Here is a 113237-nt window from a genome sequence, read left to right as displayed (position 1 = left end):
GTTCCCCGGGTTGCACGTGCCGCCGCTCCTGCTGCTGTCCATCGCGGCCGCCGGGGTGCTCGCCGGACTCGTCTCGGCGCTCGTCGCCGCACGGTCGGCGACCCGGATCAACGTGCTCGCGGCGCTGCGGGGCTCGCTCCGTCCGGTGCCCGTCAGCCGTCCGGCCCGCCGTCGTCGGCGCATCTGGGGCCCACTGCTCATGGTCCTCGGAGCCGTGATGACGATGGCGTGCGGCGTCGGCGTCCTCATGCTCAACGACCGCCCGGTGCAGCACGACCGGTGGGCCTACGTCGTCGGTGCCGGCGTCGCGATCGGGCCGTGCCTGATGCAGCTCGGCATCGCCATCTGCTCACCGTGGCTGCTCGCCCTGATCACCCGGCTCACCTCGCGGGCCGGTCTGTCCGCCCGGCTCGCCGCCCGCGACGCCCGCCGCAACCCGGTCCGCACGGTGCCGGTGCTGGCGAGCGTCATGAGCGTCGTCTTCGTGGCCTCCGTCGTGATCACGTGGAGCGCGTCGAGCCACGCCCAGTACGTCCGTGGATACGAGTACTCCACGGCGGTCGGGGTGGCGACGGCCGAGGTGCAGACCGAGACGAAGGACGGCGGCAGTACCGGTCGCCACGACGCAGAACTGACGGCCCACGCCGCGAAGGTGGTGTCCGGGGTCTTCGACCAGGACCGCATCCGGGTGCTCGGTGTCGCGCAGGAGCAGCCGGGCGACACCCCCTCGACCGTCACGATCCCGCACCGCTGGAGCGCGTACGACTGCCCCGCGAACGACACGACGAGCTGCTCGTACTACCTGGACACGGCGAGCGTGTCGAGCCCGCACATCTGGACCGGGACCGTGGACGACTACGCCGTGCTCACCGGGCACCGGCCGTCCGCCGCCGTGCGGGACGCGCTCGAGGGCGGCGAGGCCGTGTCGCTCTGGCCCGAGTACGCCCACGACGGTGCGGTCCGCGTCGACACCTTCCACGACCGGACGTGGGAGAGCGACCCCATCACCGAGCGCAGCCGACCGGCGGCCAGCGTCTCGATCCCCGCGGTACTCGACGTGCAGACCCCGCGGATCCAGGTCGGCGTCTTCATGACGAAGGCGACCGCCGAGCAGTACGGCGTGCCCGTGGTCGACGGCATGCTCGTCACGACGCTGCCCCACGACCTCGACCCGGCCCAGGCGGACGAGCTGAGCTCGGCGTGGCAGAGCTTCGGCGGCGACGACCGTGCACGGTGGAGCGGCCCGTCGTTCATGTACGAAGCCGGCCCCACCGACAACGAGGCGATCATCCGGGCGATCGTGCTCGCACTGGCCGCGGCCGTCACCATCGGTGCGACGGCGGTGGCGATCGGACTCGCACGGTCCGACGGCCGGCGGGACGACGAAGTGCTCGACGCCATCGGTGCCGCACCGCGCCTGCGCCGCGGGGTGTCGACCTGGCAGGCGGCGATCCTGGCCACGGTCGGCTCGGTGATCGGGACACTCCTCGGACTCCTGCCGATCCGCGCCCTCACCCTGCGGTTCACCGAGAGTCCGGTCGGGGTGAACCACATGCCGTTCGTGCCGGACTGGCCGGTGCTGGCGCTGCTCGCGATCGGCCTGCCCCTCGTGGTGACGGCCGGGGCCTGGCTGACCTCGCGGGGTCGGCGGCGGGTGGCGGTGCGACGGGCGCACTGACGCGCGCGCTGCCTGAGCCGCGCGCTGCGTGAGGCTTCGTTTGGTGAGCAGAAGATGTCGAGTCGGCTGCTCGGACTCGACGTCTTCTGCTCACGAAGTGACCGGCAGACCGCTCCCGGCGAACAGCGGGCCGCCGGCGAGCGTCCCCACGAGCCAGGCGACCACGATCGCGTCGACAGGCCACACGGGCCCGAGGGAGCGGTCGGCTCCCGGCGCCGCGAGGATCCGGCGGCGGTACAGGACCACCGCCACCGCCAGGCAGACCCATCCCGCCACCACGATCGGCAGTTCGATCAGGAGTGGCACGATCCCGAGACCGATGCCCCACCACATCGCTGGCAGTGCGGACGCCACCGCCATCACCAGGTAGGACAGGACAACCAGGCGGTTCTCACGTCGGTCGAGCTGGTCGTCGGGCAGCCGAGGACGACGCAGCATCCACACCGTCGCCGCGACGGCGTTGATGCCGATGCCGATCCTCCCGAGGCCGAGTCCGACGAACTGCCCGAAGTCCCACCAGTTCGATCCGGATCCGGTGTCCGGTGCTTCGTACCGGGTGTGCCCGGCGACGTGCAGGAACGCGAGTCCGCCTGCGACGCCGAGCAGGTACAGCAGCCACGTCCAGCGGGGGAGCCGGAGTCGACGGAGCGCCGCTGCGACGAACAGCACCGATGTCGGCATGAGCAGCATCAGGGCTGCCCAGGCTGCACCGTCGAAAGCTCGTGGTTCCACGCCGCGACGCTAGCGGCACCGTCGCGCAGCGCGGCGCTCTGGTGTCCCGCCTACGACTCGGGACCCATCGGGCGCACTGACGGACTGGAGGCCCGTGGCGGCGTCGCCACGGGCCTCCAGTCCGTCACATGGTGAGCAGGAATGGTCGGGTCGCTGTGCCGGACCCGACCATTCCTGCTCACGAAGCGGCGAGCGCCGCGATCACGGGAGCTCGGGCAGCGCCTCCGCGTAGGTGCGGAAGTCGCCGCGCTCCGTGTGGATCGCCCACAGACGGTCGGCGATGGACTCCCCGGAGTGCTCGGGCTGCCCGTCGTCGATGCCGAACGGGATGATGAGCTGGCCGACGTGGACGTCCTCGTCGCGGACGGCGTCGTGCAGCAGCTGCGCGTAGGCGCTCTCGGCCGCGAAGGCGACGGACGTGCCGGTGACGCGGGCGCCCGGACGGACCGCGCTGCCGCCGTTGACGAACAGGATCGTGCCGTGGCCGATCGCGCGCATGCCGGGCAGCACCTGGCGGACGGCGTTGACCGAGCCGTAGACCGAGAACTCGATCGGGCCGACCAGGTCGTCCGCCGTGGTCTCGAGCACGGGGCGCATGTACTCCTTGGCGGGGAGCGGGCTGTACTGCAGCACCTCGACGGGGCCGAGCTGCTCGGTGGCGCGCTCGAGTGCGGTGCGCAGGGAGTCCCCGTCACGGACGTTCGCGGCGAACCCGGCGGCGGTGTGACCGCGCTCGCGCAGTTCCGCGGCGAGGCCGTCCAGGCGGTCCTGGTTGCGGGAGATCAGGGCGACGGCGAAGCCCTCACGGGCGAAGCGCTCGGCGACGGCGAGGCCGAGGCCCTTGCCGGCCCCGACGATGGCGATGGTGGTCATGCGGTGTACTCCTCGTCGCTCACGTGCTCGAGCCAGGTGGTGGTCGTCGCCGGGTCGGCGGCGGCCTCGAGCATCGCGAGGTGTTCCATGTAGTCGGTGGGGGTCGCGCCGTGCCAGTGTTCCTCGCCGGCCGGCGTGTAGACGGTCTGTCCAGCCTGCACCTCGATGACGCGGCCGTCCCGGGTGCCCATCCGCGCGACACCCTCGGTGACGTGCAGGGTCTGGCCCTTGGCGTGCGAGTGCCAGGCGGTGCGGGCGCCGGGCAGGAACCGGACCTTGGCGACGGTCATCGTCTGACCGGGCTCCTTCGGCGAGGCGATGGCGTCGAGGTACACGTCGCCGGTGAACTGCTCGGGCGGGTTCTTGACGGTCGGCTGCTTCGGTTCGATCTGCATGCCGACGACGGTAGGCCGCCGTGCGCACCGTCGGGAGGTGCCGACAGACCCCCTCAGGGGTTTCCCGAACGCAGCGTGTGTGATCGACCCACGACCCCGGGAGGATCATCGTGGACACACCCGCCGGAACGCCCCGCAGCCGCCGCCGCTGGTCGGTGGCCGGCCTCGCCGCCGTCGCCGCACTGGCCCTCACCGCCTGCACGAGCGGCGACGGAGCAGAGCGGGACGGATCCGACCGGGGCGGTTCGCCGTCGGCGCGCGCGACCGCGCCCGCCGACCTGTCGGCCGGTCAGGTGGCGCTCGACGGTGACACCACCGACGTGGTCACCGGCCTGGAGGCTCCCTGGTCGGTGGTCCTGACGGGTGACGACGGCGACGCACTGGTCAGCGAGCGTGACTCGGCCCGGGTGCTCGAGCTGCGGTCCGACGGCACCACCCGCCAGGTCGGCACGGTCGACGGTGTCAGCCACGGCGGCGAGGGCGGACTGCTCGGGCTCGCGCTGCACGACGACGACCTGTTCGTGTACTCCACGGCCGACGACGGCAACCGGATCCAGCGGTACGAGTTGATGGGGAGCACCGGGTCGTGGGGGCTCGGCGAGGCGACGACGATCATCGACGGGCTGCCGAAGAACACGTTCCACGACGGCGGGCGGATCGCGTTCGGGCCCGACGACATGCTCTACGCGAGCGTCGGGGACGCCGGCGCGAGCACGGACGCGCAGGACGAGGAGTCGCTCGCGGGCAAGATCGTGCGGCTCACCCCGGACGGCGACGTCCCCGCCGACAACCCGATCGACGGGTCGCCGGTGTGGAGCCTCGGGCACCGCAACGTGCAGGGCATGGGGTGGTCGTCGGACGGCACGATGTTCGCGTCGGAGTTCGGCGAGAACACGAACGACGAGCTCAACGTGATCGAGCCCGGGTCGAACTACGGCTGGCCCGAGGTCGAGGGCACCGGCGGCGAGGACCAGGGCTTCGTCGACCCCGTGCAGCAGTGGTCCACCGACGAGGCGTCCCCGAGCGGCCTCGCCGTCGTCGACGACACGGTGTTCGTCGCGAACCTGCGGGGCGAGGTGCTCCGGGCGGTCCCCGCCGACGACCCCGGCACGGCGACCGAGTACTTCGCGGGCGACTTCGGCCGCATCCGGACGGTGCTCGAGGGCCCGTCGGACACGCTCTGGTTCGTCACGAACAACACCGACGGCCGCGGGACACCGTCGAGCGGGGACGACCGGATCGTCTCCGTCCCGTTCACGCGCACGTGAAAGGGGTTCCCGCAGCCCCTCGCTCGCGCCGGACGGGGCGAAGTACCGTGACGGCATGAACCACCGCGACGAAGCGCGCGACTTCCTCTCCAGCCGTCGCGCCCGCATCACCCCCGAGCAGGCCGGCGTCGAGACCTTCGGCACACGGCGCCGCGTCACCGGGCTGCGTCGAGAAGAGGTCGCACGCCTGGCCGGCGTCAGCATCGACTACTACACGCGACTCGAGCGCGGGAACCTGCAGGGGGTCTCGGACAGCGTGCTCGACGCCATCGGCCGGGCCCTGCAGCTCGACCCCGCCGAGCAGGAGCACCTGCGCGACCTGTCGCAGCACCAGAACGAGACCCCGCGTCGCGCCGGTCGTGTCGTGCCCGTCGCTGCCGTCCGGCCCGAGCTGCAGTACCTGCTCGACGTCGTCACGGACGCCCCGGCGATGATCATCAACAACCGGCAGGACATCGTCGCCGCGAACGCGCTCGGCTTCGCGATGCACTCGGACCTGGTCGCGGCACCGGCGCGGCCGATGAACTTCTCGCGCTTCATCTTCCTCGACCCACAGGCGCGGAACTTCTACCAGGACTGGCAGCGGGCCGCGCACACGAACGTCGCGATCCTGCGCCGCGAAGCGGGCCGGACGCCGAACGACAAGGACCTCGCCGCGCTGATCGGCGAGCTGTCGATGCGGAGCGACGACTTCCGCGAGCTCTGGGCAGCGCACGACGTCCGACGCCACTACGCCGGCGTGAAGTCGTTCCGGCACAGCGTCGTGGGGCCGCTCGAACTGCACTTCCAGACGCTCGAACTCGCCGAGGACCCGGGGCTCGCGCTCACCATCTACCCGGCGACCCCGGGCAGCCCCACGGCCGACGCCCTGCGGGTGCTTGCCTCGTGGGCGGCGACCGAGGGCATCGCGGAGCGGGCGCGCCAGCTCGCCTGACGCGGTGGTGCGACCACCGCATGGTCGGGCGCGGCCCGCTCAGCGGTGACGCGCCAGCGTCACGCGGGCCGCGCCGACCGAGCCTGCGAGGGAGGACGGGGCGGGCCCGCACCGCGCCTCCCGGCCGCTCGTGGTCGCGTCAGACCTCCGGGATCACCCGGTCGAACCGGCTCGTGTCCGTCCCGTCCGGGTCCGGGCCGTTGCGACGGCCGGTGTCCAGGGCGTCGAGCCGCGCGAGCTCGTCGTCCGTCAGCGCGAAGTCGAAGACGTCGAAGTTCTCGGCGATGCGACCGGGGTTCGTCGACTTGGGGATCGCGTTCCGTCCCTGCTGCACGTGCCAGCGGAGCATCACCTGCGCCGGCGTCCTGCCGTGCGCCTCGGCGATCGACCGGATCGTCGGGTCGTCCATCACGCTGACCCGCTCGTCGCCCCAGCCGGGGTAGAACGTGATGCCACCGATGGGGGACCACGCCTGGTCGAGGATGCCGTGCTCGGCGTCGGCGCGCTGGACGTCCGGCTGGGTGAAGTACGGGTGCAGTTCGACCTGGTTGAGCGCCGGGATGACGTCGGACTGCTCGAGCAAGGAGCGCAGGTGGTGGGGCATGAAGTTGCTCACACCGATCGCGCGGACCCGGCCGTCGGCGTACAGGCGCTCGAGGGCCCGGTACGCCTGCACGGTCTGCTCGAAGCGGTCGGGAGCGGGCTGGTGCAGGATCAGCACGTCGATCGTGTCGAAGGCTAGCTTGCCGGTGGCCTTGTCGAAGGCGTGCAGGGTCTCGTCGAAGCCGTAGTCCGAGACCCAGATCTTGGTCTCGACCACGATGTCGTCGCGGTCGACGCCCGAGGCGCGGATGCCCTCGCCGACCTCGCGCTCGTTGCCGTACGCGGCGGCGGTGTCGATGTGGCGGTACCCGGTCTCCAGCGCCGTGCGGACGGCGTCCACGGTCTCCTCCGGGGCGCTCTGGAACACGCCGAAACCGATGGCGGGGATCTCGAGTCCGTTGTTCAGGGTGACTGTCTCCATGCCGACGACGCTACGCCGCCGACCCCCTGCTGACGGGTACCAGCAACCCCTGCTTCCGGCACCCGGCCGGCCGTACCGTGGACGCATGGACACCAGAAGCGAAGTGCGCGACTTCCTCCGCACACGCCGCGAGCGCGTCACGCCGCAGCAGGTCGGTCTGCCCGACTTCGGTGGGGTCCGCCGCGTCAAGGGACTGCGGCGCGAAGAGCTCGCACTCGTCGCGGGGATGAGCGTCGACTACTACGTCCGCCTCGAGCGCGGAAACCTGACCGGGGTCTCCGAGAGCGTCCTCGAGTCGTTGTCCCGCGCGCTCCTTCTCGACGATGCCGAGCACGCGCACCTGTTCGACCTGGCCCGTCTGCAGAACGCTTCGGGTGCCTCACGCCGGACGATCCCGACGTCGAAGGTCCGGCCGAACGTGCAGCGGGTGCTGGACTCGATCAGCGCCCCGGCCTGGGTCCGCAACGGCCGGTTCGACTTCCTCGCCGGCAACGCGCTCGCCCGAGCGGTGTACTCGCCGCTGTTCCTGTCGCGCTCCGGCACCCCGAACACCGCGCGTTTCGCGTTCCTCGACCCGCGCGGTCAGCAGTTCTGGCGAGACTGGGACTCGGTCGCCGGCGACGTGGTCGCCGCCCTGCGCGCCGAGGCGGCCCGCTCGCCGTTCGACAAGGGACTGACCGACCTGATCGGGGAGCTCTCCACCCGCAGTGACGAGTTCCGGCGGCGCTGGGCCGCACACGACGTGATGCGGCACCGGAGCGGTGTGAAGCGCGTGCACCACCCTGACGTGGGCGACATCGACATGAGCTACGAGACGATGGAGCTCGTCACAGACTCGGGGCTGACCATGGTCGTGTACGGCACCGAGCCCGGCTCGGCGTCCGAGGAACGGCTGCAGCTGCTGGCGAACCTCGCGGCGACGAGCGCGACCGGTGCGACGAGTGCGGCGGCTGCGTCGACCGCTTCCGTCGCCGGTGCTGCTTCCGTCGCTGGTGCTGCTGCCGCTGCTGCCGGGGAGGACGCGTGAACGAGACCGAGTCCGTCGAGACCGTCGTCCCGGCTCCGCCGACCGGGTTCCTCGGCCGACTGCGGTTCCGGTGGCGTGCCGAGCAGGAGATCCACGAGCTCACCCGCGACCGTGAACTCGAGGAGCGGGTCCGAGCCGAGGCAGCGGTGCGGCTCGCGCCCGGGCCGTGGCACCTGGGGGAGCTGTTCCGGCGACGGTGACGGCTGAGGGGGGAGGACAGCACCTGTCACGGCCCTGCGGTCGGCCCTAGCGTCGAGGACATGACCTTCGCCGACACCGACCCCGACCCCGAGTTCGCCCGGTACCACGCCGACTTCGTGGACGAGACCCTGCGGAACGCATCACTCAGCGAGCACGACCGCGTGGTCGTCCAGGTCGGTGCGACGATCGCGGCCGGGGCGCCGACGGCGTTCCGCGATCGGCTGGACGAGGCCCTCGACGGTCCGCTCTCGCCCACCGAGGCGAAGGAGATCGTCTACCAGGCCGTGGCCTACGTCGGTTCCGCACGCGTCGGCAACTTCCTGACGATCACCAACGCCGTACTGGTCGCCCGTGGGGTCACCCTGCCGTTGGCCGGACAGTCGACGACGACCCCGGCGGACCGACTCGAGCGCGGCCGAGCGGTGCAGGGCGCCGTCGTCGGTGCGGACCGCGTCGACGCGATGTACGAGAACGCCCCCGCGGACGCCGTGCACTTCCAGCGGTTCCTGTCCGGCAACTGCTTCGGGGACACCGTCGGCCGGGACGGGCTGTCGCTGCCCACCCGTGAACTCCTGACCTTCGCGCTGCTCGCGGCGCTCGGCGGGGCCGACGCCCAGGTGCAGGGGCACGTGGCCGGCAACCTGAACGTCGGGAACACCCGCCAGCAGATGCTGGACGTCCTGACCGTGCTCGTCCCGCTCATCGGCTACCCGCGCACGTTGAACGCCCTGGCCGCCGTGAACGAGGGAGCACCCGCAGCATGACCACCGACCACTCGATGTCGACCGGCCGGACCCTGCTGTTCGCCGTCGCCGGGGGAGCAGCGGTCGGCAACCTGTACTGGTCGCAGCCACTGCTCGACGACATCGCATCGTCGCTCGGCACCTCGGCGTCGCTCGCCGGGCTGCTCGTCACGCTGACCCAGGTCGGCTACGCCCTCGGCATCCTGCTCGTCGTGCCGCTCGGGGACGTCCTCGACCGCCGGCGCCTGATCCCCTGGGTGCTCGTCGCCTCCGCCGTCGCGCTGCTGCTCGCCGCGATCGCTCCGACCTTCGCGACGCTCCTGGTCGCCCTGGCACTGGTCGGGCTGACCACGGTCGCCGGGCAGCTCCTCATCCCGCTTGCCGGGGACCTCGCCGACCCCGCGCAGCGCGGACGCGTCGTGGGCACGATCGCGTCCGGGGTGCTCACCGGCATCCTCGTGTCGCGGACGATCAGCGGCCTGGTCGCGGACGCGTTCGGGTGGCGCGCGATCTACGTGCTCGCCGCCGTCGTCGCGATCGTCCTCGCCGTGCTGCTGCGGCGCGCCATCCCGGAGCTCGAGGCCCGCGGCGGGGTGCCGTACCCGCAGCTCATCCTGTCGGTGTTCCGTGCCGTCCGGACCCACCGGACCGTCCAGGTCACGCTGGTGATCAGCTCGTCGGTGTTCGCCGTGTTCACGATGTTCTGGACCGCCCTGACGTTCCTGCTGAGCAGCGACCCCTACGACTTCTCCACCAGCAGCATCGGGCTGGTCGGCCTGGTGGGGCTCGCGGGTGCCGTTGCGGCGCAGCGGGTCGGGCGGCTGCACGACCGGGGACTGTCGGTACCCGTCACCGGGGGAGCGATCGTGCTCCTGCTCGTCTCCCTGGTCGTCGCCGGGATCGGTGCGCACTCGATCGTCGTGGTGCTGCTCGCCGTGCTGCTGCTCGACGTCGCCGTGCAGGCCGCGAACGTGCTCAACCAGACCCGGCTCTTCTCGGTGGACCCGGCCGCGCGGAGCCGGCTCAACACGGCCTTCGTCACCTCGAACTTCATCGGCGGAGCGATCGGCTCCGCGCTGGCGTCGGTGCTGTGGAACGCCGGGGGCTGGACGGCGGTCACGATCGGCGCCGCGGTGCTTACCGGGTTCGCCGCGACGGTCTGGGTCGTGCACCGGAACCGTGGGCTCGTGGTCGAGCCGGAGCGGGCCTGATCACGGGGCTCAGCGGACCAGGGGGTTCGCGACCTCGAGCTCACGGTGGTCGACGAGCCAGCGCACGGCGTCCAGCACGGTCTCCTCGGCGGTGAACGCCGGCGCGTAGCCGAGCAGACGACGCGCCTTCTCGGTGCTGAAGACCTGGCTGCGGGACAGGTGTTCCCAGCTGGCGTCAGCGTGCTCTGGAGCCGTGGTCTCGCGGAACCGGTCCCACGTGACGGGGTCGAGCCGGGCCTCCTGGCCGAACCACGACGCTGCCAGGTGGGCGTACCCGCGCGCGGTGAGCGCCGTCGGAGCCGTGACGAAGAAGTCCTCGCCAGCCGCCGCATCGCGGTGCTCGACCGCGAGCTGGAACGCCTGCGCGACGTCGTCGGCGTGCACGTGGGCCATCGTCTCGGCGCCGAGACCGGGGACCTCGAGCGGTTCGCCGGCGGACAGCTTCGTCAGCACCGACGTGTCGAGGTTGCCGAGTGGACCGATCGGCATCCAGCCCGGACCGCTGATGTGACCGGGGTGCAGCGACGTCGTGACCAAACCGCCTGATGCGGTTTCTTCCATGAGCATCCGGGCGATTGCATCCTTCTGGACGCCGTAGTCACCGAACGGCGGGGTCGCGCTCTGCTCAGTGATCGGCAGCACGTGCGACGCCCCCGCACGCCAGATCGAGCCGCAGTGCACCAGGTGCGTACCGGTACCGCGGAGCGCGTCGACCAGCGCTGCGGCGGAGGACTCGGTGAAGCAGACGAGGTCGACGACGGCGTCGGCACCGAGTGCGGCGATGCGGCTGCCGAAGGTGCCGTCGCGGTCCTCCTGCTCGCGGTCGGCGGTGATCCGCTCGACCTGCTGCCACTCCGGGGCGTCGGCGTACGGGGTGCTCGTGCCGCGGGTGACGGCGACGACCCGGTGACCCGAGCGGACGAGACGGGGGACGAGGAACGAGCCGATGTGGCCGGTGGCTCCGATGACGACGATGTGCATGGGGCCACCGTAGGCCGAGGCGTGCGCATCGTGAGCAGGAATGGTCGGGTGCGGCGGTGCGCCCCGACCGTTCCTGCTCACGAAACGCGCCCGCGGCGAGCGCGGCGCCCACGAGCGAGGCGCCCACGAGCGCCGCGCACGAGCGGCGCGCTCAGTCGGCGGTGATGACCTTCACGGAACCGGCGATGGTCGCGGCGTCCTCGGCGAGCGCGACGACGGGGTCGGGCAGGCCCGCACCCCCGAGGGCCTTGCGCGCACCCCAGCCGACGAAGCTGCCGACGAGGGCACCGACGCCACCGAGGATCGCGCCCTCGATGCGCAGGTCACGCTTGCCCGTGGTGCCGAGGGCGGCACCGGCGAGGGCACCGGACGCGACACGTCCGAGCAGCGCCGAGGGGGCGATGCGGTTCGGGGTCTTCGGCAGCTTGTCGCCGATGAGCTCACCGATGGCGGAGGCCACGAGCAGCCCGCGGCCGACCGGGGTGCTGAAGACCTTCCACTGCTGCCACGAACCCTTCAGCGAGGACCGGTCGTGGTTCAGTGCGAGGACGGCGAGCGGGGTGGCGCTCCGGCCGCCGCTCATGATGCCGAGGACCAGGGTGCGGACCAGGGTGTGCTGCTCGTGCTGCTTGCTCATCGTGACTCCTGTCGTGTTGCCCCCGACGGTACGCACGGTGACCTCGGGTGTTCCGAGCATCGCGGGCGACGGGCGGACGTCGGGCGTTCCCCGGGCGCTCCCCGGGCACGGAGCCGCCCCGAGTAGCGTCCGGCCCATGAGCAACGTCATCGTCCTCGGCGGCCACGGCAAGGTCGCACTCCTCGCCACCCGCATCCTGTCCGAGCGCGGACACACGGTCACCTCCGTCATCCGGAACGCCGACCAGTCCGATGAGATCCGAGCCCACGGCGGCGAACCGCTCGTCGCGGACATCCAGCAGCAGTCCCTGAACGACTTCGCCGAACTCGTCCGCGGGCACGACGCCGTGGTGTGGTCGGCCGGTGCCGGTGGCGGGTCCGTCGACCGGACCTGGGCGATCGACCGCGACGCTGCGGTGCTGTCGATCCAGGGGGCGAAGCAGGCCGGCGTCGACCGCTACGTCATGGTGTCGTTCTCGGGCTCGCAGCTCGACCACGGCGTCCCGCAGGACCAGGACTTCTTCGCGTACGCGCAGTCGAAGATGATCGCCGACGCCGTGCTCCGCGACTCGGGGCTGCAGTGGACGATCGTCGCCCCGAGCACCCTGACCGACGACGAGCCGACCGGCTCCGTCGACTGGGACGGCTCGTCGACCCAGGTGCCGCGCGGTGACGTGGCGCACGTGGTCGCCGACGTGGTCGAGAACCCGGGCACGGCCGGCAACACCTTCCGGTTCAACACGGGGTCCACCCCGGTGGCGGAGTTCCTGCGCGCCGACGCGGTCTGACCAAGACCGACCGCGCCGACGCGGCCTGACCGAGACCCACAGACAGACCAACGGGGTCGCGGCGGTTCTCCGCCACGACCCCGTCCGTGTCCCTGCAGAGCGTCGAGCTCAGTAGAGCGTCGAGATGCCCGTCATGTCGCCACGGCCGAGCGTGCGGCCGTCGAGCTCGCAGTAGCCGCCGGACGGCTCCATGACCTGGCCGGTGCCGGTCTTCACGTGGTCGAGGCCGTACAGGTGACCCCACTCGTGGGTCGCGACGACCTGGGTGTCGAAGCGCGCGCCCGAGCAGGTGGCCGTCGAGCTCCACTTGAAGCCGGTGGCGTAGCGCTGGTCGGCCTCGCGGGCGTTGCCGTTGCCGTCGAACCAGACGCACGTCACGCCGAGGGTTCCGGTCGGGAGCTTGCCCCAGCCCATCACGTTGTAGCCGTTGTTCCGCGAGCAGCCGCCCTGGTCGGTGAGGTTGGGCTTCTGGGTCGCGAGACGCAGGTAGTCGTTCTTCGCCGTCGACGTGACGGTGCGGTCACACGCCGAGATCGTGCCGTTCCAGGCGTTCGCCCCCTTGCGCAGGGCGTCCTTGGCGTACGTCGACTTCTGCCCGGTCTGGTTGTAGTACCACTTGACCGTGCTCGGCCAGGTGTAGCCGGACGCCTTGTACGCCGTGCTCGTGCACTTCGTGGTCGCAGCGGTCGTCGCGGCGGGGGCGGCCTGCGCCGTCGCGGCCTGGCTCTGCGCACGCTCCTGCTGGACGGCGGGGGCCGAACCGGTCCAGGCCTCGTCGACGCGGACGGCGACACCGGCGGAGCCGTTGTTCGCGATGAGGACGTCGGCGAGCTCGGGCGCCCCGGGGGCGGCCGAGCTGCTCGCCATGACGCTCTCACCCGGCGCGGGGAGCGCGAAGGTGCGTCCGTCCGGCGTCACGACCGTGCCGGACGTCGCCGTGCAGCCGCTCTCGAGCGTCTGCACCGACAGGGTCCCGGGGGCGCAGCTCGCGCCGGCCCCCGGGGTCGCCGCCTGGGCGGGTGCTGCGGTGATGGTGAGGCCGGCGAGGATCGCGACGATCGCCCCGGTGCTCAGCGCGTTCCTGACAGGACGCATGGTTCCCTTCCAGCGGCAGGCGACGTGCCCCCCGCTCCTGATCGGGGTCCATGCTCGCCGATGACCACGCAGCGGGTCCAGGACTGCGCTGCGGGGACACGCCCCCAGTCAGGGGCGGCGGCTCAGGCCATCTGCGCGTAGAAGGGCTCCGGTGCATCGGCGAGCGACGCCTTCACCATCCGGCTCCAGTCGTCGACGAGCACCTCCGCCGCGCCACGCTCCACACCGTCGAGTGCCGCTCGGGCCACGTCCGTCGGGTCCGTCTTCGGGCCGTCGTAGTCGCCCATCATGTCGGTGTCGGCCGCACCGAGGTGGAGTCCCTGCACGCTGATGCCCCGGTCGGCGAGCTCCAGGCGGACGGCGTTCGTCATGTTCCACTCGGCCGCCTTCGCCGCGGCGTAGCCACCCGCGCCGGGCGCCGCGAACCACGACAGGGCCGACAGCACGTTGACGACCGCGCCGCCGCCGTTCCGCTCGATCACCGGTGCGAAGGCGCGGATCATCGACAGGCTGCCCCAGAAGTGCGTGTCCATGGCCTTCCGGACGATGGTGAGGTCGTCGGTCACCAGGGATCCCTGCGTCGAGATGCCGGCGTTGTTCACGAGCAGCGTCACGTCGCCCGCGGCGGCGGCCACCGCGTCGACCGAGGCCTGGTCGGTGATGTCGAGGGGCAGCGCGACGACGCCCTCGACGTCGACGAGTTCGGGGCGGCGTGCGGTCGCGTAGACCTTCGACGCACCGCGCTCCAGCAGCTCCAGGGCGAAGCGGCGTCCGATGCCGCGGTTCGAGCCGGTGACGAGTGCGACCGATCCAGCGATGTCCATGGTGTCTCCTCCTGCCGCGCGGGTGTCTCCCGCAGCGGCTCGGCTACGCTAAGACCTCACATCCATGTCAGGGGCAAGCCCGGATCGGAGCACACATGCGCATCGGCGACCTCGCGGCCGAGACCGGCGTCAGCGTCCGCTCGCTGCGGTACTACGAGGAGCAGGGACTGCTCACCGCGTCGCGCACCGCGAGCGGGCAGCGGATCTACACGGACGCAGCCGTCGAGCGGGTCCAGCTCGTGCAGCAGCTGTTCGCCGCCGGGCTCGCGAGCCGCACGATCGTGCAGCTGCTGCCCTGCGTCGACCGTGGGGAGTCGACGCCGGAGTCGTTCGCGCTGCTCATCGCGGAGCGGGACCGGATCACCGCGCAGCTGGCCGAGCTCGAGGCGGTCCGGGGGCGGCTCGACCAGGTCATCGCGATCACCGAGCACCCCACCGCCGAGCACTGCCCGGCGCTGCGTGACCGGCCTGCGGAGCCGGTCGCGGCCTGAGACGCGGCACCTGACGGTCTGGAGGCCCGTGGCGGTTCCGCCACGGGCCTCCCGTCCGTCACGGGGTCGCCGACAGGGCCGATGCAACGGCCCGTTCCTGTCGCGTGTGCGCAGCGAACGCGTCGGCGACCGGGTTGCGGCGACGGTCGAGGCCGCCCGCGCCGTCCTCGACGAGGTCGAAGAGGCCCATCGTGAGCAGGTGCTCCTGGCGTGGGGCGTCCGTGTGCCGCCAGGTCCACTCGTACATGTCGAACAGCGGCCACCAGGTGTAGCCGACGACCGGCACGCCCTCGTCGCGGAGCTCCCGCACGGCCGTGACCGACGCGTCCAGCCAGCCGATGCGCTCCTCGACCGAACCGGTGACGCACGTCTCCGTGAGCATGACCGGGGCGCCGTAGCGCTCGGCGTAGGTGGTGAGCACGTCGCGGAGCCCCTCGACGCCGGTGTCCTCGTAGGGCCGCGGGTCGGCGAACCCGCCGCCGTGGTGCACCCCCGTCTCGAAGACCTCGGTGGAGTGCAGCGGGTAGTAGTTGACGCCCATCACGTCGGGCCGGACCGCGTGCTGCCGGAACCAGTCGAGGTCGGCGTCGGTGACACCCCCGGACCGCAGCCGACCGACCAGGGGGTGCGCGTCGTCGACGCCACCGGTGACCAGGTCCTCGACCAGGAACGTCTGGGCGCGCAGGCGGGCGACGGTGTCGCGGTGTTCCGGGGCGTCGACGTCGCCCACGTACCGGATGCCGGCGTCCACGTGCACGAAGGTGGCGGCGTCTCCGAGTTCGCGGGTGATCGCGTGCTGCGTCGAGACGAACCCCTTGGCCAGAGCGGACGCGATCCGGGCCGACCCCTCGGCGCCGGTCAGGTACGGGGGCCAGTACCCGTACTCACCCGAGAACAGGGCGTGGATGACGGGCTCGTTGACGGGCGTGTAGTCGGTGGCGACGTCGCCGTACCGCGCCGCGAACCGGGCGGCGTACTCGGTGACGTGTGCCGGGTAGTCGGGGTGGGCGAACTGCCCGTCGAGCCAGAGCGGTGTGCCGTAGTGCAGCAGGTCGACGACGGGGCGCAGGCCGGTCTCGCGGAACCGCGCCATGACGCCGTCCACCCACGACCAGTCCCAGACGCCCGGCTCGGGGGCGACCCGGTACCAGGGGACGCCCCAGCGCAGGAGCTCGGCGCCGACGTCGACCGCCAGCCCGAGGTCGGCGGCGTACTGCCGGTAGTGGTCGGTGAGCTCGTACTCGTCGATGGGCCGTTCACCCGGTCGGGCCTGCGGGACGAAGGTGTCCTCGATGCCCAGGGCGAAGTGCAGCCTGCCGTCGTCGGACCAGTGCATGGTGTCTCGTTTCGTGGTGGGCACGGCCGCTCCGGGCTCGTGCGGTGTCGTCGTCACTTGAGCCCGGTGCTGGCGACGCTCTCGATGAAGCGGCGTTGCACGAGCAGGAACATGACGGCGAGGGGCAGCACGGCGATCAGGGCGCCGGCCATCATCACGCCCTGCGGGATGATCCCGCCGGGTCCGGTCAGCAGGGTGAGGCCGGACGTGATGGTCCCCATGTCCTGGTCGGTGGTGAACACCAGCGGCCAGAGCAGGTCGTTCCAGTTGTTGACGAAGGTGAAGATGCCGAGGGTGAGCAGGGCGGGGACGGCGTTCGGCAGGACGACGCTCTGGAAGATCCGCCACTCCGAGGCCCCGTCGATCCGCGCCGCGTTGTCCAGGTCGCGGGGGAGCGACACGAAGAACTGCCGCAGGAAGAAGATCCCGAAGGCGTCGGCCGCCCGCGGCGCGATGAGCCCCGCGAACGTGTTCACCCACCCGAGGTCGGACACCAGTTGGTAGATCGGGATGAGCGTCGCCTGGAACGGGATCATCAGGCTGGCGACGATCACGATGAGCAGCACCTTGCTGCCCCGGAAGTCGAGCCGTGCCAGGGCGTAGGCGGCGAGCGCGTCGAACGCCAGCGCGAACACCGTGACACCGCCGGCGAAGGCGAAGCTGTTCAGGATGAGCCGCCCGAACGGCAGCTGCGTGAAGATCGCCCGGAAGTTGTCGAGCGTCCAGGTGTGCGGGAACAGCGTCGGCGGGTAGGCGTTGACCTCGCTCGCCGGTTTGAACGCCGTGAACACGATCACGAGCACGGGGAGCAGCACCGCCAGGGTCACGACGGCCACGGCTGCGAAGCCGAGCCACCGCATCGACGGCTGTCGACGGGCCACGGTGCTGCGTCGGACGACGGTCGCGGGACGGGGGAGCGCGGTCATGATGCGGTGTCCTCTCCGCGCTTCCCGAAGAACAGGAACTGCACGAGGCTGAGCAGCAGGGTCGCGATGAGGAGCACGTACGCCAGGGCGCTCGCGAACCCGAGGTCGAGGTCCTTGAAGCCGGACTGGTAGATCTGCATGACGATCGTCTCGGTCGACCGGTACGGACCACCGCCGGTCAGGACGTAGATCTGATCGAACGCCTGCAGTGCAGCGATGAGGGCGACGATGACGACGAACGCCATCGTGTTGCTCAGCATCGGGAAGGTGACGTTCGCGAACCGCTGGCGGCCGTTCGCCCCGTCGAGCTGCGCTGCCTCGTACAGGCTCGTGGGGATCTCCTGCAGCCCGGCCAGGAAGATCACCATGTAGAAGCCGAAGTTCTTCCACACGGCCACGAGCACCACGGTGGGCATCGCGAGCGTCGGGTCCTGCAGCACGTTGCCGAGCCGGATGCCGACGAGCTGCAGCCAGTGGTTCAGCAGGCCGATCTGCGGGTCGAGCAGGTACGACCACGCGAACGCGGCGACGGCCAGGGACACGATGAACGGCAGGAACAGCGCCGACCGGAAGAACCCGCGGAACGGCAGGGCCGGGTGGTTCAGCACGAGGGCGAGCACCAGGGCGACGACGATCGCGACGGGGGTGAAGAGCACCGAGTAGAGCGCGGTGTTGCCGATGGACCGCAGGACGTCGGGGTCGGTGAAGACCCGGACGTAGTTCGCGAACCCGATGAACGACGGGTCGCCGAACCCGCTGGCGTCGGTGAACGACAGCTGGAGCGCCGAGAGCATCGGCCAGAGCACGAACGCCCCGAGGATGACGATCGCGGGTGCGAGGAACCCGACGATGGTGGCGCGGCGGCGGAACGTGCCGTTCAGGGGCGATCGTCCGCCGAGCTGGCCCGGTGGTCGGTACCGACGGCGTCGGCCGAGTTGCTGCGTGGTCACGAGGGTCCTCCGAGGGCCGCTGCTGCTACTTCAGGGCCGACTGCACGTCGGCGTCGGCGGTGGCGAGGAGCGATTCGGGGTCCCCGCCCGCCATCGCCTTCTGGGTCGCGGTGTCCACGGCGGTGAGCACGTCGGCGCTGTCGACCACGCCGGGCAGGAGCGGGATCGTGGTGCCCGGCAGCCCGGTGAGCGTCGCGACGGTCGGGTTCTCGTCGACGTCGGCGGCGGTGACGTCGGTGCGGAGCGGCGGCCAGCCGGACCCGAGGGCCCACTTCGTCGCGACGGACTGCTCGTTGAAGTAGCGCAGGAACCGCTCGGCCGCGGCCTGCTTCGCGTCGTCGGTCTGGGCCGTCACCCCGAGCGAGACGCCGATGGCCGAGGCCACCTGTGCTTCGGGCCCCGCAGGGATCGCCGCGATGCCGTAGTCGATGTCCGACGCCTCGGCGACACCGGCCATCCAGGGGCCGCCGATCTCCATGGCGGTCTTGCCGGCCGTGAAGAGCTTGTCCGCGGCGATGCCGTCGACACCGGTCGGCGAGATCTTGTCGTCGCGCACCGCCTTCGCCCAGTACTCGAGCGTCTCGGCGTTCGCGGCGGAGTCGATGGTGGACTTCGTGCCCGCCTCGTTCGTGATCGATCCGCCGTTGCCGGCGAACAGGCTCGGCCAGATGCCGTTGCCGACGGTCTGGTGGTCCGGCAGCACGAGCCCGTACTGCTCGGGGGTGCCGTCGCCGTTCTCGTCCTTCGTGAGCTTCTTCGCGTCGGCGACCCACTCGTCCCAGGTGGTCGGGAAGGAGTCGATGCCGGCAGCTGCGAACAGCTTCTTGTTGTAGATCACGGAGAGCGGGACGAACCCGCTCGGCACCCCGTACTCCTTGCCGTCGACCCGTTCCATCGCGACGGCCTGTTCCTTCAGGTCCCCGGTGTTGTTGGCGTCGTCGGCGTAGAAGTCGCTGAGGTCGACCAGCGCCTTCTTCTGCGCGTAGACCGGCAGCCGGTCGGAGGTCATCGCGACGAGGTCCGGGCCCTTCTTCGCGGACAGGGCGGGGAGCATCGTGTCGTCGATCACGGCCCAGGTCTTCGTCTGGGTCGTGATGGTGACCTTGTCCTGCGAGGCGTTGAAGTCCTTGACGATGCCGTCCAGGACCTTGCCGTCGGCCTCGGTGTAGCCGTGCCAGAACGTCAGGTCGACGTGGCCGCCGTCACCCGACGATCCGGGGGAGCCGGCGCACCCGGCGAGGGAGAGCGACGCCGCTGCTGCGAGCGCGACGACCGCGATGTGCTTCTTCATCGAAAACCTGCCATCCGTCCGGCACGTCGGTGTGCGGACCTCGTCCATGCCGGATTTACACCGGTGTAAATGTGGACAGTAGCCGGTGCTCGACCGCCCGGTCAAGGGGTCGGGGAGCACCCGTGGTCAACGGGTCAGGCAGCAACCGGACGCAACGGTCCGGACGACGCCCGGACGACGAGTGCGTGCGGGGAGCGCAGCACCCCCGGTGTCGCCGGGGCGCCCTCCTCGAGCTGGGCGACGAGCACCCCGACCGCCGTCGCCGCGACCCGGTCCAGGTCGGCCGACACCGTGGTCAGCGCCGGGGTCGAGTACGCCGACTCCTCGATGTCGTCGAACCCGACGACCGCGACGTCGTCCGGCACGGTCCGGCCCGCGAGCTGCAGGGCACTCATCGCCCCGAGCGCGAGCGCGTCGTTGCAGCAGACGATCCCGTCGACCGGCACGCCGGCGTCGAGGAGCTGCCGCGCAGCCGCCGCCCCCTCGGCCCGGTGCCACAGCGCGGTCGGCACCACCCGCTCGGGCGTGAACGGCACGCCGGCGTCGAGGAGTGCCTCGCGGTAGCCCCGCAGTCGCTCCTGCGCCGTGCGCACGGGTCCCGACGGGTCGGAGCCGATGAACGCGATCGACCGACGACCGGCGTCGAGCAGATGCGCGGTCGCGTCCCGCAGCGCGTCCGCGTTCGACATGGAGATGAACGGCACGGGGGCGTCCGGGATCGGCTCACCGAGCACGACCAGGGGGAACTTCACCTCGAGCGCGGCGGCATCGCTCGGCCGGACGGTCAGCGGGCTGTAGATGATGCCGTCGATGGAGTGCTCGCGCATCCGGGTGATCGCGTCCGCCTCGCGCACGCCGCTCGCGGTCTGCTCGATGAGCACCGTGTAGCCCACGGCTCCGGCAGCGCGGATGACGGCGTCGGCGAGTTCGGCGAAGTACGCCTGCCGCAGTTCCGGCACCGCGAGCCCGAGCACCTTGGAGCGTCCGGCGCGGAAGTTCCGGGCCGAGACGTTGAGCTCGTAGCCGAGCTCGTCGACGGCGGCCATCACGCGGTCACGGGTGCGGACGGAGACGTGTTCGTAGCCGGACAGCACGTTCGAGACGGTCTTCTTCGAGACACCCGCCACGGCGGCGACGTCGCTCATCGTGGGCGGAGAGCGGTGCCCCTGCGCCATCGGGCGCCCCCTCTCACGTGCGGACTGCGTTCGGCAGGAACCTACCGCACCAGCGTGGTGCGGACCGGACGGGAGGCCCGTGGCGGGTCCGCCACGGGCCTCCCGTCCGGTCTCGGCCGCGCTCAGGCGCCGGTCTGCTCCGTCGGCGCGGCCACCGGCTTCGACTGGCTCGACCCTCGTTGCCGCAGGGACACGGTGGCGATCACCATCACCGAGATGACCAGGAACTCCGACTGCCAGTTCTGCATCGACTCGAACCAGAACTGGCTCGTGCCGAGGTAGCCCCACGCCGAGACCACGCTGTCGCCGTGCTCGAGCTGCTCCTCGTTGTAGGCCGCAGCGCCACCGATCACGTGCCCCACGACACTGCCGAGGAACAGCACCGCGAACAGGATCAGCAGCGAGTTCTCGTACAGCACGAGCACGATCCCGCCCCGGCGCACCGGCCACGGGGCCTTCGGGTCGTCGGCGTGCTCCCGGGGGTCCTCGTCCTGCGGGCTCTGTTCGTCCAGGGGCTCGGACTCGCTCGACCCCTTCTGGAACAGGAACACCGTGAACACGATGTACGCGCCCATCTGCAGGAACTCGCTCTCCCAGTTCTCGAAGGTGGCCTCGGCGAAGTCGCCGCTCGTCAGGAAGCCCCAGAGCGACACGGCCGCCTCGCCGTGCTGGAGGGCGTCCGCCGCGGACACCCGCCACCCGGCGAACACCATGCCGACGAAGCACACGACGAAGACGGCGACGTTCGCGAGGAGCAGGCCGTGCCGTCGCACGCGCTGCCACCCACTCGATCCGTTGTGCAGGCCGAGGGTCACCGGGTCCTCCGTTCGTCGTGTCGACGCCATCCTCGTCCGGGCGCGACGAACGCCTTCGCAGGAGCACCCGACCGGTCCTGCCGGTCCGTCAGCGACTCAGAGCGTGATGCCGGTGGCCTCGGCGAGCGCGTCGAGCAGTTCGGTGCGGAACCGCTGGTCGGCGACCGCCTGGTGCGGTTCCTGCCGCTCCCCGTGGAACCAGTAACCGCCTGTCACGGTTTGTTCTGAGTCGGTTGCGAGCGTCTCCTGCGTGCGGTGTCCCAGCTCGAAGTCGTCGGGAGCGCCGGCCCCGCCCATCTTGGTCGCCACCCAGCCCGGGTCGACGGCGTTGCTCAGCACGCCCGGGCGTCGGAGCGGCACCTCGGCGGCGAGCGCCGTCACGAACAGCTTCGTGTCGGAGTACGAGTTCGTCTCCGAAACGCCGGTCCAGTCGACCGTGTCCAGGCGCGGGCGGCCGCCCCGGTGCATCCCGCTGCTCAGGTACACGTGCCGCCCCGGCGAGCGCAGCAACGCGGTGAACAGGTAGGGCGCCACGACGTTCACGGGCACCAGGGAACGGCCCGAGATCACGCCGGCGTTGTGCACGACGGCGTCGAGCGGGGTGCCGGCGTCGAGTTCCCGGGCGGTGGCGATCACGGCGTCGCGGTCCGCCAGGTCGGCGACGACGAGTTCGGCGCCGCGCTCCACCAGGTCGGCGACCGCCTCGGCGCGGGCCCGGTTGCGCGCGTGGACGACGACGTCGTGCCCGCTGCGGAGTAGCGAGTCGGCGGTTCCCCGCCCGAGGCCGTCGGTGGATCCGGTGACGAGGATGCGTGCCATCCGCCCATCATGCGCCCGACCGCTGCGGCGGGTCCGGCAGGTGGACCGGGAACGGGCGGACGGGAGGCGCGGTGCGGGCCCGCCACGGGCCTCCCGGCTGTTCACGGGCCGGCCACAGGGCCGCGGTACGGTCGCTGCATGAGCAGCTTCCTCGAGCCCGTCGACGCCGTCGGCGTCGGTGACGCGACGATCGTGCCGGACGCCACACGACCGGTCGCGGCGGTCGTCACGGGCGACGACGTGCGGTGGGTGACGTGGCCGGACGCCCCGTTGCCGGACGGTGCGGTCGACGAGGTCGGGGTCCTCGGGACCGCGACAGGTGCCTGGGTGGTCTACGTGTCGCGCGAGGACGCTGAAGGCGACCTCGACACAGAGTCGCGGACGGCCGTGCACGTCACGCCGGCCGGGGTGACGTGTGCCGTCGATCTCGGGGATCGACGCGTGCTCGGGGCGGACGCCGAGGGGCTGTGGATCGGCGACCCACGTGACGCGTCGATGTGGATGGGCGAGGACGAGGACTCCGAGGACGAGAGGCTCGAGGATCCGGAGGACGACGACGGGGACTCGGACGACCCGCTCGACGGCGTCGACCCGGAGACCCTGCCGTGGGCGCCGTCCGAGCCGTTCTGGCCGTCGCCAGAGGAGTGGGCGGCGACGCTGGCGGCCGGCGAGGAGCCGGAGGACGACGACCCCGAGCTGCTGGACGACGACGATCACGACGTCCGCCCCCGCTACTTCTGGAGTGCCGGACCCGACGCCGACGACGAGGACGACTTCCCTCGCCGGTCGGGACCACCGGCCGATCCCGCGCCACCCCTGCTGACCCCGCCGACCGAGCTCGTGCTCGTCCGGACCGACGGCAGCCGGACGACGATCACCGTCGACCACCTGGCTGAGGACGTCCGCCGCACCGGCTCGGTCCTCACCCTCCGGTACGCACCGACCGGTCCGCGGCTGGAACCCGACGCGTCCGTGTTCCGGAACGTCGTCTACGTCTCCCGCGAGGTCGACCTCGACGTGACCGGCGGCCTGCCCGCCTCCGTGACCACGGAGGACCTGCCGTCCCGTGCCGCGAGCGACGAGGACGAGACGTCGTGGGAGGACGAACAGGAACGTCTGGAAGCAGCCCGCGCTCCGTGGACGGAGCAGTTCGACCTGACCGACGTCGAGGGCGCGCGCTGGCCGCTGCACGACCTGGACGCTGCCGCACGGGAGCGCGCGGTCGCGGACCTCGTGGACGTGTTCGAGGCGCTCGACCAGCCCGGCATCCTGTGGACCCGCGACCACCCCGAACCCCGGCGGTCGGCGAGCGACTACCGAGCCGTCGAGGTCACCGTCGAGGGCGAGTGGCCGGCGACCGAGGTCGTGGTGTCGTTCGAGCACCGCGCCGTGCCGTACCTGCGGCTCCGTCGGCGCTACCGGGTGTTCGACGACGCCGGGCACGTGGAGGACTGGACCTACGTCGGCGTGCACCTGGACGAGGACATCGACAGCGGGCACATCGCCGACCGAGCGGACGCGGTGGACGGGGTGCTCGACATCTGACGGGGTCGGTCCCGCCTGATCCCACCGCCCCGTCTGGCCCGCTGGTCCTGTACGTTTCCTGTGTAGACATCCCCCTGATCAGAGAGGACGCGGCGCCATGAGTGACGGCACGCCCCAGTACAACCAGCAGAACCCGAACCCCTACGCCGCCGGCGGGCAGCCCTACGGCGCTCCGATGCAGCCGTCATCGGACCGCTTCAACGTCATGGCGATCGTCGGGTTCGTCCTGGCCTTCGTGGTGAACATCGCCGGCCTCGTGGTGTCGATCATCGCGCTCTCGCAGATCAAGAAGACCGGGGAGCGCGGCCGCGGCCTGGCCCTCGCCGGCATCATCATCAGCGCCCTGTCGCTCGTCTTCGGCATCATCTGGGTCATCTTCGTGATCGCTGTCGTCGCGAACGCTCCGGCGGGCAGCATGGGCAGCTACTGACACCCACCAGCACCAGACCGGAGGCCCGTGGCAGCTCGCCACGGGCCTCCGGTCTGTCTGGGGCTGGTTCCGGACCGTGGCCTCAGCCGATGACGCCGGTGTGCTCCAGCACGATGTTCAGACCGATCAGGATCAGGACGACACCACCCGCGATCTCCGCCGGCTTGCCGAAGCGGGCACCGACGCGGCGACCGACCAGGACCCCGACGAACGAAAGCACCGCGGTGGTGATCCCGATGAGCAGCACCGCGCCGCCGATCGACACGGGCAGGAACGCCAGGGTGACGCCCACCGCCAGGGCATCGATGCTGGTCGCGACCGCCAGCACGAGGAGCTCGCGGACCGGCAGCCGATCGGTGTCCTGCTCCGTGTCCTCGTGCTCCGAGAACGCCTCCCACAGCATCTTCCCGCCGATCAGCGCCAGCAGCCCGAACGCAACCCAGTGGTCGAAGGCCGCGATGTACTGCGCGAACGCCGACCCGAGCAGCCAGCCGAGCAACGGCATCACCGCCTGGAACACCCCGAACGTCAGCGCGATCACGATCGCGTGCCGCACGTCGAAGCGCTTCATGTGCAGGCCCTTGCCGAGGGCGACGGCGAAGGCGTCCGCGGAGACGCCGAGCGCGATGAGGAAGAGGGCCCAGAAGGACATGGGGGTGGCGCCTTTCGAGACGGTCGGATGGAGACTCCGACGTCTCAGGACCTGACGATCCTGGCACGGTCCACGGCACGAAAAGGCCTGATCAGCGGGATTCGTCGCCCCGAATCCGCGGGTTGGTGGGCCCGGTCCGCCAACCCGGCCCACGTTCTCGACGTGACCAGGGGACGGACTGGAGGCTCGTGGCGGGCATGGCCACGAGCCTCCAGTCCGGCAGTCAGTGCGTCAGGAACCGGCGGCCGCGTGCGCGGCCACCTGGCTGGCCGTCAGTTCGGTGCCGTAGACGGCGGCGTACCGCATCGACCCGGTGAAGTACGGGTTGTTCGTGGCACCCGGCCACCCGCTGACGACGTCGTAGCCGACGCGGAAGTACCCGGTGAAGTTCTCGGGGCTCTTGAAGGCCGCGTTCGACGTGACGAGCGTGCCGTCGACGTACAGGCGCATCCCGTTGGTGGGCGACATCGTGGCGACGGTGTGGTGCCAGGCGCCGTCGGTGTAGGCCTTCGGCGAGGTGAGGACCTGCGTGGCGCCGTTGTACGTGCCGAACGCGAGCTGGCCGCTGGTGGTCAGGTAGAGCTTCCGGTCGTGCTGGCTCGACGCTCCGGTCTGGCTGCTGCCGAAGCCGATGAGCATGCCGCCGGCGACCGTGGTGCGGAACCAGACCTCCTCGCTGAAGGTCGTGGGGTTGGCGTACGAGCGCGGAGTGGAGACGTAGCTCGTCGAGCCGTTGAGCGCGTAGGCGCTGCCGCTGTCACGCGGGCAGGCGTTCGGGCTCGGCGTGGTCGCCGTCATGGTGCCCTGGTAGGTGCCGTTCGCGCCGCGACCCGACCAGTCGGTGGCCGTCTTCGATCCAGAGGCCTCGGTCAGGCGGTAGGCGAACAGGGCATTCGCGGTGTCGGCGCCGACGGCGCCCGTGCAGGTGAAGTACGGGGCGGTCGCGGCCGTGTTCGCACTGTTGGTCACGCGGGCGGTGTACGCCGAGCGGGTCGGGGCGAACTGGTTCAGCAGGACGACGACGGCCAGGGCGACCACGAGCAGGACAGCGACGACGCGACCGTCGCGCAGGCGACGGAGGATCACGAGGGACGCACCGCCTCGACGCGGCCGACCGCCAGGCACGCCACGAGCGGCACGAGGCACACGGCGAACAGGGCGACCCAACCCAGGGGGTCGAGGTCGATGTTCGACATGAGCTGGTAGTGCCCGTTCTTCGTCAGCTCGTGGATGACGACCTTGCCCATCTCGCCGTCGACCAGGTGGACGCTGTTGCCGCCGTGGGCGTCGACGCGGACCGGGAAGATCCCCGACGAGATCACGGTGGCCTCGACGCCGGTCGGGCTCGAGGTGTTCGTGATCGTCGTCACGTTGACGAACGGCTTGAACACGAACGCCGCGTACGCAACGGTGAGGGCGCTGCCCGCGATCCGCAGGCACGTGCGGGTCACCCGGTCGGTGAACGCACTGGTCAGGGTCAGGATGATCAGCGTGCCGATGAGCAGGATCGGGGCGGCACGGAGCAGCCAGCCGATGCGCGGGACCAGGAGCGCGGGGGTGCCGATCACGTCGGCCTGGGTGAGCGTCCACGGGTCGGTGGCGCCGTTGACGTCACCGCGGGTGTGGATCCCGCCGTCCGCGTCGATCGAGACGATGCGGTGGGTGTAGACGACGTCCGGGTTGGCGGAGGTCTCGAACGAGACGATGTCGCCGACGCTGAGCGTGGCGACGTCCACCGGCAGGTCGAGCACGAGGGTGCCGACCGGGGCGGCTTCGCCCATCGAGGGGGTCTCGACGACGAACCAGCGGCCGCCGGCGGAGAGGAACAGGACGGCGGCGGTGAGGAGCAGTGCGGCGATCGCGGCGACCGACCAGGCGAGGACCGTCTCGGAGCGGGTGACCTGACGGCCGCGGAGGACCGGGCGGTCGAGCATGCCGCTGAGCGGGATCGCTGCGGTCTGGCTCATGGGCTCTGCTCCGGGGATTCAGGGGAATGGCGACGCTCGACCGGAGGGGGGTCGGCCGAGCGTCGCCGGTCTGGGGGAAGGGTGATGGGGGTCGGATCAGGCCGTGAAGGTCCAGGTCATCGGGACCGAGGCGGCAAGGCCCTGGTAGGTGTTGCCCGCCGAGGAGTCCAGGGTCACCGCGAAGTTGAACGGGACGCTCGCGCCGGCGGCCGGGGCCTGCGGCATCGTGAAGGCCGACGCCGCCGCACCCTTGAAGCTGGCGAGGGTGCCGCTGAAGACGGTGGTCGAGCCGGAGGTGACGACGAGGTTCATCTTGGCGCAGAGGTCGGTCGCGGTGCCGTTGGCCGAGCCGTTCGCCGACTGGGTGCACGTGGCGCCCGGGTTCAGCGTGAAGGTGCTTGCGTTCGCGGTGCCGGTGTTCTTGATCGAGATCGCGGTGTTGACCGTGTTGCCCGGGGTCATCGTCGTGCTGCCGCCGAACTTGTTGATCGTCGAGCAGGTCGCCGAGTTCGTCGAGACCGAGCCGCCGTCGGTGCTGAGGCAGGTGACGGTCGCGCCGGCGTTCTGCTCCTGCATGATCAGCGTGCCGCTGCCGGCGGTGTTGCTGCTGTTGGTGATGCTCGCGGCGAACCCGGAGAGGGTGCCGGTGAGCGAGAGGGAGAGCAGGACGGCGGCGAAGATACCCGCGAGGAGCGCCACGGGGGCGAAGCGGATCCGCTTCAGTGCGGAGGTGCGGAGCTTGGTGGACACGGGGTACCTCTTCGTTCGGTGGTGGTTGCAGGAAGTTGGGGGAAGCAAGGCGTTCGGGCTGTTTTGCTTCAATGGTTAAGATAGTCACTGATTCACCAAGTTGACCACTCGTATACTTACCCCAGTGCGGGGGACGCTCCTTGTCCCCCGGTCCCCGACACGGAAGAAGGCCCTCGTGGCAGCAGCACCGAACGACGACGACGCGGCCGATCTCATGGCCGCGTTCACCGCCGTCGTACGTGCGAACGCGAGCCTGGTGAGTCAGCTGAGCGCTCGTGCGGGCGTGCACGAGAACGCCCTCCGCGCCCTGGTCCTCATCAGTGACACCGGGTACTCCACGCCGACCGAGGTCGCCGGGTACCTGGGGCTGACCTCGGGCGCGGTGACGAACATGATCGACCGGATGAGCACCGCCGGCCTGCTCGAGCGCGCACCGAACCCGGCCGATCGCCGGGGCTCACTGCTGCGGCTGCTGCCCCCGGGGCATGTCGTCGTGTCGGACTACCAGGAGCGGTACACAGCGATGCTCCGGGCCGTCGACGGGGCGCACAAGGGCGAACTGCACGAGGTGCTGAACGACCTGGCGACGAGTCTGTACGAACAGGCTGCCGCCGCGTCCTGATCTCGCTCGCGGGGACCGCGCGTCTACCTGGTGGGGATCGCCCGTTCCTCCGTCGAGGTGAGGCCGGCACGGCGTTCCCGAGCCGTCCCGCGGGCACGCTCGTCCTCGAGCACCCGCACCACGGTTTCCCGGAGGGGTCGTGTCACTCCGCCGGCGTCCGTGAACGCCACCGCGGAGCGCTGCGCGAACCCGCCCTCCGACACCGGGATCCACAGGGGGAGTGATCGCGGTCCGGCCCAGTAGGCCACGTCGTGTGCAAGCAGGACGTCGTCGTCGACCGTGACCAGCTCGTCGTCGAACCCGGTGACCTCGGCCACGCACCGGAAGAACTCCTGCATCGGCGTCGGAGCGCCCACGGCGTTGACCGTGCCGACGAACCCGTCGCTCCCGGCACGGACGAGCCAGGCGGCGAGGTCTGCGACGTCGATCACCTGGACGAACCGCTCCGCCGTCGTCGGCACCAGCACCGGCCCACCGCGGTCGAGGCGTGCCGGCCAGTACCCGAACCGGTCACTCGGGTCGCCGGGGCCGACGATCAGCCCCGGGCGTGCGATGAGCAGCCGTGACCCGAGCCGGAGCCGCGTCATGCGCTCGGCCAGGACCTTCGCGTCGGCGTACTCGGACGGGTCCTTCGGCTCCACCAGCCGGGCGGACTCGTCGGCGCCCGGTTCGTCGTTTTCCGCGTACACCGAGACCGTGGACACCAGGGTCCAGTGCGCGGCCCGGTCGGCGAGGGCGTCGAGCGCCGGGGCGACGAGTTCGGGGGCGCTGGCGAGCTCGATGACCTCGTCCCAGTTCCCGCTGGCCTGTTCGTACGCGCCGGCCAGGGCTCGATCCGACTGGACGAAGCGCGCTCCCTCCGGAACGTTGCCGGTCGTGCCCCGGGCGAGGCAGGTGACGTCGGCGCCCTCGGACAGCAGCTCGTCGACGATCGTTCGCCCGAGCCAACCGGTTCCGCCGAGTACCAGGACGCGTCGCACGCGCTGCGTCATCAGACGGGCTGGAGGGGTCGTCGTTCACCGTCGGGGAGCTCGACCCGGATGCGATCGCCCGGCCGGACCGTGCCACCGGTGAGCACGACGCTCATCACCCCGCCCTTGCGCTCGACCGTGCCGTCCTCGGCGCGCCCCAACACGGCACGGAGGAGTCCCGGCTCGAAGCCGTTGATCTGCTGGCACGGATTCCGCAGGCCCGTGACCTGCACGGAGGCGTCGTCGCCGAGGTGCAGCACTGCCCCCTCGGGCAGCCCGAGCAGGTCGATGCCACTGGTCGTGACGTTCTCGCCCATCTGTCCCGGTTCGACGCTGAACCCGGCTTCGGCGACCTCGTCGAACAGCTCGGCGTGCAGCAGGTGGACCTGGCGCAGGTTCGGCTGGGAGGGGTCACGGGCGACCCGAGAGCGGTGCTGCACGGTCGTGCCGGCGTGGGCATCACCCTCGATGCCCCACCCCGCCACGAGCGTCACCGCGTCGACCAACGGCTTGCTGAACCGGTGCTCGCCGTCCTTGCTCACCGCGACCACGCGCGGCTGGTCCATGTCGTCCCCGCTCATGGGGCCGATTCTGCCCCATGGTCGCGGCCGCGCGGGTGCAGCGTCGGTCAGCGGCGCTCGCGCAGGCCGGTTCAGCGGCGCTTGCGCAGCGCGTTCGTGGCCCACAGCGAGACGGCGATGAGCACGGGCTGGAACAGCAGGCGGACGAAGCGCTTGGTGTCGGTGTCCAGGCCGAACCCGTCGCGGTGGTGCATCCACTGCGCGATGTTGCCGGGGAAGACCGCGAGGAAGAACACCGCGACGACCCAACCGACCGTCACCTGACGCCGAGCCAGGAGCATCAGCGCAGCCCCGAGCGAGATCTCCACCACGCCGGAGGCGATCACCGTGACGTCGGTCGGCAGCGGCACGAACTTCGGCACCTGCGCCTGGAACTCCTCGCGGGCCACGGTCAGGTGGCTGATGCCGGCCCAGGTGAGCATCGCGCCGAACAGGATGCGGACGATGGTCCGGGGGCGGGTGGAGCGGACTGCGGGGGTGCGGGTTGCCATCGGGGTGGTGCCTTTCACGGTCGTGGTGGGGTTCGGTGGAGTGGGGAGCCGAGGTCAGCGGCTGCGACTGCGGAGGACTCGGCGTCGGCGTGCGGCCTCGAACGTGATCGCGGCAGCGGCGGCGCCGAGCGTGAGGATCCGGGCGACCGGACGGCCGCGGGTCGAGGTGACCAGCCGCAGCACGCCGGCGAGTGTGAGTGCGGCAGCACCGCCGGTCGTGCTCGTCACCGAGCCGTCTTCGCGGTCGATCACGAGCCGGGTCCCACCGAGGGCTGCCGCCGCGACGGCGGAGCCGGTGCCGACCAGGTCGGTCCCGGGTGCACGGCGGACCGCTGCGGTGGCGACTCCGAGCCCAGAGAGGACTTCCAGGCCAGGGATGCCGAGTGCGTGTGGGACGCCCGGCTCGAATCCACGTCGCTGCATCTGCTGGGCTCGAGCGCGCAGCGAGGTGCGGCGAACCGTGGCGATGCCGTGCCCGGCGAGCAGGCCGCCGGTGACGAGGTCGATCCAGCTGGTGAGTTTCACGTTGCGCTCCATTAGGTTGTGCACAACCTAACACGTGGAGGTATCCGCCGGTCAAGATCCCGGGGTCCTACCGGTGCCGCCGCCCGCGGAGGGCGATCACGACGAAGACCACGAGCACCGTGACGACCACGGCCGCTGCGATCACCACGGCAGGCAGCACGTCGACGGACGCGGCCATCGTGTCGTCGCAGTCCGGAGCGGACACTGCACAGGATGCTGACGCTGCTGCTTCGACGAGACCCATGAGCGCAGTGAACCCGAGAAGCCGGACGAGGACAAGCGATAACGGTCGAAGGGCCAGTAGGTTCGTCTGGTGCCATCACGAGTGTCCGGGTTCGCCGGCGACCTCCGCCTCCGCCTGACGATCGCTTCCCTCGTCCTGATCGCCGCGCTCTACCAGTGCTTCTGGAACCTGGCCGGCTCGAACATCACCGGCGACGAGAACATCTACCTGCAGAGCGGGTGGCAGTACGTCCACGGCGACTTCACCGCGAACCGCGAACACCCGCCGACGGCCAAGTACCTGTTCGGGCTCGTGCAGCTCCTCACCGGGCAGGGTCCGATCGGCCCGCGGGTCCTCGTCGGCGTGCTCACCTTCGCGGTCGGCGTGGTCCTGTACCTGTGGCTGCGTCGCGAGATCGGGTACTGGGGTGCCCTGCTGGCGGCGTCGCTGTGGTGGCTGACTCCACGTGGTGGTGCGGGCGCCCGCGTCGACCGGCTCGCCCTGCTCGACCCGGTGATGACGGCCTTCGCCGTGTTCGCGATCGTCGCCGCGTGGTGGTGGATCCGCAGTGAGCGGGCGTGGTGGCTCGCTCCCGTGTCCGGCGTGCTCATGGCTGCCTCGGTCACGTCCAAGTTGTCGACCATCGTGCTGCTCCCGGCGTTCCTGCTGCTCCCGGTCCTGTTCAAGGCCTGGCGGAAGGGCCTCGTCGGCGGCGTGCTGTGGGTCGCCGCCTTCACGGTCACGTTCGTCGCCCTGTACGTCCCGATGGGCATCCGTTCGGCGATCCAGTACATGGTCGCGTTCCAGGAGGGGCAGAACACCAACGGGCACCCGATCACGATCGACGGGCAGATCTACACGTTCGCACCGTGGTGGGCGAGCTTCCGGTTCTTGCTCGACGGCACCGGCAAGGGGATGCTCGTCGTCCTCGCGATCGGTGTGCTCGCTGCCCTGGTGGTACGGGCGGACCGCCTGGTCGCGTACGTCGGCGCATCCCTGGTGCTGCTCGTCGGGTTCTACGTCGTCGTGGCCAAGATCGCGCTGCCGACCTACTACACCGCGTGGATGCCGTTCCTGCTGGTCCTCGCCGCCATCGGCTTCGCGCGACTCGCCACCGTCCCCCCGAGGGCCCTGACCGTCCCGGTCGTGCTGGTCCTCGTCGCGACGCTCGTCGTCCCCTCGTTCCGGGTGAGCCAGGCCGTCGCGCGGGCGCACCCGACCGGGATCGCGCTGTTGCCCGGGTACCTCGAGGAGCACGATGTGCCCGACGGTCGGATCCTGTTCGTGTCGGCGACTCCCACGCTCTTCCAGCCGTACGTCGGCGACCACGGCACCAACCGACTCGACCGCGGCCCCTACGTCGCCATCGTCGTCGGACGCGACCAGCGGCTCCCCGCACCGGAGGCCGTGACCAACCTGCTGCACGACGACGCCTCGTCCTTCACCTCGGGCAGGCTCGACGGCCTGCGCGTGTGGGTCCCGAAGGACGGCCGCATCCGCGAGGACAACGGGGCCCTCACGATCGCCCGCTAGTCGATGCGACGTTGGCGAGGCGTCGCGCACCCATGCGCCTACTGCGGCATGTCGACGAACCGCGAGAACATCCCGTGGAACGCCACGGTGATGGTGTCCGTCGGTCCGTTACGGTGCTTCGCCACGATCAGGTCCGCCTCACCCTGACGCGGGTTGTCCTTCTCGTACGCCGACTCACGGTGCAGCAGGATGACCATGTCAGCGTCCTGCTCGATGGAGCCGGACTCACGGAGGTCGGAGATCGCCGGCTTCTTGTCGGCACGCTGCTCGGGACCACGGTTCAGCTGCGACAGGGCGATGACGGGCACCTGGAGCTCCTTGGCCATCAGCTTCAGGGCACGCGAGAACTCGGAGACCTCTTGCTGGCGGCTCTCGACCTTCTTGCCCGAGGTCATCAGCTGCAGGTAGTCGATGACCACGAGCTTCAGGTTGTGCTGCTGCTTGAGTCGACGGCACTTGGCACGGATCTCGACGAGCGTCATGTTGGGGGAGTCGTCGATGAAGAACGGGGCGTCGTTGATGCGACCGCGGGTCTGCGCGATGGTGGTCCAGTCGCGCGAGTCCACGGTGCCCTTGCGCATGTTCTGCAGCGGCACGCTGGTCTCGGCGGAGAGCAGACGCATCGCGATCTCGGCGCGACCCATCTCGAGCGAGAAGAACGCGGCGGTCTGGTCGTGCTTGATCGCGGCGGCGCGGCACAGGTCGAGCGCCAGCGTCGACTTACCGAGGGCGGGTCGGGCGGCGACGATGATGAGCTGTCCGGGGTGGAAGCCGTTCGTCAGGCCGTCGAGCTGCGCGAACCCGGTCGGCACCCCGGTCATCTGGCCGTCGCGGCCCTTGGCGGCCTCGATCTCGTCGAGCGCGGCCGAGATGGCGTCGGTCAGCGGGACGTAGTCCTCGGTCTGCACACCACCGGCGACGTTGTAGACCTCGGCCTGCGCGCTGTTGACGAGGTCGGTGACCTCACCCTCGGACGCGTAGCCCATCTGGACGATGCGGGTGCCGGCGTCCACCAGGCGGCGGAGCACCGCCTTCTCGGCGACGATGCCGGCGTAGTAGCCGGCGTTCGCGGCGGTCGGCACCATGCTCGTGACGCTGTGCAGGTACTCGGCTCCGCCGGCGCGGGACAGCAGCCCGGTCTTGGTCAGCTCGTCGGTGACGGCGATGACGTCGGTGGGTTCACCGTGCGAGTAGAGCGACAGGATGGCGTCGAAGATGACCTCGTGCTTGGGGACGTAGAAGTCCACGCCACGGGCGGTCTCGATGACGTCGGCGACGGCGTCCTTCGACAGGAGCATGCCACCGATGGTCGACTGCTCCGCGAGCATGTCGTGCGGCGGGGTGCGTTCCATACCGCGCTCCGCGTAGTCCTGCGGTGCGGGCTCAAGATGTGCGATCGACACACGCTCTCCTCTGTTGACGACACGGACCTGGACCGGCGGGACAGCACCCACCGGCCGGAACCCGCACCCCTGTTTCTACCCCCGGCAACCGACATCCCCGAGTCGCTGGGCCAACGTACGGCCGCGGAGTTATCCCCAACAAACGGCCCTGTGGATAACTCTGTGGAGAGCCTGCGGAACACGCCGGAGCGCTGTGTGGAGAACTGTGGACGGGCCTGTGGAAAAAGACCCGTACGAACACACTTTCGACCACTTGACCTGGGGTTTTCTGTTGCACACGGTGTGTGGAAAAGTGGGGTTCAAGTACCCCTTGAAGGTTCCGATTTGACACGTTTCCACTGTGTAAAACGACTTGACAAGGACCCCTCCTGTGGGAAGAGTTCTCGGCCTGTTCCCAGCCAGCGCGACCCCGTCTGAACCGTAACCAGCCAGCCCGAGTCGAGCCGCGCCTCCAGGCCCGTGACCACGTCGGCGACAGCCGTGGGACAAGCCGCGCGACCGCCCCCGGAACGCAACGACGGGCGGGCCTCCCGGAGGAGACCCGCCCGTCGTGGAGCGGAACGTCAGTGCTACTTGGCAGCGACGACCTTGAGCGAGATCACTGCAGTGATGTCCTCGCGCAGGCGCACGGTGGCCTCGTGGTCACCGACGGTCTTGATGGTCGCGGGGACCTCGACCTTGCGCTTGTCGAGCGAGCCGACGCCCTGCGCCTGGACGGCGTCAGCGACGTCGCCCGGACGGACGGAGCCGAACAGACGACCGTCCTTGCCGGCCTTGACCGACAGGGTGATGGTCGCGTTCTCGAGCTTCATCTTGAGGTCCTGTGCCTCTTCGATGGTGGCGAGCTCGCGCGCGGTACGCGCGGCACGGATCGACTCGACCTGCTTCTCGCCGCCCTTGGACCACGCGACAGCGAAGCCCTGGGGGATGAGGTAGTTGCGGGCGTAGCCGTTCTTGACGTCGACGACGTCACCAGCGGAACCGAGGCCGGAGACCTCGTGGGTGAGGATGAGCTTCGACATGTGTCGACCTCCGATCAGCGGCCGGAGCCGGCGTAGGGGAGGAGCGCCATCTCACGGGCGTTCTTCACGGCACGGGCGATGAGGCGCTGCTCCTGGACGGAGACGCCGGTGATGCGACGGGCGCGGATCTTTCCACGCTCCGAGATGAACTTGCGAAGGGTCGCAACGTCCTTGTAGTCGATGACGCCGACCTTGATCGACTTCGCGGGAGCAGCGTTCTTGCCGCCCTTGCCGCGAGGCTTCCGGCGGTCGCCGGTGCTCTTTCCAGCCATAGTGATTTGTCCTTAGAAGAAAAGTTGTGTGTCCGTCGGAACGCTGAGGATCAGAACGGGGTCTCGTCGTCGAAGTTGCCGCCGGGGGTGCTCCACACGTCGTTCGACTGTGCGTTGCCGCCACCCTGCTGGCCGCCCTGGGGAGACCAGGGCGCGTCCGACTGACCGCCACCGTTGTTGTTCCAGTTGCCGCCGCCGTTGCCCGCGGGGGCGCTGCCGCCACCGCCGACCTGGCCACGACCGCCGCCACTGCCACCCGCTGCGCGGGTGATCTGTGCGGTCGCGTAGCGGAGCGACGGGCCGATCTCGTCGACCTCGAGCTCGATGCTCGTGCGCTGCTGGCCCTCACGGTCCTGGTAGGAACGCTGACGCAGACGACCCTGCGCGATGACGCGCGAGCCCTTCGTCAGCGACCCCGCCACGTGCTCGGCGAACTCGCGCCACACACTCGCGCGGAGGAACAGCGCATCGCCGTCCTTCCACTCGTTCGCCTGACGGTCGAACGTGCGAGGGGTCGACGCGATGGTGAAGTTCGCCACGGCGAGCCCGTTCTGCGTGTACCGCAGCTCGGGGTCCGCGGTGAGGTTGCCCACCACCGTGATGACGGTTTCGCCGGCCACGGGTTACTCGGCGCTCGCGGTCGCGGTTGCGGAGGCGTTGGCGGCCTTGCGGGCCGCGCGAGCCTCGTCACGCTGCTTCTGGGCGGCGACCTGCGCGATGCCCTCTTCAGCGCGGAGGACCTTCGTGCGGAGCACGGCCTCGGAGAGACCGAGCTGACGGTCGAGCTCCTTGGCGGCCTCGGGCGACGACGTGAAGTCGACGACGGCGTAGATGCCCTCGGACTTCTTCGCGATCTCGTAAGCGAGCCGGCGACGGCCCCAGACGTCCACGTTGTCGACGGTGCCACCCGCGTTGCGGATCACGGCCAGGAACTTGTCCAGGCTGGGAGCGACGGTGCGCTCATCGATCTCGGGGTCGAGGATCGCCATCAGTTCGTACTGGTGCATGCGGAACCCACCTCCTCTGGTCTCAGCGGCCCCGGGCGGTTCCCGGGGCAGGAGGGTTGATGCATGTGCCCCAGACCACGCAGGTGCGCGAGGGGCAACCTGGGTAGCCTACCGGACTGCCTGGAGGCGCGCCACCGGCCTGTGGAGAGCGGTCCCGCCCGTCAGGCGGTCGCGTCTCAGGCGCCGCGTCGCCTCAGGCGCTGGTGTCGCCTCAGGCGCTGGTGTCGCCTCGGGCGCCCCACCACTCGCGCAGGCGCTCCTCGGCCGTCTCCGGTCCGAGGGGCCCTTCGTCCATCCGGGCCTCGAGCAGGAACCGGTAGGCCTCGCCCACGGCACGCCCCGGCGGGATGTCGAGGATCCGCATGATGTCGTCGCCGGTCAGGTCCGGGCGGATCGACTCGAGCTCCTCCTGCTTGGACAGCACCTTGATGCGGTCCTCGAGGTCGTCGTAGGCGAACGCCAGCCGGTCGGCCTTGCGGCGGTTGCGGGTGGTGACGTCCGAACGGGTGAGCTCGTGCAGCCGTTCGAGCTGCGGTCCGGCGTCGCGGACGTAGCGGCGGACGGCGGAGTCGGTCCAGGCGCCCTCGGTGTACCCGAAGAAGCGCAGGTGCAGCTCGATCAGGCGGGACACCGCGGCGATGGTGTCGTTGTCGAAGCGGAGCGCACGGAGTCGCTTCTTCGCCATCTTGGAACCGACCAGGTCGTGGTGGTGGAAGCTCACGGCGCCGCCGGGCTCGAGCTTGCGCGTCGCGGGTTTGCCGATGTCGTGCAGCAGCGCCGCGAGCCGGAGCACGGTGTCCGGGGGATCGCCGGCGTGCCGCTCGGCCTCGTACCCGATGGCCTGCTCGAGCACGGTGAGGGAGTGCTCGTAGACGTCCTTGTGGTGGTGGTGCTCGTCGACCTCGAGCCGCATCTCGGGCAGCTCGGGCAGGAACCGCTCGGCGAGGCCGGTCTCGACGAGCAGCCGGAGGCCGGGGACCGGGTCGTCCGTGTTGAGCAGCTTGACGAGCTCGTCGCGGACCCGCTCGGCGGACACGATGTCGATCGATGCGACGAGTTCCTGCATCGCGGCCCGCACGTCGTCGTCGACGGTGAAGCCCAGTTGGGAGGTGAACCGTGCGGCGCGCATCATCCGCAGGGGGTCGTCGCGGAACGAGACGACCGCGGTCTGGGGCGTCCGGAGCCGTGCGGCGAGCAGGTCCTCGACGCCGCCGTGCACGTCGACGAGCTCGCGGTCCGGCAGCCGCAGGGCCATCGCGTTGACGGTGAAGTCGCGACGGAGCAGGTCGTCCTCGATGGTGTCGCCGAACGCGACCTCGGGCTTGCGGGTCTCGCCGTCGTAGACGTCGCTGCGGTACGTGGTGATCTCGACCTGCTCGCCGGCGACCCGCGCGGCGATGGTTCCGAACTGACGACCGACGTCCCAGGTGGCACTCGCGATGGGTTCGACGATCCGCAGGATCTCGTCCGGCCGGGCGTCGGTGGTGAAGTCCAGATCGGTCACCGGACGGCCGAGGAACGCGTCACGGACGGGGCCGCCGACGAGGGCGAGTTCGTGTCCGGCGTCGGCGAAGGCCCGAGCGAGGAGGTCGACGGGCTCGGTGGTGGCGAGTGCGTCGAGTCGTTCGACGGCCTGGGCAACGGACTGCATGACGGTGCTCATCCTCCCAGATCGAGGCCCCGAGTTCTCCACAAGCCGCGCGCGCACGGGACCTGTTCATGGTCGCGCCTCATACACTCGTGCTCGGCCCGAACCGACCCCGTGGCCCGCTCCCCGTATGCAGATGCTCCGCACCACGCTCGCCGCAGCCGCGTCGACCCTCGTCGCGCTCGGCCTGGTCGTCGCGCCCGTCGCCACCGATCACGCCTCGGCCGCCACGGTGTCCGCAGCCAAGAGCCACGTCGCCGATCCGGCCGCCGCAGACGCGGGCAAGGCGACCATCTCGATCGCCCCCGCGAACCGTGGCGTCGTCCAGCGCGACCAGGACCTCACCCTGTCGGTCACCGTCACGAACGACACCGACGCGGCGCTGCCGGCCGGCACCGCGGAGTTCGACATCTTCCGCTCGGTGAGCACGCGCGACGTCCTGGCGAGCTGGCTCGGCGACACCACCACGACCGGTTACCTCGGCGCCCCGATGGACTCTGTGGACATCCCGGCGATCCCGGCGCACCGTTCCATCACCATCGACTCGGTCGAGATCGTCTCCGGCAACGTGGCGCTCGGCGGGTACTCCTCGTTCGGCGCCCGCCGCATCGCGGCCGAGTACACGGCGGGCGACGCCTTCGCCGTCGACCGCTCCGCCATCACCTGGTACCCGGACTTCGAACAGGCCCCGGTCAGCGTTTCCGTCGCGATGCCGATCACCGTGCCGAAGTCGACCGACGGCATCCTCACCGCGCCCGTGCTCGCTGCCGCGACCTCGGTCGACGGCACGCTCACGCAGCAGCTCGACGCCGCCGAGGACCACAACGTCGCCGTGGCCGTCGACCCGCGGATCATCGCCTCGATCCGGATCCTCGGCGACAACGCCCCGTCGAGCGCGATCACCTGGCTGCAGCGTCTCGAAGCACTGCGCAACGAGACCTTCGCGCTGCCCTACGCCGACGCCGACGTCACCGGCCTGCGCCAGGCCGGGTCCGACGGCATCCTGGCGCCGATCTCCCTCGACCAGTCCGTCAAGTCCGAGAACTTCCCCGGCGCCGAGACCCCGGCACCGACTCCGACGGCCACACCGGGGCAGACCTCGTCACCGGCCCCCACCGAGGCCGCGAGCGACGGCACCACGACCGACGACGGTGCCGACCAGGCGCAGGAGACGCTGCCGACCACGGACTCCCTGCTCGACTTCCCGTACTCGATGGACTCGATCGCCTGGCCGACCGAGGGGACGGTGTCCTCCGCCGACCTGCCCGCCCTCGAGCGTGCCGGCACGAAGACCACCATCGTCTCGAGCGGCAACACCTCGGCCGGCGCGGACACCACCATCACCGCGTCCGAGAAGATCGGCGACGACCACGTGCTCGTCTCCGACCAGTCGATGTCGTCGATGCTCCGCCGAGCCGCCGGCGCCACCGACCGGCAGACCTGGTCGTCGACGATGTCCGAGCTCACCGCGACACTGGCGACCTCGGCCCGTGCCGCCACCGCCACGGGGCCGATCCTGCTGACCCTCGGGCGCGAGTGGCCGTCCGACTCCACCCGGCTCAGCCAGGCGCTGGACGCCCTCGAGAGCACCGCCTGGGTCGCCCCGGCCGACCTCTCCACCGCCTCGAAGGCCGTCGCCGGGTCGCTCACGCTCGCCAGCGCGTCCACCGGCGAGGCCCGCATCGACCAGCTGCAGCGACTCGTGCGGGGGGAACAGGGGCTCTCCGCGTTCGCGACGATCCTCGGCGACCCGAACCAGCTGACCGCCCCGGCTCGGCTCCGTCTGCTCGCGCTCGCCTCGAACGCGTGGCGCGACGACGACCAGGGCCTCGCCGCCGCGGTGGAGGCCCGAACGGCCGCCTGGGCGAAGAGCACCACCGAGGTCGGCATCGTCGACTCGAGCAGCCTCACCCTGCTCGGCGACCGGTCGTCCCTGCCGGTGTCCATCCGCAACAGCTCCGACTACCCGGTCACGGTGCACCTGTCCGTGCAACCGTCCAACTCGGCGCTGCGGGTGGTCCGCAACGACATCGTCGTCGAGATCCAGCCCGACTCCTCCACCCGCGCGACCGTCCCCGTGCAGTCGGTCGCGAACGGCAAGGTCGAGTTGACGATGTCGCTCTCGAGCCCGACCGGCGTCGCCGTGGCCGAGCCCGCGACCGTCGAGCTGAACGTGCAGGCGCAATGGGAGACGGTCATCACCGCGGCCGCCGCGATCGCCCTGATCGGCATCTTCGGCTTCGGCATCTTCCGCAGCATCCGCAAGCGCATCCGCCGCCGCAACGGTGAACTCGACGACGAGGACGACGACGACCCGAACCGCCCCCTTGCGGTCCAGCCGACGGTCGGGGGCGCGCAGGCGTCCACCACCCGGCCTGGAGGCACGGATCGCCGCTCCGGAGCGGCCCCCGCACCCAGCGTGGCCGCGTCCACGGCCGGCGCGGCCACCGGAGTGGCGGCCGCGGCCCCGGCTGCAGCGCCGGCTGCAGAGACGACCGCGGCGGTGGACCAGAGCCTCCTGCAGGACGCCATCGCGCGTGCCGGAGCCGAGCCGCGCCTCCCGTCCGACGCCGCACGCAACACCGTCGCGGACGACCGCGACCCCGAGGAGCCGACCATCAGCACCAGCCAGCCCCAGCCCGACGTCGACGCCGAGCCGGTCGCCGAGCGCAGCCTCGGCCGGGCGAGCGCGATGCTGGCCGCCGGCACGATGCTGTCGCGCATCCTCGGCTTCGCGAAGACCTTCGTGCTGGCGTACGCGATCGGGCAGACGCAGTCGCCGGCGGCGGATGCGTTCGCGGTGTCCAACCAGCTCCCGAACAACATCTACGCGCTGATCGCGGGTGGCCTGTTGTCCGCCGTGCTCATCCCACAGATCGTGCGTGCGATGAAGCAGCACACCGACGGTGGCACGGCCTACGTCAACAAGATCGTGACGCTCGGCGGATCCCTGTTCATCGTCATCGCCGTCGTCGCGACCCTGATCGCCCCACTGCTCGTGCAGGTGTACGCGCAGACCGCGTCAGGCGAGGGCAAGGGGTTCACGCCCGGTCAGATCGACCTCGCAGTGGCGTTCGCGTTCTGGTGCCTGCCGCAGATCCTCTTCTACGCGATGTACTCCCTGCTCGGCGAGGTCCTCAACGCGAAGCAGGTCTTCGGCCCGTTCACGTGGGCGCCGCTCATCAACAACGTCATCTCGATCGCCGGGCTCGTCGTCTTCATCGCCATGTTCGGCGGCAGGGCCGCGAACTCCGGCGTCGACGACTGGACTCCGCTCAAGATCGCCGTCCTCGCCGGCAGTGCAACCCTGGGCGTGCTCGCTCAGGCCGCCTTCCTGCCGTTCTTCTGGCGCCGGGCTGGCCTGAGCTTCCGACCTGACTTCCGCTGGCGCGGCGTCGGCCTGAAGTCCACGGGCACGGCGGCCGGGTGGCTCTTCGCGATGATCCTCGTCACCCAGCTGGCCGGCATCGTGCAGTCGCGCGTCGCATCGCTGGGTTCCGGTGCCGCGGGCAACGCGGTGCTGCAGAACGCCTGGCTGCTCTTCATGCTGCCGCACTCGATCATCACGGTCTCCATCGCGACGGCGTACTTCACACGGATGAGCCACGACGCGGAACGCGGCGACCTCGACGCTGTGCGGAAGAACCTGTCGCTCTCGCTGCGGATCGTCGGACTGTTCACCGTCTTCGCCTCGATCGCGCTGATGGTCGTCGCCGTGCCGTTCGGACGCATGTTCTCCAACACCTTCGACGGGGCGCTGTCGATCGGCGCGGTCCTGCTGGCCTACATGCCGGGGCTCGTGCTCTTCAGCATGTTGTTCATCATCCAGCGCGTCTTCTGGGCGATGCACGACCACCGGACGCCGTTCCTCATGCAGTGCGTCCAGTCGGTGCTGTTCGTGATCGGTGCCCTCGCGGTCAGCACGCTCCCGAACGAGGCGATCGGCGTCGCGATCGCAGCGTGCACCACCCTCGCGGGCACCGCGCAGACGATCGTCGCCCTGGTGCTCGTCCGCAAGCGGCTCGGTGGCATCGAAGGACCCGTGGTCACCCGTTCGCACGTGCAGTTCGTCATCGCCGCGCTCATCGCGGGCGTCGTGGGACTCCTCGTCGTGAACTTCTTCGGGTCGTTCTCGGCGAGCGGCTTCGCGATGGCCGACTTCACCGGAGCGGCCATCACCCTCGTCCTCGCCGGCGCGGTGATGGCAGCCGTGTACTTCGGAGCCCTCGTCGTCGCGAAGAACGGCGAGATCGGCAACGCCGTCCGGATGCTCCGCAGCAAGCTCGGCCGCTGATCCCAGCCGCGCACCGCACGCTCACGGGGCGTGTGGAATGCCTCGCCGGTACGATGGGTTGACCCGGTCAGACGCAACGGAAGGGCAATCAGGCATGCGCCAGCTCATCATCATCGGTTCCGGCCCGGCCGGGTTCACCGCCGGCATCTACGCAGCGCGCGCAGAGCTCAAGCCGCTCATCGTCGCCTCCAGTGTCGAGACGGGCGGTGAACTCACCAAGACGACCGAGGTCGAGAACTTCCCGGGCTTCCCCGAAGGGATCCAGGGCCCCGACCTCATGATCAAGATGCAGGAACAGGCCGAGAAGTTCGGTGCCGAGGTCCTGTACGACGACGCCGTCTCCGTCGACCTCACCGGCAAGGTCAAGAAGGTCACCGTCGGCTCCGGCGAGACGTACGAGGCCCTCGCGGTCATCTACGCCACCGGCTCGGCGTACCGTCACCTCGGCCTCCCCGACGAAGAGCGTCTGTCCGGCCACGGTGTCTCGTGGTGCGCGACCTGCGACGGCTTCTTCTTCCGGCAGAAGAACATCGCCGTCGTCGGTGGTGGCGACTCCGCGATGGAAGAGGCGACGTTCCTCACCCGCTTCGCCGACAAGGTGACGGTCATCCACCGCAAGGACTCCCTGCGTGCGTCGAAGATCATGCAGGACCGCGCGATGAACGACCCGAAGATCGAGTTCGCGTGGAACAAGGAGGTCACCGGCATCACGGGTGACTCCGCGGTCGAGGGCGTCACGCTCAAGGACACCATGACGGGCGAGGAGTCCGAGCTCGCGCTGGACGGCCTGTTCATCGCGATCGGCAACGACCCGCGCACGCACCTGATCCACGGCCAGATCGACATCGCGCCCGAGGGCACGATCGCCGTCCAGGGCCGTTCGTCGAAGACCAACCTGCCGGGTGTCTTCGCCGCCGGTGACGTCATCGACCCGTCCTACCGTCAGGCCATCACGGCTGCCGGTTCGGGCACAGTCGCCGCGCTCGACGCCGAGAAGTACCTCGCCGAGCTCGACGACGCACTGACGGACGAGGCCGAGGGCGTCGCCCCGACCGAGCCCGCCATGGTCGACGTCATCGCCGCCCGGGCCTGACCCGCCTCGGAATACCACGACGGCATCGCCGTTGTACCCCCTGAACGACTTCTCGAAGGAGCACACATGTCCAACGCCAAGGCTGTCACCGACGCCACCTTCTCGGACGAGGTCCTCAAGTCCGACAAGACGATCCTCGTCGACTTCTGGGCCGAGTGGTGTGGCCCGTGTCGCGCGGTCTCGCCGATCCTCGACCAGATCGCCGAAGAGCACGCCGGCAAGATCGAGATCGTGAAGCTCAACGTGGACGACAACCCCCAGTCGGCCATGAACTACCAGATCACGTCGATCCCGGCGATGAAGGTCTTCAAGGGCGGCGAGGTCGTCAAGACCGTCATCGGCGCCAAGCCGAAGCCCGCGCTCGAGGCCGACCTCGCCGAGTTCCTCGCGTAGGTCGCCCCACCCGAACGGCCCCGCTCTCCCCGGAGAGCGGGGCCGTTCTCGTCCGGAGCCACCGGATGACGATCGGCCCCGTCGCGGAACCCTGGTTCCCCGGGCCGATGTCGTAGTGTGGCGGGAATGTCCCACTGAACGGAGCACTCGATGACGAACGGCAACAGCCTCGACCCCTGGTACGACTCCTACGCCCAGCGCACCGCCGGGCTGAGCGCCTCCGAGGTCCGAGCCCTGTTCGCCGTCGCCTCGCGCCCCGAAGTGGTCTCGCTGGCCGGCGGCATGCCGTTCGTCTCCGCGCTCCCCAGAGAGCTCGTCACGGGCTCTCTGGACCGTGTCATGAACGAGCACTCCGCCATGGCGCTCCAGTACGGCGGCGGACAGGGCCTGCGCTCCCTCCGCGAGCACATCGTGGACGTCATGAGCCTCGAGGGCATCCGTGCCAGCGCCGAGGACGTCGTGGTCACCACGGGCTCGCAGCACGCCCTCGACCTCGTCACACGGCTCTTCATCGATCCGGGTGACGTCGTGCTCGCCGAGTCGCCGTCGTACGTCGGCGCGATCGGGGTCTTCCGGTCGTACCAGGCCGAGACGGTGCACGTCACGACGGACGAGCTCGGTCTCGTCCCCGAGGCGCTGCGCGAGGCGATCGCGAACCTCCGCACCCAGGGCAAGCGGATCAAGTTCCTCTACACGATCCCGAACTTCCACAACCCCGCCGGCGTCACCATGAGCCGCGAGCGCCGCATCGAGGTGCTCGACATCTGCCGGTCGAACAACATCCTCGTGCTCGAGGACAACCCGTACGGGCTCCTCTGGTTCGACGAGCCCGCGCCGCAGGCGATCCGATCGATCGACGAAGAGGGCGTGGTGTACCTCGGCTCCTTCTCGAAGACCCTCGCACCCGGGTTCCGCGTCGGCTGGGCGCTCGCGCCGCACGCCATCCGCGAGAAGCTCGTGCTCGCCAACGAATCGGCCGTGCTCGCGCCGAACTCCTTCGGCCAGTACGTCGTGAACGCGTACCTCGACGCCGCGGACTGGAAGGGTCAGGTCGACACCTTCCGGGGCATCTACGCCGAGCGCCGTGACGCCATGCTGTCCGCACTGGGGGAGTTCCTGCCCGACCTGTCCTGGACGAAGCCGAACGGTGGCTTCTTCGTGTGGCTGACCCTGCCCGAGTCACTCGACTCCAAGGGCATGCTGCCGCGCGCGGTCAAGGAGCTCGTGGCCTACACGCCCGGCACGGCCTTCTACGCCGACGGACGCGGAGGCGGACACATCCGCCTGTCGTTCTGCTACCCGACGCCCGAGCAGATCCGGGTGGGCGTCAAGCGACTCGCCAACGTCGTCAACGACGAACTCGAACTCATCGAGACGTTCGGCCCGACGACCCGCCCGAACACCGTGGTCCGCGAGACGTCGTCCGTCAGCGCACCGCCCCCGAACATCTCCTGATCAGCGCTTTTCCTCGGTACTGATCGCACAGCACCGCAGTTCCACACCGGAGGACCCCGCATGGCCGAGCTCACCCGTCGTCACGTCGTCGTCGTCGCCGGAGGCATCTCGCACGAACGCGATGTCTCCCTCCGCTCCGGTCGTCGGGTCGCCGACTCACTGACCGGCTACGGCTGGCAGGTCGACCTGCGCGACGCCGACGCGATGCTCCTGCCGGCACTCACCGAATCACGCCCGGACGTCGTGTGGCCGGCACTGCACGGCGCCTCCGGTGAGGACGGCGCCCTGCGGGGCATCCTGGAGGCCGTGGACATCCCGTTCGTCGGCTCACGTTCGACGTCGGCCCGGTTGGCATGGGACAAGCCCACGGCGTCAGCGCTGGTCGCCCGCGCCGGCGTCCGTACCCCTCGATCGGTGACGCTCTCCCACGACGTGTTCCGCGAGCTCGGCGCTGTCGGTGTCCTCGAGGCCATCGCGACCGAGCACCCGGTACCGCTCGCCGTGAAGCCGGCGCGCGGCGGAAGTGCGCAGGGCGTGACCCTCGTCGATGACGTCAAGGACCTGCCCCGGGCCATGGTGACGGCGTACACGTACTGCGACGACGTCGTGGTCGAGCAGCTCATCCGTGGCACCGAGGTCGCCGTGGGGATCATCGACACCGGAGACGGCCCCGTGGCGCTGTCCGCCGTGGAGATCGTGCCGCGCAACGGTATTTACGGCTTCGAAGCGCGCTACAACGCGGGGGAGACGACCTTCTACACCCCCGCACGACTGTCCGACGAGTTCGCCGGAGCAGCCTCGGAGGCTGCGGTCGCCGCGCACGTAGCTCTGGGACTCCGGCATCTGTCCCGCGTCGACCTGATCATCGACGGGGCTGGGACGCCCTGGTTCCTCGAGGCGAACGTGCTCCCCGGGCTCACCGAGACGTCACTGCTGCCGCAGGCGCTGTCCGCGTCGGGGTTCGACCTCGGTTGGACCTACGCCGAGCTCGCCGAGCAGGCCATCCGGGATCACCGCGCCTGATCGGTGCCGACCGATGTTCCACGTGGAACGACGGCATTGAGTGACTTCCCTGCTTCGCGAGGCGAGGTGTTCCACGTGGAACATCTCGCCATGAGGATCCTCACTCAGCGCCGGTGTTGGCGCCCGGCGCGTTCGGCGGGCCCCGAGGCGCCCGAACCGCGTGAACAGACGATCGGAGAGGCCTTGACGTCAATCTCCACGTTTCGCTACCGCACGCACGCCCTTGTTCGCAAGCATCGAAGCTTCGACTCCCTCAACTGGCAATCCGAGGTAGCGCGTCGGATCGTCCGCTCTGCAGTCGCGGCTGGCGGAACGCGATCCCTCGAGAGCGAACTCACGGAACCTCGGGTCGACCGCTCGGAAGAACGTCCCTCGGATCGCTGGTATGAAGGGCGAGCCGATGGTGGTCACGTCGCCACCATCTCACCTGAGGCCAACCACCCTCACTGCTGGAGCAGCCGCGTCGGGCACGCTGTGTTGCCACCAGAGCTGCCGGATTGAGTCGCAGGTGCGCCGACCGCAGCCCGACCGTCGCAGGGGCTCACAGCGCCGCACAACGCCGCGCACAGGCTGGTTCAGCCCTCGAGGTCCCCTACCCCGAGCTCACCGAGGATCCGGTTGAGGTCGTCGCCGTTCGCGAAGTCGATCGTGACGGAGCTCTTGCGAGCACCGACTGCGATCTTCACCCGCGTGTTCAAGCGATCACCGAGCCGTTCAGCGAGATCGTTGAAGTGTGCCTGACGCTTCGACGGTTCGGGCTTCGGCTTCGTTGCGGGCGTCTTGGCTGACAGCTGCTGCGCGATCGCCTCAGCAGCACGAACGGACAGGTCCTCGTTGACGATCTTCTCGGCCAGGTACTCCATCGCCTCGGCGTCCGGAGCAGCGAGGATGGCACGAGCGTGTCCGGCAGAGAGCACGCCTGCGGCCACTCGCCGCTGCACGGGGGAGGGGAGCCGCAGGAGTCGGATCGTGTTCGTGATCTGCGGGCGCGATCGACCGATGCGCTGTCCGAGCTGTTCCTGGGTGATCCCGAAGTCCGCGAGGAGCTGCTGGTACGCCGATGCCTCTTCCAAGGGGTTGAGCTGCGCCCGGTGGAGGTTCTCCAGCAGCGCGTCGCGCAGCATCGCGTCGTCGGGGGTGTCCTTCACGATCGCCGGGATCGTGCTCAGGCCCAGTTCCTTCGTGGCCCGCAGACGACGCTCACCCATGATGAGCTCGTACTGGGGCTCGGTGCCCGTCGCGCCGGGGATCGGCCGGACGACGATGGGCTGCAGGACACCGATCTCGCGGATCGAGTGAACGAGCTCCTGGAGCTCCTCCTCGCGGAACTCCTTCCGCGGCTGTTGCGCGTTCGGGATCACGTCCAGCGGATTGAGGTTTGCGAGACGAGCCCCCGGCACGGCCACCAGCTCGTCCGCCGTCGGAGCGGATGCCGGCGAGCCACCGGTCGGGAAGAACACGTCGACGGGACGGTCCTGCTGATCGGTCGCCGTCGGGATCAGGGCGCCGATGCCTCGGCCGAGTCCGGTTCGCTTCGGTGCCATCAGTGCTTCGCTCCTCGTGCTGCGATCTCGGCGGCCGCTTCCAGGTAGGACAGCGACCCGGTGGAGTTCACGTCATACGCGACGACGCTCTGGCCGTAGCTCGGTGCTTCGCTCACGCGGACGGAGCGGGGGATCATCGCCTTGAGTACCTGGTCACCGAAGTGCTCCCGCACGTCGTTCGCCACCTGGTTCGCCAGGTTCGTGCGGCCGTCGTACATGGTCAGCAGGATCGTGGAGACCCGGAGGCTCGGGTTGAGGTGTCGCTCGATCAACTCGATGTTCCGCAGCAGCTGGCTCAGTCCCTCGAGCGCGTAGTACTCGCACTGGATCGGGATGAGCACCTCTTGCGCGGCAACGAAGGCGTTGATCGTCAACAGGCCCAGAGACGGCGGGCAGTCGATGAAGACGTAGTGGTACGGCTCGTCCAGCGACTGCAGGTACATGTCGAGCGCGGTCCGGAGACGCTGCTCACGTGCCACCAGTGACACGAGCTCGATCTCGGCGCCGGCGAGGTGAATGGTGGCCGGCACACACCAGAGGGTGTCCGACTCGGGGGAGGCCTGCACGGTGTCGGCCATGGGTGCCTCGTCGACGATCACGTCGTAGATGCTCGCGACCTCGGCCTGGTGATCGACACCCAGCGCGGTCGAGGCATTGCCCTGCGGGTCCAAGTCGATGACGAGGACACGAGCGCCGCCATGGGCGAGGCCTGCGGCCAGGTTGACGGTCGTCGTCGTCTTGCCGACGCCACCCTTCTGGTTGGAGACGGTGATGATCCGTGTCTCAGAAGGGAGCGGGAACTGCTGCGTGGCGATCGCGCGCCGGCGGCGATTCAGGTCGGCGATCTCGCGAGCGAGCGGTGTCGACGCGTCGTAGTCGGTCGATGAACTCAACGAGTGCCTCTTCCCCGGTTCGATGTTTCACGTGGAACGCGGAGCCACTGGCGGCCGGATGACCCGGCCCGAGCCGCAGCGTCAGTCAACTGTAGCCCGGAAGACGCGGGTGGTCTCGTCGACCACACCTTCTCCGAGCTCGAGCACCTCGACATCAGAGAGGCGCTTCCGAAGGATGACCTTGCGGGCCTTCTCGATCTCTTCGTCGACCCGCGCACCCTTCATCAGGATGAGCTGGCCGCCGGAGCGAACCAGCGGCACGGTGAGAGGGATGAGCTTCGACAGGGCGCTGACGGCACGTGCGGTGACCTGGTCGACCACGACGTCGTCCGCTACGTCCTCAGCACGGCCACGGAGCACCGTGACGTTCTGCAGGCCGAGCCGATCAGACTCACTGCGAAGCCAATCCGTCCGGCGCTCCATCGGCTCGATGAGGACGAACTCGACGTCCGGACGGGCGATCGCGAGCACGAGACCCGGCAACCCTGCTCCCGAGCCGACGTCGGCAACGCGACCCCGGGCCTCCAGGAGGGGTGCGAGCAACGCAGAATTGAGGATGTGTCGCGTCCAGAGGCGAGGCAACTCGATCGGGCCGATCAGGCCCAGCTCCTCGCCCCGCCGAGCGAGCTCGTTGGTGAACGAGCGCGCAACCTCGATCTGGTCACCGAAGAGTGCTGCAGCCGCCGTGGGCTCAGACTCGAGCACCGGTGCTGCCTCGGTCGGGACGGGTGCGTCCGTCATCGGGTGACGACCGTGTGGCGGTCCCGACCCTCACCCTCGGACTCCGAGTGGAAGCCCTTCTCAGCGACCAGATCGTGCACGAGCTTGCGTTCGTAGGACGACATCGGGGGGAGCGCAGCCGACGACGAACCGGCTTCGATGCGCTCGACAGCGGTGTCCACGAGCCGCTGGAGCTCGTCAGCACGGGCGTCCCGCGAGCCACCGACGTCGAGGATGAGCCGGCTGAACTCGCCGGTCTCGGCCTGCACGGCGATCCGGGTGAGCTCCTGCAGCGCCGTCACGGTGTCGGGCTTCGACAGCACGCGGAGTGCCTCGCCGTCATCGGTGACGGACAGGTACACCCGACCGGCGCGTTCCTCGATCTCGATGTCGCCGTCGAGGTCGCAGATGTCGAGGAGCTCCTCGATGTAGTCCGCTGCGATGTCCGCCTCGTCGCGGGCGTCCTCGGTCTCGGTCTCCGTCGTCTCGACGGCGCCTGCGGTGTCCTGCTCGGTCACTTACTTCTTCCCGTTCTTCTTCTGGCGCTGCTTGCCGACCGGCTGCTGACGCTGGGTGGTGACGCGCACGGGCTCGATCTCCGTCGCACCGGCACCGGCACCGGCCTCGGCCAGGACCGGGGTGGCGGTCCCGCGACGCTGTGCCTTCTTGGCCAGGCGGGCTTCACGAGCCAGAGCGGCTTCGGAGCCGGGGGTCGGCATGCTGCGGATGACGAAGTACTGCTGCGCCATCGTCCAGAGGTTCGAGGCCAGCCAGTAGAACATGACCCCGAGGGGGAAGCTCAGACCCGAGATCACGAAGACCAGCGGGAGGATGTACAGCATCATCTTCTGCTGGCGGTACATCGGAGACTCCTTGGTCTCCGGCGACATGTTCTTGGCGACGAGCTGCAGCTGCGTGATGAACTGCGACGCCGTCATCACGACGATCATGAAGCCCGCGATCGCACGGACCTCCCACCCGGAGGCGTTCGTGAAGGTCTCGTGCAGCGGAGCGCCGAACAGGGCCGCGTTGCCGAACGACCCCGCGAGGTCGTTCGTCAGCAGGCCGATGCCCGTCTTGTTGATCTGGGCCTCGTGGAGCACCGAGTACAGCGAGAAGAAGATCGGCATCTGCAGCAGCAGCGGCAGGCAGGAGCTGAGCGGGTTGGTCCCGGTCTCCTTGTAGAGCGCCATCGTCTCGCGGCTCATGGCCTCACGCGAGAACTGGTCCTTCTTGCCCTTGTACTTGTCCTGGATCTTCTTGAGCTGCGGCGCGACCTCGAGCATGCGGCGCTGCGACTTGATCTGCCGGACGAAGATCGGGATCAGCGCTGCGCGCACCACGAACGTCAGGAAGATGATCGAGAGCACCCACGTGATGCCCTCGTTCGGGTCCATGCCGATGCTCTCGAAGATCCAGTGGAAGCCGACGAGGATGGCCGAGACCACCCATTTGAGCGGCCAGAGGACGAATCCGATGATGTCCATGGGGACGGCTACGCCTTTCGAGTGCGCTGGGGGAGCAGGACCGGCCGGGCCGTTCCGACCGCGGGGTGCGGCTGCTGCGGGATCGGCGCGAGGACGAACCCGAACCGGTTGACGACGAACGGGTGACGACGTTCCTTGACGTCGTCGATGCCACCAGCAGCCCAGGGGTTGCAACGGGCGATGCGCCAGGCGCCCATGGCGGATCCGCGGACGACGCCGTACTGCTGGATCGCGTCGAGGGCGTACCGGGAGCACGACGGGTGGTAGCGGCAGACGTTGCCGTACAGCGGGGAGATCACCGCACGGTAGGCCCGGAGCACGACGACGCACGCGTTGCGTGGGAGCAACGCGATGACCCAGGCAAGCCGGGTCCACAGAGTGCGGTTCATGCTGCCTTCTCCACCCCGCGCGCGAAGGAGCGCGTGACGTCTTCGAGCAGGGTAGGCCATCCGGCCTGCGATGCGGCTGGCAGTACACGGACCACCACGTCGAAGCCCTGGGGGGTCTCGGCGAGCAGGTCGTGCGCGATCGCCTTGAGCCGCCGCCTGATCAGGTTCCGGGTCACGGCGTTCCCCACCGTCTTCGCGACGATGAAGCCGAACCGCGTCGGTCCGTTGCGGTCTGCCGGCTGACGGACCACGGACACGACGACGTGCGCCGTGGCGCTCTTGCGACCACGACGCACGACGTTCCGGTAGTCATCCCCGCGCACGATGCGGTTGGCGCTGGCCAACACTGCGACGCCGGGGTCAGACCGAGGACCGGATCAGGCGATGAGCCTGATCAGGCCGAGAGCTCGGTACGGCCCTTGGCGCGGCGCGCCGACAGGATGGCGCGGCCGGCACGCGTCCGCATGCGGAGGCGGAAGCCGTGCTTCTTGGCGCGGCGGCGGTTGTTCGGCTGGAAGGTGCGCTTGCTCATGATGTTCTCCACACGGCTGCTCGCGGCGAGCCGTCACGTATGTGTAGCCGTCCGGGTGTCGAACGACGCAGATGGGCGCGACCAAAGGGCCGCAGTCAACTGGTTAACGGTACGTGACAGCGGCGAGCAGGTCAAACCCCGCCCGGACCGGTTGCGTCGGCGCCGTCGGGTCTGCCGTCGCTCGAGCCCATTCTCCACATTGGGGACAACTTCCGTTCGGTGGGACTCGGTCCGGTCCTTTACAGTGGTGTGATCGATCGCCCCGATGGCCGGTACGACAGGGAAGTACTCCTGTCGGACGGCTCGAGGTGGTCGTGGACAACACTGTGGACAACCCTGTGGGAACCTCCGCGGCAACGAGGCGTCGACGAAGCCCCCGGAGCCACCGACGATCCGCCGGCGACGACCTGGTCCCGAGTGCGGTCGCCGAGGACGCCACGGCATGTCCGACCCCGCAGGACGCACCCTCGTCCGGCAGCGAACGCACGACACGACCCCTGGAGACGAGCGCGACATGACGATGCCGGCCGACCCCGTCGAGGACCTCTGGTCATCCGTACTCGGACTCCTCGCCGAGGACCCCCGCATCACGCCGCAGCTCCACGGGTTCCTGAACCTGGTCGAGCCGAAGGGCGTGCTCGCCGGCACCCTGTACCTCGAGGTCCCGAACGACCTGACCCGGGGCATGCTCGAACAGCGCATCCGCATCCCGATCACCGAGGCGGTCGGTCGCATCGGTGACGACTCGGTCGCGAACTTCGCCATCACCGTCAACCCGGACATGGCGTCGGAGCCGCGGGTGGACCCGAACGTCCCCGAGTACGCCGAGCCCGTGCAGGAAGCCGTCGAGCAGAGTGCCGCTCCGCGCCAGTACATCGAGGCGCCGTTCGTCCCGAGCCAGATCGACTCTCCCGGCACCAGCGGTCGGCCCGAGTCGCGACTCAACCCGAAGTACAACTTCGACAACTTCGTCATCGGGTCGTCGAACCGGTTCGCCCACGCCGCAGCGGTGGCCGTGGCCGAGGCACCGGCCAAGGCCTACAACCCGCTCTTCATCTACGGGGACTCCGGGCTGGGCAAGACCCACCTGCTCCACGCCATCGGGCACTACGCCGAGAGCCTCTACCCGGGGATCCGCGTCCGGTACGTGTCGAGCGAGGAGTTCACCAACGACTTCATCAACTCGATCGCGAACAACCGCTCGAACCAGTTCCAGCAGCGGTACCGCGACATCGACATCCTGCTGATCGACGACATCCAGTTCCTGCAGGGGAAGGACTCCACGCAGGAGGCCTTCTTCCACACGTTCAACACGCTGCACGACCACAACAAGCAGGTCGTCATCACGTCCGACGTCGCGCCGAAGCACCTGACCGGGTTCGAGGACCGGATGCGATCGCGCTTCGAGTGGGGCCTGATCACCGACGTGCAGGCTCCCGAGCTCGAGACGCGCATCGCGATCCTCCGCAAGAAGGCACAGTCCGACCACCTGCAGGTGCCCGACGACATCCTCGAGTTCATGGCGTCGAAGGTGTCGAGCAACATCCGCGAACTCGAGGGCACCCTGATCCGGGTCACCGCGTTCGCGAGCCTGAACCGGACGGCCGTGGACATGGCCCTGGTGCAGACAGTCCTCAAGGACCTGATCACCCTCGACGAGGACAACGTCGTCGCGCCGACGGACATCATCAACCACACCGCGGAGTACTTCAAGCTCTCCGTCGACGACCTGTACGGGTCGTCCCGCTCCCAGGCGATCGCCACGGCACGACAGATCGCGATGTACCTGTGCCGCGAGCTGACGAGCCTGTCCCTGCCCAAGATCGGGCAGCTGTTCGGCAACCGCGACCACACCACGGTGATGTACGCGAACAAGAAGATCACCGAGCTGATGAAGGAGCGTCGGTCGATCTACAACCAGGTCACCGAGCTCACCAGCCGCATCAAGCAGGACCGCCGTTACCGCTGAGATCGGCCCGTTCCCGGCCCCATCCACCATCTGAGACGGTTCCATGGGCCGGACTTCTCACAGTGTGGATAGCCTGTGGATAACTGTGGAGGACACGCCGCCCGGTTGTACACAGGTGGGGGGTCACCTGTGGAGACTGGGGATGGAAGTGGATAGATGAGATTCATTCATCCCGTTAACGCTCACACACCGCTCACAAGTCACAAGCGTGTAGTTCCCTACTGCCGAGCGGGATGCACAGGGTTATCCACAGTGTGCACAGGCGTTAACACCATTACTCCTGGTTAACGATCAATCTCTGCGAGACAACCTTGTGGACGGCGGGATGACAAGAAATCCGGCCCTCGTCCGCCTGTGCCAGAATGGGGCGGCCGGACAGTCCAAGCCGATCGACAGGGGTTCCAGCTGTGAAGTTCGAGGTCAACCGGGACGTCTTCTCCGAAGCCGTCTCCTTCGCAGTGAAGCTCCTCCCGCAGCGCACGACCCTCCCGATCCTGTCGGGCGTCCTCATCCACGCCGATGGCGATCGTCTGACGCTCTCCTCGTTCGACTACGAGGTGTCGGCGCAGACGTCCATCTCGGCCCAGATCGACGAGCCGGGCACGGTCCTGGTCTCCGGTCGACTGCTGAACGACATCGCGAGCCGGCTGCCGAACGCCCCGGTGTCGTTCACCACCGAGGACGCCAAGATCTCCGTCTCCTGCGGATCGGCGCACTTCACACTGCTGTCCATGCCGGTCGAGGAGTACCCGACGCTGCCGGAGATCGGCCCGCAGACCGGTGTGATCCCCGGCGACGCGTTCTCCGAAGCGGTGTCCCAGGTCGCCGTCGCCGCCAGCCGCGACGACGTCACCCCCGTCATCACGGGCGTGCAGCTCGAGGTCGGCGACAACGACCTCTCCCTCATCGCGACGGACCGCTACCGCGTCGCCGTCCGCACCATCGCGTGGGACTCCGGCCGAGTCGGCTCGGACCCCCTGCACGCACTGGTCCCGGCCCGCACCCTGCAGGAGGTCGGCCGCACGTTCGGTTCGGCGTCCACGGTGTCGGTGTCGATCAGCGGCAACTCCGACCGCGAGCTCATCGCGTTCCACGCCGACGACAAGACCGTGACGTCGTTGCTCATCAAGGGCAACTACCCGCCGGTCCGCCGGCTCTTCCCCGAGACCGTCAACGACCACGCGGTGATCAACACCGCGGAGCTCGTCGAAGCGGTCCGACGGGTCTCCCTCGTCCTGGAGCGCGAAGCGGCGCTCCGGTTCTCCTTCACGGTCGACGGGCTCACGCTCGAGGCGATCGGATCCGAACAAGCGCAGGCGTCAGAGTCGATCAGTGCGTTGTTGACCGGCGAGGAAACGGTGGTCTCGTTGAAGCCCGCCTTCCTCCTGGACGGACTGAACGCGGTGCACTCCGAGTTCGTCCGCATCTCCTTCACCAAGACGGAGAACCCCAACAAGCCGGGCCCGGTGCTGATCACCGGCCAGACTTCGCAAGAGGCCGCAGCGACCGATGGATACCGGTACCTGCTGCAGCCGAACCTGCTGCTGCGATAGGCGCAACAGGCAACCTGCGCTGGCGCACACCACCGGCAGCATCAGCGCGACGACGAACAGAAGAGGAAATCATGCACATCGGTCTTGTCGGCCTTGGTCGCATGGGCAACAACATGCGTGCCCGTCTCCGCAACGCAGGGATCGAGGTCACCGGGTACGACGCGAACCCCGCCGTCTCGGACGTCGCCGACCTCGGCGCCCTCGCCGCTGCCCTCCCGGAGGGCAAGCGTCTCGTGTGGGTCATGGTCCCGCACGGCAAGATCACCGACGACGTGATCACCGACCTGGCCGGTGTCCTCGGCGAGGGCGACCTGGTCATCGACGGTGGCAACTCGAAGTGGCTGGACGACACCACGCACGCCGAGCAGCTCGCTGCGCGCGGCATCCGCTACATGGACGCCGGCGTCTCCGGTGGTGTCTGGGGCAAGGACAACGGCTACGGCCTCATGGTCGGCGGTGACGCCGCGGACGTCGAGTTCGCGATGCCCGTGTTCGACGCGCTGCGTCCTGAGGGTCCCCGTGAAGAGGGCTTCTCGCACGCCGGCCCGATCGGCGCCGGCCACTACGCGAAGATGGTCCACAACGGCATCGAGTACGCGATCATGCAGGCGTACGGCGAGGGCTACGAGCTCCTCGAGGCCAAGGACCTGATCACCGACGTCCCCGCCGTGTTCGCCGGCTGGCAGCGCGGAACGGTCGTCCGCTCCTGGCTGCTCGACCTGATGGTGCTCGCGCTGAACGAGGACCCGAAGCTCGACGAGCTCGAGGGCTACGTCGAGGATTCGGGCGAGGGCCGTTGGACGCTCGAAGAGGGCATCGAGCTCGCCGTGCCGATGCCGGCGCTCTCGGCGTCGATCTTCGCGCGCTTCGTCTCGCGCCAGGGCAGCGCCTCGCCGACGATGAAGGCCGTCGCGGCGCTCCGCAACCAGTTCGGCGGTCACGCCGTCAAGAAGTCCTAGGACTTCCCGGGGGAACCCGGACTCGGCCCGCGTGCACGTCGACCATCTCCAACTGACCGACTTCCGGAACTACCGGGAGGCGGACGTCGACCTCGCACGCGGGCCGAACCTGTTCGTCGGGCGCAACGGACAGGGCAAGACCAACCTGGTCGAGGCGATCGGGTACCTCTCGACCCTCGGCTCGCACCGCGTCCCCACCGACGCAGCGCTCGTCCGTCAAGGATGCGACGCCGCGATCGTCCGGGCTCGTCTCGCGCACGAGGACCGCAGCATCCTCGCCGAGGTGCAGATCAACCGCACCGGTGCGAACCGTGCGCAGGTGAACCGGTCGGCGATCAAGCCGCGGGAGCTGCCGCGCTACTGCACGAGCGTGCTCTTCGCCCCGGAGGACCTCGCCCTCGTGCGGGGCGAGCCGGCCGGGCGACGCCGGATGCTCGACGAGCTGCTCGGCCAGATCGCACCGCGGATGCAGGGCGTGCTCGCCGACTACGACCGCACGCTCCGCCAGCGGAACACCCTGCTGAAGTCGGCCCGTGCCACCGGCGCGAAGGCGAACGCCCTGTCGACGCTCGACGTCTGGGACGACCGGCTCGTCGGACTCGGCGCCGAGATCGTCGCGGCCCGTGACCACCTGACCCGGCGGCTCGCACCCTTCGTGGCCGAGGCCTACGCGACCGTCGCCGGCGAACACCACGACGCCTCGATCACCGGCGTCCTGTCCATCCGCGGTGGCGACCCCGAGTCCGCGGCAGCGACCGACCCCGTGCTCGGGACCCCGGACGAGCCCGTCACGGTCGCGTCGGCTGCCGAAGCGTTCGCGGCCGCCCTCGAGCGCCGTCGCCGGGACGAACTCGACCGCGGGCTCACCCTCGTCGGACCGCACCGGGACGACGTTCTGTTCCAGCTCAACGGGTTACCGGCCCGCGGGTACGCGAGTCACGGCGAATCCTGGTCCTTCGCGCTGGCCATCCAGCTCGCGAGCGCCTCGATCCTGCGCGCCGAGTCAAACCTGGGCGACCCGATCATCATCCTCGACGACGTCTTCGCCGAACTCGACGAATCGCGGCGGGAACGGCTGGCGAACGCCGTCGCCGACTACGAGCAGGTGCTCATCACGGCCGCGGTCTTCGGTGACGTGCCCGGGAAGCTGGCGGCGCACACCGTGCGGATCGAGGCGGGCACGATCGTGACCGACGAGGCGGACGCGACCCGGGCCTCCAGTCCGGCGACGGACGCGACGGACGCGACGGACGCGACGGACGGGACCGACGCGATCGACGCGGCGGACGCGACCGTCGCGGACAGCAAGACGGACCCGACCGAAGCCGAAGCCTGATGCCGAAGCCCCGCAAGCCCACCGAACCCTCGCAGGTGTACCGCCACCTGCGCGCGGTGTTCGGCGACCCGTCCAAGCGCGGCACCGATGCCCGCCGCCGCCGTGCCCGCGAGTTCGACGCCGACACCGTGCCGTACGGGCGCGGCCGCGAGCCGAAGGGCCTCGCGGACATCGTCGGTTCGCTCGCTCAGGAACTCGGTTGGACCGAACCCCTCGCCCGCTCCGAGCTCTTCGTGGACTGGCCGAGCGTCGTCGGCGAGGAGCTGGCGAAGCACTCCCGACCGGTCACCATCGAGGACGGCGCACTCGTCATCCGGTGCGACTCGACGGCCTGGGCGACCCAGCTCCGACTGATGCGTGCGACGGTCACGACGACCATCGCGGAACGGCACCCCGAAGCCGGGGTCGAGTCGATCAGGGTTTCCGGCCCGGACGCCCCCACGTGGAAACGCGGCCCCAGGACGGTCCAGGGGCGCGGTCCTCGCGACACCTACGGTTGAGGCGACGAAATCATCCTGGAGTGCCAGAAAAGCCCGTCTGCGGGGCAGATGAGCCCTCGAAAGAGGGGGCTCTGCGGTAGACTGGGAGGTGCAGTGCGCGGGCGTTCCGCGCGCAGGCAGGAGCACGCTCGACATGGCAGCAGAATCTGAAGACGACCGGCAGAACCCGCTCGGCGCGGAGACCCCGCAGAGCGAACCGTCCTACGGCGCAGACCAGATTCAGGTGCTCGAGGGGCTCGAGGCCGTCCGCAAGCGCCCGGGTATGTACATCGGTTCGACCGGCCCTCGCGGCCTGCACCACCTGGTCCAGGAGATCGTCGACAACTCCGTCGACGAAGCCCTCGCCGGGTACTGCGACACCATCGACGTGAGCATCCGTGAAGACGGTGGCGTCCGCGTCGTCGACAACGGCCGTGGCATCCCGGTCGACGTCCACGCGGCCGAGGGGGTCTCGACCCTGCAGGTCGTCCTCACCGTCCTGCACGCCGGCGGCAAGTTCGGCGGTGGCGGCTACGCCGTCTCCGGCGGTCTGCACGGCGTCGGTTCGTCCGTCGTGAACGCGCTGAGCTCCGAGCTCGACGTCGAGGTCCGTCGTCAGGGCCACGTCTGGCGCCAGAGCTACACCGACGGTGTCCCCGTCGCGCCCGTCTCCCAGGACGAAGAGACCGACGAGACCGGCACGACGATCACGTTCTGGCCGAACGCCGAGATCTTCGAGTCCGTCGTGTTCGACTACGAGACCCTGCGCACCCGGTTCCAGCAGATGGCCTTCCTGAACAAGGGCCTGCGGATCAACCTCCGCGACGAGCGCGCCCCGGAAGAAGGGGAAGAGGCCCGCAACGACACCTTCATGTACGAGCGTGGTCTCGCCGACTACGTCGAGTACATCAACGCGCAGAAGAAGGCCGACCTCGTCCACCCGGACGTCATCGGCTTCGAGTCCGAGGACCCGGAGCGCAAGATCGCGCTCGAGGTCGCGATGCAGTGGAACACCTCGTACCAGGAGAGCGTCCACACCTTCGCGAACACGATCAACACGCACGAGGGCGGCACCCACGAAGAGGGCTTCCGCGCTGCGCTCACGACCCTCGTCAACCGCTATGCGCGCGAGACGAAGATCATCAAGGAGAAGGACGACAACCTCACGGGTGACGACATCCGCGAAGGGCTGACGGCCGTCATCTCCGTGAAGCTCGGCGAGCCGCAGTTCGAGGGGCAGACGAAGACCAAGCTCGGCAACACCGAGGCGAAGTCGTTCGTGCAGCGCGTCGTCGGCACCGAGCTGACCCACTGGTTCGAGAGCAACCCGACGCAGGCACGCGACGTCGTCCGCAAGGCGATCCAGGCGTCGCAGGCACGTCTGGCCGCCCGCAAGGCGCGCGAGACCACCCGCCGCAAGGGGCTGCTCGAGTCGGGTGGCATGCCCGGCAAGCTCAAGGACTGCCAGTCGAAGGACCCGACCGTGTCGGAGATCTTCATGGTCGAGGGTGACTCCGCCGGCGGTTCCGCCGTGCAGGGCCGCAACCCGATGACCCAGGCGATCCTGCCCCTGCGCGGCAAGATCCTGAACGTCGAGAAGGCCCGGCTCGACCGCGCCCTCGCCAACCAGGAGATCCAGTCGATGATCACGGCGTTCGGTGCCGGCATCGGTGAGGACTTCGACCCGGACAAGGCCCGGTACCACAAGATCGTGCTGATGGCCGATGCCGACGTCGACGGCCAGCACATCACCACGCTGCTGCTCACGCTGCTGTTCCGCTACATGCGTCCGCTCATCGAGCACGGCTACGTGTACCTTGCGCAGCCGCCGCTGTACCGCCTGAAGTGGTCGAACTCGGCGCACGAGTACGTCTTCAGCGACCGGGAGCGCGACGCCCTGATGCAGGCCGGCCTCGCAGCCGGCAAGCGCATCCCGAAGGACAACGGGATCCAGCGCTACAAGGGCCTCGGCGAGATGGACTACAAGGAGCTCTGGGACACCACCATGAACCCGGACACCCGCACGCTCCTGCAGGTCACGCTCGAGGACGCGGCTGCGGTGGACAGCACCTTCTCGACGCTGATGGGTGAGGACGTCGACGCGCGTCGCCAGTTCATCCAGCAGAACGCCAAGGACGTCCGCTTCCTCGACATCTAACGGCCAGGAGGCGCGGCGTGAGCCGCGTCGACCAGTCCTGACCACCTGTGGTCGCGCCCGGTGCGACCAACGGAACCACAGCCTCCAGGCTGTCCAGAAAGGGAACGAAGCCACATGGCTGACGACAACGAGAACGGCGCCGACGAGCAGCCCGAGATCGTCCACGGCGACAGCGGGGACATCGTCGTCTCCGGTGACCGCATCTCGCAGGTCGACCTGCAGCTCGAGATGCAGCGCTCGTACCTCGACTACGCGATGTCGGTCATCGTCGGTCGTGCGCTGCCGGAGGTCCGCGACGGCCTCAAGCCGGTGCACCGCCGTGTGATCTACGCGATGTTCGACGGCGGCTACCGCCCGGACCGGGCGTTCTCGAAGTGCTCCCGCGTCGTCGGTGACGTCATGGGCCAGTTCCACCCGCATGGTGACTCGGCGATCTACGACGCCCTCGTCCGCCTGGTGCAGCCGTGGTCGCTCCGGTACCCGCTCGCGCTCGGCCAGGGCAACTTCGGTTCGCCGGGCAACGACGGCGCCGCGGCCCCGCGGTACACCGAGACGAAGATGGCGCCGCTCGCGCTCGAGATGGTCCGCGACATCGACGAGGACACCGTCGACTTCCAGGACAACTACGACGGCCGCACCCAGGAGCCGGCGATCCTGCCGGCCCGCTTCCCGAACCTGCTCGTCAACGGCTCGGTCGGCATCGCGGTCGGCATGGCCACGAACATCCCGCCGCACAACCTGCGCGAGGTCGCCGAGGGTGCCAAGTGGGCGCTCGACAACCCCGACGCCACCCGTGAAGAGCTGCTCGCCGCGCTCATGCAGCGCATCAAGGGCCCGGACTTCCCGACCGGTGCACAGGTGCTCGGTACCAAGGGCATCCAGGACGCCTACCGCACCGGCCGTGGCTCGATCACGATGCGTGCCGTCGTCTCGGTGGAGGAGATCCAGGGTCGCACCTGCCTCGTCGTCACCGAGCTGCCGTACCAGGTCAACCCCGACAACCTGGCGATCAAGATCGCCGAGCTGGTCAAGGACGGCAAGCTCGCCGGTGTCGCCGACATCCGCGACGAGACCTCCGGTCGCACCGGGCAGCGCCTGGTCATCGTGCTGAAGCGTGACGCCGTCGCCAAGGTCGTGCTGAACAACCTCTACAAGCACACCCAGCTGCAGGAGAACTTCGGCGCGAACATGCTCGCGATCGTCGACGGGGTGCCCCGCACCTTGCCGCTCGACGGCTTCATCTCGGCGTGGGTCGCCCACCAGGTCGACGTCATCGTCCGCCGCACGCAGTTCCGACTGCGCGAGGCCGAGAAGCGCGCCCACATCCTGCGTGGCTACCTGGCTGCGCTCGACGCCCTCGACGAGGTCATCGCGCTCATCCGTCGCTCGCCCGACGTCGAAGAGGCCCGCACCGGCCTGATGGACCTCCTGTCCGTTGACGAGATCCAGGCGCGCGCGATCCTCGAGCTGCAGCTCCGTCGTCTCGCCGCCCTCGAGCGTCAGAAGATCCACGACGAGGCCGAGGAGCTCGAGCGCAAGATCGCCGACTTCCAGGACATCCTCGGGTCGGAGAGCCGCCAGCGCTCGATCATCCGCGACGAGTTGAGCGAGATCGTCGACCGCTTCGGCGATGACCGCCGTACCGTGATCATGTTCGGCTACGACGGCGACATGTCGATGGAAGACCTGATCCCCGAAGAGGAGATGGTCGTCACCATCACCCGCGGTGGCTACGTCAAGCGCACGCGCAGCGACCAGTACCGCTCGCAGCACCGTGGCGGTCGAGGTGTCCGCGGGGCCCAGCTCCGCGCCGACGACATCGTCGAGCACTTCTTCGTCACGACGACGCACCACTGGCTCCTGTTCCTCACCGACCAGGGCCGGGTCTACCGCGCCAAGGCGTACGAGCTGCAGGAGGCCGGCCGCGACGCGAAGGGCCAGCACGTCGCGAACCTGCTCGCGATGCAGCCCGACGAGCAGATCCAGCAGGTGCTCGACATCCGCGACTACGAGGTGGCGCAGTACCTCGTCCTCGCGACCGAGCACGGTCTGGTCAAGAAGACCGCGCTCACCGAGTACGACACGAACCGCACCGGCGGCATCATCGCGATCAACCTGCGCGACGGCGACAAGCTCCGCCAGGCGCTGCTCGTCGACGAGCACGACGACCTGCTCCTGGTGTCCCGCCAGGGCATGTCGCTCCGGTTCACGGCGACGAACGACACCCTGCGTCCGATGGGTCGCTCGACCTCGGGTGTGAAGGGCATGTCCTTCCGCGACGGCGACTCGCTGCTCGCGGCCCGGGTCGTCTCCGACGACGGCTTCGTCTGGGTGATGACCGAGGGCGGCTACGCCAAGCGCACCGCGGTCGACCAGTACCGGGTGCAGGGCCGTGGTGGTCTGGGCATCAAGGTGGCCAAGTTGGCGCTCGACCGAGGCGATCTTGTGGGCGCTCTCATCGTCGGCGAGGACGACGAGGTGCTCGTCGTGCTGCAATCGGGCAAGGTGGTAAGGTCTGCCGTGGCCGAGGTCCCTGCCAAGGGCCGTGACACGATGGGCGTCGTCTTCGCGAGGTTCGCGGAGAACGACCGGATCATCGCGGTGGCCCGGAACACCGAGCGGAACCTGGACGACCAGGACGACGCCGAGATCGAGCCCGCGGGCCCGGTGGAGACGGTCAGCCCAGCCGAAGCGGCCCCGGATTCCACTGATCCCATCGACACCGAGCCCGTCGCAGACGAGGCCGGAGAGGACCAGTCAAGCAATGAGTAGTGTCGCCGAGAAGCTCCAGAAGAAGGCGAAGCGACCCGTCGGCACCCGCCAGGTGCGGTTGCGACTGGTCTACGTCGACTTCTGGTCGATGGTGAAGCTGAGCTTCCTCATCGCCCTGGCCGGCAGCATCGTGATCGTGGTCGCCACGGCACTGGTGTGGGTCATCCTCAACCAGACGGGTGTGTTCACCCAGGTCGACGCCCTGTTGAAGGACGTCACCGGGCAGAACAGTTACTCGATCATGGACCAGTTCTCGCTGGGCCAGGTCCTCGGGTTCTCCATCGTCGTGGGCATCCTCAACGTGGTCGTCGGCACCGTGCTCGGCGCCATCGTGAGCGTGCTCTACAACCTCAGTGTTCGGATCACGGGCGGTCTGCTCGTGGGCTTCACGAACAACTGACACACCCGGGCCGGATGGGCCCACTGCTCGATTTCGTTCCGGCGGGATCGTACGGTAGGCTTTCATCCGGTCTGAGGGGCTATAGCTCAGGCGGTTAGAGCGCTTCGCTGATAACGAAGAGGTCCAAGGTTCAAGTCCTTGTAGCCCCACCAGTTCTCCGGAACAGCACGACAATTCCATCCCGCCGCCGATCACCTCGGTGGCACTCGGGGCCTTAGCTCAGTTGGTAGAGCGCCTGCTTTGCAAGCAGGATGTCGGGAGTTCGATTCTCCCAGGCTCCACTCCCTCTGCACGAGTGCTGCTTCGCTCGTTCCTCGCTACGCCGATGTCGGTCGTCGTGCTTGTCTGCGCGCCTTCGGCGACGCGCCGCTCCGCGATGGTCGGGTCCGCCAATCTGCTTGCGGCCGGCATCGTCTTCGAGTGGTCGCGAGATGCCGCGTGCGGTTCGCCGAGGTGGCTGGAACTGTCGTCTGCGCGTCCTCCGGACGACAGGTTGTGACCTCTCGGTGGCTGCCCCGGGGGTGTTGCGTGAGCGCATGGCGGACGGGAGGCGCGGGGCCAGGCCGGCGCGGGCCTCCAGGTCCGTGGGTGGGCGCGTTCAGAGCAGGCGGCCGGCCGGTGCACGGATCACGTGCCCGGAGAACGACGAAGGGCCCCGGCAGCAGCCGGGGCCCTTCGTACGAACCGGGAGGTCAGGCGGCGGGCTTCTCCGCCGTGTCAGCGTCGTCGGCGACCCACAGGTCGTCGTCGGCGCGGAGCGTCTGGTACGCGGCGTACGCAGCACCGGCGACGGCGACGACGCCGACGATGATGAGTGCGACTCCGCCGAAGCCGAGACCCTTCTTCTGCTGCGACGGGACGTACTTCGCAGCGGCCTTCTTCGCGCTCTTGCTCTTCTTCTGTGCGTTCTTCACGATCTTCTTGACCCGGGGGTCCTTCGCGAGGTCGGTCACGCTCAGCACCGAGCCAGCGGTCGAGACGAGTCCGGGGACCACCTCGGACTGGAACTTGTGCGAAGCACTCTGCGCTGCCGAGGTGGCAGCGTGCACGCCGGTGGCGAACGCGGGACGGATCCCGTTGTCGATCGCGTTCTGCACGCGGGGTGCGATGTCCTTGCGAGCTGCGTCCGCGGCGTTCGACCGGGCCTCAGCCAGGATCGCGTTCGCGTGCTCGAGGACCTTGCGCTGCTCGCCGAGGAGCGAGGCGGTCTGGCCCTTGAGCTTCTTGATCTGCTTCCGACGCTTTCGCGGGATCTCGATCGTCGTCATCTGGTACCTCCATCGGATCGGCGTGACCCCATCCTGCCACCACACTGCCTGACAGGTCACGGAACCGCAGCTGTGCAATCCGTCCGCGGTCAGGAGTACATGCGAGAATCGGAACATGTCTCTGCACACCGCTGTCGCAACGATCCACACCAACAAGGGCGACATCCGCGTCAACCTGTTCGGCAACCACGCACCGAAGACCGTCAAGAACTTCGTCGACCTCGCCACGGGCCAGCAGGAGTGGACCCACCCCGGCACGGGCAAGGTCTCGACCGACAAGCTCTACGACGGCGTGATCTTCCATCGCATCATCAAGGACTTCATGATCCAGGGCGGCGACCCGCTCGGCCAGGGCATCGGTGGCCCCGGGTACCGCTTCGACGACGAGATCTCCCCGGAGCTCACGTTCCAGAACCCCTACATCTTCGCCATGGCGAACGCCGGCATCCAGGGCGGCCGCGGCACCAACGGCTCGCAGTTCTTCATCACCACGGTGGCGACGCCGTGGCTGCAGGGCAAGCACACCATCTTCGGTGAGGTCGCCGACGACGAGTCCCGCGCGGTCGTCGACGCGATCGAGGGAGTCCCGACCGACGGTCGTGACAAGCCCGTCGAGGACGTCGTCATCCAGAGCATCGACGTCGAAGGCGTCTGACCAGCACGTGACCGACCAGGCGTACAACCCGAACAACACCTGCTACCGGCATCCGGACCGGCAGAGCTTCGTGCTCTGCCAGCGCTGTGGGCGGACGATCTGCCCGGAGTGCCAGACGCCGGCGGCAGTCGGGGTGCACTGCCCGGAGTGCGTGCGTGAACAGCGCGCACAGTTCGCAGCGAACCGCCGAGCGTCCGGAGCCCCCAGCGGGTTCACGGTCGCTCGGCGGCGCTTCGCCATGCTCGACCAGAAGGGCACCACCGTCATCGTGGCGATCACGGTGGCGATCTGGTTGCTCGACCAGGTCAGCGGGCGGTTCTTCACGAGCTTGCTCGCCTACAACTCGTTCCTGCTGCCGACGCAGCCCTGGCGTGTGGTGACCTCGCTGTTCGTGCACTCGGGCATCTTCCACATCCTGTTCAACATGTGGGCGCTCTGGATCTTCGGTCGCATGCTCGAGAACATGCTCGGCACCTGGCGGTTCGTGGCGCTGTACTTCATCACGGGGATCTTCGGGTCCATGCTCGTCACCTTCCTGGCGCCGGGGACGACCGTGCTGGGTGCTTCGGGTGCCATCTTCGGGCTGTTCGCCGCGTTCTTCGTGCTGCAGCGCAGCCTGGGGAACAACGCCGTGCAGCTCCTCGTGCTCATGGGACTGAACCTGGTCATCGGGTTCCTGCCCGGCGTCAACATCTCGTGGCAGGCGCACGTCGGCGGGATCATCGGCGGCTTCCTGATGGGCTTCGTCTTCGCACAGACGCGCAACGTCCGGAAGCGTCCGCTGCAGATCGCGCTGATCATCGGCGCGGCGGTGCTCGGCATCGCGCTCACCGCTGTGGGGTACGCGGTCACGATCGGCTGACACCGCCACAACGCTCCCCGAACGCCCCGTCGCACTGCGGCGGGGCGTTCGTCGTTCCCAGGGCTGTCCGCGTCCTGCTCATCCACAGCTGTCCACAGCGGCACTGGGAGTTATCCACAGGTGTGGAGAAGTCGGTGAGTTACACCAGTGTGATTATCCCCACTGTGGAATCGGTTGTGGATAACTCCGGGGTCGGGGTGTGGATGACGGTGTGGAGAGTGGGGAAAAGTGTGGAGAACGGCAAGATCCTCGAGGATGTGCGTTCCAGGAGCCCTTGAGCTTGTGGAGAACGACGACGCCCGCCGCACCTTGCGGTGCGACGGGCGTCGGGAGAACAGCGGGCTGAGGGTCAGCGCCAGCGGGTGGTCATGAGGAAGCCGACGAACATGATGCCGAAGCCGACGACGATGTTCCACGAGCCGAGGCTCGGAACCGGCAGCGTGGCGTTCGAGATGTAGAAGACGATCACCCACACCAGACCGATGAGCATGAAGCCGAACATGACCGGCTTGAACCACACCGGGTTCGGGGCGTCCCCCGCGGTGTCGACCGAGTCAGCTCGGGTCGTCCGGGCGGGCTTGGTGCGGTCCTTGTCCTTGGCCATGGCCGGTATCCTACCGTGACCACGTGTGTGGATCGGCCCGCGGACCGCCGCACACATCCCCCACGAGTACGGTGAACCGCCATGACCAGGATCCTCGTCGTCGACAACTACGACAGCTTCGTCTACACGCTCAACGGGTACGTGCAGCAGCTCGGCGCCGAGACCGACGTCGTGCGCAACGATGCCTTCCCCGAGTCCGAGATCGCCGACCGCATCGCGGAGTACGACGGCGTGCTCCTGTCGCCCGGCCCGGGAACACCGGCGGCTGCCGGCGTCTCGATCCCCACGGTGCACGCGGCCATCGCCGCCGAGACCCCGCTGCTCGGTGTCTGCCTGGGACACCAGGCCATCGCGGAGGCACTCGGCGCCACGGTCACGCACGCCGAGGAGCTCATGCACGGCAAGACCTCCGAGGTCGACCACGACGACAGCGCGCTCTTCGCAGGTGTCCCGCACCCCTTCACGGCTACGCGCTACCACTCGCTCGCGATCGTCGACGGCACCGTCCCCGACGAGCTCACCGTGACCGCGCGCACCGAGGGCGGGGTCATCATGGGCGTCCAGCACCGCGCACACCCCGTGTTCGGCGTGCAGTTCCACCCGGAGTCGGTCCTGACCGAGGGCGGGTACCGCATGGTCGGCAACTGGCTCGAGACCACCGGGCTGTCGGGAGCCGCCGAACGCGCCGCCGACCTCGGGCCGCTCATCGCGACGCACCGCGCCTGACGAACGTTCCGTGGCGGCAGACGCCGTCGTGTCATCGAGACGCCGCCGGATCCGGCGGCGTCTCGTCCGTTCCGGGGCGTCGTGCCGACACGACGGCGTCTTCCGGCACTGGACCGCACCGTCTGCGTGACGTGCCGTCGGTTGCGGGCGTGCGCCGTGCCTCCAGGCCGTCAGGAGCGGAGGCGACGAGCAGACGTGCCTGTGGGCACGGAGGACGGACGGGAGGCCCGTCACCCGTCCGTCAGGACGGTCGCGTCAGGAGACGGTCGGCTCAGCGGCCGTCGTCACCCTGGTCGTCACCGCGATCGTTGTTCCCGTTGCTGCCGCCGCTGTCGTTGTTGTCGTTGTTGGACGACGGTGCCTTCGGCGGCGCCGCAGCTCGTGCGCAGTAGGTGAGCGTGACGGCGCTGCCCTGGGCGACGTCTCCGGCAGGGGTGTCCTGCTGGGTCACGAGTCCGCCGGTGCACGAGTAGGACGGCGCCGGGTTCACGGTGAGCCCGAGCTGCTCGACGGTGGCCTTCGCCGCCGAGAACTGCTGCTGCGTGACGTCGGGCAGCTGCACCTTGCCGTTGGAGATCGTGAGGTTGATCACGATGCCCTTGGTGTGCAGGGAACCCGACTCGGGGTCGGAGCTCAGCACCGTGCCCTCGGGGACGTCGGCCGAGTAGTCGCTCGAGATCGCTCCGAGACGGAATCCGGCGTCGTCGAGGGACTGTTGCGCAGCCGCTTGCGATTGCCCGTTGAGCTCAGGCACGGGGACGCGTTCCGGACCGAGGGAGACCACGACGTTGACGTTCTGGTTGCGCCCGACGTTCACCCCGGAGCCCGGGTCCGTCCGGATGACCGTGCCCTTGTCGACGCTGTCGGAGTTCTCCTCGACCTTGACGGGCTTGAGGTCCTTCTTGTCGAGGGCACTGGCCGCGGCGCTGTAGGTCGAACCCGCCACGTTGGGCACGCTGACCGAGGACGACACCGGCGGCTTGCCCGGCTGCAGGTTCGCGACGAAGAACACCACGGCGACGATGACCGCGACGGTGAGCAGGATGCCGACCCAGATCCACGCGACCGGAGGTCTGTTCTGGGTGCGCTGGGGTCGGTGCTCGGCGGTGTCGTCGTCGAGTTCGCGGAACGCCGATGCGGCGTTGGTCGTCGTGCGGGGGTCGACGCCGAAGAGCACGGTCGAGGCGTCGTTCGCCGCGTTCTGCTGCTGCTTCTTCGTGGACGCGGGCACCCGGCCGGCTGCGGCCTGCTGCAGGTCCGAGCGGAACTCGGCCGCGTTCTGGAACCGGCGCGTGCGGTCCTTGACCAGGGCGTGGAGGGTCACGGCGTCGAGGGCCGGTGACACGTCGGGCGAGATCGTCGACGGTGCGACCGGCTGCTCACTGACGTGCTGGTAGGCGACCGCCACCGGGGTGTCCCCGAGGAACGGTGCGCGACCGGTGAGGAGCTCGAAGAGCACGACGCCGGTGGAGTAGAGGTCGGTGCGGGCGTCGACGGTCTCGCCGCGGGCCTGCTCCGGTGAGAAGTACGAGGCGGTGCCGAGGATCGACGTGGTCTGCGCGACCGTCGCCGAGGTGTCGGTGATGGCCCGGGCGATGCCGAAGTCCATGACCTTGACCTGGCCGGTGTGGGTGACCATGACGTTGGCGGGCTTGATGTCGCGGTGGACCACGCCCGCACGGTGCGAGTACTCGAGCGCGGTGAGGATGCCCTCGGTGATGCGGACGGCTTCGTCCGGGGCGACGGCGCCCTCCGCGATGATGTCGGAGAGCGGACGGCCCTCGACGTACTCCATGACGATGAAGGGGACCTGCACCTCGGCGCCCGAGGGCTCGGACACCGTCTCTTCGCCGGCGTCGTACACGCGGACGACGGTGGGGTGGGCCATGCGTGCAGCGGCCTGGGCTTCCTGCCGGAACCGCGTGCGGAAGGCCGGGTCGTTGGCGAGGCTCGGCTTGAGGAGCTTCACCGCGACCTTGCGGCCGAGGCGGGTGTCGTTGCCGAGGTGCACGGTCGCCATGCCGCCCCGACCGATGACGTTACCGATCTCGTAGCGATTGGCGAGGAGCGTGATCCCCGCGGTCACACCTTCTGGCACGTACTCCTCCGTCTGTTCGTCCGGGCTAGTGTACGGCAGCACCACCTGGTGAGACGCTGGTCAGGGAGGGGTCGACCGAACCGTTACCGAACGGTGTCGACAGTCCCCTTCCGGGGGTCGTTCACAGACCGTCCTGCGGGGTCTCGGTGGGGTTGATCCCGTCGTCCGGGTTCGTCGTCTCCTGGTCCGTGGGTTCGGTCCACTCGACCTGGGCGCCCGGCGAGGACTCGGAGACCACCGAGGAATCGGACTGCGGCGACTTGCAGGTCACCTTGTACGACAGGGTCACCTTGCCGTACTGGGCGCCGGCGACGGTCACCGCGGTACCGGAGGTGGAGCCGGAGCTGCTGCCGTTCGAGGGGACGGTGCCGTTGTCGATCGTGTACGTGTAGCTGACGTCCGAGTACCCGGCGGGGCAGCTCGTGTACGCGGGCCAGCTGAAGGTCACGCGACCGGACTCGCTGACGGTCCCGCCGGTGGCGCGCTCGGGCGCCGCTGCGGTCAGCACGTCGCCGAACGCCTTGACGGTGACGAGGGTGCCGGGAGCCAGGCTGCCCTCGGGGCTGAGCGACTCGACGGTGCCGACCTGGTCGGACGACGTGGCGTTCGACCCGGCGACGACCTCGGCCTGCAGGCCTCGGGCACGGAGCTGGTTCGCGACCTGCTCGGCGTTCTGCCCCTGGTAGTCCGCCGCCGAGACCGTGACACGGGTCTCGGTCGGTTCGGGGGACGGGGTCTGCGTGGGCGTGCGGGTCGCCTTCGGCGTGCTCGAGGACTTGGTGGGCTCGGGTTCCGGGGCGTTGTTCGCGTTGAGGGCGTACGCGGCGCCGGCGGCGATGGCGAGCACGACGATGATGCCGACGACCCACCAGATCCAGGCGCGCTTCTTCTTGGGTTCCTCGGGCTCGTCGGAGACGGGGGAGCGGGGGGTGCCCGGTCCGCCGGCCATCGCTCCGGCCTGGGTGCCGAGGAGTGCGGTCGCGGCGTCGTTCCCCTGGCCCTGCGGCGGGTTGAACGCGACGGTGCCGTTCTGCGCGATCGCGGGGACGGCCACGGTGGCCGCGGCAACGTCACCACGACGCAGCGCCTGTGCGGCGCGTGCGAGGTTCGCGGCCGTCGCGGGACGGTCGGCCGGCTTCTTCGCGATGCACGAGATGACCAGGGCCGAGACCGGCTCGGGGATGTCCCCGGGCAGCGCCGGCGGCTGCTCGTTGATGTGCGCCATCGCGATCGCGACCTGCGACTCACCGGTGAACGGACGACGACCCGCCAGGGCCTCGTACGCGACGATGCCGAGCGAGTAGATGTCGGTCGACGGCGAGGCGGGGTGGCCGCTCGCCTGCTCGGGCGACAGGTACTGCACCGTGCCCATCACCTGACCGGTCGCGGTGAGCGGGACCTGGTCGGCGATGCGGGCGATGCCGAAGTCGGTGATCTTGACGCGGCCGTCGGGCGTGATGAGCAGGTTGCCGGGCTTGATGTCGCGGTGCACCAGGCCGACCGCGTGTGCGGCCTGCAGGGCGTTCGCGGTCTGCGCGACGATGTCGAGCACCTTGTCGACCGGGAGCGTGTGCTCGCGCTCGATCATGGTCGACAGGGCTTCGCCGGGGACGAGCTCCATCACGAGGTAGGCGCTGCCGTCCTCCTCGCCGTAGTCGAAGACGTTGGCGATGCCCTCGTGGTTGACGAGGGCGGCGTGCCGGGCCTCGGCGCGGAAGCGCTCGAGGAAGCCGGGGTCACCGAGGTACTCGTCCTTGAGGATCTTGAGTGCGACGGTTCGGCCGATGACGAGGTCGGTCGCCTGCCACACCTCGCCCATGCCGCCGATGGCGACCCGGGAGGAGAGCTGGTACCGCCCACCGAAGGTGAGTCCGCTGGTGGGTCTCATTTGTTCAGCACCGCCTCCATGACTTTCTTCGCGACCGGGGCCGCGACCGTGTTGCCGACTCCGGACTGCCCGAGCCCGCCGCCGTTGCCGACGACGACCGCGACGGCCACCTCCGGGTCCTTGGCGGGGGCGAACCCCGTGAACCAGAGCGTGTAGGGATCGCCGGTGCCACCTTCGGCCGTGCCGGTCTTGCCGGCGACGTCGACACCGTCGATCTTGGCATTGGTACCGGTCCCCGCGCTCACGACGCTCTGCATGGCCTCGGTGAGGTCAGCGGACTCGGAGGACGACAGCGGATCACTGTACTGCTTCGGGGAGAAGGACTCGACCGTCTTCAGGTCGCTCGTGGTGATCGAGTCGACGAGTGAGGGCTGCATGACCTTGCCGCCGTTCGCGATCCCGGCCGACACCATCGCCATCTGCAGCGGAGAGACCCGGACGCTCGCCTGGCCGAAGGCGCTCAGCATGAGCTGGGCCGTCGAGTCGACGTCGGGGTACTGGCTGGCGGTCGCCGCCATCGGGATCTCGATCGCGTCGCCGAAGCCGTACTTGTCGGCCATGCTCTTGATCGCGTCGTACCCGAGTTTCTGGCCGAGTTCGGCGAAGGGGATGTTGCACGAGTACTGGATCGCCGTGCGGAGCTTGACCTTGTCGCCGCCGCCGCAGGTGCCACCCTCGGCGTTGTTGATGTACGAGCTCGTGCCGGGCAGCTGCAGTCGCGACGGGTTCGGGAACGTGGAGTCGAGGTTGTACTTGCCGCCCTCGAGTGCCGCCGAGGCCACCACGAGCTTGAACACCGATCCGGGGGTGTACAGGTCGCCGCCGATGGCACGGTTCTGCAGCGGGGCGGTGTCGGCCCCGAGCAGCGCGTCGTACTGCCGCTTGACCTCGGCCGTGTCGTGCGAGGTGAGCGAGTTCGGGTCGTAGCTCGGCTTCGACACCATCGCGAGGATCTTGCCGGTCTTCGGCTGGATCGCGACGACGGCGCCGCTGTTGGTGCCGAGCGCGTCGTACGCGGCCTGCTGCACGTCCGGGTCGATGGTCAGGTTGACGTTGTCGCCCTGGACGTCCTGGCCGGTGAGGATCGAGTTGAGGTTCTGGAAGAACGAGGCGTCCGAGTTGCCCGAGAGCACGGTGTTCTCCGCGCTCTCGATGCCGGTGTTGCCCTGCCCGATCGTGAAGTACCCGGTGACCGCGGAGTACAGGTCGCCGTTCGTGTACTTGCGCTGGTACTGGTACTGGTCGTCCACCGGGGTCGACTCGGCGATCGGGCTGCCGTCCACGAGGATCGCGCCACGCTTGGTGGAGTAACTGTCCAAGATGGTTCGGGAGTTCCGGGAGTCGGCCCGCAACGAGTCGGCCGCGAAGAACTGGATCGACGTCGTCGACACGAAGAGTGCGACGAACATGAGCACGATGACGGTCGAGACACCGCGGAGCTGTCGGTTCATCGACGACGCTCCTTCCTGGTCGCGCGCGCAGACCGCCCGCTCGCGGCGGGGATCGCGCCCTGCTGGACGCGTTGTTCGGCTGGGATGGAATCGGTGAGTCGCAGCAGCATCGCGGCGATGATCCAGTTGGCGATGAGCGAGGAACCACCGGCGGCCATGAACGGCGTGGTCAGACCGGTCACCGGGATGATCCGGGTGATGCCACCGACGACGACGAACACCTGCAGGGCGATGATGAAGCCGAAGCCGACACCGAGCAGCTTGCCGAAGTCGTCCTGCGCCATGAACCCGACGCGGATGCCACGCGAGGCGAACACGATGAAGAGGGCGAGGATCGCGAAGACGCCGATCAGGCCGAGCTCTTCACCGAGCGACGCGACGATGTAGTCGGCGTTGGCCACCGGCGTGATGTACGGCCGGCCCTGCCCGAGCCCCGTGCCGGTGATCCCGCCGTTCGCGAAGCCGAACAAGCCCTGCACGAGCTGGTAGCTCGCCTGGGTGTCGCGGCTGAAGACCTCTTGGTTGAACGGGTCGAGCCACTGTTCGAAGCGGCCGCGGACGTACTCCAGGACGCTCTGTGCGACGAGGGCACCACCGATGAACAGCGTGAGACCGATCGCGACCCAGCTGATCCGTGCCGTGGCCACGTAGATCATCACGAGGAACAGGCCGAAGTAGAGCAGGGCGGTGCCGAGGTCGCGCTGGAACACCAGGACGGCCATCGCGGCGCCCCACATGACCAGGATCGGGCCGAGGTCACGGGCACGCGGGAACGTCATGCCGAGGAACTTCTTGCCGACGATCGACAGCGAGTCGCGGGCGGTGACGAGGTACCCGGCGAAGAACAGCGCCATGGTGATCTTCGCGAGCTCACCGGGCTGGAACGAGAACGGGCCGATCTTGATCCAGACCCGCGCGCCACCGATGTTCGTGCCGATCCCCGGCAGCATCGGCAGGAGCAGCAGGACGATGGTCAGCGCCATGAAGATGTAGCGGTACCGCTGCAGGAAGCGGTGGTTGCGGACGGCGACGAGCGTGATGATCGCCAGGACCATCGCGAGCATCGTCCAGACGATCTGCTTCACGCCGATGGCGTCCCAGCCGGACAGGCCGTTGTGGACGTCGATGCGGTAGATCTCCGCGATGCCGATGCCGTTCAGGACGAGCGCGATCGGCAGGATGAACGGGTCGGCGTTCTTCGCCACGACGCGCAGCACCACGTGCATGACGAGCGCGAGGCCGAGGATGCCACCGCCGACCCAGAGCACCGACTGGTCGAACAGCCGGCCCTTGGTGCCGAGCTGCACGAGCACCATCGCACCCGCGCAGATGCCGCACGCGATGACGAGCAGGAAGAGCTCGAGGTTCCGCGCGCGAGCGGGCTCCCGGAGCTTGATCGTGATCGCCTGGGTGAAGGACTGGGCGGCCGTGGCGTTGCTCATCGCGCGCTCCGCGTGGGGCTCGGCGACGGCGATCGGGTCGGCGAGGGCGACGGGGACGAGCTGGCGTCGCCGTCCCCACCGGTGCCGGCCTGGTCCTCACCGGTCGCGGCGGCCTTGCGCAGGCGCTCGACGATGTCACGGGCGTCGGAGAGCGACTGCGCGTTGATCGTGGAGCGGACGTTCTCGCGGGTGTAGTCCGGCAGCGACGAGACCGTGATGTCGCTGTCCTCGTACACGTCCGACAGCGCCAACGGCCCGATCGACTGCTGCACGCCCTTGTAGATCGCGACGGTGCCCCGGTCGGTACCGACGTAGTAGTGGTCCTGCGTGATCCGCCAGCCGACGAACACCGCGCCGACGAGCACGGCGACGGCGACCACGAGCGCGACGGTCCAGGACACCCGACGACGGATGCGGCGTCGGCGGTCCTCGGCGATGAGCTCGGCGAAGAACTGGTCGGACTCTGGTTCGAAGTGCGAGTCCTCAGGGGCGGTGGTGACCTTGAGCGGGTGCAGCAGGATCGTGGGGAGGCGGATCGGCTTGCGGCCGGTCGACGCCTCGAAGGTGAGCGGTGCCGCGGCGGAACCGACCGTGGTGGCCGCGTCGTCGTCGTCCTCGGGTTCGGTGTCCGTGACGTCCATCACCACGACGGTGACGTTGTCGGGGGCGCCGTGGTCGAGCGTCTCCTTCACCAGGCGCTGCGTGACCTGGTTGGCGTCCATGTTCGACGCCAGGGCGTGACGGATGCGCTCTTCGGCCAGGTACGAGGACAGGCCGTCGGAGCAGAGCAGCCAGCGGTCGCCCGGCTGGATGTCCATGATGGCCGTGTCGACCTCGGGTGCCGCATCGACGTCACCCAGAACGCGCATCAGCACGGAGCGACGCGGGTGGACCGCGGCTTCCTCCGGCGTGATCCGGCCGCTGTCGACCAGCCGCTGGACGAAGGTGTGGTCCGACGTGATCTGCTGCAGCTCGCCGTCGCGGTGACGGTAGATGCGGGAGTCGCCGATGTGCGCGATCGCGATCTGCTCGCCGACGCGGATCATCGCGGACACCGTGGTGCCCATGCCGGTGAGCTCCTGGTGCTCGAACACGGTCTCGGTGATCAGCTGGTTCGCCGCGATGAGCGCCGACTGCAGCGCGAACTCGGCGTCGTGCGCCGACGGGAACTCGCGGTCGACCTCGCGGATGCGTCGGATCGCGATCGCCGAGGCGACGTCACCGCCGGCGTGGCCGCCCATGCCGTCCGCCACCGCGAACAGGTGCGCCCCGGCGTAGCCGGAGTCCTGGTTGTTCGCGCGGATGCGCCCCACGTGGGACACAGCGGCGCTCAGCGTGCGAGCGGTCATGCCGGGTTACCGCCGCAGCTCGAACGTCGTCGTCCCGATCGTGATGGGCGTGCCCTCTGCCACGAGGACGGGAGCGCTCACCTTCTGACCGTTGACGAAGGTGCCGTTCGTGGACTCGAGGTCGGTGAGGAGCCAGCCGTCGGCGCGGAGGTCGAGGCGGGCGTGGTTGGTCGAGGTGTAGTCGTCACGGATCACGACGTTCGACTCGCTCGAACGCCCGATCGTGATGGGGCCGCCACCCAGCGGCATCTCCATGCCCTCGCGCGCACCCTCGGTGATGACGAGTCGGGCCGCTGCCGGCGAGGCGGGCCGTTGCCCACTGCTCGGTTGACCGATCACGTCGGTGAAGGCACCGCTCGAGGCGGGCCCGGGGGCCGCCGCAGCGGGGACGGTGGGGGTGCTGGGTCCGGACGGCGCCGACTTGGGATCGGTCGGGATCGTGCGGACGCGCTGGCCGAAGAGATCGCTGCGCAGGGCGAACACGATCACGAAGACGAACAGCCAGAGCACCGCGAGGAACGCGAAGCGCAGGACGAGCAGGGTCAGGCCTGTGGTCATCGAGCACCTCCGTCGTTCTCCGGGATCACCCGGAACACCATACGGGTACGACCGATCTCGATGGTGGAGTCCGGCTCAACGATCGCCTGCTGGAAGGGCTGACCGTTCAGTTTCGAGCCGTTCGTGGAGCCGAGATCGGTGGCCTGGGCGTGCTTGCCGTCCCACAGCACCTCGACGTGCTTCCGGCTCGTCCCGGTGTCCGCGATGGTGATGTCCGCGTCGCTGCCTCGCCCGATCACCGTGCGCCCGCGGTGCAGTCGGTGTCGCTGCGAGCCGATGTCGAGCACCGGGATCCAGGCCACGTCGCGCTGCACGGTGGTGGAGTCGACCTGCAGGATGCCCGTCGAGAGCGTGCCGTCCTGCTGGAGCCGGATGGTGACCGGGCCGGAGAACGAGTAGTTCTGCGCGACGGCGTGTTGGTGCACCATCTGGGTCAGTTCGTCGATGAGCGGGCGACCGACGTCGTTCATGCGCGTGCAGTCGGGCGGTGCCAGGCGCACGGTGAACTCGTTCGGCACGAGGATGCGTTCACGGGAGACCACCGCGGCCTTCGTGTCGAGCTCGCGCCGCAGGGCGCTCGAGATCTCGACGGGCTGCACCCCGGAGCGGAAGGTCTTCGCGAACGCGCCGTTGACGGCGCGTTCCAACCCTCGCTCGAAGTTGTCCAGCAGGCCCATGCGTCTCCCGTGTCGTCGGTCGTCAACCACTGCATGGTAGTGGTTGGCGTTGACACCCGTCTGTGCGTGGTAGTGTTTCGGGGCTGGCGCGAGTGGCGGAATTGGTAGACGCGCACGGTTCAGGTCCGTGTGCTGGAAACGGCGTGGGGGTTCAAGTCCCCCCTCGCGCACCAGGCGAAAACAGGAAAGGCCCCGGAGGAATCCGGGGCCTTTCCTGTTTCTCGGGCCGGGCCGGGGACGGCCGTCGACGCGTCCGGCCTCAGCCCCGGTCGGCGTCCGTCGTGTGGTCGGCATCCGGCCTGGAGGCACGGCTCGGCCCCGACACGCCGGTTCCGTCGAACCCGTGGTCGGCTCTCCGGGCCTGCTGCGGGGCGAAGAACGGGCGCGCGCTGGGCAGGAAGAGCAGGACCGCGGCGACGACCGACAGCGCGATCGTCAGGACCGCGAGTTCGCCGCCGGTGACGCTCAGGAGCGCGCGGAAGGCCGCGACGACGACGAGCACGATGCGCGCGACGCGGGAGCCCGCGGCCATCCGGAACACCGCCCACGTCACCAGGGCCCAGAGCACCAGGGCGACGATCCCGGCGAGGACCGGCGCCTGGCCGACCGCCGCGTCCGTCGCGAAGAACTGGAGCACCGTGGCCGCGACGCAGGCTGCCACCCACACCAGCCACAGCACGAAGGACACGGTGACCACCTGCGGTCGGTCCGGTCGTCGGAGGATGAACGTCCTGGTCATGCTGCACCGTCCTCTGCCGCTCCCTGGTGCGGCACGTCGAGCGTACCGAGCGGACGGGGTCCTGCCGAGGTGCCCCGCTACGGTGACCGGGTGACCGACGAACGCACCACCGTCCAGCGTCCCGGAGTGGACGTCCCCGACGACCGTGGTCGGACGGGCCTCGACGCCGTGGGCCGTGCCCTCGACCGCAACCCCGACGTCGTCGTGCGGGACGTCGAGGTGGTGTCGAACGGCTGGCACGTGCTCCGCCGCACGACCCTCGACGTCCGGCGCCGTGACGGTCGGTGGGACCGGCAGCAGCGCGAGACCTACGACCGCGGGAACGGCGCGACGGTGCTGCCGTACGACGCCGAGCGCGGCACCGTCCTGCTCACGCGGCAGTTCCGGTGGCCCGCGTACGTGAACGGACACCCGGACGGCATGTTGATCGAGGCCGCGGCGGGACTGCTCGACGAGGACGACCCCGAGACCGCGGTCCGGCGTGAAGCCGCCGAGGAGCTCGGCATCCGGCTCGGCGCGCTCGAGCACCTGGGCGACGTGTTCATGAGCCCCGGTTCGGTCACCGAGCGGGTCCACTTCTACGTCGGCGCGTACACCCCGGCGGACCGGGTCGAGGCCGGCGGCGGTGTGGAGGACGAGGGCGAGGACATCGAGGTGCTCGAGGTGCAGCTCGACGAGGCGCTCGCGATGGTGGCGGACGGTCGGATCGCCGACGGCAAGACGATCATGCTGCTGCAGTGGGTGGCAATGCGGTCAGTGGCACTGCGCCGGGTGTCACCCCGACAGGGCTGATCCGTCCAGGCCCACCGCTCGTGCGATCGTCGTGCGGACCAGGCCCTCGCGGGTCGGGCGGTCGAGGTAGTCGACCAGGGCGTACCCGTTGGTGGCGTCGACGAGCGCGAAGAGCAGGCGTCCGACTCCGTCCGGGTCGTCGGTGTGCAGCACCCCCGCGCGCACCCCGTCGACGACGACCGTGGTGGCGAGGAGCTGCCAGTCGCCCATGACGTCCCGTGCCGCGGTCGCCAGTGCCGCGTTCGTGCGGCCGATGCTCCACGCGTCGGCCCACAGGGTGGCGACGTCGTCGCGGGCGGGATCGGCGATGCAACCGAGCAGGGTGCGGAGACCGGAGACGGGGTCGGGCGCAGCGGTGACGATCGCGCGGACCTCGGCGACCTCGGCGTCCGCGACGGTACGGAACGTCTCGCCGACCAGGTCCTCCATGCTCGGGCGGTAGTGGGCGACGAGCGAGGGCGCGACCCCGATCACGGCGGCGACCCCGCGGAGCGTCACCGCCGCGAGGCCCTCGGCACGCGCCAGTTCGACGGCGGCCGCCGTGATCTGGGCTCCGCGTTCGGCCGGGCTCAGGCGCCGGCGGGCCGGTGTCGACGGCATCGTCCCACCGTATCCGCGCGTCACCCGCCCTCGACCACGAAGGCTGCCCAGAGGTCGGCCCGGGTCGAGAAGACGGAGAGGTCACGGTCGAGGAGCCGACCGGCGTGCTCCACCCGGGCGCGGGCGGTGTGCCGGTGGATGCCGAGGACCCGTGCGGTGCGGTCGTACTCGCAGTTCTCCTGCAGCCAGGTCCGGACGGTGCCCGTGAGCTCGGTGCCGGCGGTGCGGTCGTGGTCGAGCAGCGGCGCGAGGAAGGCGCGGGCGACGGCACCGGCGTCCACGTCGACGTGGGCGAGGTGGGCGAGCACCCCCTCTCGGGCGAGGTCGCCGAACTCGGTGGTGCCCGGGCGTCCTTCACGACGTCGGTCGAGTGCCTGTACGGCCTCGGTGCGGGCGCGCCCGAAGGACCGGTACGCGGCGCCGTCGGACAGGCCGGCGCGCAGGTCGAAGCGGTCGACGAGTTCGGCGACGATCCCGGTGTCGTCCGCGTTCACGCAGAGGAACACGGCGTCGTCGACCGCGAAGAACAGGTGCCCCGGACGGTCCTGCACCCACAGTTCGAGCAGGTCCACCACGGTGTCGAGTTCGTGGTCGGGGACGTCGACGGCCGCGATCCGGACGGGTTCGGCGGGCAACGGCCCCCACACCTCGCGGGACGTCGCCTGCACCACCTCGGGTTCGCCGACGGACAGCATGGTCAGGAGTCCGGTGCGCAGGAGTCCCCGGGCACGGGCGAGCTCGCGGTTCTGCTGCAGGGCGAGGCCGGCCAGGGCGATGACGGCCGTGACGACCTCGCGTCCGGCACGGTCGAGTGCGCCGCCGTTCGCGATCGCGAGCACGCCGCTCAGGTGCCCGCCGCTGCCGAGCGTCTGCAGGGTGTACCCGACGCCCCGGTCCGTGGCGACCGGCAGGCTCGCCCGCTGCCCGGAGCGCAGCAGCCGCAGCGCCTCGGTCCGCAGGAGGTCGAGGTCGGCAGCGGGCAGCCCGTCGGCGGGGTGTCCGCGGTCGAGCCGCCCGGAGACGTCGAACAGGCCGACCCACCCGTCGAGCTGGCGGGAGAGCTCGGCGATGGTCGCGCCGAGTCCGTCCGGTCGCATCGCGGCGAGCGAGATGGCGCGCTGCGCGGCGAGGGCCCAGGCACCGCGCGCGTTGGCGTCCCGCGCGACCGCTTCGGCGTTGGCCTGCGCGACCGCGATGAAGGACGTCTCGTAGGGCACCTCGAACAGCGGCAGTCCGTGCCGGGTGCAGGCGGTGACCAGGACGTCGGGGGTGCCGGCGCGGACGACCTCGGTGCCGAACCCGAGCGCCACGACACCGCGGTCCACGAGCCGGCGGACGTAGGCCTCGGCGACGTCGTCGCGGACGTCGGCCTCGGCACCGAACTGCGTGCCGGTCGTGAGCAGCCCCTGGCCTTCGGCGAGGAACGGGGTCGGGTCCTCGAGGTCCGAGCTGTGCAGCCAGGACAGCGGGGCATCGAGGGCGTGCTCGTCCGCGTCGGTGAGCGGGCGCAGGTGGAGTTCACGCCGGTGCAGCAGGGAGCGCAGCGTTGCGGGCATGCGGTCACCCTATCCACCGGGTCGATCCGCCCGGGGGTCGATGTACACCGTGGACAGTACGAGTGTGCGGTGGTGGCTCCTACCATCGCGGCATGTCCTCCACCGCAGCGTCCGCGACCCGAGCGACCACCGGCGGCCCGTCGCTGCCCCAGGAACGACGGCTCGTCACCGCCGTCCCGGGTCCGCGATCGCAGGAGCTGCTCGCCCGGAAGGCCGGCGCCGTCGCGGCCGGGGTCGGCGTCGCCGTGCCCATCGCCGTCGTCGCGGCCGGTGGCGGCGTGGTGGTCGACGCCGACGGCAACTCGTTCGTCGACCTCGGGTCCGGGATCGCCGTGACGTCGGTCGGCAACGCCCACCCCGGCGTGGTCGCCGCCGTCACCGAGCAGGTCGCGGCCTTCACGCACACGTGCTTCACCATCGCCGCGTACGACGGGTACGTCGCCGTGGCCGAGGCGCTCAACCGTCTGACCCCCGGGGACCACGAGAAGCGGACGGCGCTGTTCAACTCGGGGGCCGAGGCCGTCGAGAACGCCGTCAAGATCGCCCGGAAGCACACCGGTCGGCAGGCCGTCGTCGTCTTCGACCACGCCTACCACGGCCGCACGAACCTGACGATGGCGCTGACCGCGAAGAACCAGCCCTACAAGAACGGCTTCGGGCCGTTCGCACCCGAGGTCTACCGCGTCCCGATGTCGTACCCGTTCCACGACGGGCTGTCGGGGCCCGAGGCGGCGAAGCGTGCGATCAGCCAGATCGAGAAGCAGGTCGGCGCCGAGAACACCGCCGCGGTCCTGATCGAACCGATCCAGGGCGAGGGCGGCTTCGTCGTCCCGGCACCGGGGTTCCTCACCGCACTGTCCGAGTGGGCCACCGCCAACGGCGTCGTGTTCATCGCCGACGAGGTGCAGACCGGGTTCGCCCGCACCGGCGCGATGTTCGCCAGCGAGCACGAGGGGATCGTGCCCGACGTCGTCACGACCGCGAAGGGCATGGCCGGTGGACTCCCGCTGTCCGGCGTGACCGGGCGTGCGGCGATCATGGACTCCGCCCACGTCGGTGGCCTCGGCGGGACCTACGGCGGCAACCCGATCGCCTGCGCCGCAGCCCTCGCGGCCATCGACGCCTTCGAGCACGACGGACTCGTCGAGCGGGCCGGGGCGATCGGCACGGTCCTGCTCGACGCCCTGCGCAGCGCCCAGGCCGACGACCCCCGCATCGGCGACGTCCGCGGCCGCGGTGCGATGGTCGCGATGGAGCTCGTCGACCCCGCCACCGGTGATCCCGACCCCGGGCTCACTGGACGGGTGGTGCGGTACGCGTTCGAGCACGGGGTCATCGCCCTCACGGCCGGCACGTACGGCAACGTCGTGCGCTTCCTGCCGCCGCTGTCGATCGACGACGACCTGCTCCGCGACGGCCTGACCGTCGTCCTCGACGGGCTGGCCGCGTCGTGAGCGCGACCATCCCCGCGACAGCCTGGCCCAGCGTCCCCGACGCCACCGGACCAGCCGCCGAACAGGCGGTGCTCGACCGCGTGCCCACGGGCCTCCTGGTCGACGGTGTCTGGCAGCCGGCGGCCGACGACGCGACCTTCGCCGTCGTCGACCCTTCGACCGGCGAAACACTCCTGCACATCGCCGACGCCTCACCCGAGGACGGCCGGAAGGCGCTCGACGCCGCCGTCGCCGCACGGCACGGCTGGGCGACCACGCCCCCGCGGCAGCGCGCCGAGGTGCTGCGCCGCGCGTTCGACCTGCTGCAGGAGCGACGCGAGGAGTTCGCGCTCCTGATGACGCTGGAGATGGGCAAGCCCCTGGCCGAGGCCCGCGGCGAGGTCGTGTACGGCGGCGAGTTCCTCCGCTGGTTCTCGGAGGAAGCGGTCCGGATCGGTGGTTCGTACGGCACCAACCCCGAGGGGACCGGCCGCGCCACCGTCTCGCACAAGCCCGTCGGACCCGCGTTCCTGATCACGCCGTGGAACTTCCCGTTGGCGATGGCGACCCGCAAGATCGCTCCGGCGCTCGCCGCCGGCTGCACCGTCGTCGTGAAGCCGGCCGAACTGACGCCGCTGACCACCCTGCTGTTCGCCGACCTGCTCGTCGAGGCCGGCGTGCCCGCCGGGGTGGTCAACGTCGTCCCGACCACGCACGCCGCCGACGTCTCTGCGCCCGTGATCGCCGACCCCCGCCTGCGGAAGCTGTCGTTCACCGGTTCGACGCCGGTCGGACGGACGCTGCTCGGCCAGGCGGCGCAGAACGTGCTCCGGACGAGCATGGAGCTCGGGGGCAACGCCCCGTTCCTGGTGTTCGCCGACGCCGACCTCGACCTGGCGGTGGAGGGCGCGCTCGCCGCGAAGTTCCGGAACACCGGCCAGGCCTGCACCGCCGCGAACCGGTTCCTGGTGCACGAGGACGTCGCCGACGAGTTCACCCGCCGGGTCACCGAACGGGCCGCCGCGATGCGGGTCGGCCGGGGGACCGAGGACGGCGTCGCCATCGGGCCGCTCATCGACGCCCGCGCCGTGGACAAGGCCCACCGCCTGGTCACCGACGCGGTCGAGCGCGGTGCGACGGTCCGGACCGGCGGGCACCCGGTCGACGGGCCTGGCACCTTCTACGCGCCGACCGTCCTGACCGACGTGCAGCCCGGCAGCGCGATCCTCGACGACGAGATCTTCGGGCCGGTGCTCGCGATCCGCACGTTCCGCTCCGAGGACGAGGCCGTGGCCGCCGCGAACGACACCGAGTACGGTCTGGTCGGCTACGCGTTCACCGAGGACCCGGCACGCGGGCAGCGCCTGATGGAGCGGCTCGAGACCGGCATGCTGGGGCTGAACACCGGGGTCGTGTCGAACGCCTCGGCACCGTTCGGCGGCGTGAAGCAGTCCGGCCTCGGTCGCGAGGGCGGCGGCGAGGGCATCGCCGAGTACCTCGAGACCATGTACACGCTCACCCCGGACCCGTTCCGGCACACCGACAGCACCACGACCGCACAAGGAGCAGCTCGATGATCGAGAAGGACGTCGTCGTCATCGGAGCCGGCGTCGCCGGTCTCACCGCCGCGAACCGCCTGCGCGCCGCCGGCCTGCGGGTCGCCGTGCTCGAGGCCCGCGACCGCGTGGGGGGCCGCACCTGGACGAACGACATCGACGGGGTGACCCTGGAGATCGGCGGGCAGTGGGTCTCGCCCGACCAGACCGCACTGCTCGAGACCCTCGACGAGCTCGGGCTGCAGACGTACGACCGGTACCGCGAGGGCTCCAGCGTCTACATCGACGCCGACGGCACCCGGACCGAGTACACCGGCGACATCTTCCCCCTGCCCGAGGCCACGGCGAACGAGATCGAACGGCTCGTCGCCGTCGTCGACGAGTACGTCGCGAAGGTCGACCCGGCGCGCCCCTGGGAGACCCCGGACGCGGCCGCCCTCGACGAGGTCTCGTTCCGCGCCTGGCTGCACGAGCTGAGCCCCGACCGGGTCGCGACCGACAACGTCGAGCTGTTCATCGCCGGCGCCATGCTCACGAAGCCCGCGCACGCGTTCTCGGCGCTGCAGGCCCTGCTGATGGCGGCGTCCGCCGGGAGCTTCACCAACCTGGTCGACGCCGACTTCATCCTGGACAAGCGGGTCGTCGGCGGCATGCAGCAGGTGTCCGAGCGGCTCGCCGAGCGCCTCGGCGACGACGTGCACCTGAACGCCCCGGTCCGGACGCTGCGCTGGGGCGACGGCGGGGTCGTCGCCCTCGCCGACGGCGGGATCGAGGTGCACGCCCGACAGGCACTCGTCGCGGTCCCGCCGCCCCTGTACTCGCGGATCTCGTACGAGCCGCCGCTGCCCCGACGCCAGCACCAGCTGCACCAGCACCTGTCGATGGGCTTCGTGATCAAGGTGCACGCCGTCTACGACCGCCCCTTCTGGCGTGCGGCGGGCCTGTCCGGCACCGCGTTCAGCCCGTACGAGGTCGTGCACGAGGCGTACGACAACACCTCGCACGGTTCCGAGCAGGGGACCCTGGTCGGGTTCGTCTCCGACCAGCACGCCGACGACCTGTTCGCGCTGTCGACCGAGGAACGGCGGGCCCGGGTGCTCGCCTCGCTGGCGCACTACTACGGCGACGAGGCCCTGTCGCCGGTCGTCTACTACGAGAGCGACTGGGGCACCGAGGAGTGGACGCGCGGCGCCTACGCGGCGAGCTTCGACCTGGGCGGGCTCGTCCGCTACGGCGCCGACCAGCGTGCCGCGGTCGGTCCGATCCGGTTCGCGTCGAGCGACCTGGCCGGGCAGGGGTACCAGCACGTCGACGGTGCCGTGCGCATCGGTCGCGAGGTCGCCGAGGAGATCCTGGCGGTCGTTCCGCAGACCGCTGCGACGCGGTAACCGCCTCGGTGGGTCACGGCTGGGTGACCTGTCCAGGTACTGGCGTACCCAGGCGCTCGCGCGTACCGTCCGGGCCATGAGTGACGCAGCGAACGGGTCCAGCGACCCCACGAAGGACCAGGAGCAGTACACCGAGGACCTGCCGGACGGGTCGCCCACGGGCGACGCGACGGAGGACCCGCAGCAGGACAGCGACACGGACTCCGGCGGCGAGCCCGCTGACCCGCAGCAGTAGCGGCGACCGCACGGCGGCGCGGTGGTGCGGCGGCGCGGCGGCGTGAGACGCCGGCGTGTTCGCTCGACGCCTCCACGTCAGCGAGACGCCGCCGGATCCGGCGGCGTCTCGCGCGTTCCGCGGCGTCGAAGCGTGACGACGGCGTCTTCCGGTGGCGACGTGGGAGGGGCGACCGACGAGCGGACGGGAGGCGCGGTGCCAGCTGGCACCGCGCCTCCCGTCCGTCGTGGGCCCGCTGCAACACACCGGCGTCTTGATCGGACGCCGTCCCGTCGGCGAGACGCCGGCGGATTCGGCGGCGTCTGGCGCAGACGCCGGCGTCTCCGCGTCGGTCAGCCGATGCGGATCAGCTTCTTGTTCACGAACTCGTCGGCCCCCAGGGGGCCGAGCTCGCGGCCGAAGCCGCTGCCCTTGACGCCACCGAACGGCAACTCCGGGCTGTCCGCGCCGACGATGTTCACGTAGACCATGCCGGCCGCGATCCGGTCGGCGACCCGGAGCGCCTGGTCGGCGTCGGTGGTGAACAGGTACGAACCGAGGCCGTACGGGGTGTCGTTGGCCAGGGCGATCGCCGCGTCCTCGTCGGCGACCCGGTACACGGCGGCGACGGGGCCGAAGAACTCCTCGCGGTAGGCGTCGTTGTCCGGCGTGACGTCGGTCAGGATCGTCGGCAGGAAGGCGTTGCCCTGGCGGTCGCCGCCCGTGACCACCGTCGCACCCTGCGCGACGGCGGACGCGAGCTGTTCCTGCAGCCGATCGGCTGCGGCCGGGGACGACAACGGACCGAGTTCGGCACCGGGCACGCTCGGATCCGTCGGTGCGACCGCCGACATCGCCGCGGTGAACTTCGTCAGGAAGTCGTCGTACAGGCCGTCGACCACCAGGAACCGCTTCGGGGCGTTGCAGACCTGGCCGTTGCCCTCGAGCCGGGTGGTGACGGCAGACTCGACGACGGCGTCCAGGTCGTCGGTGGACAGCACGATGAAGGGGTCCGAGCCGCCCAGTTCGAGCACCACCTTCGTCAGGTTCCGGCCGGCGATCTCGGCGACCGCGGCACCGGCGCGCGCCGAACCGGTGAGCGAGACGCCCTGCACGCGGGGGTCGGCGATGACCTCGGCGACCTGGTCGTTCGTCGCGAACACGTTCGTGTAGGCCCCGGCCGGGAAGCCAGCGTCGTGGAAGATCCGCTCGATGGCCAGGGCGGACTCCGGGCACTGCGGTGCGTGCTTCAGCAGGACGGTGTTGCCGATGACCAGGTTCGGGCCGGCGAACCGGGCGATCTGGTAGGCGGGGAAGTTCCACGGCATGATGCCGAGCACGACGCCGATGGAGGCCTTGCGGATGAACGCCGACCCCTCGGACCCGTCCGCCAGGGTGATCGGCTGGTCCGCCAGGAACTCCGACGCGTGGTCCGCGTAGTAGTCGTAGATGTCGGCGCAGAAGTCGACCTCGCCCTCGGCCTGGTCGATCGGCTTCGCCATCTCGCGCACGATCGTGGCGGCGAGCTCGGCGTGCCGCTCCCGGTACAGGTCCGCGACCCGGTGGAGCAGGGCTGCACGGTCGGCGACCGTCGTCGTCCGTGACCACTCGGTGTGCGTGCGGTCGGCGGCTGCGACGGCGTCGCGCAGCTCCGCGTCCGTGATGGTCGGGTAGGTCTCGAGGGTCGTGCCCGTGGTGGGGTCGGTGACGGCGTACATGGCGTCCTCTCGTGGTGGCCGGTCAGGCCTGGTCGGTCAGCTGCTTGTTCACACCGGTGACGGGCTGGTTCTCGTCGAAGCCCTTCGGTGCGACCCGGAAGCCCTTCGTGATGACGAGCAGGTAGACGAACCCGATCGCCGCCCACACTCCTCCTGCGATCAGGGCGTCGGCATGGAGCTGTGACCAGAGCACCCCGGTCAGGAGCATCGCGACTCCCGGCAGCACGATGTAGCGCCAGCGGTCGCCCGCCGTGTGACGGCGTCCGTTCCGGATCGCGAAGTGCACGATCACGGTGGCGTTGACGAAGGTGAACGCGATGAGTGCGCCGAAGTTGATGTAGGCGGCGATCGTGTCGAGCGAGAAGCTCATCGCCAGCAGGGTGACCGCGCCGACGAAGACGACGTTGAACACCGGGGTGTGCGTGCGGGGGTGCACGTAGCCGAAGACCCGCTTCGGCAGGACGTTGTTCCGACCCATCACCATGAGCATGCGGGCGACACTGGCGTGCGACGCGAGACCCGAGGCGAGCGCGGCGACGAACCCGGCCGACACGAGGACCGCCTGGAACACCGGACCGCCGACGAGCAGGCCGATCTGGGGGAGCGGGTCGTCGGTGAACTCGCCGAACGGTGCGTTGGTGGGGAAGCGGAGCTGGGCGAAGTAGGCGGAGACCAGGAAGATCGCGCCGCCGAGCAGGACGGTCAGCATGATCGCCTTCGGCATGATGCGGATCGATTTCGCCTCTTCCGTGTACATCGTCACGGCGTCGAAGCCGATGAACGAGAAGCACACCACCGTCGCCCCGGTGAGCAGGGCCGACATCGTCACGCCGTCGTGCACGAAGGGTTCGGCGCTGACGATCGTGCCCGCGCCGGCACCGTGGGTGAGCTCGATGACGGTGAAGACCACGAACGCGATCATCGCCAGGACCGCACCGATGAGCAGCACCATGTTCAGGTTCGACGTGCCGCGCATCGACAGGCAGATCACCGTCGTCACGAAGATCGAGTAGACGACGACGGTCACCCACGGCGGCAACCCCGGGAACACCTGCTCCAGGTAGAGCCGGATGATCAGGGCGTTCACCATGGGCAGCAGCAGGTAGTCGAGCAGTGACGCCCAGCCCACCATGAAGCCGAGGTTCGGGTGCATCGACTCCCGGACGTACGTGTACGCGGAACCGGCGGCGGGGTAGACGCGCACCATCTTCCCGTAGCTGATGGCGGTGAGCGCCATGATGACGAGGGCGATGAGGTACGCGCTCGGCACCGCGCCGTCGGTCTGCCCGGAGACGATCCCGAAGGTGTCGAACACGACCGTCGGGGTCATGTAGCCGAGGCCGAGTCCGACGATCGCCCAGAGCCCGAGGCTCCGCTTCAGCGACCCGCCGCGCACCGGTGCTGCCGGCGCGGTGACCGCGATCGGTGATGCCATGTGACTTCCCTGCTCTTGGGGCCGGGCAGCGTCGCCCGGATCAGTTCGGAGCACCATACCGACGGGTCGGCAGTGGGCGGACCGGCCGCGGTGTACAGGTGATCGGGACCCGCTGTACACCGCGGCAGTGGTTCAGGCCACCGGTTGCTGCTGTGTGATGCAGTGCAGCCCACCACCCCGCGCGAACACCTGTCTCGCGTCGATCGAGCGGACCCGTCGGCCCGGGTACGCCTCGGCGAGGATGCCCCTGGCGCGGGCGTCAGCGGCCGGGTCGCCGAAGGCGCAGGCGATCACGGCGTCGTTCACCACGACGTGGTTCACGTAGTTCCAGTCCACCGGTCCACCGTCGTCCGACAGCGTCGAGGGGGCCGGCAACTCGATGATCGTCGCGTCGGTCGCCTGCTCGAGCGCTCGCCGGATCTGGGGCATCACCAGGTGGTCCGGGTGGCCGGCATCCGGCTGGGCGTGCAGCAGGACCGTGCCCGGATCCGCGAAGGTCGCCACCATGTCGACGTGGCCCCGGGTGCCGAAGCCGTCGTAGTCGCGCGTCAGACCACGGGGCAGCCAGACCACCCGCGTGGCGCCGATCGTGCGCGCCAGCTCCAGCTCGACGCGCTCCCGGTCGGCGTACGGGTTCCGTCGCGGGTCGAGCTGCACCGTCTCCGTCACGAGCACGGTGCCGGTGCCGTCGACGTGGATCGCACCGCCCTCGTTGACGAGCAACGACGGGATCCGCGTGGCTCCCGCAGCACCGGCGACCGTGGCGGCGACCGCAGCGTCACGCGTCCACGTCGACCAGGAGTTCGCGCCCCAGCCGTTGAAGACCCAGTCGACGGCACCGAGCGCACCGGTCACGTCGTCGACGACGAACGTCGGGCCGATGTCGCGCATCCAGAAGTCGTCGAGCGGCGCCTCGAGCACGTCCACGCCGGACGACAGCAGGCGACCGGCATCCGCGCGTGCGACCGGGTCCACGACGACGGTCACCGGCTGGTGCTCACTGATCGTGTTGGCCGTGGTCGCCCATGCCATACGCGCGGCGTCGGCGCTCGCCGCGTCGTCGCCGAGCGTCAGGCCGGGGCGCGGGAACGCCATCCAGGTGCGTTCCTGCGGAGCCGTCTCGGGAGGCATCACCCACGTCATGCGCTCGCCTCGCGCCCGGTGGTGGCCGGTTCCACGGCCAGGGCTGCGTCGATCGCGTCGCGTGCGCCGTACGCGTGGCGTTCCTCGTCAACGGGGTCGACGAGCCCGGCGTACAGGTCGGGGCGCCTGGTCACGTAGAAGGGGAACAGCCGGAGCCACTCCGTCCGGGCGTCGAGGTCGAGGTCGGCGACGAGCACCACGCTCGCGTCACGGGGAGCTTCGACGAGCACGCGGCCGAACGGGTCCGAGATGAAGGACGAGCCGTAGAAGGTGATGTCGCCCTCGTCGCCCCACCGGTTCGGCACGACCATGAACTGCCCGGCTGTGATGCCGTTCGCCACGATCACCCGCTGCCAGATCGGCGCGGTGTCGAAGTCGGGGAACGTCGGTTCGGAGCCGATCGCCGTCGGGTACACGAGCACCTCGGACCCGGCGAGGCCGTAGGACCGGGCCACCTCGGGGAACCACTCGTCCCAGCAGGTCGGCAGCCCGAGGCGCGCGCTGAGTCCGGCCGGCTCGTACACGGGGAAGGCATCGTCGTCGGTCCCCGGGCGGAAGTACGTGTCCTCGTGGTAGCCGGCGCTGATCGGGATGTGGGTCTTCCGGGTCCGGCCGACCAGGGTGCCGTCGGGCGCGACGAGGACGGCGGTGTTGTACCCGCGCGGGTCGTCGGGCTGGTCGTCGTCGCCCGGTCGCTCGTACAGCGAGGCGTGCACGAACACCCCGTGCTCGATCGCCTGGGCACGCGCGAAGGTGACGGTCGGGCCGTCCTGCAGCGACTCGGCGAGGTCCTTCGGGGTCCCGCTCGCCGGGGTGTCGCCCGGGTAGCGGCGCAGCGTGAGTTCGGGCAGGAACACCGCGGTGGCTCCGTGCGCTGCGGCGGTCGCGATGCCGTCGGTGAGCTGGGCCCGGTGCTCGTCCGGGTCGGGGAGCCACCGCATCTGCACCAGGGCGACGCGGAGCGATCGGCGGGGTGCCCCGGTGTCGGCGTGCAGCGGCGACGGGAGCGAGGGTGCGGTGACGACGTCCATGCGCCATTGTTGATCGCATGGTCAACGCGCGCAACACCTTCACGCGGTTTGCCATTCACGCCGCGGGTCCTCCTTGATGAGCCGCCGTAACGGACTGCGGGCGGCCGCGAGCGCGGGGTAGTCCTGATCGAGGCTGGCAAGCAGGGCGAGCATGCCGTTGAGCCGGTGCCGGACGTCCACTTGCAGCAGGTTGTCGTGGTGAGCGACACGATTTCGGAGTCGGCGGAGCGTCTCGAGTTGGAGCCCGATCGTCTGCCGGCTGGAGTCGTTCGACGACGCACCGGGGAAGGCCGCAGACAGCGCGGCACCCCACAACAGCTGCTGGCGCGCAGGCGACTCGGATCGGGACACCGGGCGGATGAGCTTGACCCACGAACCGAACATGAGTTGAGCGACGACGTCGTCGTGGCTCGGGACGGTGCCGGATCGGGGGTGCTCCGCGTGACGGTCTGATGCCTCTTGAGCAGCTCGACTCCGGGCATCTGCCAGCTGCCGACGAAGCAACGCGTACAGCGGTTCGACCGTTGCACCCGCGGTGCTCCAATCCGGCGTGCTGCCCTTCCTGGCGTTCCACTCGGTCAATTGGAGGTCGAGAGCATTGCGCACGGCGATCTCGACGAACGCGATCTGGCCGTGGAGTGCCCCGGCCAGTTGTCCAGCCCAGAGGTACAGATCGCTCGCGCGGCCCAGATCACCGTCGGCTGCACAGAGGTAGGTCGCGAGTCGGGCAGGGCTGACCAGACGCTCCAACGCGCTCGGTTGACTGCCTGACGACGAGGCCCTAGCGTTGACGGCACGAGCGTCGGGCTTGGACCGACGTGCATACCCCGAGATCCCCCCGCTGAGCGGGGGGATCTCTGTTTCCCGGGGGTCTCGTTCCCAGGGGTCGCGGTGCATCCGGCAACGCTAGGGCTTCGGCACCACCGTGGGAATCGAACGTGCAATGGCGACGATGGTTCACGTCTCCGTGGTCAGCTGATGATGTTGACCGCGCGCGAGATGACCAGCGCCAGCAGGATGAACCCACTGAGCGCCTGGTACGCCATGATCATCTTCGCCCGGACGGTCATCGGCATCGTGTCCGTCGGGCTGAACGCCATCATGTTCGTCATCGCCACGTAGAGGTAGTCGAGGTAGACCGGCCGCCAGTCCGCGGTCTTCGGGTCGGTCTCCTGGGGGAACTGGAAGTCCGCCTCGGCCGTCGACCACAGTTCGGGGCGCCGCCGTGCCACCGGGCCTCCGCGGTCGAGCTCCCAGTAGACGAGCCCGAACACGATGATCGTGCTCACCCAGACCTGCAGCGCGGTGAGCAGCACCGCCGCACCGTCCGCGTGGCCGCCGAGCAGCTCGGTGATGGTCCGGATGACGGTGAGCTGGCTGGCGACGGTGAGCAGAGCCGCCAGTGCGAACGACAGCCACCGTGACCACGTGGTCTCGCGCGTCAGACGCCGCGGGTTGAAGACGATGAGCGGGGCGAGCAGCAGGACGCCCAGGACGGGCACCACCCACGACGGGAAGAACAGCACCTCGTCGGGCAGGAACAGGCTCAGCGCCAGGTTCACCAGGACCGCGACGGCGACCGGTGCCCGGTGTTCGTGTCGCGGTCGGGTCCTCGTCGGGGTCACGGAGCGAGTGTCGCACGGGCCGACACCCGCGGGGGTGTGGCGCTCAGGGCGTGGACAGCGGGTCGGCGAGCGAGAGCGGCTCGACCTGGGTGCCGAGCAACCGCCCGGCTGCCCGCAGCCCGGACAGCAGCGCACCGTGCACCGTCGCCGGGTCGTCGCTCCACGTGGCCTCGCCGGCGAGCTGCACCCGGCCGGACGGGGTACCGAGCAGGTCGTGGTCGTCGGGTGACGCCCCGACGTGCAGGTACGAGTACGAGCCCCGCGAGAACGGGTCCTCGGCCCACCGGGTGATCCGGAACGCCTCGGGCTGGGGGACGGACGGGCCGAACATCCTCCGCAGCGCCGCCACCCCCTCGTCGACGACCATGGCGTCCGGCAGGGTCTCGAGCCGACGGGCTCCGGCGCCACCGACCAGGGCGGCGAGCACCGGCGCACCGGTCACCCGGGACATGTCGTACCAGGAGTGCCAGTCGACCCCGGCGGACCCCTGCTGCCGGACCACCCACGAGTCGCCCCAGAACCGTGTGGGGAACCGCAGGAACACCTTGTCGTAGGTGCCCATCCCGAGCCGGTCGAGCGCTCCGGTCACCGGCGCGGACAGGGGCGGGTCGAAGACCACGTCGCCGGCCTGCAGCACCCCGAGCGGCACGGTGACGACGACCTGCGGCGCGACGACGGTGGTGCCGTCGGCGAGCCCCACCGTCACCGAGTCGTCGGCCTGGGTCACCGACCGCACGACCGACCACAGCCGGACGTCGAGCCCCTCGGCCAGCGCGCGGGCGTACTGGGCGTAGCCACCGGGGAACACCACCTCGTCGCCCGGGACGTGCTCCTCGTCGAGTCCGTGCGCGTCGAGGACGGTCACGGGGGCACCGCAGAGGTCCTCGGAGCGGTGGGCCGTGTACTCGCGGACCCGTGCGGCCCGGTCGCCCTGCCACCGCAGCGACCGCAGCACGGTGTCGACGGCGGCCGCGTAGGTCGAGGGCGGGGGCGCTTGCGCGACGACGGCGTCGAGGGCCGCGTCGACGGTGTGCAGGTCCGCGACGAACGCCGACGTGTCCTCGGCGGAGAGTGCGGCGCCGGACGGGTCGTGCCACGCGATCGGTCGGCCGTCGAACTGGAAGCTGCCGACCGTGAACTCGACGGTGTCGATGCCGAACCGGGGTGCCAGGGCCCAGAGCGGGTTGCCGTCGATCCCGTGGATCCACGAGGCACCGAGGTCGACCGGCACCCCGAGTGACGAATCGGTCCAGGTGCGCCCGCCGATCCGGTCGCGGGCCTCGAGCACGACGACCCGCTGCCCGCCGAGTGCGAGCGCCCGGGCGGCGGCGAGCCCGGCGATCCCCGCCCCGACGACCACGACGTCGGCGTCGAGACCAGCAGCCATCAGTGCCCTCCGGTCAGTGGTGCCATCAGCCGGGCCGCCAGACTCGGCCGCCCGGTCAGCGCTTCTTCGCGGTCGGCCAGGTCGGTCGCGACGAGTCCCGCGTTCGCGCCGAGGAACCGCAGCGGCTCGGGCTCCCAGTCGGGCGATCGGTGGTTCACCCACGGCAGTGCGGTCAGTGCCGTCGACTCCCCACGCACGAGGTCGGCGAGGGTCCGTCCGGCCAGGTTCGTCGTCGACAGACCGTCCCCGACGTACCCGCCGGCGCTGCCGACGTGTCCGTCCCAGGTCACCGAGGCGCACCAGTCGCGCGGCACCCCGAGCGGGCCGCCCCACCTGTGGGTGACCGGGGCGTCCGCGACGACCGGGAACAGGTCGACCAGGGCCTTCCGCAGGTGCTCGAAGACCCGCGGCACGCGGTCGTACCCGGGTGTGATCGAGGATCCCCAGTGGTAGCGGGCTCCGCGGCCGCCGAACGCCAGCCGGTCGTCGGCCGTGCGCTGCCCGTACACGAGCAGGTGCCGGTAGTCGGAGAACGTCTGCCCGTGCTCGAGCCCGATGCGCTCCCACGCGGACGCCGGCAGCGGGGCCGTCGCGATCATGAGCGAGTACAGCGGCAGGATCCGCCGCTTCGTCTGCTCCAGCTGGGCACCGTAGCCCTCGACCGCGATCACGACGGCGCCCGCCGTCACGGTGCCACGCGACGTGACCACACGCCCGCGATCCCAGGACGAGACGGGCGTGTGCTCCGCGATCCGGACGCCACGGGCCTCCAGGGCGGCCGCGAGGCCACGCACCAACGCGGCGGGCTGCACGCGCGCGCAGTCCGGGGTCCACGCGACCCCCGCCGATCCGGCGGCGTCACCCGGTCGAGCGGCCCGCCACGTCACGTCGTCGCCCCAAGTCGCGGAGGACGCGACCTCGTCGTGGGCGGCGCGCTCCTGCACGGCGGAGCGTGCGTACAGGACGGTCCCGCCCTTCACGTAGTCGCAGTCGACCTCGGCTTCGGACGCTGCGCGACCGACCTCGTCGACGGTGTCGCGAATGGCGGCCCGCAACGCGAGCGCGGCGTCGCGCCCGTGCTCCTCGGCGATCGCCGAGGCGGACCGCGGGAACAGCGCCGAGCACCAGCCGCCGTTGCGACCGGACGCGCCGAAGCCGGCGATCTCGCGCTCCAGGACGACGATCTGGAGGCCCGGGTCGGCCTGGTGCAGGTACCAGGCGGTCCAGAGACCCGTCAGTCCACCGCCCACGATCGCGACGTCGGCCGTCGTGTCGCCGTCGAGCGGCGGCCGGGGCGTCAGGTCGTCGCGTCCGGTGGACGCGAGCTGGTCGAGCCAGAACGAGACGCCCCGGTAGCCGCTCACGGTCAGATCTTCGTCCAGGCCTCGGACAGGACACTGCGCAGGATCGACGTCATCTCGCGGAACTCCGGCTGCCCGATCGTCAGCGGCGGTGCGAGCTGCACGACGGGGTCACCGCGGTCGTCGGCCCGGCAGTACAGCCCCGCGTCGAACAGCGCCTTCGACAGGAACCCGCGCAGCAGCCGCTCGGACTCGTCGTCGTCGAAGGTCGTCTTGGTGGCCTTGTCCTTGACGAGCTCGATGCCGTAGAAGTAGCCGTCACCGCGGACGTCCCCGACGATCGGCAGGTCGAGCAGGGTGTCGAGCTCGGCACGGAAGAGCGGGGCGTTCTGCTGCACGTTGGTGAGCAGCCCCTCTTCCTCGAAGATGTCGAGGTTCTCCATCGCGACGGCGGCCGACACCGGGTGCCCGCCGAACGTGTAGCCGTGGTAGAAGGTCGTGTCCCCCTTGGAGAACGGCTCGAACAGTCGGTCGCTGATGATCGTCGCGCCGATCGGGGAGTACCCGGAGGTCATCGCCTTGGCGCACGTGATCATGTCCGGCACGAAGCCGTAGGTGTCGCAGGCGAACATCGTGCCGATCCGGCCGAACGCGCAGATGACCTCGTCCGAGACGAGCAGCACGTCGTACTCGTCGCAGATCTCGCGCACCCGCTGGAAGTACCCGGGCGGCGGGGTGAAGCAGCCGCCGGAGTTCTGCACCGGCTCGAGGAACACCGCGGCGACGGTGTCGGGGCCCTCGAACTCGATCATCTCGCGGATCCGCTCCGCCGCCCAGAAGCCGAACTGCTCCTCGGTGCCCCCGGGGAAGCCCATCTCCTCGGCGCGGTACGAGTTCGTGTTCGGCACCCGGAAGCCACCGGGGGTCAGGGGCTCGAACATCTCCTTCATCGCCGGGATGCCGGTGATCGCCAGGGCGCCCTGCGGGGTGCCGTGGTAGGCGACCGCCCGGGAGATCACCTTGTGCTTCATCGGCTTGCCCTGGAGCTTCCAGTAGTACTTCGCGAGCTTGAAGGCGGTCTCCACCGCCTCGCCGCCGCCGGTGGAGTAGAAGACCTTGTTGAGGTCACCGGGGGCGTGCTCGGCCAGCCGGTCGGCGAGCTCGATCGCCGCGGGGTGCGCGTACGACCAGATCGGGAAGAAGCTCAGCGTCTCCGCCTGCTTCGCGGCCATCTCGGCCAGGCGCTTCCGCCCGTGCCCGGCGGCGACGACGAACAGGCCGGACAGCCCGTCGATGTACTCCTTGCCGTGGCTGTCGTAGACGTGGTGGCCCTCGCCGCGCACCATGATCGGCACGTCGGCGCCGGCCTGGTTCGCACCGTGCCGGGCGAAGTGCATCCACAGGTGGTCCCGGGACTTCCGCTGCAGGTCGGCGTCGTCGACCGGTGCGAACGGGTCGTACGAGCCGAGGCGGGTGGGCTGTTCGGTCTTCTGGTCGGAGATGGTCATCGCGTTCCCCAGTCGTAGAGCTGTTTGCGGAGTTGCAGGTAGACGAAGGTCTCGGTGCCGGCGACGCCCGGGATGGCCCGGATGGTGCCGTTGAGCAGTTCGATCAGGTCGTCGTCGTCCTCGCACACGACCTCGACCATCAGGTCGAAGCTGCCGGCGGTCATCACGAGGTAGTCGACCGCCGGCAGCTGCTCCAGGGCATCGGCGACGGTTCGGGTGTCGCCGCTGACCCGGATGCCGATCATCGCCTGGCGGTGGAAGCCCAGTTGCATCGGGTCGGTGACCGCGACGATCTGCATGACGCCGGTCTCGGTCAGCTTCTGCACGCGCTGCCGGACCGCCGCTTCACTGAGACCGACGGCCTTGCCGATCTCGCCGTACGGGCGGCGCCCGTCCGCCTGGAGTTGTTCGATGATCCGTTTCGAGGTGTCGTCGATCGGTCCCGGACGTCGTGGTGCTGCCGCCATGCCGGACAGCATGGCAGCGAGGTTCGGGGTGCGCAAGGGATTCCGTTGTGAACACCGTGTTTCGCGACGATTTCCGTTGTTACGGTTCTCCACAACCTCCGGATCCTTCTTCCGCGCCGCCGGAATCCGTGTCAGTATCACCGCCATGCTGGACGCACAGAGCACGGCGACGGCGGACACCGACACCCGGGTCCTGCGGAACTTCGTCGGGGGTGCCTCGATCGAGTCGACCGCCGACACCACGTTCGACCTGGTCGACCCGACCGACGAGCACGTCTACGGCACGTCCCCGGTGTCCACCCCCGCCGACGTCGACGCCGCCTTCGGTGCGGCCTCTACCGCGTTCGAGTCCTGGCGCCGCACCACCCCCGGCGAACGGCAGCTCGCCCTGTTCCGGATCGCCGACGCGATGGAGCAGCGGGCGTCGGAGTTCGCCGACCTCGAGTCGCTCGACACCGGGAAGCCCCGCGCCTCCCTGGTCGAGGACGAGATCCTGCTCTCCGTCGACCAGATCCGCTTCTTCGCCGGGGCCGCCCGGAACCTCGAGGGCCGGAGCGCCGGCGAGTACCTGGCCGACCACACCTCGTTCGTCCGGCGTGAACCCATCGGTGTCGTCGCCCAGGTCACCCCGTGGAACTACCCGCTCAACATGGCGGTGTGGAAGTTCGCGCCGGCGCTCGCCGCGGGGAACACCACCGTGCTCAAGCCGAGCGACACGACACCCCTGTCGACCCTGCTGCTCGCCGAGGTCGCCGCCGAGTTCCTGCCGCCGGGGGTCCTGAACGTCGTCGTGGGGGACCGCACCACCGGCGCCGCGATGATCGACCACCCCACCCCGCAGCTCGTCTCCATCACCGGGTCCGTCCGTGCCGGCATGGAAGTCGCCCGTGCCGCCGCCGGGGACCTCAAGCGCACCCACCTGGAGCTCGGCGGCAAGGCACCCGTGATCGTGTTCGACGACGCCGACATCCCCTCGGCGGTGGCCGGGATCGTCGCCGCCGGGTTCTTCAACGCCGGACAGGACTGCACCGCCGCCAGCCGGCTGCTCGTGCAACAGGGCATCCACGACGAGTTCGTCGCCGCGCTCGCAGCAGAGGCACGCGTCAACGCGAGAACCGGGTCGGACGGTCACTACGGTCCCGTCAACAACGCGAACCAGCTCGCGCACGTGCAGTCGTTCCTGGACACGCTGCCCGACCACGCGACGATCGAGCTCGGCGGCGCACGACAGGGTGACCGCGGGTACTTCCACGAGGCCACGATCGTCGCCGGCCTGCGCCAGGACGACCGTGCCGTGCAGCAGGAGATCTTCGGCCCCGTGCAGACCGTGCAGCGGTTTTCGACGGAACAGCAGGCCCTGACGTGGGCGAACGGCGTCGAGTACGGCCTGGCGAGTTCGGTGTGGACGACCGACCACGCGCGTGCCATGCGCTTCGCCCGCGACCTGGACTTCGGCTGCGTGTGGATCAACACGCACATCCCGATCGTCGCCGAGATGCCGCACGGCGGGTTCAAGCACAGCGGGTACGGCAAGGACCTGTCCCAGTACGGCTTCGACGACTACACCCGCATCAAGCACGTCATGTCCTACATCGGCTGAGGCCGACCACCCTCTGGAGGCACCATGGCAATGACCGGAACGTTCGCCGAATCGGGAGCCGATCTCCGGCTCGACCAGATCACGAAGTCCTTCCCCGGCCACACCGCGGTGGACAGCCTCGACCTGACGGTGCCCGCCGGCTCGTTCTTCGCGTTGCTCGGACCGTCGGGCTGCGGCAAGACGACGACCCTGCGGCTCGTCGCCGGGCTCGAGGAACCCACGAGCGGCACCATCACCATCGGCGGTCAGGACGTCACCGACACGAAGCCGTACCAGCGGCCCGTCAACACGGTGTTCCAGAACTACGCGCTGTTCCCGCACATGAGCGTGCTCGACAACGTCGCGTTCGGGCTGAAGCGCCGCCGGATCCCGGACCCGATGACGAAGGCCACGGAAGCGCTGCGGCTCGTCGAGCTCGAGGGGTCGGCGTCGAAGCGGCCCGCCCAGCTCTCCGGCGGCATGCAGCAGCGCGTCGCCCTGGCCCGCGCGATCGTGAACCGGCCGGCGCTGCTGCTGCTCGACGAGCCCCTCGGCGCCCTCGACCTGAAGCTCCGCCACCAGATGCAGCTCGAGCTGAAGACGATCCAGGCCGAGGTCGGGCTCACGTTCCTGCACGTCACCCACGACCAGGAAGAGGCGATGACGATGGCCGACACGGTCGCCGTCATGAACGGCGGCCGGATCGAGCAGATGGGCAGCCCGCAGGACCTGTACGAGCTGCCGCGCACCGCGTTCGTCGCGAACTTCCTCGGCCAGTCGAACCTGCTCGAGGGCGAGGTCCGCGGCACCGACGCCGGCCTGCTCGTCGTCGCCACCGCGGCCGGCTCCATCGCGGTGCCGGCCGACCGAGCCGTCGCCACGACCGGTCGCGTCGTCGTCGGCGTCCGGCCCGAGAAGCTCAAGATCCGCACCGCCGAACCGACCCCCGAGGCCGGACGGAACATCCTCGGCCCCGGTCGGGTCGTGGACGTCTCGTTCTCCGGCGTCAGCACCCAGTACCTGGTCGACGTGCCGGGCGCCGGGCGCGTCTCGGTGTTCGCGCAGAACTCGAAGGGCGGGCCGCGGATCGCGACCGGCACCGAGGTCTGGCTCACGTGGGGCGTCGACCACGGTTTCGGTCTGGAGGCGCACCCCGCGTCCGACGCGACCGTCACCACCCAGGACGACCCGGGCCTCCAGGCCGTCCCCGCCACGGCAGGATCGCTCGCGTGACCGGCGCGGTGTCCGGTCCGGACCTGCTGCGCGGGCTGACGTCGGCCCGCGTCAGCCGACGCGGCCTGCTGGCCGGCGGCGGGGCCGCCGCGCTGGCCGCCCTGCTCACCGGTTGCAGCATCAAGGGCTCCGCGGCCGCCGGCGCCGAGGACACCGTCGACTGGGCAGCGTTCTGGAAGGACGCGAAGGCGACCGGCACCCTGAACTTCGCGAACTGGCCGCTGTACATCGACTCCGACCACGGCAAGTCCGAGTCCCTGGCGCTGTTCAAGAAGGAGACCGGCATCGCGGTCGACTACCAGGCGGTGATCCAGGACAACGCGACCTTCTACGCGACCGTCTCACCGATCCTGCGGGCGCACGGTGCGACCGGCTACGACCTCGTCGTCATGACGAACGGGTTCGAGCTGACCCAGATGATCAAGAACGGGTTCGTGTGCGAGCTCGACCACTCGCGGCTGCCGAACTTCGCCGCGAACGCCTCGGACTCCGTCAAGGACCCCATCTACGACCCGGGCAACAAGCACTCCGTCGTGTGGCAGACCGGGTTCACCGGGCTCGCCTACAACCCGAAGTACACCGGGCGGAAGATCACCTCGCTCAAGGACCTGCAGGACCCGGCGTTCAAGGGCCGCATCGGGCTGATGAGCGACAACACCGAACTCGGGTCGCTCGGACTGCTCGCGCTCGGCATCGACCCGGAGACCTCGACGCCCGCCGACTGGCGGAAGGCCCAGGCCTGGCTGCGCGAACTGCGGCCGAGCGTCACCGGCTTCTACGACCAGAGCTACATCAACCGGTTGGAGAACGGCGACACCTGGATCACCCAGGCGTGGTCGGGCGACGTGTTCCAGGCGCAGCAGTCCGGGTTCCCCGACCTGGAGTTCGTCACGCCGGAAGAGGGGCAGATGACCTGGCACGACAACATGCTCATCCCACGGCAGGCCGCGAACCCGGTGTCGGCGCTCGAGTGGATGAACTTCTACTACACGCCGAAGGTCGCCGGGATCGTCGAGGACTGGGTCAACTACGTCTGCCCGGTGCCCGCTGCCGAGGACTACGTACGGGACGAACTCGACGACGCCACCGTGGCGGACAGCCCGCTCGTGTTCCCCTCTGCCGACGTGCTGGAGCAGTCGCACGAGTTCCGGGTGTTCAAGAACTACGACGAGTACTCGGAGTGGAACGGCATCTTCAACGCGGTGGTGCAGTCGTGAGCGCGGTCGGAGTGGCGCCGGGGGGCGGTCCCGGTGGTCCCGGTGGTTCCGCCGGTCCGTCCGGTTCCGTGCCGGTGCGGCGGGGACGCCGTCGGAGCACACCGTTCTTCCTGGCGCTCGTCGGCACCGCGTACCTCTGCGTGTTCTTCGTCATCCCGCTGGTGTCCGGGCTGATCGTCTCGCTCATGACCGGCAACCCGGACGACGGCTACACGTTCACCTGGAACTTCGGGATCTACGGCTCGCTGTTCGTCGATCCGCAGGTGCCCTACCTGACGTTCCTGCTCCGGTCGCTCTGGTACGGCGCCGCCGCCACGATCGCCTGCATCGTCGTCGGGTACCCGGTGGCGTACTTCATCGCGTTCCGGGTGTCGCCGCGGTGGAAGAACCCGCTGCTCATGCTGGTGTTCATCAGCTTCCTGGTGTCGTTCATCATCCGGACCGACATGTGGGCGTTCGTGCTCGCGTCGCAGGGGCCGGTCGTCACGACGCTGCAGGCGCTCGGGTTGGCCGGCAAGGACTTCCACATCCTCGGTACCGGGGGCGCGGTGATCTTCGGCGACGCCTACAACGACCTGGCCTTCATGGTCCTGCCGATCTACGCCGCCCTCGAGCGCATCGACCCACGACTCGGCGAGGCCGCGAACGACCTGTACGCCGGCAAGTTCCGGGCGTTCTGGCACACCACGCTGCCGCTGTCCCGCTCGGGCATCTTCGCCGGGGTACTGCTCGTCTTCATCGACAGCGTCGGCGACCCGGTGAACTCGGCCCTGCTCGGCGGCACGAACACGTACACGATCGGTCAGGCGATCCAGGACGCCTACTCCGGCAACCAGCAGTACAACGTCGCCGCGGCCCTGTCGACCGTGCTCATGGTCGTGCTCGGCATCATCCTGTTCATCTACGCCCGCGTCTCCGGCACCGACGACCTCGAGGACCTCGTATGACCGCCGTCGCACCGTCCCGTTCCGCCGCCGCTCCGGCCTCGCCCGTGACCGGTTCCGTCGCCGGCCGTCCGCGTCGTCACGGCGTGAACCGTCGTGGGCCCTGGCTCGCCATCGTGTACTGGGTGACGATCGCGATCACCCTGGTGCCGATCGTCTACATGATCGTGTACTCGTTCAACGACGCCCCCACCAACCGGCTGTCGTTCGCCTGGAACGGTTTCACGACCTACTGGTACGCGAACCTGGTGAACGTGTCCGGGCTCGGGGCCGCGTTCGTCACCTCGGTGCTCGTCGCGTTCCTCGCCGCGATCATCTCCGTCGCGATCGGGCTGCCCCTCGCGCTGGCCCTGGAGCGGTACCGGTTCCCGGGTCGCGGCGTCGTGAACACCGTCGTGTTCGCCGACATCGCGGCGCCGTCGATCGTCGTCGGTTCCGCGTCGCTCTCCTTCTTCCTGTCGGTGGGGCTCGGCACCGGGTTCCTGACCGTGCTCATCACGCACGTGGCGTTCGACGTCGCCTACGTGGTCGTGGTGCTGCGGGCCCGGATCGCGGGGACCTCGCGGGCGCTCGAGGAGGCCGCGGGTGACCTCGGGGCGACACCGTTCCAGGCCTTCCGGCTCGTCACCCTGCCGCTGCTGGCGCCGGGCATGCTCGCCGCCGGGTTGCTGGCGCTGGCGATGTCGATCGACGACTACGTGATCACCTCGTTCGTCGCCGGGCCCGCGGTGACCTTCCCGCTGTTCGTCTACGGCGCCGCGAAGGCCGGGATGCCGCCGCAGGTGCTGTGCTTCGGGACGCTCGTGTTCGCGGTGGGGCTGCTCGTCGCGCTGCTGAACGGGGCGCTGAACCGGCGGTTGGCTCGGACGCGGGGGTAGGGGCCGGCGCGCGCGGTGCGGGATGCGCGGGCTGGTGCGGGGTTGCGCGCGTGGTGCGCGCTTGTGGCGGCGCACGGTGCGTGGAACCTCGCACGGGGTGAAGAGGTGCGCACGGGAGGCGCGTGGCGGGCTGGCGCCGTGCCTCCCGTCCGCCTGTGCGGGGCGTCCAAAGCACGGTGCGGGGTGCGTGGGCTGGTGCGCGGTTGGCCGCGTGGTGCGTGCTTGTAGCGGCGCACGGTGCGTGGAACCTCGCACGGGGTGAAGAGGTGCGCACGGTGCGGACGGGAGGCGCGTGGTGGGCTGGCGCCGTGCCTCCCGCCTGTGCGGGGCGTCCAAAGCACGGTGCGGGTTGCGTGGGCTGGTGCGCGGTTGCGCGCGTGGTGCGTGCTTGTAGCGGCGCACGGTGCGTGGAACGTCGCACGGGGTGGCGCGCCTCGCACGGTGCGGGCAGGAGTTCAGTGCTCGTGACGCTCGGTGGACGTGCGTGTTACGGGCACGAGTCGGGCGGTGTGCGCAGCGGGCCGGTGCGGGGTTGGCGCGGGGCGCACGGTGCGGGTTGCGCGGACTGGTGCGGGGTTGCACGCGTGGTGCGTGCTTGTAGCGGCGCACGGTGCGTGGAACCTCGCACGGGGTGACGCGCCTCGCACGGTGCGGGCGGGAGTTCAGTGCTCGTGACGCTCGGTGGACGTGCGTGTTACGGGCACGAGTCGGGCGGTGTGCCGCGGTGCGCGCCACAGCCGCCGCGCGTAGGTTCCAGCCATGAGTGCAGAGCTGACGCTCGGCGCCGAGGAAGAGCTGCACCTCATCGACCTCGAGTCCGGCCGACTTTCCGCGAAGGCCCCGCGCCTTCTGCCCAAACTGCCCACCGACCGCTTCGGCGCCGAGCTGCAGCGCACGACGATCGAGACGAACACCCCGGTGGTGCGGACCCTCGACGACCTGCGGCGGGTGATCGTCGACCTGCGCAGCGAGCTCAGCGCCGCGATCGCTCCGGCCGGGGTCACCATCGCCGCCGTCGGCACCGCGCCGAGGTCGGAGTACGCCGACTTCGAGCTGAGCTCCGGCGGTCGGTACGGCCGGATGCAGGAGCAGTACCGGATGCTCGTCGACGAACAGCTCATCTGCGGCCTGCAGGTGCACGTCGGGGTGAGCGACCGCGACCTGGCGGTGCTGATCGCCCAGCGGGTGGCGCCGGTGCTCCCGGTGCTGCTCGCCCTGAGCGCGTCGAGCCCGTTCTGGAACGGGCAGGACACCGGGTACGCCTCGTTCCGGAGCATCATCTGGCAGCGGTGGCCGTCGGCCGGCAGCTTCGGTCCGGTGGAGGACGCCGCCGAGTACGACCGGGTACTCGACGACCTGATCGCCTCGGGCGTGATCGCCGACAAGAAGATGGCCTACTTCGACGTGCGGCCGTCGTCGCACGCACCGACGCTCGAACTCCGGGTCTGCGACGCGACCCCGGTGGTGGACGACGCCGTGCTCATCGCCGGACTCTTCCGCGCCGCGGTGCGCAAGGCCGAGAAGTCGGTCGTGTCCGGCGCCGAGTGGCACCCGCGCAGTGAACCCCTGCACCGTGCAGCGATGTGGCAGGCCGCCCGCTCCGGGTTGAGCGGGGAACTCGTCGGCCTCGGGCAGCACCCAGAACGGCTGCCCGCCGAGGTCGCGGTGCGCCAGCTCGTGTCCCGGCTGCGTCCGGAGCTCGAGGAGCTCGGCGACTGGGGCACGGTGACGGAGCTCCTCGACGCGACCCTGGCACGTGGCAACTCCACCGACCGGCAGCGCACCGCCTACGCCGAGCGCGGGGAGATGGACGACGTCGTCGCCCTGGTGGTGGAGGACACCGCGGGGCTCCCGTCCGGACGCGACGAGGACCCGGTGGTCCCGATCCCCGGGTACCGCGTCCGCGCCGGCGACGAGGCGGTCGGCCCCGGGGCGCGCCCTCGTCCGGCGTTCCGTGACCTGGCGGCGTTCTTCGACGGCTGGGACGCCGAGACCGCGATCGAGCGCTGCACCGCCCGCGACGTCTGGACCCGCGAGCACCACGTCGGCTTCGTGGTGGACGGCGGGGCGCAGGAGTTCGGCTGCGACCTGGTGCCCCGGACGATCAGCGCGTACGAGTGGTCGCAGCTCGAGCGTGGCCTGGGGCAGCGTGCCCGCGCGATCGAGCTGTTCCTGCGTGACGCGTACGGCGACCGGCGGATCGTGGCCGACGGCGTGCTGGACGCGGAGCACTTCGTCGGCGCGAAGGGCTGGGACCCGGATGCCACCCGGCTGCCGGCGACCGCCGTCCGTGCGCCGGTGCTCGGGTTCGACCTGGTGCGCAACGAGTTCGGCGGCTGGCGGGTGCTCGAGGACAACGTCCGCTCGCCCTCAGGCGTCGCGTACGGCATCGCCCTGCGCGAGCTGATGGACGACGTCGTGCCGGACGCCCCGCGCCCGGCACACCTGCGCGACCCGCACGGCGTGATCGACCGGCTGCGCCGGACCCTCTGCGCGAACACCACCGCGGTGACGGGCGCGACCGACCCCGTGATCGCGCTGGTCAGCGACGGCCCCGCCGCCGGCGCGTGGTTCGAGCACCGCAGGCTGGCCGACGGGGCCGGATTGCGCCTCCTGGCCGGGTCGGACCTGGACGTCCGTGACGGACGCGTGGTCGACGCGACGACGGGTGACGTGCTCGACGGGCTGTACCTGCGGATCGACCGCGACGTCAGCGTGCTGACGGCGGAGCACGCTCCGGACCTCGGTGCGCGGATCCTCGACGCGGCGGAGGCAGGACGCGTCTACCTGGCGAACGCGCCGGGCAACGCGCTCGTCGACGACAAGGCGATGTACGTCACCGTGCCGGACCTGATCTGGTACTACCTGGACGAGAAACCCCTGCTGGCATCGGTGCCGACGTACCGCACGAGCATCGAGGTCGAACGGCTGTCGGTCCTGGACCGCGTCGGGGAACTCGTCACGAAGCCGGTCGACGGCGAGGGTGGACGTGGGGTCCTGATCGGACCGAGCGCGAGCGCCCCCGAGGTGGCCGAGCGACGGCGCGAGATCGCCGCGGACCCCGCCGGGTGGGTGGGGCAGGAGGTGGTGCAGCTGTCCTCGCACCCGACGATCGGACCCGCCGGGCTCGACCCGCGGCACGTGGACCTGCGGGCCTTCGTCTACGCGACGGGGACCGGACCGGACGACGTGCACCTGGCCGACGTGGCCCTGACGCGCGTCGCGCCCGAAGGCAGCATGGTCGTCAACTCGTCGCAGGGCGGCGGCGCGAAGGACACGTGGATCGTCGGGAACGCCCCGGCGGACACCGACTCCGGCCCGGCGGACACCGAGGGAGAGCGCTGATGTGTGGACTCGCGGGTGAGATCCGGTTCGACGGCCGAGCGCCGGACGTCGGGGCGGTCGCCCGGATGACCGGCTGCATGACGCACCGCGGCCCGGACGGCGACGGCCTGTGGGCTCGCGGCCCGGTCGCCCTGGGGCACCGACGGCTGTCCATCGTCGACCTGTCCACCGCGGGCGCGCAGCCGATGGTGCTGGCCGAGGCGGGGCTGACGATCGCCTACAACGGGATGGTCTACAACTACCGGCAGCTCCGCGACGAGCTGCACGGCAAGGGGCACCGGTTCGCGTCGACGTCGGACACCGAGGTCATCGCCCTGGCGTACGCCGAGTGGGGCACCGCGTTCGTCGACCACCTGATCGGGATGTTCGCCATCGCCATCTGGGAGCACGGCAGCGGCCGGCTGGTGCTGGCGCGGGACCGGCTCGGCATCAAGCCGCTCTACGTCGCACCCGTCCCGGGCGGCCTCCGGTTCGCGAGCTCCCTGCCGGCGATCCTGGCCGGAGACGGCGGGGTGGATGGCGGGTCGGGCGTCGACACGTCCATCGACCCCGTCGCCTTCGCCTCGTACATGAGCTTCCACTCCATCGTCCCCGCACCCCGCACGATCCTGGCCGGCGTCGGCAAGCTCCCGCCCGCGACCGTCCGCGTGATCGACCCCGACGGCACCACGCACGACACCGTCTACTGGGAGCCGCGCTTCGAGCGTGACCCCGCCAGGGCCGACTGGTCCGAGCGGGACTGGGAGCAGGCGTTCATCGGCTCGCTCCGCACCGCCGTCGAGCGCCGGATGGTCGCCGACGTCCCGGTCGGGGTGCTGCTCTCCGGCGGGATCGACTCGTCGCTCGTGGTCGGGCTGCTCGCCGAGGCCGGGCAGCAGGACCTCGCCACGTTCAGCATCGGGTTCGAGGCAGCCGGCGGTGAGTCCGGCGACGAGTTCGAGTACTCCGACCAGGTCGCGAAGCACTTCGGCACCGACCACCACCGCATCCACATCCCCTCGTCGCGGCTGCTCGACGGCATCGACGGTGCGGTCGCCGCCATGAGCGAGCCGATGGTCAGCCACGACTGCGTCGCCTTCTACCTGCTGTCGCAGGAGGTCTCGCAGCACGTCAAGGTGGTGCAGTCCGGCCAGGGTGCCGACGAGGTGCTCGCCGGCTACGACTGGTACCCGCCACTCGCCGACGTGCCGCGCGACCAGGCCGCCGAGGCATACCGCTCCGTGTTCATGGACCGCCGGTGGCCGGCGCTGCAGGGCCTGCTCGGGGAGCGGTGGAAGAGCGACGACGACACCCCGTCGGCCTTCGTGGACCGTCAGTTCGCACGGCCGGGCGCGGAGACGAGCGTGGATGCCGCGCTCCGCAGCGACACCACGATCATGCTCGTCGACGACCCGGTGAAGCGCGTCGACAACATGACGATGGCGTGGGGGCTCGAGGCACGCGTGCCGTTCCTGGACCACGAGTTCGTCGAGCTCGCCGCCGCGATCCCGCCGTCGATGAAGCTCACCGACGGCGGCAAGGGCGTGATGAAGCGCGCCTCGCGCGGGATCGTCCCCGACGCCGTCATCGACCGCAGCAAGGGCTCGTTCCCGGTCCCCGCCATCCGGCAACTCGAGGGCCCGTACCTGGAGCGCGTCCGCGACGCGCTGCACGCACCCGAGGCGCGGGAACGCGGGCTCTTCGACCCCGCCACCGTCGAGGGGATGCTGCAGGACCCGAACAGCACCAGGACCGCGATCGGCGCGAACGCGCTCTGGCAGCTCGGCCTGATCGAGATGTGGCTGCAGCAGCAGGGGGTGCGGTGATCGTGGGTTCCGTCCGGACTGGAGGCGCGCAGGGCGTCGCGTCGTCGGCCAGCGTCGAGCCGTCGGTCACCACCAGGGTCGCGGCCGACCTGGGTGCGCGGCTCACCGCCGCCTGGGGATCGTGGGGGCCGACCATGACCCGGAACGCCCGGCGCGTGGCGTTCGTGAGCGACCGGCACGGCACCCCCGAGGTCTTCGTGCAGGACGTCGTCGTCGACCGCGAGCTGCCGGAACCGGTGCGGATCGCGCTCTCCGACGACCCCGTGATCCGGGTGTCGTGGTCGTCCGACGGGGAGTGGCTCGCCGTCGCCATCGCGACCGACGGTGGCGTGAAGCAACAGGTCTGGGTGGTGCGGCCGGACGGCTCCGACGCCGCGCAGATCGCCGGCTCGCGGTACCAGCACGCCGAACTCGGACCGTGGAGCCGCAGCGGACACCGGGTCGTCATCACCCTGCCCTCGACCGAGCCCGAGCAGCCGGCCCGTGCGTACCTGGTCGACCCGGTCACCGGGGACCGCGACGACCTGGCCGTGGGGGAGCTCATCCACATCCTCGACCTGTCGGTGGAGGAACGGCTCGTCGTGCTGAGCGACGGGCAGCGCGGCCAGGAGTTCGTCGTCGTGGTCGACCGGCTGACCGACGAGAGCCATGCCCTGTTCGCCGACGACCCCGACGGGTCCGCCGAGATCGCGTTCCTGCGGCCCTCGCCCGCGAGCGAGACCAGTCCGCTCGTCGCCTACGTCGCCACCGAGGCCGGACTGCCCCGCCGCGGACTCGTCGCGCAGCCGGTCGGCCCGCACGGCTGGCGCGGCACGCCCCGGCGGATCGTCGAGCGCGACGACGCCGAGCTCGAGTACCTGGACGCCGACGACGCCGGCCGCACGCTGCTGCTCGTCTGGAACGTCGACGGTCGCAGCGAACTCGACCTCATCAACACGCACGACGCCTCGCGTACCCCCGTTCCGGACCTGCCCGGTTACGTCGTCACCGACCCCGTGCTCAGCCGCGACGGCCGGAGCGTGTTGCTCGCCGTCGAGGGGCCGACCCGGCCGCGCGAACTGTGGCGGCTCGACACGAACGCGCTGACCTGGAGCCGGGTCACCGACGTGCCGGTGCTGCCCGACGTGCAGCTGGTCGAGCCGACGCTCGAGCGGTTCGCCGCCCGCGACGGACTGGAGCTGACGGGCTGGCTGTACCGGGCCGTGGAGCCGACCGCGTCGTCGGCGGATGCCGATGGCGTGACGCAGGACGTTCCTCCCGGCCCGCGCGCAGCGCTCGTCCACCTGCACGGCGGACCGGAGTCGCAGGAACGACCCACTTTCTCGCCGCAGCACCAGGCGCTCGCCGCCGCCGGGGTGACCGTGTTCGCGCCGAACATCCGCGGGTCCTCCGGGTACGGCCACGAGTTCGTGCACGCCGACGACCTGGCGCTGCGGTGGAACGCGCTCGCCGACGTCGTCGACTGCGCGCGGTTCCTGGTGACCAACGGGTACGCCGATCGCTCCCGCGTCGCCGTCGAGGGGCGCTCCTACGGCGGGTACGCGACCCTCGCGTCGTTGGCGTTCACGCCCGAGGTGTTCGCTGCCGGGGTCGCGGTGTGCGGGATGAGCGACTTCGCGACCTTCTACCGGGACACCGAACCGTGGATCGCGGCTGCTGCCGCCACGAAGTACGGCCACCCCGTCGAGGACGAGGCCCTGCTCGCAGCACTGTCGCCGATGCGCGCGATCGATGACGTCACGGCGCCGCTGCTCGTCGTGCACGGGGAGCTCGACACGAACGTGCCGATCGGTGAGGCGCACCAGGTCGTCGCGGCGTTGCGGGAGCGGTCGCACGACGTGGAGTACCTGGAGCTCGAGGGCGAGGGACACGAGTACCGGCGGGCGTCGTCGCAGGCGCTGCTCGTGCGGCGGATGGTGGAGTTCGTGGCGGCGCGGCTGGGGTGAGGCGGGGCGGGGCTGGTGCTCGTGCTCGCGCTCGCGCTCGCGCAGGTTCTCCGTGGTGCGAGGTTGCACGCCCGGTGCGAGGTTGTTTCCTCGCACCGGGTGGTCAACTTCGCACCGTGCCGTCACCGGGTGCAACGATGCGTCGGCGGCGCTCGCCGCGGGCGGAGAATGGTGGGATGACGACGACTGCGCCGACCTCGACCGCGCTGCCCCGACCCGGAGAGGTCCTCGTGGCCTCGGCAGCGGACGTCGAGCTGGTCGTCCACCGTGCCACGAACCACTACGCCTCCGGGGTCGTCGCGGACACCGCCGGGTGGGCGGACGGCGATCGCCGCCGGATCGAGGACCTCGGGTTCCGCGGCGGAGACTCCCGCGGCGAAGCGCTCCGGACCCTCGACCTGGCCATCGCAGACGACGGCACCCCGACGCGCATGCTCGACGCACCCGCCATGGCCGCCCTGAACAGCCACCACGCGCGGTTCGCCGAGCGGCGTGGCGACGTCGTCCGCTACCAGACCGACGTGTCGGTGTGGACGGGGATCCCCGAGCAGCCCACCGCGCAGGACTGGGAGGACGTCCGGGCGCTGCTCGGGTCGGGCGGGATGCTCGGCGTCGGTGCCGCCGCCGTCCTGCCCGTGGGGTGGGAGCTCGTCGAGGGTGCCGGTGGCGTGCAGCTGACCGGTGAGGCGATCGAGGGTGCACCGGACGACGAAGCCGTCGTGTTGACGCCCGACGACGTGCCGGAGATGACCGCCCTGGTGGAGCGGACGAAGCCGGGGCCGTTCCTGCCGCGCACGATCGAGCTCGGCACGTACCTGGGCATCCGGCGGGACGGGCGGCTCGTCGCCATGGCGGGGGAGCGCCTGCACCCGCCGGGGTGGACCGAGATCAGCGCGGTGTGCACGGACGAGGCGTACCGGGGGCAGGGGTTCGGTCGGCGACTCGTGCTCGCCGTCGCGCACGGGATCCGCGAGCGGGGCGAGACCGCGCTGATGCACGCGGCCGCCGGGAACACCGGTGCGATCGGGCTGTACCAGCACCTCGGCTTCCGACTGCGCGACCGTGGGGCGCCGCGGTTCGTGCGGGTGCCGTGAGCGGCGTCCGGGCCTGACGGGTCAGAACGCGGCGAGGGCGCGGCGGAGCATGTCGTGGCCCTGGGCCTCGAAGCCCTCGTCGCCGACCGCGTAGGCCCAGGTCGCGGTGCCCACTGCTTCGCGGAGTTGCAGCCAGCGCCACGCGTCCGGAGTGCGCGGATCGTCCCCGTACCCGGCGAAGAACGCCGCTTCGAGGGCGCCATCGTGCTGCCAGTGCAGCACCGCGAGGCGGGTGAGGTCGAAGGACGCGGGGCGCCAGCCGAAGCGGCCGAAGTCGATGACGCGCAGCCTGCGGTGGTGGTCGTTGCGGTCGTCGCGGGCGTCGTCGTCCACGATCCAGTTGCGCGGGTGGAAGTCGCCGTGGGTCGGGACGAGGGACTGCGTCGTGTGGTCGGTCGGGAGTGCGCGCAGTGCTGCTCGCGCGCGGGCGACCACGTCGTCGGGGATCCGGTGCGGGGCGTCGAGCGCGGCCAGTGCCTTCGCCTGCTCGTGCTGCAGGAACGTCGGGTCGTGGCGGGTGTCCTGGTCGTGCAGCCGTCGGAGCACTGCCCCGGCCTGACGGTGGACGTCGGTGTCGTGCTCGTCCGGGGTCCCGAGGGCGAGGTGCCCGGGGACGCGTTCGAGCACGAGGACGCGGTGTTCCTCGTTCGCGGCGACGAGGGCACCGGCGTCCCCGCTGGCTCGGAGTGCGGCGGTGGCGGTGCGGTGTGCTTCGAGCTCGCGGGGGAAGTGGGTGTTGGTCGGGCCGGAGGCCTTCACGGTGAAGCCGTCGTCGCCAGCGCGGACGTGCAGGACCCTCGTGTCGAGGAGCCCCCAGGAGTCATCGGCCACGACGACGGCATCGGGGAGCGTCTGCTGCACGAACGCGATCTGGTCGTCGTCGAGTCCGGTGGCCCCCCAGTGCATGGCGGCACGTTACCGTCCTGCTCCGACCACTGGAACCCCTCGTCCACGTCTCGGTAGCCGATCCGCTGCCGGACGCCGCATGTCGACGTTCGGCGTGCCGGTTCGTCCTACGCTGGCGCTGTGGACGAGTGGTGGGATCTTGTTGACGCGGCCGGGGTGCCGACGGGTGGGACGTTCCGGCGCGGTGACGCGGGTTGGCCGGGTGGGGCGTTCCATCTGGTGGTCACGGTGTGCGTCTACCGAGCCGACGGAACCGTCCTGCTCACGCAGCGGGCTCCGACGAAGGAGTTCGCCTTCGGGTGGGAGTTCCCCGGTGGGAGCGCGTTCGCAGGCGAGACTGGTCCTGCAGCTGCGTGCCGAGAGCTGCTCGAGGAGACCAACGTCACAGTCGAGCCCGAGGCGCTGCGCCGCGTCGGCCGCTTCACCGAGGAGACGGCGCTCGTGGACCTCTTCGTCGTGCAGGAGCCGAGTGATTCAGCGGTGCGAGCGGATCCGACCGAGGTGATGGATTGGCGCTGGGTCTCCCTGTCGGAGGTCACCGCGCTTCGCCAGAGTGGGGTGATGGCAGAACCATGGGGGCCGCGGCTGGATGCGCTGTGGCCAGCGGCGATGGCATCGATCCTCGCTGCCCCCATGGCACTCTGATGACATCCGAGAGACGGACCAGAACAGGAGCCCGATGGCGTCCCGCATCCAACGCGCACCGCTCGGCGACCGCGGCGCGCTGTGGAACCTCGTCCTCATCTGGGTCGTCATCGTCGTCGGCCTGCTCGCCGCGATCGGCTGCGTCGGCTACATCCTGGACGAGAGCCTCATCTCGTACAGCACTTGCGCCGCCCGCACCGTTTCCTGCGGGGATGCCGGCTGGTACAGCAGCATGGGCCTCACCTTCTTCGGCGGTTTCGCGGCAGTCATCACCGGCGGAGCGTTCGGCATCCGCCGCCACCACCGCGCCGGCGGCGTCTGGTACCCCCTCGCCGGCCTCGGCGGCGCCCTCCTGCTGACCGCGGTCGCCGTCGTCATCCTCAAGGCGGCGACGAACACGTAGATCGCTGCACCTTGCCGTCGTGGCAATCAGGATCGAACGGCCGCAGTCCCCGTTTCAGTGAGCCATCGGCACAGCGGACCAAATTGTGCTCTCCGACGCTGGGCTCGCTCTCGGCGACGCACTAACCACCGGCTGGACAGGAAAGATCACAAGCCTTGTCGTTGGGTTCGGGGACGGGGCAAGCTTGGGACTCACCGCACAGCTCACCGACGCGATTGCGCCCACTGGCGCATGCCAGGTGCGTTCAAACACCGGGTGGTACACGACCGGAACAGTCCTCGGGACCGTCGCAACGACCGTAGCAAGCGCCGGTAGCACCGGACCAGCAGTCAGACCCGTCGTGTCTAACCCCAAGCTCGCGAACATCATCGAAAACCAATTCAAGGGAGGCGACAGCTATAAGCGCATCGGTGACGGCACGACGGCGACAGCCATTCGATGGGAACGCGCAACCGGAAAGCTAGTCG

107 protein-coding genes and 3 tRNA genes (2 of these 110 only partly in view) are annotated in these 113237 nt (G+C 70.0%); 49 read left to right on the top strand and 61 right to left on the bottom strand.

Annotation, left to right across the window (positions count from 1 at the left end; all coding sequences use genetic code 11):
* Window positions 1-1678, top strand: the 3' portion of a protein-coding gene (locus DEJ04_RS01100) for an ABC transporter permease (protein ID WP_111045758.1). Its footprint begins 1145 nt before the window's first position; the window shows 1678 of its 2823 coding nt (coding positions 1146-2823); its start codon lies beyond the left edge, outside the window; the stop codon is at window positions 1676-1678.
* Between the two features lie 90 nt (window positions 1679-1768).
* Here DEJ04_RS01100 and DEJ04_RS01095 read toward each other — a convergent pair whose 3' ends face one another.
* The 3 genes from DEJ04_RS01095 to DEJ04_RS01085 all read right to left on the bottom strand — a co-directional run bounded on the left by DEJ04_RS01095 (window position 1769) and on the right by DEJ04_RS01085 (window position 3678).
* A complete protein-coding gene (locus DEJ04_RS01095; protein ID WP_146248615.1) occupies window positions 1769-2410 on the bottom strand; it encodes a hypothetical protein in 642 nt (213 codons plus the stop codon).
* Window positions 2411-2611: 201 nt separating this feature from the next.
* Window positions 2612-3283 (bottom strand): SDR family oxidoreductase, encoded by a 672-nt coding sequence (locus tag DEJ04_RS01090; protein ID WP_111045754.1) that lies wholly within the window; start codon window positions 3281-3283, stop codon window positions 2612-2614.
* Window positions 3280-3678 (bottom strand): cupin domain-containing protein, encoded by a 399-nt coding sequence (locus tag DEJ04_RS01085; RefSeq protein WP_111028874.1) that lies wholly within the window; start codon window positions 3676-3678, stop codon window positions 3280-3282. Before DEJ04_RS01085 ends, DEJ04_RS01090 begins: the two co-directional genes overlap by 4 nt.
* Before the next feature lie 110 nt (window positions 3679-3788).
* Between DEJ04_RS01085 and DEJ04_RS01080 the strand changes: the two genes are divergently transcribed.
* A complete protein-coding gene (locus tag DEJ04_RS01080; protein WP_111045752.1) occupies window positions 3789-4946 on the top strand; it encodes a sorbosone dehydrogenase family protein in 1158 nt (385 codons plus the stop codon).
* Between the two features lie 55 nt (window positions 4947-5001).
* Window positions 5002-5880, top strand: coding sequence for a helix-turn-helix transcriptional regulator (locus tag DEJ04_RS01075; RefSeq protein ID WP_111028872.1), 879 nt, complete (start codon window positions 5002-5004; stop codon window positions 5878-5880).
* Between the two features lie 139 nt (window positions 5881-6019).
* Here the strand turns inward: DEJ04_RS01075 and DEJ04_RS01070 are convergent, their stop codons facing one another.
* Window positions 6020-6904, bottom strand: coding sequence for an aldo/keto reductase (locus tag DEJ04_RS01070; RefSeq protein ID WP_111045749.1), 885 nt, complete (start codon window positions 6902-6904; stop codon window positions 6020-6022).
* Between the two features lie 85 nt (window positions 6905-6989).
* On the opposite strand from DEJ04_RS01070, the gene DEJ04_RS01065 reads away from it, so the two are divergent.
* From DEJ04_RS01065 to DEJ04_RS01050, 4 genes are read left to right on the top strand one after another with little or no spacing between them, the layout of a single operon-like run.
* Window positions 6990-7931 carry a helix-turn-helix transcriptional regulator gene (locus DEJ04_RS01065; protein WP_181437694.1) on the top strand — a complete coding sequence of 314 codons (942 nt, stop codon included), beginning with the start codon at window positions 6990-6992 and terminating at the stop codon, window positions 7929-7931.
* Entirely contained in the window at window positions 7928-8131 is a 204-nt protein-coding gene (locus DEJ04_RS01060; RefSeq protein WP_071404097.1) for a hypothetical protein, read from the top strand. Before DEJ04_RS01065 ends, DEJ04_RS01060 begins: the two co-directional genes overlap by 4 nt.
* Before the next feature lie 60 nt (window positions 8132-8191).
* Window positions 8192-8896 (top strand): carboxymuconolactone decarboxylase family protein, encoded by a 705-nt coding sequence (locus DEJ04_RS01055; RefSeq protein WP_111045745.1) that lies wholly within the window; start codon window positions 8192-8194, stop codon window positions 8894-8896.
* Window positions 8893-10086: an MFS transporter gene (locus DEJ04_RS01050; protein WP_111045743.1), complete on the top strand. Its 1194-nt coding sequence runs from the start codon at window positions 8893-8895 to the stop codon at window positions 10084-10086. Before DEJ04_RS01055 ends, DEJ04_RS01050 begins: the two co-directional genes overlap by 4 nt.
* A gap of 9 nt (window positions 10087-10095) precedes the next feature.
* On the opposite strand, the gene DEJ04_RS01045 is transcribed toward DEJ04_RS01050, so the two are convergent.
* Both DEJ04_RS01045 and DEJ04_RS01040 read right to left on the bottom strand, forming a co-directional pair.
* A complete protein-coding gene (locus DEJ04_RS01045; RefSeq protein ID WP_111045741.1) occupies window positions 10096-11067 on the bottom strand; it encodes an NAD(P)-dependent oxidoreductase in 972 nt (323 codons plus the stop codon).
* A gap of 151 nt (window positions 11068-11218) precedes the next feature.
* The gene (locus DEJ04_RS01040; protein WP_163342984.1) at window positions 11219-11704 is read right to left on the bottom strand and encodes a DUF4126 family protein; all 486 of its coding nucleotides are present in this window, start codon (window positions 11702-11704) and stop codon (window positions 11219-11221) included.
* A gap of 136 nt (window positions 11705-11840) precedes the next feature.
* Here DEJ04_RS01040 and DEJ04_RS01035 point away from each other — a divergent pair, with 136 nt between their 5' ends.
* On the top strand, window positions 11841-12491 hold the full coding sequence (locus DEJ04_RS01035) for an NAD(P)H-binding protein (protein ID WP_111045736.1): 651 nt from the start codon (window positions 11841-11843) through the stop codon (window positions 12489-12491).
* Window positions 12492-12599: 108 nt separating this feature from the next.
* Here the strand turns inward: DEJ04_RS01035 and DEJ04_RS01030 are convergent, their stop codons facing one another.
* Window positions 12600-13586, bottom strand: coding sequence for a matrixin family metalloprotease (locus DEJ04_RS01030; protein ID WP_111045734.1), 987 nt, complete (start codon window positions 13584-13586; stop codon window positions 12600-12602).
* A 122-nt stretch (window positions 13587-13708) separates the two neighbouring features.
* Window positions 13709-14410, bottom strand: coding sequence for an SDR family oxidoreductase (locus DEJ04_RS01025; protein WP_111045732.1), 702 nt, complete (start codon window positions 14408-14410; stop codon window positions 13709-13711).
* Between the two features lie 95 nt (window positions 14411-14505).
* On the opposite strand from DEJ04_RS01025, the gene DEJ04_RS01020 reads away from it, so the two are divergent.
* On the top strand, window positions 14506-14901 hold the full coding sequence (locus DEJ04_RS01020; RefSeq protein WP_027466874.1) for a MerR family transcriptional regulator: 396 nt from the start codon (window positions 14506-14508) through the stop codon (window positions 14899-14901).
* A gap of 58 nt (window positions 14902-14959) precedes the next feature.
* Here the strand turns inward: DEJ04_RS01020 and DEJ04_RS01015 are convergent, their stop codons facing one another.
* The 7 genes from DEJ04_RS01015 to DEJ04_RS00985 form a co-directional block, all read right to left on the bottom strand.
* Window positions 14960-16237: a family 1 glycosylhydrolase gene (locus DEJ04_RS01015; protein ID WP_111045730.1), complete on the bottom strand. Its 1278-nt coding sequence runs from the start codon at window positions 16235-16237 to the stop codon at window positions 14960-14962.
* 53 nt (window positions 16238-16290) lie between these two features.
* A complete protein-coding gene (locus DEJ04_RS01010) occupies window positions 16291-17163 on the bottom strand; it encodes a carbohydrate ABC transporter permease (RefSeq protein ID WP_111045728.1) in 873 nt (290 codons plus the stop codon).
* On the bottom strand, window positions 17160-18113 hold the full coding sequence (locus DEJ04_RS01005; protein ID WP_111028862.1) for a carbohydrate ABC transporter permease: 954 nt from the start codon (window positions 18111-18113) through the stop codon (window positions 17160-17162). Before DEJ04_RS01005 ends, DEJ04_RS01010 begins: the two co-directional genes overlap by 4 nt.
* 25 nt (window positions 18114-18138) lie before the next feature.
* Complete coding sequence (locus tag DEJ04_RS01000) at window positions 18139-19404, bottom strand: ABC transporter substrate-binding protein (protein ID WP_111045725.1); 1266 nt, start codon at window positions 19402-19404, stop codon at window positions 18139-18141.
* Between the two features lie 134 nt (window positions 19405-19538).
* Window positions 19539-20549 carry a LacI family DNA-binding transcriptional regulator gene (locus tag DEJ04_RS00995; RefSeq protein WP_111045723.1) on the bottom strand — a complete coding sequence of 337 codons (1011 nt, stop codon included), beginning with the start codon at window positions 20547-20549 and terminating at the stop codon, window positions 19539-19541.
* A 152-nt stretch (window positions 20550-20701) separates the two neighbouring features.
* Window positions 20702-21394, bottom strand: coding sequence for a DUF6766 family protein (locus DEJ04_RS00990; RefSeq protein ID WP_164941154.1), 693 nt, complete (start codon window positions 21392-21394; stop codon window positions 20702-20704).
* A 96-nt stretch (window positions 21395-21490) separates the two neighbouring features.
* A complete protein-coding gene (locus DEJ04_RS00985; RefSeq protein WP_111045721.1) occupies window positions 21491-22213 on the bottom strand; it encodes an SDR family NAD(P)-dependent oxidoreductase in 723 nt (240 codons plus the stop codon).
* A gap of 138 nt (window positions 22214-22351) precedes the next feature.
* Here DEJ04_RS00985 and DEJ04_RS00980 point away from each other — a divergent pair, with 138 nt between their 5' ends.
* Window positions 22352-23758, top strand: coding sequence for a hypothetical protein (locus tag DEJ04_RS00980; RefSeq protein WP_111045719.1), 1407 nt, complete (start codon window positions 22352-22354; stop codon window positions 23756-23758).
* A 97-nt stretch (window positions 23759-23855) separates the two neighbouring features.
* Entirely contained in the window at window positions 23856-24188 is a 333-nt protein-coding gene (locus tag DEJ04_RS00975) for a DUF4190 domain-containing protein (RefSeq protein WP_111032127.1), read from the top strand.
* A gap of 82 nt (window positions 24189-24270) precedes the next feature.
* Here the strand turns inward: DEJ04_RS00975 and DEJ04_RS00970 are convergent, their stop codons facing one another.
* The 4 genes from DEJ04_RS00970 to DEJ04_RS00955 form a co-directional block, all read right to left on the bottom strand.
* Window positions 24271-24840 carry a manganese efflux pump MntP family protein gene (locus DEJ04_RS00970; protein ID WP_111045717.1) on the bottom strand — a complete coding sequence of 190 codons (570 nt, stop codon included), beginning with the start codon at window positions 24838-24840 and terminating at the stop codon, window positions 24271-24273.
* Between the two features lie 231 nt (window positions 24841-25071).
* On the bottom strand, window positions 25072-25926 hold the full coding sequence (locus DEJ04_RS00965; protein WP_111045715.1) for a LamG domain-containing protein: 855 nt from the start codon (window positions 25924-25926) through the stop codon (window positions 25072-25074).
* The gene (locus tag DEJ04_RS00960; protein ID WP_111045713.1) at window positions 25923-26807 is read right to left on the bottom strand and encodes a S26 family signal peptidase; all 885 of its coding nucleotides are present in this window, start codon (window positions 26805-26807) and stop codon (window positions 25923-25925) included. Before DEJ04_RS00960 ends, DEJ04_RS00965 begins: the two co-directional genes overlap by 4 nt.
* A gap of 96 nt (window positions 26808-26903) precedes the next feature.
* Window positions 26904-27557, bottom strand: coding sequence for a hypothetical protein (locus DEJ04_RS00955; RefSeq protein ID WP_027466885.1), 654 nt, complete (start codon window positions 27555-27557; stop codon window positions 26904-26906).
* Between the two features lie 175 nt (window positions 27558-27732).
* Between DEJ04_RS00955 and DEJ04_RS00950 the strand changes: the two genes are divergently transcribed.
* Window positions 27733-28179: a MarR family winged helix-turn-helix transcriptional regulator gene (locus tag DEJ04_RS00950; protein WP_269149419.1), complete on the top strand. Its 447-nt coding sequence runs from the start codon at window positions 27733-27735 to the stop codon at window positions 28177-28179.
* 23 nt (window positions 28180-28202) lie between these two features.
* On the opposite strand, the gene DEJ04_RS00945 is transcribed toward DEJ04_RS00950, so the two are convergent.
* From DEJ04_RS00945 to DEJ04_RS18300, 5 genes are all read right to left on the bottom strand, one after another.
* The gene (locus DEJ04_RS00945; protein ID WP_111045711.1) at window positions 28203-29171 is read right to left on the bottom strand and encodes an NAD-dependent epimerase/dehydratase family protein; all 969 of its coding nucleotides are present in this window, start codon (window positions 29169-29171) and stop codon (window positions 28203-28205) included.
* Window positions 29171-29731, bottom strand: coding sequence for an MOSC domain-containing protein (locus tag DEJ04_RS00940; protein ID WP_228516464.1), 561 nt, complete (start codon window positions 29729-29731; stop codon window positions 29171-29173). Before DEJ04_RS00940 ends, DEJ04_RS00945 begins: the two co-directional genes overlap by 1 nt.
* Window positions 29732-29802: 71 nt before the next feature.
* A complete protein-coding gene (locus DEJ04_RS00935; RefSeq protein WP_027466888.1) occupies window positions 29803-30222 on the bottom strand; it encodes a MauE/DoxX family redox-associated membrane protein in 420 nt (139 codons plus the stop codon).
* 54 nt (window positions 30223-30276) lie between these two features.
* Window positions 30277-30747, bottom strand: coding sequence for a hypothetical protein (locus DEJ04_RS00930; RefSeq protein WP_146248614.1), 471 nt, complete (start codon window positions 30745-30747; stop codon window positions 30277-30279).
* A gap of 67 nt (window positions 30748-30814) precedes the next feature.
* Window positions 30815-30952 (bottom strand): hypothetical protein, encoded by a 138-nt coding sequence (locus tag DEJ04_RS18300; RefSeq protein WP_171907757.1) that lies wholly within the window; start codon window positions 30950-30952, stop codon window positions 30815-30817.
* 108 nt (window positions 30953-31060) lie between these two features.
* Here DEJ04_RS18300 and DEJ04_RS00925 point away from each other — a divergent pair, with 108 nt between their 5' ends.
* The gene (locus DEJ04_RS00925) at window positions 31061-32503 is read left to right on the top strand and encodes a glycosyltransferase family 39 protein (protein WP_181437693.1); all 1443 of its coding nucleotides are present in this window, start codon (window positions 31061-31063) and stop codon (window positions 32501-32503) included.
* A gap of 38 nt (window positions 32504-32541) precedes the next feature.
* On the opposite strand, the gene dnaB is transcribed toward DEJ04_RS00925, so the two are convergent.
* From dnaB to DEJ04_RS00895, 6 genes are all read right to left on the bottom strand, one after another.
* Complete coding sequence (gene dnaB, locus DEJ04_RS00920; protein WP_031260130.1) at window positions 32542-33906, bottom strand: replicative DNA helicase; 1365 nt, start codon at window positions 33904-33906, stop codon at window positions 32542-32544.
* Between the two features lie 569 nt (window positions 33907-34475).
* Window positions 34476-34928 (bottom strand): 50S ribosomal protein L9, encoded by a 453-nt coding sequence (gene rplI / locus DEJ04_RS00915; protein ID WP_027466901.1) that lies wholly within the window; start codon window positions 34926-34928, stop codon window positions 34476-34478.
* A gap of 14 nt (window positions 34929-34942) precedes the next feature.
* Window positions 34943-35200: a 30S ribosomal protein S18 gene (rpsR, locus tag DEJ04_RS00910; RefSeq protein WP_017887834.1), complete on the bottom strand. Its 258-nt coding sequence runs from the start codon at window positions 35198-35200 to the stop codon at window positions 34943-34945.
* A gap of 50 nt (window positions 35201-35250) precedes the next feature.
* On the bottom strand, window positions 35251-35820 hold the full coding sequence (locus DEJ04_RS00905) for a single-stranded DNA-binding protein (protein ID WP_111038694.1): 570 nt from the start codon (window positions 35818-35820) through the stop codon (window positions 35251-35253).
* 3 nt (window positions 35821-35823) lie between these two features.
* Window positions 35824-36207 carry a 30S ribosomal protein S6 gene (gene rpsF, locus DEJ04_RS00900; RefSeq protein ID WP_027466903.1) on the bottom strand — a complete coding sequence of 128 codons (384 nt, stop codon included), beginning with the start codon at window positions 36205-36207 and terminating at the stop codon, window positions 35824-35826.
* 211 nt (window positions 36208-36418) lie between these two features.
* Complete coding sequence (locus DEJ04_RS00895; protein ID WP_111029095.1) at window positions 36419-37858, bottom strand: CCA tRNA nucleotidyltransferase; 1440 nt, start codon at window positions 37856-37858, stop codon at window positions 36419-36421.
* 133 nt (window positions 37859-37991) lie between these two features.
* Between DEJ04_RS00895 and DEJ04_RS18585 the strand changes: the two genes are divergently transcribed.
* From DEJ04_RS18585 to DEJ04_RS00870, 5 genes are all read left to right on the top strand, one after another.
* Window positions 37992-42149, top strand: a complete 4158-nt coding sequence (locus tag DEJ04_RS18585; RefSeq protein ID WP_220035537.1) for a DUF6049 family protein — start codon at window positions 37992-37994, stop codon at window positions 42147-42149.
* A gap of 94 nt (window positions 42150-42243) precedes the next feature.
* Window positions 42244-43242 (top strand): thioredoxin-disulfide reductase, encoded by a 999-nt coding sequence (gene trxB, locus DEJ04_RS00885; protein WP_111045705.1) that lies wholly within the window; start codon window positions 42244-42246, stop codon window positions 43240-43242.
* 66 nt (window positions 43243-43308) lie between these two features.
* Window positions 43309-43635 (top strand): thioredoxin, encoded by a 327-nt coding sequence (trxA, locus tag DEJ04_RS00880; protein WP_017887828.1) that lies wholly within the window; start codon window positions 43309-43311, stop codon window positions 43633-43635.
* Window positions 43636-43785: 150 nt separating this feature from the next.
* Window positions 43786-45090, top strand: a complete 1305-nt coding sequence (locus tag DEJ04_RS00875; RefSeq protein ID WP_071404124.1) for a PLP-dependent aminotransferase family protein — start codon at window positions 43786-43788, stop codon at window positions 45088-45090.
* A gap of 60 nt (window positions 45091-45150) precedes the next feature.
* On the top strand, window positions 45151-46113 hold the full coding sequence (locus DEJ04_RS00870; RefSeq protein ID WP_111045703.1) for a D-alanine--D-alanine ligase: 963 nt from the start codon (window positions 45151-45153) through the stop codon (window positions 46111-46113).
* 575 nt (window positions 46114-46688) lie between these two features.
* Here the strand turns inward: DEJ04_RS00870 and DEJ04_RS00865 are convergent.
* The 8 genes from DEJ04_RS00865 to rpmH form a co-directional block, all read right to left on the bottom strand.
* A complete protein-coding gene (locus tag DEJ04_RS00865; protein ID WP_111045694.1) occupies window positions 46689-47657 on the bottom strand; it encodes a ParB/RepB/Spo0J family partition protein in 969 nt (322 codons plus the stop codon).
* Entirely contained in the window at window positions 47657-48550 is an 894-nt protein-coding gene (locus DEJ04_RS00860; RefSeq protein WP_309148007.1) for a ParA family protein, read from the bottom strand. The genes DEJ04_RS00865 and DEJ04_RS00860 overlap by 1 nt, the downstream gene beginning before the upstream one ends.
* Window positions 48551-48631: 81 nt before the next feature.
* Complete coding sequence (rsmG, locus tag DEJ04_RS00855) at window positions 48632-49291, bottom strand: 16S rRNA (guanine(527)-N(7))-methyltransferase RsmG (protein WP_111045692.1); 660 nt, start codon at window positions 49289-49291, stop codon at window positions 48632-48634.
* Window positions 49288-49788 (bottom strand): R3H domain-containing nucleic acid-binding protein, encoded by a 501-nt coding sequence (locus DEJ04_RS00850; RefSeq protein WP_110863687.1) that lies wholly within the window; start codon window positions 49786-49788, stop codon window positions 49288-49290. Before DEJ04_RS00850 ends, rsmG begins: the two co-directional genes overlap by 4 nt.
* A complete protein-coding gene (gene yidC / locus DEJ04_RS00845) occupies window positions 49789-50757 on the bottom strand; it encodes a membrane protein insertase YidC (protein ID WP_111045691.1) in 969 nt (322 codons plus the stop codon).
* Window positions 50758-50765: 8 nt separating this feature from the next.
* Window positions 50766-51146 carry a membrane protein insertion efficiency factor YidD gene (yidD, locus tag DEJ04_RS00840; RefSeq protein ID WP_017887819.1) on the bottom strand — a complete coding sequence of 127 codons (381 nt, stop codon included), beginning with the start codon at window positions 51144-51146 and terminating at the stop codon, window positions 50766-50768.
* Window positions 51143-51493, bottom strand: coding sequence for a ribonuclease P protein component (gene rnpA, locus DEJ04_RS00835; protein WP_111028837.1), 351 nt, complete (start codon window positions 51491-51493; stop codon window positions 51143-51145). Before rnpA ends, yidD begins: the two co-directional genes overlap by 4 nt.
* A gap of 47 nt (window positions 51494-51540) precedes the next feature.
* The gene (rpmH, locus tag DEJ04_RS00830) at window positions 51541-51678 is read right to left on the bottom strand and encodes a 50S ribosomal protein L34 (RefSeq protein ID WP_022889115.1); all 138 of its coding nucleotides are present in this window, start codon (window positions 51676-51678) and stop codon (window positions 51541-51543) included.
* A gap of 514 nt (window positions 51679-52192) precedes the next feature.
* Between rpmH and dnaA the strand changes: the two genes are divergently transcribed.
* The 10 genes from dnaA to DEJ04_RS00780 all read left to right on the top strand — a co-directional run bounded on the left by dnaA (window position 52193) and on the right by DEJ04_RS00780 (window position 63585).
* On the top strand, window positions 52193-53647 hold the full coding sequence (gene dnaA / locus DEJ04_RS00825) for a chromosomal replication initiator protein DnaA (RefSeq protein ID WP_071404155.1): 1455 nt from the start codon (window positions 52193-52195) through the stop codon (window positions 53645-53647).
* Window positions 53648-54054: 407 nt separating this feature from the next.
* Window positions 54055-55200, top strand: coding sequence for a DNA polymerase III subunit beta (dnaN, locus tag DEJ04_RS00820; protein ID WP_027466916.1), 1146 nt, complete (start codon window positions 54055-54057; stop codon window positions 55198-55200).
* 71 nt (window positions 55201-55271) lie between these two features.
* Window positions 55272-56159 carry a phosphogluconate dehydrogenase (NAD(+)-dependent, decarboxylating) gene (gene gnd, locus DEJ04_RS00815; RefSeq protein ID WP_110863683.1) on the top strand — a complete coding sequence of 296 codons (888 nt, stop codon included), beginning with the start codon at window positions 55272-55274 and terminating at the stop codon, window positions 56157-56159.
* Between the two features lie 31 nt (window positions 56160-56190).
* On the top strand, window positions 56191-57495 hold the full coding sequence (gene recF / locus DEJ04_RS00810; protein ID WP_111045690.1) for a DNA replication/repair protein RecF: 1305 nt from the start codon (window positions 56191-56193) through the stop codon (window positions 57493-57495).
* Window positions 57495-57995: a DUF721 domain-containing protein gene (locus DEJ04_RS00805; protein ID WP_027466919.1), complete on the top strand. Its 501-nt coding sequence runs from the start codon at window positions 57495-57497 to the stop codon at window positions 57993-57995. Before recF ends, DEJ04_RS00805 begins: the two co-directional genes overlap by 1 nt.
* Before the next feature lie 133 nt (window positions 57996-58128).
* Window positions 58129-60132 (top strand): DNA topoisomerase (ATP-hydrolyzing) subunit B, encoded by a 2004-nt coding sequence (gyrB, locus tag DEJ04_RS00800; protein ID WP_111045689.1) that lies wholly within the window; start codon window positions 58129-58131, stop codon window positions 60130-60132.
* 114 nt (window positions 60133-60246) lie between these two features.
* Complete coding sequence (gene gyrA, locus DEJ04_RS00795; RefSeq protein WP_111045688.1) at window positions 60247-62904, top strand: DNA gyrase subunit A; 2658 nt, start codon at window positions 60247-60249, stop codon at window positions 62902-62904.
* Window positions 62897-63304 (top strand): DUF3566 domain-containing protein, encoded by a 408-nt coding sequence (locus DEJ04_RS00790; protein WP_027466922.1) that lies wholly within the window; start codon window positions 62897-62899, stop codon window positions 63302-63304. The genes gyrA and DEJ04_RS00790 overlap by 8 nt, the downstream gene beginning before the upstream one ends.
* Window positions 63305-63379: 75 nt before the next feature.
* A tRNA-Ile gene (locus DEJ04_RS00785) sits at window positions 63380-63456 on the top strand.
* A gap of 56 nt (window positions 63457-63512) precedes the next feature.
* Window positions 63513-63585: transfer RNA gene (locus DEJ04_RS00780), tRNA-Ala, on the top strand.
* Between the two features lie 411 nt (window positions 63586-63996).
* Here DEJ04_RS00780 and DEJ04_RS00775 read toward each other — a convergent pair.
* Window positions 63997-64572 carry a hypothetical protein gene (locus DEJ04_RS00775; RefSeq protein ID WP_051597033.1) on the bottom strand — a complete coding sequence of 192 codons (576 nt, stop codon included), beginning with the start codon at window positions 64570-64572 and terminating at the stop codon, window positions 63997-63999.
* Window positions 64573-64687: 115 nt separating this feature from the next.
* On the opposite strand from DEJ04_RS00775, the gene DEJ04_RS00770 reads away from it, so the two are divergent.
* Both DEJ04_RS00770 and DEJ04_RS00765 read left to right on the top strand, forming a co-directional pair.
* Window positions 64688-65227, top strand: coding sequence for a peptidylprolyl isomerase (locus tag DEJ04_RS00770; protein ID WP_027466924.1), 540 nt, complete (start codon window positions 64688-64690; stop codon window positions 65225-65227).
* A 7-nt stretch (window positions 65228-65234) separates the two neighbouring features.
* A complete protein-coding gene (locus DEJ04_RS00765; protein WP_111045687.1) occupies window positions 65235-66089 on the top strand; it encodes a rhomboid family intramembrane serine protease in 855 nt (284 codons plus the stop codon).
* 349 nt (window positions 66090-66438) lie between these two features.
* On the opposite strand, the gene DEJ04_RS00760 is transcribed toward DEJ04_RS00765, so the two are convergent.
* Window positions 66439-66693: a cell division protein CrgA gene (locus DEJ04_RS00760; RefSeq protein WP_071404137.1), complete on the bottom strand. Its 255-nt coding sequence runs from the start codon at window positions 66691-66693 to the stop codon at window positions 66439-66441.
* 81 nt (window positions 66694-66774) lie between these two features.
* Here DEJ04_RS00760 and DEJ04_RS00755 point away from each other — a divergent pair, with 81 nt between their 5' ends.
* Entirely contained in the window at window positions 66775-67419 is a 645-nt protein-coding gene (locus DEJ04_RS00755) for an aminodeoxychorismate/anthranilate synthase component II (protein ID WP_111022494.1), read from the top strand.
* Between the two features lie 271 nt (window positions 67420-67690).
* Here DEJ04_RS00755 and pknB read toward each other — a convergent pair whose 3' ends face one another.
* The 7 genes from pknB to DEJ04_RS00720 form a co-directional block, all read right to left on the bottom strand.
* Complete coding sequence (gene pknB / locus DEJ04_RS00750; RefSeq protein WP_258371267.1) at window positions 67691-69517, bottom strand: Stk1 family PASTA domain-containing Ser/Thr kinase; 1827 nt, start codon at window positions 69515-69517, stop codon at window positions 67691-67693.
* A 121-nt stretch (window positions 69518-69638) separates the two neighbouring features.
* Window positions 69639-71405 carry a serine/threonine-protein kinase gene (locus DEJ04_RS00745; protein ID WP_111045685.1) on the bottom strand — a complete coding sequence of 589 codons (1767 nt, stop codon included), beginning with the start codon at window positions 71403-71405 and terminating at the stop codon, window positions 69639-69641.
* The gene (locus DEJ04_RS00740; RefSeq protein WP_110863675.1) at window positions 71402-72856 is read right to left on the bottom strand and encodes a penicillin-binding protein 2; all 1455 of its coding nucleotides are present in this window, start codon (window positions 72854-72856) and stop codon (window positions 71402-71404) included. The genes DEJ04_RS00745 and DEJ04_RS00740 overlap by 4 nt, the downstream gene beginning before the upstream one ends.
* Window positions 72853-74298 carry an FtsW/RodA/SpoVE family cell cycle protein gene (locus tag DEJ04_RS00735; protein WP_071404142.1) on the bottom strand — a complete coding sequence of 482 codons (1446 nt, stop codon included), beginning with the start codon at window positions 74296-74298 and terminating at the stop codon, window positions 72853-72855. Before DEJ04_RS00735 ends, DEJ04_RS00740 begins: the two co-directional genes overlap by 4 nt.
* Entirely contained in the window at window positions 74295-75647 is a 1353-nt protein-coding gene (locus tag DEJ04_RS00730) for a Stp1/IreP family PP2C-type Ser/Thr phosphatase (RefSeq protein ID WP_111032512.1), read from the bottom strand. The genes DEJ04_RS00735 and DEJ04_RS00730 overlap by 4 nt, the downstream gene beginning before the upstream one ends.
* A gap of 6 nt (window positions 75648-75653) precedes the next feature.
* Window positions 75654-76205, bottom strand: coding sequence for an FHA domain-containing protein (locus DEJ04_RS00725; RefSeq protein WP_071404144.1), 552 nt, complete (start codon window positions 76203-76205; stop codon window positions 75654-75656).
* Window positions 76202-76882 carry a DUF3662 and FHA domain-containing protein gene (locus DEJ04_RS00720; RefSeq protein WP_111045684.1) on the bottom strand — a complete coding sequence of 227 codons (681 nt, stop codon included), beginning with the start codon at window positions 76880-76882 and terminating at the stop codon, window positions 76202-76204. Before DEJ04_RS00720 ends, DEJ04_RS00725 begins: the two co-directional genes overlap by 4 nt.
* Window positions 76883-76968: 86 nt before the next feature.
* On the opposite strand from DEJ04_RS00720, the gene DEJ04_RS00715 reads away from it, so the two are divergent.
* Window positions 76969-77055: transfer RNA gene (locus DEJ04_RS00715), tRNA-Leu, on the top strand.
* A gap of 86 nt (window positions 77056-77141) precedes the next feature.
* On the opposite strand, the gene DEJ04_RS00710 is transcribed toward DEJ04_RS00715, so the two are convergent.
* Window positions 77142-77621, bottom strand: a complete 480-nt coding sequence (locus DEJ04_RS00710) for a hypothetical protein (RefSeq protein ID WP_071404146.1) — start codon at window positions 77619-77621, stop codon at window positions 77142-77144.
* A gap of 90 nt (window positions 77622-77711) precedes the next feature.
* Between DEJ04_RS00710 and DEJ04_RS00705 the strand changes: the two genes are divergently transcribed.
* Window positions 77712-78413 (top strand): NUDIX domain-containing protein, encoded by a 702-nt coding sequence (locus DEJ04_RS00705; RefSeq protein ID WP_111045938.1) that lies wholly within the window; start codon window positions 77712-77714, stop codon window positions 78411-78413.
* On the opposite strand, the gene DEJ04_RS00700 is transcribed toward DEJ04_RS00705, so the two are convergent.
* Both DEJ04_RS00700 and DEJ04_RS00695 read right to left on the bottom strand, forming a co-directional pair.
* The gene (locus tag DEJ04_RS00700; protein WP_111045683.1) at window positions 78396-79013 is read right to left on the bottom strand and encodes a TetR/AcrR family transcriptional regulator; all 618 of its coding nucleotides are present in this window, start codon (window positions 79011-79013) and stop codon (window positions 78396-78398) included. The two genes, DEJ04_RS00705 and DEJ04_RS00700, sit on opposite strands and share 18 nt — an antisense overlap.
* A gap of 20 nt (window positions 79014-79033) precedes the next feature.
* On the bottom strand, window positions 79034-80569 hold the full coding sequence (locus tag DEJ04_RS00695; protein WP_111045682.1) for a PucR family transcriptional regulator: 1536 nt from the start codon (window positions 80567-80569) through the stop codon (window positions 79034-79036).
* A 92-nt stretch (window positions 80570-80661) separates the two neighbouring features.
* Between DEJ04_RS00695 and gabT the strand changes: the two genes are divergently transcribed.
* The 4 genes from gabT (at window position 80662) to DEJ04_RS18295 (ending at window position 85181) form a co-directional block, all read left to right on the top strand.
* The gene (gabT, locus tag DEJ04_RS00690; RefSeq protein ID WP_111045681.1) at window positions 80662-82023 is read left to right on the top strand and encodes a 4-aminobutyrate--2-oxoglutarate transaminase; all 1362 of its coding nucleotides are present in this window, start codon (window positions 80662-80664) and stop codon (window positions 82021-82023) included.
* Between the two features lie 68 nt (window positions 82024-82091).
* The gene (locus DEJ04_RS00685) at window positions 82092-83579 is read left to right on the top strand and encodes an NAD-dependent succinate-semialdehyde dehydrogenase (protein ID WP_111045935.1); all 1488 of its coding nucleotides are present in this window, start codon (window positions 82092-82094) and stop codon (window positions 83577-83579) included.
* On the top strand, window positions 83576-84946 hold the full coding sequence (locus tag DEJ04_RS00680; RefSeq protein ID WP_111045680.1) for an NAD(P)/FAD-dependent oxidoreductase: 1371 nt from the start codon (window positions 83576-83578) through the stop codon (window positions 84944-84946). Before DEJ04_RS00685 ends, DEJ04_RS00680 begins: the two co-directional genes overlap by 4 nt.
* Window positions 84947-85022: 76 nt before the next feature.
* Window positions 85023-85181, top strand: a complete 159-nt coding sequence (locus DEJ04_RS18295) for a hypothetical protein (RefSeq protein WP_155896911.1) — start codon at window positions 85023-85025, stop codon at window positions 85179-85181.
* 332 nt (window positions 85182-85513) lie between these two features.
* Here DEJ04_RS18295 and DEJ04_RS00675 read toward each other — a convergent pair whose 3' ends face one another.
* From DEJ04_RS00675 to DEJ04_RS00630, 10 genes are all read right to left on the bottom strand, one after another.
* On the bottom strand, window positions 85514-86878 hold the full coding sequence (locus DEJ04_RS00675) for an NAD-dependent succinate-semialdehyde dehydrogenase (RefSeq protein ID WP_111045679.1): 1365 nt from the start codon (window positions 86876-86878) through the stop codon (window positions 85514-85516).
* A gap of 22 nt (window positions 86879-86900) precedes the next feature.
* A complete protein-coding gene (locus DEJ04_RS00670) occupies window positions 86901-88313 on the bottom strand; it encodes an APC family permease (RefSeq protein ID WP_111045678.1) in 1413 nt (470 codons plus the stop codon).
* Between the two features lie 132 nt (window positions 88314-88445).
* Window positions 88446-89456: an agmatine/peptidylarginine deiminase gene (locus DEJ04_RS00665; protein ID WP_111045677.1), complete on the bottom strand. Its 1011-nt coding sequence runs from the start codon at window positions 89454-89456 to the stop codon at window positions 88446-88448.
* Entirely contained in the window at window positions 89453-90487 is a 1035-nt protein-coding gene (locus tag DEJ04_RS00660) for a nitrilase-related carbon-nitrogen hydrolase (RefSeq protein ID WP_111045676.1), read from the bottom strand. Before DEJ04_RS00660 ends, DEJ04_RS00665 begins: the two co-directional genes overlap by 4 nt.
* Before the next feature lie 39 nt (window positions 90488-90526).
* Window positions 90527-91237, bottom strand: coding sequence for an Abi family protein (locus DEJ04_RS00655; RefSeq protein WP_181433006.1), 711 nt, complete (start codon window positions 91235-91237; stop codon window positions 90527-90529).
* 221 nt (window positions 91238-91458) lie between these two features.
* Window positions 91459-92112 carry a DUF1345 domain-containing protein gene (locus tag DEJ04_RS00650; protein ID WP_111045675.1) on the bottom strand — a complete coding sequence of 218 codons (654 nt, stop codon included), beginning with the start codon at window positions 92110-92112 and terminating at the stop codon, window positions 91459-91461.
* A gap of 43 nt (window positions 92113-92155) precedes the next feature.
* Window positions 92156-93499: an NAD(P)/FAD-dependent oxidoreductase gene (locus tag DEJ04_RS00645; RefSeq protein ID WP_111045674.1), complete on the bottom strand. Its 1344-nt coding sequence runs from the start codon at window positions 93497-93499 to the stop codon at window positions 92156-92158.
* The gene (locus DEJ04_RS00640) at window positions 93499-94863 is read right to left on the bottom strand and encodes an FAD-binding oxidoreductase (RefSeq protein WP_111045673.1); all 1365 of its coding nucleotides are present in this window, start codon (window positions 94861-94863) and stop codon (window positions 93499-93501) included. Before DEJ04_RS00640 ends, DEJ04_RS00645 begins: the two co-directional genes overlap by 1 nt.
* Before the next feature lie 2 nt (window positions 94864-94865).
* Complete coding sequence (locus DEJ04_RS00635; RefSeq protein WP_111045672.1) at window positions 94866-96308, bottom strand: aspartate aminotransferase family protein; 1443 nt, start codon at window positions 96306-96308, stop codon at window positions 94866-94868.
* On the bottom strand, window positions 96305-96787 hold the full coding sequence (locus DEJ04_RS00630; RefSeq protein ID WP_035809531.1) for an Lrp/AsnC family transcriptional regulator: 483 nt from the start codon (window positions 96785-96787) through the stop codon (window positions 96305-96307). Before DEJ04_RS00630 ends, DEJ04_RS00635 begins: the two co-directional genes overlap by 4 nt.
* Window positions 96788-96920: 133 nt before the next feature.
* On the opposite strand from DEJ04_RS00630, the gene DEJ04_RS00625 reads away from it, so the two are divergent.
* From DEJ04_RS00625 to DEJ04_RS00580, 9 genes are all read left to right on the top strand, one after another.
* Window positions 96921-98375: a gamma-aminobutyraldehyde dehydrogenase gene (locus tag DEJ04_RS00625; RefSeq protein ID WP_111045671.1), complete on the top strand. Its 1455-nt coding sequence runs from the start codon at window positions 96921-96923 to the stop codon at window positions 98373-98375.
* Between the two features lie 24 nt (window positions 98376-98399).
* Window positions 98400-99587, top strand: a complete 1188-nt coding sequence (locus DEJ04_RS00620; protein WP_111028815.1) for an ABC transporter ATP-binding protein — start codon at window positions 98400-98402, stop codon at window positions 99585-99587.
* Window positions 99584-100804 carry a PotD/PotF family extracellular solute-binding protein gene (locus tag DEJ04_RS00615; RefSeq protein ID WP_181437692.1) on the top strand — a complete coding sequence of 407 codons (1221 nt, stop codon included), beginning with the start codon at window positions 99584-99586 and terminating at the stop codon, window positions 100802-100804. The genes DEJ04_RS00620 and DEJ04_RS00615 overlap by 4 nt, the downstream gene beginning before the upstream one ends.
* 74 nt (window positions 100805-100878) lie before the next feature.
* On the top strand, window positions 100879-101751 hold the full coding sequence (locus DEJ04_RS00610) for an ABC transporter permease (RefSeq protein WP_071404408.1): 873 nt from the start codon (window positions 100879-100881) through the stop codon (window positions 101749-101751).
* The gene (locus tag DEJ04_RS00605) at window positions 101748-102626 is read left to right on the top strand and encodes an ABC transporter permease (protein ID WP_027466954.1); all 879 of its coding nucleotides are present in this window, start codon (window positions 101748-101750) and stop codon (window positions 102624-102626) included. The genes DEJ04_RS00610 and DEJ04_RS00605 overlap by 4 nt, the downstream gene beginning before the upstream one ends.
* Before the next feature lie 759 nt (window positions 102627-103385).
* Window positions 103386-105971: a carboxylate--amine ligase/circularly permuted type 2 ATP-grasp protein gene (locus tag DEJ04_RS00595; protein WP_111045668.1), complete on the top strand. Its 2586-nt coding sequence runs from the start codon at window positions 103386-103388 to the stop codon at window positions 105969-105971.
* A complete protein-coding gene (locus DEJ04_RS00590) occupies window positions 105971-107776 on the top strand; it encodes an N-acetylglutaminylglutamine amidotransferase (RefSeq protein WP_111045667.1) in 1806 nt (601 codons plus the stop codon). The genes DEJ04_RS00595 and DEJ04_RS00590 overlap by 1 nt, the downstream gene beginning before the upstream one ends.
* Window positions 107773-109722 carry a prolyl oligopeptidase family serine peptidase gene (locus DEJ04_RS00585; protein ID WP_111045666.1) on the top strand — a complete coding sequence of 650 codons (1950 nt, stop codon included), beginning with the start codon at window positions 107773-107775 and terminating at the stop codon, window positions 109720-109722. The genes DEJ04_RS00590 and DEJ04_RS00585 overlap by 4 nt, the downstream gene beginning before the upstream one ends.
* A gap of 176 nt (window positions 109723-109898) precedes the next feature.
* Window positions 109899-110816, top strand: a complete 918-nt coding sequence (locus DEJ04_RS00580; protein WP_220035536.1) for a GNAT family N-acetyltransferase — start codon at window positions 109899-109901, stop codon at window positions 110814-110816.
* 21 nt (window positions 110817-110837) lie between these two features.
* Here DEJ04_RS00580 and DEJ04_RS00575 read toward each other — a convergent pair whose 3' ends face one another.
* The gene (locus DEJ04_RS00575; protein WP_111045665.1) at window positions 110838-111722 is read right to left on the bottom strand and encodes a phosphotransferase; all 885 of its coding nucleotides are present in this window, start codon (window positions 111720-111722) and stop codon (window positions 110838-110840) included.
* A gap of 120 nt (window positions 111723-111842) precedes the next feature.
* On the opposite strand from DEJ04_RS00575, the gene DEJ04_RS00570 reads away from it, so the two are divergent.
* The 3 genes from DEJ04_RS00570 to DEJ04_RS18130 form a co-directional block, all read left to right on the top strand.
* Window positions 111843-112367, top strand: coding sequence for an NUDIX domain-containing protein (locus DEJ04_RS00570; protein WP_181437691.1), 525 nt, complete (start codon window positions 111843-111845; stop codon window positions 112365-112367).
* A 34-nt stretch (window positions 112368-112401) separates the two neighbouring features.
* On the top strand, window positions 112402-112770 hold the full coding sequence (locus DEJ04_RS00565; RefSeq protein ID WP_111045663.1) for a hypothetical protein: 369 nt from the start codon (window positions 112402-112404) through the stop codon (window positions 112768-112770).
* Window positions 112771-112855: 85 nt separating this feature from the next.
* On the top strand, window positions 112856-113237 hold the 5' portion of the coding sequence (locus DEJ04_RS18130; protein ID WP_146248613.1) for a hypothetical protein. It continues 146 nt past the right edge of the window; only the first 382 of its 528 coding nucleotides appear in the window; it begins with the start codon at window positions 112856-112858; its stop codon lies beyond the right edge, outside the window.

The organism is Curtobacterium sp. MCLR17_044 (assembly GCF_003234435.1).
GTDB lineage: Bacteria > Actinomycetota > Actinomycetes > Actinomycetales > Microbacteriaceae > Curtobacterium > Curtobacterium flaccumfaciens.
This window is presented reverse-complemented; position numbering and strand designations above follow the sequence as displayed.

What these genes read in the sequence shown, in the direction of transcription:
- rplI (WP_027466901.1), bottom strand. Translation starts at nt 34,928, where the DNA reads ATGTCGAAGCTCATCCTCACCCACGAGGTCTCCGGCCTCGGTTCCGCT.
- DEJ04_RS00730 (WP_111032512.1), bottom strand. Translation starts at nt 75,647, where the DNA reads ATGACCGCTCGCACGCTGAGCGCCGCTGTGTCCCACGTGGGGCGCATC.
- DEJ04_RS00760 (WP_071404137.1), bottom strand. Translation starts at nt 66,693, where the DNA reads ATGGCCAAGGACAAGGACCGCACCAAGCCCGCCCGGACGACCCGAGCT.
- DEJ04_RS01030 (WP_111045734.1), bottom strand. Translation starts at nt 13,586, where the DNA reads ATGCGTCCTGTCAGGAACGCGCTGAGCACCGGGGCGATCGTCGCGATC.
- DEJ04_RS00580 (WP_220035536.1), top strand. Translation starts at nt 109,899, where the DNA reads ATGACGACGACTGCGCCGACCTCGACCGCGCTGCCCCGACCCGGAGAG.
- DEJ04_RS00735 (WP_071404142.1), bottom strand. Translation starts at nt 74,298, where the DNA reads ATGAGCAACGCCACGGCCGCCCAGTCCTTCACCCAGGCGATCACGATC.
- DEJ04_RS00700 (WP_111045683.1), bottom strand. Translation starts at nt 79,013, where the DNA reads ATGCCGTCGACACCGGCCCGCCGGCGCCTGAGCCCGGCCGAACGCGGA.
- DEJ04_RS01040 (WP_163342984.1), bottom strand. Translation starts at nt 11,704, where the DNA reads ATGAGCAAGCAGCACGAGCAGCACACCCTGGTCCGCACCCTGGTCCTC.
- DEJ04_RS00985 (WP_111045721.1), bottom strand. Translation starts at nt 22,213, where the DNA reads ATGGCACGCATCCTCGTCACCGGATCCACCGACGGCCTCGGGCGGGGA.
- DEJ04_RS01045 (WP_111045741.1), bottom strand. Translation starts at nt 11,067, where the DNA reads ATGCACATCGTCGTCATCGGAGCCACCGGCCACATCGGCTCGTTCCTC.
- DEJ04_RS01035 (WP_111045736.1), top strand. Translation starts at nt 11,841, where the DNA reads ATGAGCAACGTCATCGTCCTCGGCGGCCACGGCAAGGTCGCACTCCTC.
- DEJ04_RS00940 (WP_228516464.1), bottom strand. Translation starts at nt 29,731, where the DNA reads ATGAGCGGGGACGACATGGACCAGCCGCGCGTGGTCGCGGTGAGCAAG.
- DEJ04_RS01075 (WP_111028872.1), top strand. Translation starts at nt 5,002, where the DNA reads ATGAACCACCGCGACGAAGCGCGCGACTTCCTCTCCAGCCGTCGCGCC.
- DEJ04_RS00645 (WP_111045674.1), bottom strand. Translation starts at nt 93,499, where the DNA reads ATGGCTGCTGGTCTCGACGCCGACGTCGTGGTCGTCGGGGCGGGGATC.
- DEJ04_RS00695 (WP_111045682.1), bottom strand. Translation starts at nt 80,569, where the DNA reads ATGCCCGCAACGCTGCGCTCCCTGCTGCACCGGCGTGAACTCCACCTG.
- yidC (WP_111045691.1), bottom strand. Translation starts at nt 50,757, where the DNA reads ATGGACATCATCGGATTCGTCCTCTGGCCGCTCAAATGGGTGGTCTCG.
- DEJ04_RS00945 (WP_111045711.1), bottom strand. Translation starts at nt 29,171, where the DNA reads ATGACGCAGCGCGTGCGACGCGTCCTGGTACTCGGCGGAACCGGTTGG.
- DEJ04_RS00895 (WP_111029095.1), bottom strand. Translation starts at nt 37,858, where the DNA reads ATGCAGTCCGTTGCCCAGGCCGTCGAACGACTCGACGCACTCGCCACC.
- DEJ04_RS00975 (WP_111032127.1), top strand. Translation starts at nt 23,856, where the DNA reads ATGAGTGACGGCACGCCCCAGTACAACCAGCAGAACCCGAACCCCTAC.
- DEJ04_RS01055 (WP_111045745.1), top strand. Translation starts at nt 8,192, where the DNA reads ATGACCTTCGCCGACACCGACCCCGACCCCGAGTTCGCCCGGTACCAC.
- DEJ04_RS01085 (WP_111028874.1), bottom strand. Translation starts at nt 3,678, where the DNA reads ATGCAGATCGAACCGAAGCAGCCGACCGTCAAGAACCCGCCCGAGCAG.
- DEJ04_RS00635 (WP_111045672.1), bottom strand. Translation starts at nt 96,308, where the DNA reads ATGACCATCTCCGACCAGAAGACCGAACAGCCCACCCGCCTCGGCTCG.
- DEJ04_RS00725 (WP_071404144.1), bottom strand. Translation starts at nt 76,205, where the DNA reads ATGACCACAGGCCTGACCCTGCTCGTCCTGCGCTTCGCGTTCCTCGCG.
- DEJ04_RS00875 (WP_071404124.1), top strand. Translation starts at nt 43,786, where the DNA reads ATGACGAACGGCAACAGCCTCGACCCCTGGTACGACTCCTACGCCCAG.
- DEJ04_RS00935 (WP_027466888.1), bottom strand. Translation starts at nt 30,222, where the DNA reads ATGGCAACCCGCACCCCCGCAGTCCGCTCCACCCGCCCCCGGACCATC.
- DEJ04_RS01000 (WP_111045725.1), bottom strand. Translation starts at nt 19,404, where the DNA reads ATGAAGAAGCACATCGCGGTCGTCGCGCTCGCAGCAGCGGCGTCGCTC.
- DEJ04_RS00755 (WP_111022494.1), top strand. Translation starts at nt 66,775, where the DNA reads ATGACCAGGATCCTCGTCGTCGACAACTACGACAGCTTCGTCTACACG.
- DEJ04_RS00865 (WP_111045694.1), bottom strand. Translation starts at nt 47,657, where the DNA reads ATGGCACCGAAGCGAACCGGACTCGGCCGAGGCATCGGCGCCCTGATC.
- DEJ04_RS00775 (WP_051597033.1), bottom strand. Translation starts at nt 64,572, where the DNA reads ATGACGACGATCGAGATCCCGCGAAAGCGTCGGAAGCAGATCAAGAAG.
- DEJ04_RS00620 (WP_111028815.1), top strand. Translation starts at nt 98,400, where the DNA reads ATGGCAATGACCGGAACGTTCGCCGAATCGGGAGCCGATCTCCGGCTC.
- DEJ04_RS18585 (WP_220035537.1), top strand. Translation starts at nt 37,992, where the DNA reads ATGCTCCGCACCACGCTCGCCGCAGCCGCGTCGACCCTCGTCGCGCTC.
- gyrB (WP_111045689.1), top strand. Translation starts at nt 58,129, where the DNA reads ATGGCAGCAGAATCTGAAGACGACCGGCAGAACCCGCTCGGCGCGGAG.
- rpsF (WP_027466903.1), bottom strand. Translation starts at nt 36,207, where the DNA reads ATGCACCAGTACGAACTGATGGCGATCCTCGACCCCGAGATCGATGAG.
- DEJ04_RS00970 (WP_111045717.1), bottom strand. Translation starts at nt 24,840, where the DNA reads ATGTCCTTCTGGGCCCTCTTCCTCATCGCGCTCGGCGTCTCCGCGGAC.
- DEJ04_RS01090 (WP_111045754.1), bottom strand. Translation starts at nt 3,283, where the DNA reads ATGACCACCATCGCCATCGTCGGGGCCGGCAAGGGCCTCGGCCTCGCC.
- trxA (WP_017887828.1), top strand. Translation starts at nt 43,309, where the DNA reads ATGTCCAACGCCAAGGCTGTCACCGACGCCACCTTCTCGGACGAGGTC.
- DEJ04_RS01020 (WP_027466874.1), top strand. Translation starts at nt 14,506, where the DNA reads ATGCGCATCGGCGACCTCGCGGCCGAGACCGGCGTCAGCGTCCGCTCG.
- dnaA (WP_071404155.1), top strand. Translation starts at nt 52,193, where the DNA reads ATGACGATGCCGGCCGACCCCGTCGAGGACCTCTGGTCATCCGTACTC.
- DEJ04_RS00805 (WP_027466919.1), top strand. Translation starts at nt 57,495, where the DNA reads ATGCCGAAGCCCCGCAAGCCCACCGAACCCTCGCAGGTGTACCGCCAC.
- DEJ04_RS01065 (WP_181437694.1), top strand. Translation starts at nt 6,990, where the DNA reads ATGGACACCAGAAGCGAAGTGCGCGACTTCCTCCGCACACGCCGCGAG.
- DEJ04_RS00870 (WP_111045703.1), top strand. Translation starts at nt 45,151, where the DNA reads ATGGCCGAGCTCACCCGTCGTCACGTCGTCGTCGTCGCCGGAGGCATC.
- DEJ04_RS00660 (WP_111045676.1), bottom strand. Translation starts at nt 90,487, where the DNA reads ATGGACGTCGTCACCGCACCCTCGCTCCCGTCGCCGCTGCACGCCGAC.
- rpmH (WP_022889115.1), bottom strand. Translation starts at nt 51,678, where the DNA reads ATGAGCAAGCGCACCTTCCAGCCGAACAACCGCCGCCGCGCCAAGAAG.
- DEJ04_RS00605 (WP_027466954.1), top strand. Translation starts at nt 101,748, where the DNA reads ATGACCGCCGTCGCACCGTCCCGTTCCGCCGCCGCTCCGGCCTCGCCC.
- DEJ04_RS01070 (WP_111045749.1), bottom strand. Translation starts at nt 6,904, where the DNA reads ATGGAGACAGTCACCCTGAACAACGGACTCGAGATCCCCGCCATCGGT.
- DEJ04_RS00720 (WP_111045684.1), bottom strand. Translation starts at nt 76,882, where the DNA reads ATGGGCCTGCTGGACAACTTCGAGCGAGGGTTGGAACGCGCCGTCAAC.
- gyrA (WP_111045688.1), top strand. Translation starts at nt 60,247, where the DNA reads ATGGCTGACGACAACGAGAACGGCGCCGACGAGCAGCCCGAGATCGTC.
- DEJ04_RS00680 (WP_111045680.1), top strand. Translation starts at nt 83,576, where the DNA reads ATGATCGAGAAGGACGTCGTCGTCATCGGAGCCGGCGTCGCCGGTCTC.
- DEJ04_RS00745 (WP_111045685.1), bottom strand. Translation starts at nt 71,405, where the DNA reads ATGAGACCCACCAGCGGACTCACCTTCGGTGGGCGGTACCAGCTCTCC.
- DEJ04_RS00595 (WP_111045668.1), top strand. Translation starts at nt 103,386, where the DNA reads ATGAGTGCAGAGCTGACGCTCGGCGCCGAGGAAGAGCTGCACCTCATC.
- DEJ04_RS00980 (WP_111045719.1), top strand. Translation starts at nt 22,352, where the DNA reads ATGAGCAGCTTCCTCGAGCCCGTCGACGCCGTCGGCGTCGGTGACGCG.
- DEJ04_RS00590 (WP_111045667.1), top strand. Translation starts at nt 105,971, where the DNA reads ATGTGTGGACTCGCGGGTGAGATCCGGTTCGACGGCCGAGCGCCGGAC.
- DEJ04_RS00960 (WP_111045713.1), bottom strand. Translation starts at nt 26,807, where the DNA reads ATGAGCCAGACCGCAGCGATCCCGCTCAGCGGCATGCTCGACCGCCCG.
- DEJ04_RS00625 (WP_111045671.1), top strand. Translation starts at nt 96,921, where the DNA reads ATGCTGGACGCACAGAGCACGGCGACGGCGGACACCGACACCCGGGTC.
- trxB (WP_111045705.1), top strand. Translation starts at nt 42,244, where the DNA reads ATGCGCCAGCTCATCATCATCGGTTCCGGCCCGGCCGGGTTCACCGCC.
- gabT (WP_111045681.1), top strand. Translation starts at nt 80,662, where the DNA reads ATGTCCTCCACCGCAGCGTCCGCGACCCGAGCGACCACCGGCGGCCCG.
- rsmG (WP_111045692.1), bottom strand. Translation starts at nt 49,291, where the DNA reads ATGACGGACGCACCCGTCCCGACCGAGGCAGCACCGGTGCTCGAGTCT.
- DEJ04_RS01025 (WP_111045732.1), bottom strand. Translation starts at nt 14,410, where the DNA reads ATGGACATCGCTGGATCGGTCGCACTCGTCACCGGCTCGAACCGCGGC.
- gnd (WP_110863683.1), top strand. Translation starts at nt 55,272, where the DNA reads ATGCACATCGGTCTTGTCGGCCTTGGTCGCATGGGCAACAACATGCGT.
- DEJ04_RS00670 (WP_111045678.1), bottom strand. Translation starts at nt 88,313, where the DNA reads ATGGCATCACCGATCGCGGTCACCGCGCCGGCAGCACCGGTGCGCGGC.
- DEJ04_RS00995 (WP_111045723.1), bottom strand. Translation starts at nt 20,549, where the DNA reads ATGAGCGACGTCGCCGCCGTGGCGGGTGTCTCGAAGAAGACCGTCTCG.
- DEJ04_RS00565 (WP_111045663.1), top strand. Translation starts at nt 112,402, where the DNA reads ATGGCGTCCCGCATCCAACGCGCACCGCTCGGCGACCGCGGCGCGCTG.
- DEJ04_RS01050 (WP_111045743.1), top strand. Translation starts at nt 8,893, where the DNA reads ATGACCACCGACCACTCGATGTCGACCGGCCGGACCCTGCTGTTCGCC.
- DEJ04_RS18295 (WP_155896911.1), top strand. Translation starts at nt 85,023, where the DNA reads ATGAGTGACGCAGCGAACGGGTCCAGCGACCCCACGAAGGACCAGGAG.
- DEJ04_RS00675 (WP_111045679.1), bottom strand. Translation starts at nt 86,878, where the DNA reads ATGTACGCCGTCACCGACCCCACCACGGGCACGACCCTCGAGACCTAC.
- DEJ04_RS00770 (WP_027466924.1), top strand. Translation starts at nt 64,688, where the DNA reads ATGTCTCTGCACACCGCTGTCGCAACGATCCACACCAACAAGGGCGAC.
- DEJ04_RS00665 (WP_111045677.1), bottom strand. Translation starts at nt 89,456, where the DNA reads ATGACGTGGGTGATGCCTCCCGAGACGGCTCCGCAGGAACGCACCTGG.
- DEJ04_RS00575 (WP_111045665.1), bottom strand. Translation starts at nt 111,722, where the DNA reads ATGCACTGGGGGGCCACCGGACTCGACGACGACCAGATCGCGTTCGTG.
- DEJ04_RS00790 (WP_027466922.1), top strand. Translation starts at nt 62,897, where the DNA reads ATGAGTAGTGTCGCCGAGAAGCTCCAGAAGAAGGCGAAGCGACCCGTC.
- DEJ04_RS01015 (WP_111045730.1), bottom strand. Translation starts at nt 16,237, where the DNA reads ATGCACTGGTCCGACGACGGCAGGCTGCACTTCGCCCTGGGCATCGAG.
- DEJ04_RS00630 (WP_035809531.1), bottom strand. Translation starts at nt 96,787, where the DNA reads ATGCTGTCCGGCATGGCGGCAGCACCACGACGTCCGGGACCGATCGAC.
- yidD (WP_017887819.1), bottom strand. Translation starts at nt 51,146, where the DNA reads ATGAACCGCACTCTGTGGACCCGGCTTGCCTGGGTCATCGCGTTGCTC.
- DEJ04_RS00740 (WP_110863675.1), bottom strand. Translation starts at nt 72,856, where the DNA reads ATGAACCGACAGCTCCGCGGTGTCTCGACCGTCATCGTGCTCATGTTC.
- DEJ04_RS01010 (WP_111045728.1), bottom strand. Translation starts at nt 17,163, where the DNA reads ATGACCGCGCTCCCCCGTCCCGCGACCGTCGTCCGACGCAGCACCGTG.
- rpsR (WP_017887834.1), bottom strand. Translation starts at nt 35,200, where the DNA reads ATGGCTGGAAAGAGCACCGGCGACCGCCGGAAGCCTCGCGGCAAGGGC.
- DEJ04_RS00710 (WP_071404146.1), bottom strand. Translation starts at nt 77,621, where the DNA reads ATGACCAGGACGTTCATCCTCCGACGACCGGACCGACCGCAGGTGGTC.